Raw genomic sequence first — 115,343 nt, 5'->3', positions numbered from 1 at the left:
AGCATGACCATTCCGCAAAGGACAGTGGCGAAGGCACCGAGTGCCCAAAGGCGCGTTGGACCGGCGTAAGCGACAAGCAACTCGCAAAGAGCGGACAAGGAGGCGACGCCGAAACCCGCCCCCAGCCAAAGAGCACCGTCACGGGATTGACTGCGGTAGGCGACCACCAGGAACATGGTGCTGAAAGACAAGGCCACAACGAAATTCACAATGAGAAAAAATACGGCTCCGCTCATTCAGACTGCCTGCAAACTTGGGGTTCAATCGCCCTCCCAAAGCAATCATATCGGGAGAACGTGAAGGAAACTGATGTGAGATCCGGAAGATTTTTAAATGTTCGGGCGTTCGTGAAAGCTTAAGACTGCAAAGCCCACTTGATGCGGACACCATCCGTGCCAAGAACCAGAAGGTTAAGACTAGGCTACTGCTGGAATTCGTTGGTATCTCCGGCAGGCAAGGGCACCCACCGATGCCCTATACACCTGCAAGCCCCACTCAGCAGCGGCCAGCAGCCGTTCGCGCAAGACGGCTCAGCTCATCAAGGGACAGATCAGGAAGCCCGATCTCGCGCCATTATGCGACAAGTTTTACCCTTGCTGCCTCGAGTTCGTTGACATCGTCTTCGACACCGAGGTCACGTGCCGCACCGATCGTAAAGCCAATCATGTTGATGATCGCCAGCAACTCGTCTGCTTGGTCCTCAAGCGAGGCTCCAGCCGATATCTTCATGCAAGTCCCTCAAATCATGGAGGCTGCAGTCTGGCATGGTAAGCGATAGGTTGCGCGTTGCAAAAGCGTTGCACACGTGATGCGCGCCATCTCAACCAATTGCAACGAAACGATATTCAGGGCTCAGAACTCTCACCCCGGGTTCTTCGTTGCCACTCGACGAGCAAGCAACCGATGCTTCATTTTGACTTGAAGCCAGCCCGGACCAATCCTTCGCGGTAAAGTTCGGTCTGCCACTGTTCCTTGTGGGGCACCATCGCCAGCCAGTTATCCAGATCGAAACTCGGATTGTCCTTGAGAAAGCGAAGCCGGTGAAGCCGCGCCCGCTTCAGGTCGCCAAGCATGGCACAACAGGCGGCGGCCAGCCGAGTTGCAGGCTTCTTGTCCTGCATGCGATCGACGTAAGACAATGCCTGGGCATAATCCTCAAGAAAGTAACAGGCACCAGCAGCAGCCCAGAGATACACATCCGGCGCTATCGGATTGAGGGATATGGCCTGCTTGAGCTTCTCGATGGCAAGGCCTGGTCGGCTGGCATGTGTCAGACTGTCTCCGTGACTGTAAATCGCCTCGGCATAATGTGGGCTCAGCCGCTCCGCCTCTTGAAGGGCGGCCAGACTGTCGTCGATCCGGCCCCTGTAGAGTTGCGAGACCCCGAGCTCCTTGAAAGCCAAGGCGGACAAGCTATCGGTTTCGATCGCTTGTCGTGCGAGCCGTTCCGCTTCCGCCAGAAGTGCATCATCACCCTGCGCTGTGAGAACCCATTCAAGGGTCAATGTCCGCGACAGGCCAGCAAGTGCCGGCGCAAAATCCCTGTCATGTGCAACAGACGACCGAAACTGCTTGCGCGCCCGCCTCAAGGCAGGAAGCGAGACTTCAGACAATTCGTGAAGACCGGAAAGGTAGGCAAAATAGGCTTCCGGGCCTGCCTTGAAATTCTCGAATGGGGCATCATTGCCTTGCATGCGCTCGATAATCGAGGTTTGGATCGCTTCGGCAATGACAGATCTTTGCTGCAGCGTCTGCATGGCATCGAGCTTGAAACGGGTCGCCCAAACCACGTCATCTGCAGGAAGAAAGACAAGTTGAGCAAAGAGCCAGTCGCCCGATCGCCTGGTATCAAGCGCATAATGGACCTCGTGGCGCCGAAGCAGTGCCGCCTTGTCGTTGGATGCTCTGAACTTCTGGGCGGTGTAGGGTGCGACCACACGAACGCTGCGGCTGGCGCAAAGCCCGATGGTCAGGTCCTCGATAAGGGCATTTGCAACCTGGTGATTGGCGTAACTCCCTTCTTGTGTCTCCGGCGGCAGGAGCGCGAGCCTCGGAAGCGATGCGACGACCGGAGACGATACTTTAATATGACCAGACACCTTCGTCCGAGCCGCAGAGCCTGCCAGCAACCTATCTTCCAAGCCAGATACGATGGTTGAAGGACCCGAACGGATTAAAGAGGCGGCTGTCCCGAAAGCCAGGGGTTCAGATACTGTGCAAGATAAGCCAGGCACAGGCGACGCAACCGGCTCGGCCGTCCGGATCGAACTTTCAAGCACAGATCTCACCACCTCGTCATCCGGCTCTGCATCAAGCAAGATCAAAGCCGCCCGCCTGATGTCGGCAGGACTTTTGCCTCGCTCGGCAGAAACATGGCAGGAAAGCAGCGCCTCTTTGAGCATTTCCCAAAGGCGCAGACGCGTTTGGGAAATCCATTGACCGAGCCTGCCTGGTCGAGCGGTCTCCTTGATCAGAAAACCCCGCGACATGGCGTCGGAGAGAGCCTTCAAGCGCTCGGAGTCAGTGCCTTGATCCAGATGATGGAGATCCCAGTGAAGCATGGCAGGGGGGGCTTTGAGGTCCTGCCTGCCAATTATCAGTGGCAAGTCGTCCCGGTCACCGCATGCCATCACAAACCGGCGCAACATTGAGCGAAGATTGGTCTGCGCCACATGGTTTGCCCCCGGCCACAAGAGGGTGGCAAGCTCGTGACGAGAGACAGGCGCGCCTCTGTCGCTCAGATAGGCCAGCATGACGAGAGCCGCCGAGGATACCGGAACATGCCGGCCCTCATGATCCTCAAGCCGGCAAGTTCCAAGCGTCAGGAGGCGAAAGGGCATCTGGACGAAACGCTCACACCGACACCTGGACCTGATTTCCCAGATCGACTGCATCAGTCTGGCCAGAGCTCAGAGCGCGGACAAGGGACAGCACTTTCTGCTGTACAACCTTGTCCTCGATTGCGGCAAAGGCACGGGCAAGCGCCAGGCAATCCTTGGAGGCAAGCAAGAGGGTCGGCGAATCGCAATCGACCTCTACGCCGCTAACCACGGGGTCTGGCCCTTCCTCGAAAAAGTAGGTGATGGGCGTGTCGAGGATCGCAGCAATATGCTGCAGCCGGCTTGCACCGACACGGTTCGTGCCTTTCTCATATTTCTGGACCTGCTGGAATGTCAGCCCCAGCCCCTCGGCCAGTTTCTCCTGGCTTACACCCAGCATGTTGCGACGAAGCCGGATACGGGCGCCAACATGCCGATCTATTGCGTCTGGCGTTTTGCGCATCGACGGAGACCTTCTCCAAACCAAAAGGCAATCATCGCCCCATTTGCCACGTGACGCAATCTTGAAGAGACCCCATGTATCGATTTCGGCGCAAGGCCGGGGCGAGATACTGAAAGGAATGAGACCAGCGGCCGATGCTCTGCCCACACCCACCGCACCATGCGCTTTTCAACCAAAAAGCCGATCATCTCCTTGAGCAAATCAGCCTCTACGCCCTTGCCGACCCGAAAGCGCAGATAGGCCGGACCAGCCTCAGCCGTCTCCAAAAAAGGAGGATTGCCATAGGGGCGTCAAGCCGGCTGTTTCAGGTCTTCGTGCCTTTCGGCAGCCCCCTCAAGAGCACCACCAACCGATCGTTTTTTTTGTCAAAAGGGCCAGACGGCTGGCTTCAGGCTCAAGGGCAAGACGTCGGCGATCAGTAACTCCTGCGGAGTATCAAGCCAGGCATGCAGGGTCACACCACCCGGCTCGATGGCAAGCGCATGCACTGCTCCTTCGCGCAGATCGCGATGGACGGAATGGGCCGTGGACGGACCAATCAGGCAGCTGACCCTGCCGATCTGGCCAGTGATCGCTCGGTGAACATGGCCGGAAATCATCTTTGCAACGCCGCTATAACGTTCCAGCCGCTCCATCAGGGCTGCACCGTTGCGCAGATTGTCCTGATCCATGGGCATGATGCCACAAGGCAACCATGGATGATGGGTCGCGACGATCACCGGATGACCGTTCAGGTCATCAAGGCACTGATCGAGGAAGGCAAATCCCTCCTCGGACAGCCAGCCGTGATGCGCGCCCTCAAGCAGCGTATCAAGACCGACAACGGCAAAGGGGCCTAAATCGCGCATCCAATGAATGGGACCGGATTCTGGCATCCAGTCAGAACCGCCAAAGGCTTTGCGCATGCCCTCATGCCTGTCGTGATTACCGGGAATGGCAAGCCAGGGCAAAGCAAGATCAGCCATGATCTCGGCAAAATGCTGATATTCCTCGTCCCTACCATGCTCGGTCAGATCGCCGGTGACGATGGCGCAATCGATAGCCCCAAGAGCGGCCAAGCGTTCGTTGATCGAGGCAACCGCGGTGCGCAGCGCAGTCTCAGTATCGGAATGGCCGCAAACAAGCGCGCCTTTGGCAACAATATGGGGATCACTGATCTGGATAAAGGCTGGCATTCAGGCGGCTGCTTTCTCGGGATTGAGGGTAAGGATGGATTGCGGTGCGATCGAAAGACGGACTGTTTCGCCAGGTCTCGGCGCGCTCAGGCCCTGATGCAGGCAAAACAGGGTGTCGTCGGCAGCGCCTGACAGAGCGATGCGGTAATGCGTGCCAAGGAAGGTGACGGTTTCGACCCTTGCAACCAAGGGGCCGTCATCTGTAATCTTGACGTCTTCGGCGCGGACAAAGGCGGCCTTGCCATCGGCGGGCGCACGCAGCAACAGCGCACCGCCGGGCAGACGTAAGTTTGCCCCCAGGATATGACCGCCAAGCGGCATGGAATTGCCGACGAACCGCGCAACGAAAGCATTCTCCGGTGTGCGGTAAAGCGCCTCGGGCGTGCCGATCTGTTCGATCCGGCCCTGGCACATGACGGCGACCCGATCGGCAATCGCCATGGCTTCATCCTGGTCATGGGTGACGAAGATCGCGGTAATGCCAAACTGTCGCAGCAGGCCTGCAAGCTCATCCCGCAGCGTGGTGCGCAAGGCGGCATCAAGCGCCGACAAGGGTTCATCGAGAAGCAAGAGACGTGGGCGCGGCGCAAAGGCGCGGGCAAGTGCCACGCGCTGGCGCTGGCCGCCGGAAAGTGCAGTAATCGAACGCGCGGCATAGGGCTCCAGCCGGCAAAGTGCGATCACCTCATCAACGCGGGCTTCGATTTCCGGACGCGTCAGGCCCTGCATCTTCAGGCCGTAACCGATATTGCCGCGAACCGACATGTTGGGAAAGAGAGCATAGGATTGAAACACCATGCCGATCTTGCGCCGTTCGACCGGCTGGTCGGTCATGTCGCTGTCATTGAAACGGATCGAGGCGCCATGGTCGGCGGTTTCAAGACCGGCAATGATGCGCAGCAGTGTCGTCTTGCCGCAGCCGGACGGCCCGAGCAGCGAGACGATTTCTCCTTCCGTTATATCAAGATCAGTCGGCTGAAGCGCACGGGTGCCGCCGGGAAAGGTTTTGGCGATGTTGCGAAGGGCAAGCGTCATTGCGTGATCCTCTGGGCACGGGCGCTGGCCCATTGCATGGCAAGAAGGAGGGGCACGATCATCACGAAGAAGATCAGCGTATAGGCCGAAGCGATCTCGAGCCGCATGGAGGCGTAGCTGTCGGCAAGACCGACCGGCAGGGTTTTCAGGTAAGGCGTGTGCAGCATCCAGGTCAGGTTGAACTCGCCGATCGACAGTGTCACCACGGTGAGCGCACCGGCCAGAATGCCCGGCCGAGCATTGGGCACGACGACATCGACGAAGCGCCGCGCCGGCCCTGCGCCAAGGCTTGCAGCTGCCTCTTCCAGCGTCTTCAAATCGATCGCCGAAAGAACGGCCATGACGGAGCGGACCATGAAGGGCAGCGTGTAGAGAACATGGCCAACCAGAATGAAGGTCCAGCTCATGCGAAAACCCTTGTAGGTGCCGTAGAGTTGAAGCAGCGCCAATGCGAGCGCAAGACCTGGAATGGCAAGCGGCAGCGAGATGAACTCTTCGAGTGCCCGGGTCAGACGACCGGGATTGCGGACCATTACATAGGCGGCAGGGACCCCGATGATCAGGGTGACGATGAGGCAGGCCATGGCAATGCCCATGGACAGGAAAATCGAGCCGGAATAAAGGGCCCAGACCTCCTCGACCCATTTCAGCGTCAGACCCGATTTCAACCCTTGAAAATAATTGACCGTCACCCCCGCCAGAACCGACTGGATGGTCGGCACCAGAAGGAAGGCCGCGGCAAGAAGGGTGACAATCAACGGCAGTGCTTTTCCAGCGCGCATTGTCTTCAGCCTCCCGCAGCAACGGTTGAGCCGGAGAAGATCCGCGCCACAAACAGGATTGCCCAGGTCACCACGCCGAGGCAAACTGAAAGGGCGGCAGCCATGGCGATATTCGCCGACAAGGTAAACTCGGTATAGATCACCATCGGCAGCACATCGATATCGGTGGCAAGGGTGAAGGCTGTACCGAAGGCGCCCATGGCGGTCGCAAAGGCAATGGCGCCAGCGGCAATCAGCGCGGGTGCGAGTGCTGGCAAGAGCACATCGAGCACCACTCGATGCGGTGGGGCGCCGAGCGTGCGTGCTGCCTCTTCGAGCGCAGGATCGATCTTTTCGGCAGCGGCCATGACGGTCAGCAGCACGCGCGGGATCGAGAAGTAGAGATAGCCGAGGAAGAGCCCGAAGATGGAATAGGCAAAGACAGCCTGACCTGGAAAGATCGCATTGAACAGGCCCTGACGTCCGCCAAGAAGTATGATCATGAAGCCGACGACGACACCCGGAAAGGCGAGAGGCAGTGTCAGGATCGACAGGAGGATCGAGCGGCCGAAGAAGCGATTGCGGGTCAGGAATACGCCGACCGTGGTCGAGATAAGAAGGGCTGCCAGTGTGACCGCAAATGAAACAAGCACCGTCTGGATCAAGGTCGTCAGGTAACGCGGCGTCTGCAGGATCTGCCAATAGATTGCAAAGCCCGCCTCTCCCTCGCCCGAGGCCAGGATCAGCCGCGCAATGGGCAGGGCCAGAAAAGCCAGCGCAAAGATGGCCAGTGGCACAAGACACAGGCTGACAAACAATCGGGATGACATGGGGACAGGCTCCTTAAGGGGAAGGCCGGGCAGCGCTAAAACGCCCTGCCCGGCCAGAATGTCACTTCACCTCGGCCAGATAGCGTTCGCCAAAGCCCTTCTGGGCAGCGGCCATTGCAGAATAGTCGACGGAGACGGCGCGCTCATACTCGCTGTCCGGCAGGAAGCGTTGCGCAACCTCGGCCGGAAGGGCCACAGGACGGGCCGGCTTCAGATAGGCATTGGTCCAGATGGCCTGGCCTTCATCCGAAAGAATGAAGTCGAGTGCCTTCTTGCCGGCCTCTTCATTGGGCGCACCAGCGACAAGGCTCATGACGTATGGAACGCGGACGGTGCCTTCGCAGGGCATGACAAACTCGAACTTGCCGCTCTCATTGTACTTGGCGCGGTAAGCGTTGAAGTCGTAGTCGAACAGGATCGGGATTTCGCCGGAGACGACGCGGGCAAAGGAGGTCTGCTTCGGCACGATCGGGCTGTTGGCTGCCAGATCCTTGAAGTATTTGATGGCGGGCTCAAAATTGTTAAGATCACCGCCAAAGGCCTGGTTGATGGCAACAGCGCCGGCATAACCGACAAAGGCCGATGCCGGATCGAGATAGCCGACCATGCCCTTGTATTCAGGCTTGGTAAGGTCTGCCCAGCACTTCGGCACGGGCGCGCCATTCAGCGCATCGACATTCACGAACATGCCGAGCGTGCCATAGTGAACGGCAAACCAGTTGCCCTCAGGATCCTTCAGGCCTTCCGGAATTTCGTCGAAGCCGGCCGGCTTATAGGGCTGGACAACGCCTTCGGAGATGGCGGCAATACCAGTGGTCACGCCATAATAGGCGACATCGGCGACGGGGGATGCCTTTTCAGCAATCATCTGGCTGAGCGCCTGGCCGGAATTCTTGTTGTCATGCGGCATCTTCACGCCGACTTTTTCGTCCAGCGCCTTGAGCATGGACGCCCAATCGGCCCATTCCGGCGGGCAATTGTAGCAGATGGCATCTTCGGCTAATGCGGGTGCAGCCGTAGCCGTTGCGAAGAGAACGGCAAGAACGGTAAGTTTCATCGGTTCATCCTTGGTTGAGCGTGAGGTTCATCAGGAAGAGCAGACGGCGGTTGGGTGGCAGCCCGACCGTCGTCACCTTTTTCCGGGTTCGGTGCTGCAAGCGTGGCACCGGGCCGGAAATGAAATGGCAAGGCGGGCGGCTGAACAGCGACACTTCCTTGCAACATGTCGAGAATTGCGCGAGCCGCCTGGCGGCCCATGGCCTCTGGCGAGGTCTCTATGGTGGCAAGCGGCGCTTCGAGAAGCCGGCCCACTTCAATGCCATCAAAACCGACAACGGAGAGATCCTGCGGCACCCGCCAGCCAGCCAAGCGAGCGGCCTTCTGCACGGCGATTGCCAGGAAGTCATTTGAAGCAAAAATCGCGGTCAGATCCGGATGCTGCGCCAGGATCTCGGCCAGGCATTCAGGCTTGGTGGCTTCGGCTTCGCCGATCTCGATCAGGGCGGGTGCGGTAAGGCCGCGCGCAATGCATTCGCCGTGAAATCCGGTGTAGCGATTGCGCGAGCGATCAGAGGTCGAAAATCGCAAGGCAACAAATCCGGTGCGCTTGTGCCCGAAATCGACAAAGTGCCGCGCCACCTCTTTGGCGGCCTCGAAATTGTCGATGTAGGAGGTGATGAAACCCTCCATGGGATCGTGAAACATCAGTGCGACGGGAAGGCCACGTTTGCGCGCAAGCTGCATGGCGGGGCTTCGCTCGGGTGCGACCATGGTTGCGACAAGCGCATCCGTTTCCTTCGACAACAGCATCTCAATGGCCGCATCATCAGCGGCTTCATTGTAGTTGGAGCAAGAGATCAAAAGCTGGTAGCCCGAACCGAGAATCTCTGACTGAATGCCCTGAACGGCCTCGGCAAAGACCGGATTGGCAAGCGATGGCACCAGGCAGCCGATTGTCATCGACCGGCGGCTTTGCAGTGCCCGGCCAAGTGCAGAAAAGCTGAAACCGAGATCGCGGGCAGCTCGCTCCACCCGATCGCGCACGTCAGCACTCGCAGAGCCGGACTTGTTGAGCACGCGACTGGCTGTCGCTATGCCACATCCGGCCGCCTGTGCGACATCTCTGATTGTTACGCTCGTATTGGCAATCTTAGGCATGGAATAGTTCCGTTGGAAACGTTTCCAACGGATAACACAGGAACGACGACAGCTTTGTGACAAGCTAGTCTTGCGTCGATTCTGCCAGGACTGCCTACATCATGCCGGGCAGCCCTTGGGAAAATGGATATTGCGAGAGCTTCAATTCGAAGCTCCGTGACGAACTGCTGAACGGCGAAATCACGCCCAAGGAGGCGAAGATCATCATCGAAACTGGAGACAGCACCATAACATCGTGAGGTCTCACTCATCGCTGGGCCATAAGCCACCGGCATCCCGAAGCTGCGGTCTGGCCTCGCCAAAATGGAGCTGCGTCAACGCCGGCCGTGGCCAGCAGGCCAAGCATGCACTAGCCTTTTAAGCGGATCACCCCGTCGGGGCAGGCCAATCAACAAGGACGTGACGACTCCGACCGCTCACGGTCTTGACCAAGCTCGTAGTCGTCATCCTTGCTCCCGACGAGGGCAGTGATCAGTGCTTCAAGAGGCGAGACTGTCGCATCTCTAACTCGCCCAATTGTCGCTTTATGGATCTTGCGTTGTGAGACCTGGTGGCCCAACAACCTCAGACGATCCCGCCAGAGCCACCCTTGATCGCGGGACGTTCGGCCGCAACCCTGGCGCGGTAGCCGCTGGCACGATAGGTGGCGACAGGGTCGATCGCACCACCGGCCAGACGGCGTGCCTCGGCCAGGATCGGCTCGACATCGGTGCGATAGGCGCGCTTCAGCGTTTCCGTCGCCATCAGCGCGTCATTGTCGGACTGGTAACCTTCGAGCGCGGCACGATCGACCAGAAGCGCTTGCGCATAGGCGCGGCGGATCTCGTTGGCGCTTGCAATAAGGCTCTCGATCGGATCCGTCACATTATGGCTCTGGTCGATCATATGCGCCGGGTGGAAGCCCTTCACGCCACGATGCTCGGCATCGACAAGTTCGTTGAAGACGAGGAAGAGGCGGTAGGGTTCGACCGAACCGGCATCCAGATCGTCATCCCCATATTTTGAGTCGTTGAAGTGGAAGCCACCGAGCTTGCCGAATTGGATGAGGCGCGCGACGATCATCTCGATATTGGTGTTCGGCGCATGGTGGCCGAGGTCGACGAGGCAGTAGGCCTTCTCACCAAGCGTCTGGGCGATCAGATAGTTGGTGCCCCAGTCCTGCACCACCGTCGAATAGAAGGCCGGCTCGTACATCTTGTGCTCGGAGAACAACCGCCAGTCATCCGGCAGCGCCTTGTAGATCTCGCGCATCGCATCGAGATAACGCTCGAACTGGCGGGTAAAATTGCTCTGCCCGGGGAAGTTGGAACCGTCGCCTATCCACACCGTCAGCGCCTTGGAACCGAGTGCGGAGCCGAGTTCGATGCATTCGATATTGTGCTCGACCGCCTGACGGCGGGTCGCTGCGTCAACATGGCTGAGCGAACCAAACTTGTAGGAATGCGCCTGATCGGCGCCATCCGAGAAGGTGTTCGAGTTCATCGCATCAAAGCCGAGCCCGAGCACATCGGCCTTGGCCTTCAGCTCCTTCGGATCGGCCTTATCCCAGGGTATATGCAGCGAGACGGTCGGCGTCGCGCGAGTGAGCTGCTGGATCACACCGCAGTCGTCCAGCTTGTCGAAAATATGCCGCGGCTCTCCGAGACCGGGAAAGCGGGCAAAGCGCGTGCCGCCTGTGCCGACGCCCCAGGAGGGAACAGCAACGAAGAAGTCCGCAACCTTCGCCGTTATGGCCTCGATGTCGATAGACTGACGGGAAAGCCTGGCGCCCAGCGCATCATAGTCGCTTTGATGGGCGCTCTGACGACGCTCGTTTTCTGCCGCGATGATATCTGCGGCGATCCGGGTCTCGGTCATTTGATCCTCCTTCGCGCATGAAGAACCGTGCTTCAGCGCATCTGTCGCATTTCAGGGGGCATCATGCGAGAGGCGCAACCGCCCTCTCCTCCACACCCCATTTCATCCAATCGCCCGAGAGAGCGGCTGACAGCCTCGCGGCGAAACCGCCGCGAGGCGCTTGGGAGGTCAGCGGGTGAAACTTTGTGCGTTTCCGGCATCGACATTGATGATGTTGCCGGTCGACTTGGCCGAAAGATCGGACGCCAGGAAGTAGATGGCTTCGGCAATATCCTCCGGGAAAACATTCAGCTTCAGCATCGAGCGGTTGCGATAATGCTCCTCAAGATCGGTCACTTCGATCTTCGAGGAGGCCGCACGCTGCTCGCGCCACTCGCCGTTCCAGATCTTCGACCCACGCAGCACTGCATCCGGATTGACGGTATTCACTCTGATGCCAGCTTCCGCCCCTTCCAGCGCCAGGCAGCGGGCGAGATGGATCTCGGCAGCTTTCGCCGTGCAATAGGCTGACGCGTTCGGCGAAGAGGCAAGGCCGTTCTTCGAGGCAACGAAGACGACGTTACCGCCAAGCTTTTGACGCCGGAACAGCCGGAAGGCCTCGCGCGAGACGAGGAAGTAGCCGGTGGCCAGGATGCTGATATTCTTGTCCCACATCGCAAGCGTCGTGTCTTCGACCGGTGCAGACGAGGCAATCCCGGCATTCGACACGAGGATGTCGACGCCACCGAATTCCACGCAGGCTTCGGCAAAGGAGCGGATTACCGCATCCTCGCGCGTCACGTCGAGCTGAACGGAGCGGACCACGTCCGCGCCATGTCTCTTCGAGAAGTCGGCGACCGTCTGCTCCAATGCCGCCGCGTCAATATCGGCCAGTACCACGCAGGCACCTTCCGCCATCAGCCGGTCAGCGGTCGCCCGGCCAATGCCGCCGGCGCCACCGGTGACAAAGGCGACGCGACCAGCCAGGCTCTTCGGCTTCGGCATGCGCTGCAGCTTTGCCTCTTCGAGCAGCCAGTATTCGATGTCGAAGGCTTCCTGCTCCGGCAGCCCCTGATATTCGGAGACCGTCGAGGCGCCGCGCATCACGTTGATCGCGTTCACATAGAACTCACCGGCAATTCGGGCGGTTGCCTTGTCCTTGGCAAAGGACAGCATGCCAACGCCGGGAACCAGGAAGATCACCGGGTTCGGATCGCGGATCGCAGGCGAATTGTCGTGTTTGCAGGTCTCGTAGTAGCGGGTGTAGTCGGCGCGGTAGGCTTCGAGCGCCTTGTCGAGGCCGGAAAGAACCGCATCGACATCCGGCTTTGCCGGATCGAAATCGACGATCAGCGGTCGGATCTTGGTGCGCAGGAAATGGTCGGGGCAGGACGTACCGAGGCTGCCCAGCGGCTGCAGGTTCTTCGAATTGACGAATTCGAGCACGGCATCCTGGTCGTCGAAATGACCGAGCTTGCGCTCTGCCTTGCCGATGCGACCGCGGATTTCGGGCATCAGGCGCGCGGCAATCGCACGGCGCTCGTCTGCCGGCAGGCTCTTTGCGACGGCACCGCCGAAGATCGTCTTGCCTTCTGTCTCCGTCGCAAACCACGCGATCGCCTTGTTGATGATCTCGAGCGTCAGCAGGTAGCAATCCTTGGCATCATCCGCCCAGGTGAACAGGCCGTGGCTTTCGAGAACCACACCCTTGGCTGTCGGGTTGGCCTTTACGAAGGCTTCGAGGTCAAGGCCGAGCTGGAAGCCGGGACGACGCCAGGGCAACCAGCCGATTTCCGAGCCGAAGATCTTCTCAGTCAATTCCTTCGAATTCTTCGAGGCCGCGATTGCAATGATCGCGTCCGGATGCATGTGATCAACATGCGTGAAAGGCACGAAACCATGCAGCGGCGTATCGATGGAGGCAGCACGCGGATTGAGGTTGAAGGTGCAATGCGGCAGGAAGCCGACCATGCGGTCCTCGTCGTGAACACCCTTGTAGATGCCCTTCAGCGCGTCGAGCTTCTCCTGATAGAGCGTAGCGAAACCATCGAGCTTGATCGTACCGACATCACCGCCAGATCCCTTGACCCAGAGCACATTGACCTTTTCTCCGGTCAGCGGATCGATCTCCATCACTTTGGCGGAGGTATTGCCGCCGCCGTAATTGGTGATGCGCTTGTCGGCCCCCAGCAGGTTGGACCGATACAGAAGCTTGCCAGGCTCATCGAGCGTAGCGGCATAAGCATCATCCCAACGATTTTCGAGAAGGCGGGTTTGGCCCGTCATGACATCCTCCCTGCAATTATCTCATGAGCCGGCAATGCCGGTTCATCTCAATCTTGTTCGCAGATATCGCGCAGCCCTTGCTCGATTGTCAATCAGATTCGATCATTTCTTTTCATTGTGCGCTGCAGTATTATTCTTTTTGATCGTTTCTGATTGACAGCGTAAAAACATTGCGAATAAATCACCGTCAGGAGGACCCCATGCACGAACGCGAACGCCATCGCATTATTCTGAGCGCGATCCAGGAAAAGCCTGTGATCACGGTGCAGGATATTGCCGAGTTGACCGAGGCTTCAGAAGCCACGATCCGCCGGGATATCGCGTCTCTTCATGTGCAGGGAAAGCTGAGGCGCGTCCGCGGTGGCGCAGAAGCCGTGCACCCGCCGCAGCTTGGAAATCTCGCCGCTCGCCCGTTCCGCGTTTCCGAATCGGTCAACATCGACAAGAAACGCGCAATTGCGCGCGCAGCCGTCGATCTCTGCGAAGAAGGCGATTCGATCATCATCAATGGTGGCACCACCACCTTCCAGATGGTGCATTTCATGTCGGCCCGCCGCCTACAGGTGATGACCAATTCCTTCGCGATCGCCGAGCATCTGGTGAAGCATTCGAAGTGCACGGTGTCGGTTCCCGGCGGCGCGATCTATCGCGACCAGAGCCTGATCCTGTCGCCTTTCGACAATGACGCAATTCGCAATTTCTACGCCCGCCGCATCTTCATCGGCGCGCAGGGCATCAATGCACTCGGGGTGATGGAATCGGACGCGCTCGTCATCCAGAGCGAACAGAAGCTGGCGCGCCAGGCCGAAGAGCTGATTGTCATGGTCGACTCCAGCAAGTTCGCCAAGCGCTCGAGCCTGATCCTGTGCGCGCTCGACAAGGTGTCGACGATCATCACCGATGACGGAATTTCCGACGAGGCGGCCGCCATGGTCACCGACGCCGGCGTGAAGCTCATAACCGTGAAGCCCATGGCTTCGGCGGCAAGGGAGGATACCTCATCGGTCGCCTGAGGAGGCGCCGGGAGGGAGAGTAAAGCAGTTCATCAACCTGGGAGGAAAACATGAAACTGACGAAAATCTTGCTGGCCAGTGCCGCCATTGCACTCGCTACAATGGGCTCTGCCGCACAGGCAGCTGACATGAAGATCGCACTTGTGGTCAAGTCGCTCGGCATCGGCTTCTTCGAAGCCGCCAACAAGGGCGCACAGGAAGCAGCCAAGGAAATCGGTGGCGTTGAAGTCATCTATACCGGCCCGACCTCGACAACCGCAGAGGGGCAGATCGAAGTCATCAACTCGCTGATCGCTCAGGGCGTTGACGCCATCGCTATCTCGGCAAACGATCCGGACGCAGTGGTCCCGGCTCTGAAAAAGGCCATGGACCGCGGCATCAAGGTCATCTCCTGGGATTCGGGCGTAGCGCCTGAAGGCCGCATCATGCACCTCAACCCGTCGTCCAACGCGCTAATCGGCAAGATGTGCCTGCAGCTCGCCGCCAACCATTTGCCCGACGGCAAGGGTGATTTCGCGATCCTTTCCGCCACCACCACCTCGACCAACCAGAACATCTGGATCGAGGAAATGAAGGCGCAGCTGAAGGACTTTCCCGGCCTGAATCTCGTAACCACCGTCTATGGTGACGACCTCGCCGACAAGAGCTACCGCGAAGCCAACGGCCTTCTGACCTCTCAGACCAACGTCAAGGTCATCGTCGCTCCGACGACGGTTGGCGTTCTCGCAGCCTCGCAAGCCGTCAAGGATGCCGGCAAGATCGGCGACGTCTACGTCACCGGCCTCGGCCTTCCCTCCGAAATGGCGGGCGCCATCCAGTCGGGTGCCACGAAGGAATTCGCCATCTGGAACCCGATCGACCTCGGCTATTCCGCAACCCAGATCGCCTATCGTCTCGCCAAGGGCGAAACCGATGCAGCACCGGGTTCGGAAATCGAAGCCGGCCGCATGGGCAAGATCAAGGTTGGTGACGGTGGCGAAGCCGCCATGGCCGATCCCTTCGTCTACGACGCCTCGAACATCGAGGAATTCTCCAAGATCTTCTGATCTCGGCGGACCAAACCCGGCGGCTCCAGCCGCCGGGCATTCTCCTTCAGTCGGTAAGTAAAATGATGACCGTTCAATCTGCCAAGCTCGCGGCGGGCGCGATCCCGGCTGGCGAGCCCATTCTTGAAATGCGCGGCATTTCCCAGATCTTTCCGGGCGTCAAGGCGCTCGACAAGGTCGACATCGCCCTCTATCCGGGCAAAGTGACCGCGCTGATCGGCGAGAACGGTGCCGGCAAGTCGACGCTCGTCAAGATCCTGACCGGCATCTATCGCCCGAACGAGGGCGAGATCCTCATCGACGGCAAGCCCAGGAGCTTCGCCAATGCCCAGGAGGCGATCGATGCAGGCGTCACCGCCATTCACCAGGAGACGGTCCTCTTCGATGAGCTGACTGTTGGCGAGAACATCTTCCTCGGCCATGCACCGCGAACCCGCTTCGGCCTCATCGACTGGCGCACCATCAACGAGCGGTCCCGGCAGTTGATGAAGGCGCTGGAAAGCGACATCGATCCGACGACAAAACTCAAGGATTTCTCGATCGCCCAGCGCCATCTGGTGGCCATTGCCCGGGCGCTATCGGTCGACGCGCGCATCGTCATCATGGATGAACCGACGGCCGCCTTGTCGCGCAAGGAGATCGACGATCTCTTCCGCATCGTCGAGGGCCTGAAACGCCAGGGCAAGGCGATCCTTTTCATCAGCCACAAGTTCGATGAACTCTACGAGATCGCCGACAATTACGCGGTCTTCCGCGATGGCCGCATGGTCGGCTCCGGCGTGCTCAAAGACACGCCTCAGGACGAGATCGTGCGGCAGATGGTCGGACGCGATGTGCACGACGTCTTCCCGAAAACGGAGGCCGTGATCGGCGCACCGATCCTGAGTGTTGTGGGCTACAGCCACGATACCGAATTCCGCGACATCAGCTTCACCCTGCGCAAGGGCGAAATTCTCGGCGTCTACGGCCTGATCGGTGCTGGCCGCTCTGAACTCTGCCAGTCGATTTTCGGCATCACCCGTCCGAAGTCCGGCAGGCTGGAACTTGAAGGTCGCGAGATCACCATTCGCAACACCTCCGATGCGATCACCGCTGGCATCGTCTACGTGCCGGAGGAACGCGGCCGCCATGGTCTGGCGCTCGAATTGCCGATCTACCAGAACATGTCCCTGCCCTCGCTGATCCGGACCTCCGTCTCTGGCTTCTTGAAGGCGGCGAATGAATTGAAGCTTGCGCGCCGCTTCGCCGAGCGGCTGGATCTGCGAGCAGCCGCTCTCTCGGTTCCGGTTGGCACGCTGTCCGGCGGCAATCAGCAGAAGGTCGTGATCGGCAAGTGGCTCGCCACCTCGCCCAAGGTCATCATCCTCGATGAACCGACCAAGGGCATCGACATCGGCTCCAAGGCCGCCGTCCACGGCTTCATCTCCGAGCTTGCCTCCGAAGGCCTCTCGATCATCATGATCTCGTCGGAACTGCCCGAAATCCTCGGCATGTCGGACCGTGTGATGGTCATGCGCGAGGGCCTGCAAGCCGGCATCTTCGAGCGCGAAGGCCTTAACGCCGAAACGCTCGTGCGCGCCGCAACCGGCAATGCGTGAGGAATGACCATGCAGAAACTGCTCAAAAACCGTGAAATGCTGCTGGCCCTGATCATCATCGGCATGATCCTCAGCTTCACCACGCGCGCGCCCAATTTCGCCACGCCGGAAAACCTGGTCACGATCTTCAACGACACCTCGATCCTGATCATCCTGGCACTCGGCCAGATGGTCGTGATCCTGACGAAGTCGATCGACCTGTCGGTCGCCGCCAATCTCGCCTTTACCGGCATGGCGGTTGCCATGCTCGACAGCGCCTATCCTGGCCTGCCACTCGCCGTCCTTGTTCTCATTGCAATCGGCATTGGGGCGGCGCTGGGCGCCATCAACGGCTTCCTCGTCTGGGCCCTGCAGATCCCGCCGATCGTCGTTACACTTGGCACGCTCACCATCTATCGCGGCATGAGCTTTGTGCTCTCGGGCGGTGCATGGGTGAATGCACATCAGATGCAGCCGGACTTTCTCGGCGTGCCGCGCCTGCCGGTGCTGGGCTTGCCGCTTCTCTCCTGGGTCGCGATCGCAGTCATCCTGCTGATCGGCTTCATCCTCGCCCGCACCCCCTTCGGCCGCTCGGCCTATGCCGCAGGTGGCAATCCGGTCGCCGCCATCTATGCCGGCATCGATGTTGGCCGAGCCCGCTTCCTCGCCTTCGTGCTCTCGGGCGCGCTTGCTGGTCTCTCGGGCTATCTCTGGGTCTCGCGCTACGCCGTCGCCTATGTCGACATCGCCGCCGGTTTCGAGCTCGACAGTGTCGCGGCCTGTGTGATCGGCGGCATCTCGATTGCAGGTGGCATCGGCACTGTGATCGGCACGGTGCTCGGCGCCCTCTTCCTCGGCGTTATTAAGAACGCCCTGCCCGTGATCGGCATCTCGCCCTTCGCGCAGATGGCGATCTCTGGCATCGTCATCGTGCTCGCCGTCGTCTTCAATGCCCGCGCAGAAGCCAAGAAGGGCCGTATCATCCTGCGCGACCGGGCAGCCGGAAAGGAGGTGACCGCATGAGCACTGCAGCCGAACAGACAAAACGCGTCATCCCAGACCGCCTTGAGACACCGTTGCGCCGACTGCTTGGCAGCTGGGAGGTTCTGCTCTTCTGTGTAGCGGTCGCGATCTTCATCGCCAATTCGCTGGCCTCGCCTTATTTCCTCAATGCCTGGAACCTGTCTGACGCCACCTTCAACTTCACCGAAAAGGCGCTGATCGCCTTTGCCATGGCGCTTCTGATCATCGCCGGCGAGATCGACCTCTCGGTCGCCGCGATCATTGCGCTCGCCTCGACCGCCATGGGCTATGCGGCGCAGCTCGGCGTCGGCGCGCCGGGTCTCGTCGCGATCGGGATTACCACCGGCCTTGCCTGCGGTGCCTTCAACGGCCTGCTGGTTGCCGGCCTGAAGTTGCCCTCGATCGTCGTGACGATCGGCACGATGAGCCTTTTCCGCGGCATCTCCTATCTAGTTCTCGGCGACCAGGCATTCGGCAAATATCCGCCGGAATTTGCCTTCTTCGGCCAGGGCTATGTCTTCTGGGTCATCTCCTTCGAATTTGTCCTGTTCCTGGTGATGGCCGTCGTCTTCGCCATCGTGCTGCACCGAACCAATTTCGGCCGCCATGTCTATGTCATCGGCAACAATCCGCACGCCGCACGCTTCTCCGGCATCCCGGTCGAGCGCGTGAAGTTCGTTCTCTTCCTGCTGACGGGCCTGATGAGCGGCATTGCCGCCGTCTGCCTCACCTCGCGCCTCGGCTCGACCCGCCCCTCGATCGCTCAAGGCTGGGAGCTTGAAGTCGTCACCATGGTCGTGCTCGGCGGCGTCTCCATCCTCGGCGGTTCGGGCACCATCGTTGGCGTCGTCATCGCCGCCTTTGTCATGGGCCTCGTTACCTTCGGTCTTGGCCTTCTCAACGTGCCGGGCATCGTCATGTCGATCTTCATCGGCCTGCTCTTGATCATCACCATTGCCCTGCCGATCATCGCCCGCCGAATCAAGCATGCGAGGAACGCGCAATGAGCGAAACCGAACGCCACGTCTTCAAGATGAAGCTCAATCCCGGCATGGAGGCAGAATACAAAAAGCGCCATGACGAGATCTGGCCCGATCTCGTCGACCTCCTCCATGATGCCGGGATCAGCGACTATACGATCCATCTCGATCCCGAGACAAACCTTTTGATCGGCGTTTTGACGCGCACAAAGACGCACAAAATGGCCGATCTTCCCTCTCACCCGGTGATGAGGCGCTGGTGGGCGCATATGGCAGACATCATGGCCACCAACCCCGACAACTCCCCTTGGGCGGTGGATCTGAAACCCGTCTTTCACATGCCATGAGCCAGTCCTTCGAACGCATCGCCGTCATCGATATCGGCAAGACCAATGCCAAGGTGGTGCTGGTTGATGCCACAACGGGACAAGAGATGGCCGTCCATAAGACGGCAAATGCGGTACTGTCAGGCCCGCCCTATCCGCATTTCAACACGGAACAGCTCTGGGCTTTCATCCTGCAGTCATTGTCGAAATTTGCGCGGGAACCAGGGTTCGATGCCCTCTCCATAACCACCCATGGAGCAAGCGCAGCCCTGCTTGACGCAACGGGAGCGCTCGCACTGCCGGTGCTCGATTATGAACATCTCTACGCCGACGAGATAAACAGCGCCTATGACGCTTTGCGGCCAAACTTTAGCGAGACCTACTCGCCCCGCCTGACAGGCGGCCTCAATCTCGGTGCGCAGCTGCACTATCAGCGGACCTGCTTTCCGGAAGACTTTGCCCGGGTTTCTACCATCGTCACCTATCCGCAGTATTGGGCATTGCGAATTACGGGCGTGGCGGCCAACGAAAAGACATCGCTCGGTTGCCATACAGACCTCTGGCTCCCCTTCGAGGGCCGCTTCTCGCCGCTCGTCGACGCGCTCGGCCTCACGGGCAAGATGGCGCCAATCCACTCGGCGTTTGATGTTCTCGGCGAGATCCGCACTGACATCGGCCGCGAGATCGGACTGTCGAAACCTGTTCCGGTTTATTGCGGCATTCATGATTCGAACGCCTCACTCCTGCCGCATCTGGTCGATCGCACGGAGCCCTGCACCGTTGTTTCCACCGGCACCTGGGTGATCTGCTTCGCGCCAGGCGGACAACCCTCCAGGCTCGATCCAGCCCGTGATACACTGGTCAACGTCGATGCCTTTGGCACGCCCGTACCGTCGGCCCGCTACATGGGCGGACGCGAATGGGAGGTGACGACCGCAGAAGTCTCCTCAGTCGCTCCGGAGGCAGCATGGGCCGCACTCGACGCAGTTCTTGCCGGCAAGAGCATGCTGCTACCCGGCACGGTGAAGGGCACCGGCCCCTTCCCACTGGCACAAGGCAAATGGATCGCCGAGCCAGCCGATGCCGCTGAGCGTCGAACAGCCGCCAGCCTCTACCAGGCCCTGATGACCGCGACGTGCCTGGAGATGATCGGCTCCAAGGGAGAGATCATGGTCGAGGGACCCTTTGCGACAAATCAGATATTCCTCGCCGGTATCCGCAGCCTGACAAACCGTACCATCCTGACCTCCACTTCGCAGACCGGAACCGCCCTCGGTGCTGCGATCCTCGCGGGACTGCGGCCTGAACATTCCCTATATCGGGTCGAGCGAACAATTCCCGGCCTCAGTCACTACGCCAAAGCATGGCGAGACCAGGTTGCGCTGACCTATTCAAATGATTGACCGCATTTATAAGTATGGCTAGTTGATGCTTGGGCCTTTGGACTGGATGCAAACTCACGCGCTTCGGGTCTGCGCCCGAGTCTTGTTCCAGTCTTGGGTTGCCTCCAGCGGCCTTCGGTTGCTGTAATCGGGCATCAGCAGGTGTTGTGGTGCGACCATAAAAGCTCACAAGAGAGCGAGAGCCCGGACGGTCAATGCCTCGTGGTCGTGGATGCTGGCCCGCAATCTCCGCCTGGCCGTCTCCGGAAACGGCCATTTCCTGATGACATGATCCATGGGAGCTTTGTCAGACACCGGTTTTGCAAGCATCTCGCGGCTGCGGACCAGGCTCATCTTGTCCAGGGCGAGATCTGAGACGGCACGCCGCAACCAGGCATTCCCCGCCTCCGCCTCCTGCAGGCGCTAACCTGTTCGCCCTTCAGACAACCGTCATCCGCTCATAAGCCAAAGTTCAATCATGTTGACTTTCGAGCCAACACCATTGGCTCCATTGGCAGCAATAGCGACCAACCTGGGTCTTTTAAACTACAAGAATCGGTGTTCCTTGCCGCTCATCGGTGAGGCATGGACCACCTCCCCGGATGCGATCTCGAAATCACCGGTAACGCGGGCAACGATCTGCTTCAGCGTGGGGTGATCGAGGTAGACCACGGTATCTGCGCCCAATCGTTCGATGTGGCGGACCCGCCCCTGCCATTTGCCCTCGCTCTTCGACAGAACGAGATGCTCGGGGCGGATGCCGTAGGTGGCGCAATCTTCTGCGGCGGCAACCTCGCCATCGTAAAGGTTCATTTTCGGCGAGCCGATGAAACCGGCAACGAAGGGGCTGACGGGGTTGTTATAGAGGTCCATCGGCGAGCCGACCTGCTCGATACGTCCTGCGTTCAGGACTACGATCTTGTCGGCCATGGTCATCGCCTCGACCTGGTCGTGGGTGACGTAGATCATGGTGGCGCCGAGTTTCGAATGCAGGTCGGTCAGTTCCATCCGCATCTGCGAACGAAGCGCTGCATCGAGGTTCGAGAGTGGCTCGTCGAACAGGAAGACCTTGGGATTGCGGATAATCGCACGCCCGATCGCCACCCGCTGGCGCTGCCCGCCGGACAGGGCCTTTGGCTTGCGATCGAGGAGATGGGTCAATTGCAGGCTCTCCGCCGTCTTCTCGACCTTCTCGGCGATCTCGCTCTTCGGGCGACCAGCGAGCGACAGCCCGAAGCCGATGTTCTCGCGCACGGTCAGATGCGGATAGAGCGCATAGGATTGGAAGACCATGGCGATCCCACGCTTCGATGGCTCGGCGTGGGTCACATCCTCGCCGTCGATGACGATCTGGCCCGAACTCGACGTTTCCAAGCCCGAGATCATCCGAAGCAGCGTGGACTTTCCACAGCCGGACGGACCGACAAAGACGCAGAACTCGCCCCTTTCAACAGCCAGGTCGATGCCCTTGATGACCTCGAGGCTGCCGAAGCTTTTGCGGATCTCCTTGAGAACGACACTGGTCATGCGACTATCCTTTGACGGCACCGGCGGTCATGCCGGCCACGATCTGTCGGTTGAAGAAGATGTAGACGATAAGCGGTGGGATGGTGACCAGCAGGATGTTCATGAAGAGCAGATTGAACTGGGTCTGGAACTGGCCCTGGAAGTTATAGAGCGTGAGCTGCACCGTCACGTTTTCGCGGCCCGGCAGATAGTAGAGCGGGTTGGTGAAGTCGTTGAAGATGGTGATCGACTGCACGACGATAACGGTCACCGTGACCGGCTTCAGAAGCGGCAGGATCACACGGAAGAAGATCTGCAAAGGCGTTGCCCCGTCGATCAGCGCCGCCTCATCGAGGTCGCGGGGGATGGTCGCGATAAAGCTGCGGAACAGCAGAACCGAGAAGGCGAGACCATAGGCAACCTGGATGAAGATCATGCCGGTGATCGTCTTGAACAGACCGATGGACTGCAGCACCCAGATTGTCGGTACAACCGCCGGCGGAATCATCAGACCGGCCAGGACGAAACCATAGATCACCTTGTTCCAGCGTGAAGGGCGTCGCTGCAGGACATAGCCCACCATGGCGCCGAAGAGCACGAGCAGTGTCACCGCAAAGACCGTGATGACAGTCGAGTTGAAATAGGCAAGCAGCAGGAGATAGTTGCGGGTCTCCAGCACCTGCAGGAAATTTTCCCACAACTGCCATTCAACAGGCCAGGTGAATGTCAGGCGCGAGGCGTCCTGACGTGTTTTAGCTGCCGTCAGGAAAATGAATATGAAGGGTAGGATGAAGATGATGGACGCAAGTGCAAGCGAGACTATGCCTGTGTAGAGCTGACGACGGGTCATAGATCCACCTCCCGACGATTGAACCACGCTGTCAGTGGCAGAATGATCAGCGCAATCAACAAGAACAGGACGACATTGCCCGCCGTCGAGAGACCGTAGAAGCCAGCCTGGTATTGCTTGTAGATGACGCTCGCCAGCACATCCGAGGAGAAGCCTGGGCCGCCTCGGGTCATGGCCCAGATGAGATCGAAACTGCGAAGGCCGCCGATGAGTGACAGTGTCACCACGGTGACGGTGGCCGGACGCACCAAGGGCACCGTGACGCGAAAGAACATCTGCGTGCGGGTGGCACCGTCGATCCGTGCAGCCTCATAGTAGTCCTGGCTGATCGTTGCGAGACCGGCAATATAGATCAGCGTCGCAAGACCGACCCCTTTCCAGAGATCGACAAGGATGACCGAATAGAGCGCCAGCGAAGGATCGGTCAGCCAGCCGGGACCTGGAAGCCCGACAGCATTCAACGCCACATTGATCATGCCGTTCGTCGGGTGCATGAGCACCGCGAAGGTGATGCCAACTCCGATGGTCGACACAAGGACGGGAAAGAAGACCACCGTCCTCAAAAACCCCTGAGCCCATATACCCGATGTCAAAAGCACTGCGAGCAGCAAGCCAAGGATGGATTTGGTGGCCGACGTTGCCATCGCATAAATGAGCGTGTTGACCGTGCCCTGGATCAGGAAAGGCTCCCGCAGGAATTGCCGGTAGTTCTCCAGGCCGATGAACTCGGCCGAGAACAGGTCCCACCGCGTCAGACTGAACCAGAAGGACGCGAATGTCGGAGCCAGGAACAGCACCGAAAACACGATGGCAGCCGGCAGCACGAACCAGTAGGGATAAGGGGATTTCTGCGTGACCATGTCTCTTCTCCGATGCAGACCCCGCCCGGACCTGGGAGACCGGACGGGGTTCGACTGGCGGGAGGTTACCAGTTCGGAAGGCCGAGTTGCTTGGCCTGCTTTTCGACATCTTGATCATAAAGGGCGGCCGCTTCGGCAGCCGAACGAATACCGGTACCGACCTCAACCGTGATCTGCTCGAGAGCTGGGCCTTTGACCGGAGAGAGGAATTCGAGCGCAGGGGCCGTGCCACCCTCGGCTTCGAAGTAAGGCAGCATGTCCTTGACGGCCTGCGGCACATCTGCGGGAAGCTGGCAGTCGTTGATCAGATAGGGACCCGAGGGAACAGCCTTCGCCATCAATTCGCAGGCTTCCTTGGAGGCAACCCAATCGAGGAATTTCTTGGCTTCTTCGCCATTCTCGGCGCTGGACGGACTGTAGAGCGCAGATGGCATCCAGATAGTCAGGCCATTCTTTGCGGCGTCATCGCCCGGCTGTGCGAAGAAACCGAGATCAGCCAGATTGTCCGGATAGTTTTGTGCGACATTGCCGATCCCGAAGGTCAGCATCGGATAATGGGCCGCCTCCCCCGTCGCCACCATACGCATGCCATCATCGAACTTGGCAGCTCCAAAATCAGCGTTGAACAATCCGGCTTGGCCGGTCTGCTCGAGGCGCTCGAAACCCTTGGCCGCCGCGGGTGTCGTTGCGAATTTCGCCTTGTTGTCGGTAAAGTCCTTGGCGAAGCTTGGGGCTGCGGCGTTGACGTTGTAGTAGTCGGCCAACACGAAGAGCTGGGACGTCCAGGTGTCACCATAGGTCTGAGCGATGCCGACCTTGCCAGCCGCCTTGACCTTCTCGCTGTTGGCGATGAAGTCGGCCCAGGTTTTTGGCACTTCCAGCCCGAGTTCTGCGTAGATCTTCCTGTTGTAGAAGATACCGCCGCCCATGGCCGGACCAAAGGGAACGCCTCGCACAGAACCGTCGGCCGCACTGACGACCGAGCGAAAACTCTCGGCAATATTGCCGGCATTCGGCATGCCAGAGAGATCCGCCAGCGTCTGCTCCGGCTTCAGCGCCTGGAAGAGCGAACCTGAATTGTACTGGAAGATGTCGGCCATCTCTCCGGTGGCAAGGCGGGTCTTGACAATGTTGTCGCCTTCCGCCCCACCTGCGCGGTTCTCGATGTCGAAACTGATATCAGGACGTTTCTCGCTGTAGGCCTTGGTCAGAACATCCAGAAAACTTATTGTTTCAGGATTGGTATCAGCCAGGATGGTGAGCGTTACGTCGGCATGGGCGGCACTCGCCAGAAGACTGGCAAGCGATGCGGCCAGAATTGTTCTTGCAGTCATTCTCATGGTCGTTTCCTCCTCTATTGACCACTTGATCATTCACTGGCTGCGGGCAGCGCCCGCGGCCATATCAGATGCTGAACGTGATGATGTGCTCGCCTGCCTTGAGGCTGATGTCCATCTGGCTTTCGACGGACTGTCCATTGACCGAGACGTTGCTGCGAATGCTCGATGCCTTCAGCGACGCGTCGACCCCTTGCGGAAGCACGACGCGATAGGTCACCTGATCTCCCATCAGGCTCCACTCGGCTTCGATCCTCCCTTGCCTCACATCGTGCCAGGCCTTGACGGGCGACAGCGCGGGCAAAATTGCCGGGTCCAGCTCGATGCTTGAAAAACCTGCCCCCTCAGCCGTCGGCTTCAGGCCAGCGACATCTTCAAACAGCCACTGGCAGACGGCGCCATAGGCATAATGGTTGTAGCTGTTCATGTCCGGATCGTAGATCGAGCCGTCCTCGGCCACCGCGTCCCAACGCTCCCAAATGGAGGTTGCGCCACGCTCGACCTGATAGAGCCAGCCCGGTACCTTGCGATTGAGAAAAACCTTTTCCGCAAGATCAAGCATGCCAAGTTCAGTGAGCGCTGGCAGCAACGCGGGCGTGCCGATAAAGCCTGTACCGATGACGCCATCGGTTTCCTCGACCACGCGGCGGAAATAGGCCTTGCCCGCCTCCTTGTAGTCATCGGGAACGAGATCATAGAGGAAGGCCAGCGCCCACGAGGTCTGGTCGTTGTGCGCTATCCGGCCGGAGGGCGAGAAGAACTCTTTGCGGAAGGCGGCACGGATTGCATTTACACGCTCGTCTAGACGGCGCGCCTCGTCGTCCCGGCCGAGTATGCGAGCGATACGGGCGGCGAGCTGCGTCGAGATGAAATGGTAGAGAGTGGCCGCACAATCGTCAGCGACGGTCGGCCTTGGCTTCCTGTTGTCACCGACGGGCTGCAGCCAGTCGCCAAAGGTGAAGCCGTGGTCTCCCCATACCGCTGGCGGACGGATGATAGGACCATCCGATATACCCCAGAGATAGTCGAGCCACTTGATCATCGCCGGGAAGCATTCGGCCAAGACCTCCCGGTTGCCATAATGCATGTAGAGCTGCCAGGGGATGATGACGATCGCATCGCCCCAACCGGTGGAGCCGGCCCAGTCGCCGCGCTCGTCGATGGGATGGAGTCGCGTCGGATCCGGCGAGAAGTGCGGAACCGCACCATTCTCCCGCTGGTCATGCATCACGTCGCGCAGATACTTGATCAGGAAGCGTTCACTGTCGGCCAGCCAGCAGGCGGTGCCTGCGAAGACTTGTGCGTCTCCCGTCCAGCCGAGGCGTTCATCGCGCTGCGGGCAGTCGGTCGGGATTTCGATGAAGTTCGAACGCTGTGACCAGATGGTATTTTCCACGAGCCGGTTGACCGCGGCAACGCCCGTCGTGATTCCACCAGTGGCGACGGGCACTGAGCTGATCGGCACCATCTCGATGGAAAGGAGGCTTACCTCCCCTTCGAGCGTCACGCGCGCATACCGGAACCCCATGAAGGTAAAGAGCGGCGCATAGGTTTCCTCACCTTCGCCAGACAGGATGTAACGCAGCTCGGCGCGAGCGCTGCGATAATTGCGGTTGTCGAAGACCTTATCCGGTCCAAGGATTTCGGAGTGCTCGACACGGACCGATGCGCCTGCCTTGCCAGTGACACGCAGCCGGATATAGGCGCCGGCATTCTGACCGAAATCATAGAGGTTCCGGCCTTCGGCATCCTGCCAATGCTCGATCGGCGCGAGCGGTGCGAGCTCCTTCACGGCGTCTGCCTCGTGTGGCACGAGCAGGCCCTTGTCAAAATCGAGCAGGCTGACCCCGGCTTCGGCAACAGGCCGTATGCGGGCATCATAATCTTCGCCGAAATAGATACCGTTGCGCGTAACCGGCGAGAAACCGCTCTTCCAGCTTTCGTCAGTGACCAGCAGCGCTGCGCTGTAGGCCTCGATTTCGGCGATGGCAGCAACGCGGTCACCCCAGCAATTGAAGATGGGATTGGAGGCCCAGAGCAGCTGGCTGCGGTACCAGCCATCGCCAAGCCAGATCTCGATCCTGTTTTCACCGACCTGAAGAAGCTGTGACACCTCGTAGGCCTGAAAGGCGATCCGGTCATCATAGCAGGTCCAGCCGGGTGTCAGCAGATCCTCACCAACGCGCTTGCCATTGATAAAGGCGCGGTAGAGACCGAGCGCGGAGATCCTCAAGGTTGCCGTAGTAGGGAGGCTATCCACCTGCCAGGACGTCTGTACGAAGGTGCCGGCCGCCCCCTGCCCCTTGTCAATCTCGGGCGCAATCATCTCAGCCCGCGCAAATGGCTGACTGTCGGATGCCAAAATAGAGCCTGCCAGAGAGGGCCTGTCCATGGTGTCTCTTCTCCCGCCGACGCATACCCACCAGGCCGCACCGATCATTTTGTGTATCGTTCTATGTATATCATTCTACAAACTCGTTTGCCGCGCAAGCGCTTTTTGCATATAGTGGATGCAAGGATCATGCGCAGACGGGAATACCGATGGAAAAACAGAAGCTTGGCTCATCGACTGATCGCGTGACGATCCGCCATGTCGCCGAGCATGCGGGCGTTTCGGTGGCCGCTGTGTCCAAGGTTCTGCGCAATGCCTATGGTGTATCAGAGGCACTGCGCACCAAGGTCGAAAACGCCATCGACCTTTTGAAGTATCGTCCGTCGACGGCAGCACGCGCCATGCGTGGCAGGACTTACACTGTGGGCATCCTCGTCGTGGAACTCACCAACCCGTTCGTCCCGGTTCTGCTTGAAGGGATCGACGCCGGGCTCGAGAAGGCCAATTACAAGGCTATGGTCGGCGTCGGCCGCGCGGCCTCCAAGCTTGAGACATCGATGATCGAGTCGATGATCGACACGAGGATGGATGGCCTGGTCCTGATCGGGCCGCAGATCTCAGGAAGTGTGGTGGCGCACTATGCGACCCAGATCCCCATCGTCGCCATTGCCCATCATGAACCCCAGGCAACCTTGTACGACACGGTCAATTCGGACGATTTCGTGGGCGCGCAGATGGCCATCGAAGCGCTGGCATCCCGGGGCTACAGCGACATCGCCATGCTGAGCTATAACAGGTCGGACAGCCCCGGTTCGGTCGTCGCGGCGCAGCGTGAGGCGGGATATAAGGCGGCCATGGCTGAGATCGGGTTGGAAGACAAGACACGGATCATCCGCCACCCCCACCCAAGCGAGCCCAGGGCGAGGGAACTGGCCGCCCTCCTCTCTTCGAAAGACAGACCGCGCGCGATCTTCGCGTGGTCCGATCTCGATGCAATCCCTCTGCTCGCAGCCTGCCACGGGGCGGGCGTGGAGGTCCCCGGCTCGCTTGCCGTCATCGGCTATGACGATTGTTCGCTCGCTGGACAGCCAGCCGTCAGCCTCTCCAGCGTCAACCAGAACCCATCTGAGCTTGGAGCTCGCGCGAGTGAGTTGCTGCTCAGCCGCATCGAAGGACGTGAAGAGGCGCAGCATGTGGTGGTTCAGCCGAAGGTCGTGATCCGCCGCAGCATATGACTTTGTCGAACCGACAATGTGCCAACCCAATACCGACGGGCAACCTTGCTTCAAAAGCTCACTCGGAGCGGACGACTATGGCGACACAGATGAAGCGGTACGCAAAACGCTAGCTTCACCTCCGGCTTGGCGCTCGGCAGCGGAAACAATTGCCGCTCTCCCGCCATGTTGACGTCGGCCCAAAGCCAGGGCACAAAGATGGCATCCACGGTCGCTCGCGGTAGGAAAACACAGGTAAATCAAAGGCAACTTTGCTAAGCCTTTGAAATTATGTGAGAATATAGGCTCTCCAGCGGACGATTCTAGGTCGGTTTTCCGCGAAAATTCGGCGGCTGTTTTTCACAGAAAAGCGACGTCTTCTCAACAACTTGAAGAATGATGAGGGCCGCTCATCAGGCCATCCTTCGTCCTGAAACGGGTCTGGTAAAATCGGCTAGGGACCTTCATTCCCACGCGGTCGGAGCGATATGTGGCTGGCTGAATCACAGATCCTTGCTCTCCCGCTCGCCTCGTTTTTCGGTGTACTCACAATCGCTCAGATCAATCAGAAACCCTGACCCAATGGTTACGACTGATCATGCGGCAGTTGGCACTTCCGCCCAGCACGGCGGCGGCTTCCTTCGGCAAAACGATCTGAACAGTAGAGACATGCTCGATCTCCGTCTCACTCTTGAGCGTGAGGCGCCAGGTCATCTTGCTGCCTGCCCCCTGCCCCGCGGGCATCTGGCCGAAAAGCTCAGGAAAGACTTCGGTCGTCCAGGCATTCTCCCCCGCATTGCGCCAAGCAATCGAGCTCAGCCCTTCGGCCGACAGTCGTCGAGACATTTCAAGCTGGTCGGGATGGAACGGCGTCTCGAAATCGAGTTTTCGCGGCGCCAGCCATTCTGCTGGCAGGGCACCAGGCGACTTCGGAAACGCCTGTTGCATCAGGCTTGGGCAACCTTCAAGCCGCGTGTCACCGAGACGCGCCTGCCAAAGACCGGACTGCGGCTCGATATTGTGGAAAAGTTCGATTGGCGGCTGTCCGGGTGGAAGCTCTTCCGGCTGGCGCTCTTTTTCCGGCAACTCAATCGGCAAGCCGGGTGGCAGGCAGTGGCTTGGACCCGTGTAGATAAAGCCATCACTTTCAGCGCCGAAACCGACGAGGACCCTTGGCAGGTCCGTCCGTGCGATCCATGTGCCCTGACGTCTTCGCGCGTCGACGACGAGAATAGAATCGGACTGAGGCGACGCACCAAAGAACGTCTCCATGTCGCGCTTTACCTCCCGGTCAGGGGAAATGAATTCCGCCTGTCCGTCTGCATCAATGGAGATCACAGGACTGTTGCAACCGCCAGCGGCGAAAGAAACAGAGGCAGTCGCCAGAAGGACGAGGCTTGTCGCAAGGATTTGGCGGCGCATGGTTCAGTTCCCCCTGACTATGGAAAGGGCGCTGTCGAATTCGGCAGGCGCAAGGGTTCTTGGAGCAGATGACGCATAGGTTCCGATTTTCAGGTTTTTGCGGATGAGATCGAACTCGTCCGTCGAAATGTAGGGTGTGAACTCGCAGAGCATCTGGGCCTCCCCGGCCTCAAGGCAATTCTCTCCACCTGGCTGATTGAGACCGATGAGCTTGAAATTACCGGCGGGATCGCGATCCCAGAACCAGGTGGAGACCCGACCGTCTGGCAGCCTGCGCCCAACCTCGACCGACCAGAGCGCCGGCAGCTTTCCAGAGAGCGCAGGATTGGGGTGGGCGAAGTCACAATCTGCGTCGCCGCAACGGCGCAGAACCTGACCTGTGGTCAGCGTGAACTGGAGGGTCTGCAGCACTCGTGCAAGCTTTTCATCTCCCCTGTCGGGATCCGCACATAATTGCCCAACCCGTGTCAGGACACAGCCCTGATTGCCAAGCGGCCATTCCCTCGGATTAAGCCAGAGCGAATGGGCTGAACCCGCCTGCTCCGCAAATTCGGCACGCGGGAACGGGGCGGAAGGCTCCACCTCAGCCACCCAGTTCTCCGGCAGGTGGAAGAAGAGGTTGCTCAGCCCATCCCGTATGTCGCAGTTTGGAACCGTCCGGTCACCTGGCAGGCATCGATAGGGGTAGTCCGAAAATGCCTTGCCGCCAGCCTCCATGCCGTTCTCGCAGGCGTCAGGACCATGTCCGTCATCGTCGCCGCAGTCATTGGCGGCGCTGTTTTGTGAGGTGCGTGGCGTGGCGTCCAATGCCCCAACGAGCGCTTCCAGCATCGCCTGCGTTTCGGCATCCTGCCCGGCGAGGCCCTGTCTTACACTGGTCGCGATGTCCGGCGCAGATGCGGAGGACTGCCCCTTGCCATTTTCCGCGACAGGCGGGATGACAAAGTCATTCTCGGCGCCGGCGATGACATCGACCACTGCGCGGTATTCCGGCTCACCAGTCGTTGTGGCTGTCACCTCATAGCGCCCAGGCACAAACTCTCCCTGCCCGACGGTCAACTCCTCCTGCGGCGCCCAGGCATCCATTGGAATGCCCGGGCCCACAGGGACTGCAGACCACCAGAGAGGTCGCTGCGGCAGGTTTTGAGGGATACGGAAGCTGGCTGTCACTAGAGCAGCCGTGTCCTGCCTTGTCTGCGCATTTCCGGAAGTCGGTTGGCCTAATGGGCGGGCCTGCCACTTCAGCGTGGTGCGAACGAGCTGATAGGCGGCCAGAACCTGCGGATCTGCGCTCTCAAACATGCAGAACTGGCCGAGAGCGCCCACATTTTCGCATGGGCCGTTCATGGCGGTCCACTGGCGTGGGCCAAGGACCAGCGCGTCGTCTGTATCCTTGCGGAAGAAATTGACCCGCGGGGGAAAAACATCGCCTGCCGCTTGAGCACCGCTCGTGTATCCCTCGGTCGTGGGATGATCCGTCCACCAGCCTGCGGGCAGCATAAAGGAAAGACCGGTGCGAGCATCGGTGACGGAGCAAGGCGCGGGCCCCTCGCAAGAATAGGCAACATCCTCGCCCACATCGGTGGCTGCGCCGGGGCCGGCGTCAGCCTTTTTCTTCGGTACATCACCTGCCGATCCCGTCGCATCCGGCGTGCCGACGTCGAAGGAAAGGCGCGCCTTTTCCCTGCGCTCACCAGACGCATCGTAACCCTTGTAGACGAGATCATAGGTGCCTGGTTCGGCCGGCGCAGTCAGAGGCTGGCCCGCAGCAAGTTCGCTGAGTGTTCGGCCCCAGTCGATCTGGTTTTCGCCCTGCCAGATCTCGATTCGGTCGCTGCGCAACTGACTGCCTGTGGTTTCAATTCCGATCGGGGCGCCCGGTGCGACGACAGATGGAGCCTTGAGCGTTACGACAGGGCCCGTCTCGACAAGGATTTCCATTTCGTCGAGCTTGTCTCCGCCCCAGGTTTCCAATCTGAGAAGATAGGTACCAGGTGCGGCAAGCTCGATTGCAGCGTCCTTGGCGCCTTTGGTTCCTTCAACCGTACTATAGGTGATAGCAGTGTCCGGAGTGACGTTCCCGATCGGGTAGAGCCTCAAGGCGAGCGCTGCGCCGCCCGTCTCGCTTCCAGCTTCAATGACGCCGAGCTCAATCTGCGCAACGCCGACCGCATACGGTCCCCGGTTCACCATACCGGCCTTGCCGGGCTCAATTGCCGCCGCCTCTAGAGGACGCACAAAAAGGATTGCATCCGTCTTAAAACCGGAAACCCAGCCGTCTTCCGGCGGCAATTCCGCCCAATCCATTTCCGTCGAATAGCTGAAAAGACGGCAGCGGGGTTCTTCGACGAAATAGCTTCCGGGCGGTTCGAACATCCAGGCTGCAGTTGCCACATCGGATTCAGCCAAAGCGCGGCATTCTTCGGCTGTACCGTCGCGGGGGAAATCGGGCTGCTGCGGGGTTGCAACTTCAGGCCCGATCGACTGCCCTGTCGGCTGAAGTTGAATTCTGGGCATGAGTGGGCGGCCCGGGAAATGGGTGGTCTCTAGCGGCGGCGCCATGGTCATCGCTTCGCTCAGTGCATCGCTGAGCGCGCCGGCATTTGCCGCCTCAATGTACCGCCCGCCCGTGTTTTCGGCGAGGCAGGCGACTTGGGCGCCCTCTTCCTTTGACAGCCCGAAGCCGACCACATGGGCAGTGAAATTGACGCCTGCCGCCTCCAGTTCCGAAGCCAGCGCACAAGGGTCCGCCTCGCAGGTCTCCAGACCGTCAGTCACGAGCACGACGGTTGCACTTTCCTCACCATAGCGCAGCGCCTCGGCGGCCTGCCTGACGGCTGCCGACAGAGGGGTCTTTCCAAGAAAGCGCATTTCATTGACCGCGCCGACGACCGTTTCACCAGTGTTTTTGCCCGGCGGCACCAGAAGCTCGATATCTCCGCAATTGCCCTTGGAGCGGTGACCATAGGCGATCAGCCCGAGTTCCTGCTCCGCCGGCAGACGGGTCACCACGTCTGCTACCGCCTCGCGGGCGATTTCGAGTTTCGGCCGACCGTCGATCTGCCCCCACATGGAGCCTGATCCATCCATGACGATGATCGTGCGTGGCGCGTCTTCGGCCTGCCCGGTCGGGATTTGAACAAGCAGGAGTCCTGCAAGCAGACTGCCGGTTTGCAGCAAAGCGTTTTTCATGAATCTGTTCCTCTCAAGCCGATGCCACGAGGGGGCGGACAGGTGTCTGCCGACCCGATGCCCAGCTTGCAGCCTTGCTGCCGATGTCTCTGAATTTTCCCGAGAGGTCCTGGAGACGTGCCCGCCATTGCGGATCCGGCACCTGTCCATCCGTCGTCTTGAAATAGACCTGCAACATGCAGGTAACTGCGAGCGGTTCGAGTAAAGCCGCCTTGAAGGCCCAGGCGAAGAGCAGGGCAAAGACGAAGCCGCCCGCGCCAAACGCGCCGGGCATCAGATAGACGAGGGCAGCAGCAGGCGCGAGCGCCAGCAGGAACACGACGAAGGAGAGCCCGTAGATCATGACCGCGAGCCAGGCCGCGTTGCGCAACATGGTCTTGTAGTTCTGGCCATAAAGAACCAGAGCCTCTTCCGCCGAAGCCCAGGGATTGGTTGCACGGGTTCGCAGGGCGTGGGCAAGGATCACTTCGTCCGTAAAGCCGACAGCGATCTTGAGGAAACTTCTGAAGAAGCGGGCTGCCGTATCAAGGCCGGGGATGGGCAGGAGCGACGCGATACCCTCAATGAGCCCTGCAATGGCGGCAATCACACCTTTCACGAGCTGGTCGATACCGAAAAGCACGCTGGCCTCGGTGAAGCGTTCGCGCACCATCCGGCTGCCATGGCTCACCTGCCCTTCGCCCGCAGGCAGCGCTCGATCGTCCATCAGTTCCACGAGCACGGCGATATGCCCCGCCTTGACGAGATAGAGCAGATATTCCCGCAGAAGATAGAGGATCGCCGCCACGAGGCCAAAGCCAGTGAGCCCTCCAAGTGCCGTGCTGGACGCCAGGAAATCTGCATCTCCGAACTGGCCAACGCCATAACCGATCGCGGCCCCCGTTCCGGTCGCGATCACATAGGCGCAAGCCATGGCGAAATAGACGGCCATCCGGAAGAGAAGAAAGGGAGCCGTGCGCGCCATAAGCGACAGAGCTCTGGATAAACTGAAATTCCACATAGAACTGGATCCTTAAGAAGGTCACGAAGGAGCATGTCCTGGCAAGGGAATGCCTGCCAGAACAGACAGTAGATTTCGATGAAGCGTCGGTCTTGGGCCTGATGGCACCCGTTTGCGGGTGCAATGGCACAAGGGTTTGTTACGTTTGTCCGGGCTCGCTGGTTAAGCGTGACCCGTTCGCACGTCCCTTGGTGTCATACCGTAGGTCTGTTTGAAGCGGGTGTTGAACCAGGACAGGTCCCCAAACCCCGACTCCATGGCGATCTGAGCGATGTTGAGATGCTGCAAAGTCGGGTCGCTCAGCATGCGATAGGCACACGCCAGACGCCGGCTCGCCACATAGTCGCGGAAAGAGGTTCCCTCCCGCTCAAAGAGGGCGCGAAGATAGCGCGAGGAGAAGCCCAGCCGGCTTGCGACACTTTCGGCACTCAATTCAGCCGAGAAGAGATTTTGCTCGATCTGTCTTTTTACTTCCTTCAATCGTGCCGCCCGCACCCCGCGTCCGGCGGCAATCTCGGTCGCCTCCCGCGTCGCCCCCAGCGCCATCAAGGCAAGATCCTGCACATGCGCCACGCATTGTGCTGCCTCCTCAGGAGCAAGGGCTGGCAGTTCGGCATGCAGACTGCGGGCGTAATTCAGAAAAAGCCGCCATTGCGGTGTGAGCGGTGCAGAACGCCGAAGCACAGCCTGAAGTCCTGCCTCAGCCATTCCGAGATGTGCCTTTGGAATGGAGACATAAATGCCCTCCATGTATTGGCCACCGAACCGCACAGTCCCGGGCACGTCGCCCGGATCGACATAGACAGTTCCGGCACGCAAAACCTCTTCCTTGCCGCCGATCTGCGAGATCGTGCCACCGCCGGCCAGCGGAATATGAAACATCACGTCGTCGCTACACTCGGCGGCATGGCTGCGTGTCCGGATGGCTCTCGACGCAGAATGCCGACCATGTCCGATGATCACACCGGGCAGGACGGCGATCGATGTCTCCGAATTGAAGTGCTGCCGGTCATCGGGAATGAAGTCGACCCTAGTCATACTGGCAACGACATTGCGAAACGCATCGACGCGGCTTGCCCGATCGAAATCCTGCGATCGAATGGACAGCAATGGCATGATGACCTCTCCTCCAGCTCTTCTCCTCTACCTTTCTAGTGATACCCGTCATTTGGCGCATACCCCATTTGGCGTATCATCCCGATCAAGGCTTTTGGCAGGAGATTGGCTGTGCACAGAGATGAAGGACGTTCGAAGCATGCAGTGAAGGCAGGAATGGACCACAAGGAAGGGCCGGTTGCTTCCGGGATGATAGATCCAGACATGGACCTCGACATCATCTCGAACACCTATCGCGCCATTGTCGATCAAGAGGCTTTCGACGCCATGATCGACAGTTGGCAGGCGAAACTCGGTCGAATTCCGGACGATGAGAAAGCATCGACGCAATTGTCGAGTACGCTTCTGGCACAGCTTGCCCTGGCTCGCCAAACGCTCGACGGACTCGACATTCCTGCGGAGAACGATCCCTTGGCGCGTGCCGTGCAGGACGTACCCGGCCCGGCACTCGTTCTGTCCCCCGAAGGTCGCGTCGTTGTCACCAATACCGCAGGAGCATCCGTTCTCGGTGCACGACAGGGCAGTTTCCTTGATCTCGACAGAATAGACCCTCGGTCGCTGGACGCCTTTCGAACCATGATGCGCGCAGCAAACAAGCGTGCCAATCGCTCCCAGGCCATTCTGCGGATGTCTCCGGTGGATGACGGTGACCCCATTCTGGCCGAGGCGTGGCTTCTTGCCCCAAAGAACGATGGGGCCGCCTTTGTCGTCATCCGTTCCTTGGAAATCGAGTGGACCGATCGCGCTTCAGAGATGCTCGCGCAAGCCTTCGGGCTCTCGGCCGCCGAAGTGGAAATCGCGCGGATCTTCTTCCGTGTCCGTGATGTTGCGGCTACCGCTGCCGCCCGCAATGTATCGCTACTGACAGTGCGTACCCAGCTCAAGAGCATCATGGCTAAAACGGAAGCACCCTCACAGGTCGAACTCATGCGGCTTCTCGCAATGACCGCCGGGCGGGCCATTCAGGACCGTCAGGGCAAGACCGATACATGGAGAGATCCGCTTGGACGCGAAGAGATACTCAGCCTGCCGGACGGGCGCTCCATTGCCTGGACATGGCTCGGTGATCCGAATGGTCGACCCGTCGTGCTCTGTCGCGGCCTGCCGATGTGCTATTTGCTGCCACCCGACAGCGAAGGCCAGTTGCGAGATGCCGGGATCAAGCTTCTGGCCCTTTCTCGACCAGGCTTCGGCAATTCCAGCCAGCATCCCAATTTGTCTCCACTGGAAGACAATATCACTGCGCTGCGCGGCTTCCTCGACCATGTCGTCAAGGCACGCTGTATCGCGATCGGGCTGAGCAACGGCGTCTTGCCCCTGCTCGCGGAAGCCAGCCTGCGTCCCGACCGGTTCCATGCGCTTATCGCCATCGGCTATACGGGTGTGCTTGATCGCAGCGGCATCCGGCGATTACAGCCGACACAACAGGCTATGATGCGGCTCGTCGGGATGTTGCCCTGGCTGGTCGACCTGATGGCCAAGCAAGCCCATCGGATGATCCAGACCTATGGGGTAGATTGGTATATCGAGCGCGCCTATCGCACCCGTCCACTCGATTACGCAACCTGTACGGACCCCAATCTCGCACCCTTCATTCGAAACGCCTGTTCGCACCTGCTGGCCCAAGGGCATCAGACCTTTGTCCGTGAGCTTCTGCTTGCCCGATCTGACATCGACCCGGCCATCGACACCTTGTCAGTGCCATTGACATGGGTTGCACCGAAAGAAGACGGCGTCTTCGACGAGACGAGTTTTCGGCGAATAGAAAGGAGAAATCCTCGCATCCGTCTGCAACCTCTCGAGAAAGCCGGTGAACTCGCACTTTACCAACAGACTTTGCGCATAGTTGACCTTATTGTTAATACCGCGAACAGCACAACTTTTGGCGCCAACCAAACGTTTCCGACCTCCCTTTGACTCCATGCCCACAACTCGATCTAGAGCGACACGATCAGCCGCCGACGTGGGCGCGGGAGAACGAGATCAATTGCCGCTCTCCCACAATGCTGACGTCAGCCCAAGGCCACGGCACAAAGATGGCATCCACGGTCGCTTGCGTCGGAAAAACAAAGGCAAATTAAGGGCTTTATTCAAGTCTCTGAAGACATTGAGGTTCGACGCTCCCCAGCCGACCTCCCTTATTTACTATTCAATGACCTAGCTGACTGGAGCGTGCCACTCCCGGAACGGTTTTCCGCTTTACTTATCCGGCACAGCGCCCCGGGTCATGGGCTCAGGACGGTTCGCTTCAGCGCCTTCCCCTCACAGATTTCTCAGGGGTCCCGCTCTGGGTGATTCCGGCTCTGCCGAGGGCTCCAATGATAGTCATCCCGTTCGGTTGTTTTTTGTACAATTACTTTGCAATTCCGCTTCGATCATCCCGAAAGGGATTATTGGCAACTGTCTTTGACGGGGGAGCCCTCGTCCAGCTTATCCGCACGGAGCGAAAGCGTCAGCAACTCACCCAGGAACAACTCGCCAGCGTTGCAGGCGTGGGCGTTCGCCGCGTGCGAGAGCTAGAGAGCGGCAAGGAAGGCTGCCGGGTCGGAGACGAAGGCGCAGTCGGTAGCTACGCGCATGCTGCAGTTCGGAGAGGAAAAAGGAGCGAAGAACACCGCGATTCTGCAGCGTGCATTAGTGCCGTGGCACCTCAGTTCGGTTGAAGTGCTAAGGCACCAATTCTTTACTTCGGCGCATTGCTGACGCATTGACTGGCAACGGGCCGCCTGTAGTGGCTGCCGGTTGCCTGCCTTGAGGCTGGCGATCGAGTACCGGACGGCTTGATAGGCAGGGAAATTCCAAGGCTGAATGCCGTAGATCACGCCCAGAGGCGCGTGCGTGACATAGCCCTTGCCGCCTTCAATTTCGCGCTCGTCGTCAGCCAGTGCCGACGGACCGATCTCTGCAGTATAGTCGCATATGGCGGCACATAGATCGACCTCGCTGAGGCTTTCCTTCAAGAGCTTGCCAACCTCGTCGGTCATTAGCCTTGCGAACGCGTCCTTCGGGAATGGAGTTCGAGCAGCCTCTTCTTGGAGATCTATGGTGCTCTTGGTCTGACGCTGTCATCAACGCATAGGTTCGCAACTCACGAGGCCGGACCCTGCAGCCCAGGCGGAGGCAAGCCTTCAGAATCCGGGTCTCGCCCTTGGCTGCGATCGAGCAGGCGCATGATCGGGGTCACGGTTAAGCCGTGCAGAAGAACCGACAGCAGCACCACCAAGCCGACAATCGCCCATAGCCTCTCGCCACCTTCAACCGACATATGGTTGAGGCCGTAGGCGAGATAGTAGAATGATCCGACGCCACGGATCCCGAAAAAGGCAAGCGTAAGCTTTTCGCTCCAACTCGCCTTGAAGCCAAGCAATCCGATCAAGCCTGCAAAAGGGCGAATGATGAGCAGAATGACAAAGGCGGCAACCACATCGATGGCGCGAAGCGGGGCAAGAAGACCACTCACCAATGCCCCTCCGAAAAGGACCAACAAGATCATCATGGCGAGACGTTCGACCTGCTCGGTCACATCATGCATCTCACGATGAAAGTCATGCTGCCGGTGAGCCTGGCGAAGAGTAAGCGCTGTAATGAACACCGCCAAGAAGCCGTAGCATTCGATCATCTCCGTCAGGCCATAGGAAACGAAGGTTGCCGCAATCGCGATCAATCCGTCCCCTGTCTGAGACAAGCGGGTGTCAGCGGGGACCCGGAAGGTGAGCCAACCGAATATCCGGCCGACCAGCCAGCCGCCCACGATCCCGGCGCCAATTTCCCAAAGCACGTTGTGAAGGATCCAGGTTCCCAGCCAAGGCTCTTTTGTTGTGGCTGCAAGGCTGAGTGCTATGGCGAGGTTCACGAAGGGAAATGCCAACCCATCGTTCAGTCCAGCCTCTGATGTGAGGCCAAATCGCACCTTGTCTTCCTGGCCTGACTTCGGAGGACCTACCTGTACGTCTGCGGCGAGAACAGGATCGGTCGGCGCCAGGCTTGCACCAAGCAAAAGCGCGACAGGCAAGGAAAGGCCCAAGCCCCAAACGCCAATCAGCGCGATGGCCACGATACTCAGCGGCATGGTCAATGCCAGAAGCCGCCAGGTCACATCCCATCGCCGCCAACTGAACACACGGTCCAGCTTCAGGCCAGCCCCCATCAAAGCGATGATGACCACGAACTCGGTGAAGCGTTCCGTGAACTCGGGATAGGTGAAAGGTAGCGGCTGGTCCGACATCTGTGGGGCCAGAAACAATGCTGCTCCCAACGCAATGCAGATGATCGGCAATGAGAGCGGAAGACGTTTGAGAGCCAAAGGCAACCAAGCGACGAGCGCAATCAGAATGCCAAGCACCGTCAGCACCAGGATATATGGATCGGGGGACCACTCGTTCAGATCGAACATGTGACCTAAACCCGGTCAAGCAAGATTAGATCCATTGTCCTAAGCTACTTTTTCGATATTCGAATGGCCCTATGTTTTGGGCATCGATCTGAACCGCGCCGGCTTTGCCAGAGACCGTTTGGTTTAAGTTATGCGGCCATAGCTGGGGCGTCCAGCATGGCAGGGTATCGTTCTTCGGCCTCGGCGGGCGGAATGTTTCCGATGGGCTCCAAGAGGCGGCGGTTGTTTAACCAATCGACCCATTCGAGCGTGGCGAACTCCACGGCTTTGAAGTTGCGCCACGGTCCCCGTCGACACCTTGAACTAGGTCGAACCGACGGCTTGAAATACAATAAGCATCGACTCCGCGAGGCGTAGAAACTAGCACCAAATGGTGCTAACTAGACCATTCATCTTCAGGAGTTCTGACATGCGGTCTACCATAAATCTCGATGACAATCTCATCGAAAGGGCCAGGTCCCTCACGGGCACGAAGGAAACAGCAGCTCTTGTTCGACAGGCGCTGGAGACCCTTGTGCGTGTGGAATCTGGCAAACGGCTGATCGCCCTTGGTGGCTCAATGCCAGAGGCTGAGGCGTCAACGCGCCGACGGAGCGACGTAGTCAAGTGATCCTGGTCGACACCTCAATCTGGATCGACCATTTTCGATATGGTGACGCAGAACTAGGGAAAATCATCACTGATGACCTACTGCTCTGCCACCCTTTTGTTGTCGGCGAACTGGCGCTTGGTAGCCTACGAGAGCGGGATGCCGTCATAGCTTTCCTAGCCGCTCAGCGCGAAGCAACGATCGCGACCCATAAAGAGGTCATGACGGTAATTGATCGGCATTCGATATTCAGCATGGGGATCGGTTACACAGACGCGCACTTGTTGACGTCAACACTGCTCGACGGGCGCGCAAGCTTGTGGACAAGAGACAAACGCCTGGCGGCCGCAGCACAAAAAGTTGGTGCGACGCTTTACCAGCAGGCGCAAGCCGCTCATTAAAGCCGTCATGCAGAACGGTTCGCTGTGCGACCTGAGAGATAGGTGCTGCGATGGGATACGAGCCCGCGACCTGTCGTTCAGCAACTGTGCCGCACTGTTACATGGCGGGCGCATCGAGCGGTTTGGCAGTCCAAAAGACCTCGTCACCGATCCCCAGACTGCTTTCGTTGCGACATTCGTCGGCACGCCACCCGCAAACCTCATTCCCGTCAGCAATGGCATTTTCTGGGATAAGTGGTCAGACGGCGAGCTCGAAGGCCAATCAGGATCCGCAATGTTCAGACCGGAGGAGCTAGAACTCGCAGCAGCTCCGTCTGCTCGCACGCTGACACTCGACTTTGCAGAAGCAAGCCCCATGGCCGGGCGTTTCATGGTCACAGGTGTTCGAAATGGTCTTCGCCTCACCGCGATCGTTGACCTGCTGCCGGACTTGATCGTCGGTGACGAAGTCCATTTTCAGCTACCGCGGAATCCGAGCGGCTTCTTCACCAACGAGGGAGGCCGCGTCTGATGATGCGTATCTTTTTGGTGAGGCACGGGGAAAGTGAGTGGAACTCGGTGCGCCGGCTCCAAGGTCAGGCAGACATCGATCTGTCGGCCCGCGGTGTAGCCCAAGCCGAAGCACTGCGTCCTGTGATCGAAGCCATGGCGCCGGATCATGTCCTAACGTCCGACCTGTTACGTGCACGCAAGACCGCCGCACTTCTTGGCTTCGAAGATGCGGTTCGCTCGAGAGAATTCCGGGAGATCGATGTGGGCGACTGGACGGGGCATGCGATTGCGGACCTGATCGCGGCAGATGAAGAGGCTTACCGGGGCTGGCGCGCCGGCACCTTCGTGCCCCCACAAGGCGAAAGCTGGCACGACTTCCGCAGCCGCACCCTCAAAGCTCTGACAGATGCTTGCGATGCAACCCGAGACCGTCTTCTGGTCGTATGTCACGGGGGTGTCATTCGCGCCCTGCTTGATGGCCTGCTCTCACTGCCACCAAAGCGGATCATCCCGGTTGGTCCCGCAAGTGTCACCGTGCTTGCGTTGAGTGACGGGCACTTTCGGCTCGAAAGCTTCAACTTCAGTCCGAACGGGCCGGTGTTTGACGCTCCTGACTGACAAGGAGCCGCGGATGACCCTCCATCTTCTCGATGAGTTTCGGCGGCTGACGCGACTGCCGATCGCCTCAGCCGGCAAATAGGATGAAGGCTTGCCAATCAGGGACCGTGACATCGCAAGCTCGCAGTTCAAGATCATCCTCACGGCGCCAGGCTTCGTCGTTATCTCGGTTTCGCCGGCGGATGTGTCAGGAGTGTTGATCGCGGCAAAATCAGCGCGGAGGACTTCGTTCGCGACCTTGATGTGCAGCACAAGGACACAGCCTACAGATGAGCAGGCGGCGAAACCTGAGGGCCCGCACTGTTACTCTCTGGGCTGCTTATCTCCTTGAAGGGATTGACTGCCGCCCATCAGTCCACCAGCCGAGCCAATAAATCCGGCAAGGCCCCGCATCACTCCCTTGCGACACTATCCTGCGGCGCGGGTCGCGTCGTTTCGCGCAGGATCAGCTCCACCGGCCAGAGCTCCCTCACATCGGTCGCCTCGCGGCCCGAAAGCATTTGCAGTATCAGGTCAGCAATTCGGCTTCCTGCGGCACGGATCGATGAGCGGGTTGTTGAAAGTGACGGCGACATGTTCTCGGCGGTAAGGTAAGGAAACACGTCGTCATGGGCGACCACGGAGATGTCCTCGCCGACGATCAGGTTCATAGAGCGGGCAGCGCGATAAACGCCAAGGGCCGTCATCATTGAACCAGCGACAAATGCGGTTGGCCGTGGTCGCTGTTCCATGGTGGAACGGGCATAGCGGAAGCCGATCTCATCCGTAAAGTTGCCGTATGTTACGAGTTTCGGGTCGAACTCAACGCCGCGATCGGCAAGGGCCGCCTTGTACCCAGCGAGGCGGTGCATGGTGAAGGTCAGGCCCTCACGACCGTTCAGCAAGGCTATCCTGCGATGACCAAGATCAAGTAGATGCTCTGTGCTGCGGCGTACAGCACCCTCATTGTCGATGTCGAGCCATGCATGCGGGACCTCGGTTGCCGAGCGGCCATGTACAATGAACGGCAGCTTTAGCTGGTGGAGCAGAGCAATGCGGGGGTCGTTTGGTCGTGGTGAGTGGAGCACCACAGCGTCGACGCGCCGGCTCTCCGCCAATCGCCGGTATAGCTGCAGCTCGTCTCCCGCGTCGTCCTCTGCTTTCGGCGTGATCAAGATGTCCAGGTCTTCTCTGTTCAGACGGTCGGCCATGCCACTCATAAATTCGGAGAACTGATACTCACCGGCTCTCGTCATGACGACGCCGATTGCACCAGCCCGCCCGGTGGCGAGGCGCACGGCGTTGATATTGGGCCGGTAGCCTAGTCGCCCAGCCTCTTCCATGACGCGAAGTCGCGTAGCCTCGCTCACTTCAGGGTAACCGCTCAAGGCACGGCTCACTGTCGTGGGTGACAATCCGATCTGTTGGGCAAATTCTTTAAGCTTCATCAGGCACCTCGCCCCTGCGGAGCCATAAGGCTCCCCTCCCCCTCAGCGCTTATCCCATGTTCACATAGCTGCTGGCAATCATTGACATCAAACAGGCCAAACCGATTTTGATTTTCGCGTATAACGATCACCGGATGTAGGGCGCCGTTGAGCGCCTAGGGTTGATAGAATCAACGCGTCACCGAACTTATATACATATATTACAATAGCTTGGTCTGACACCATTCACTTCTATAAGAATCTTGTTTGACACGCATCGGAATCTTTGCAAACTTTCGCCAGCCAAACCGCTTTCAAATTGTTGAGAGAACAAACGGATTGGTTGTTCTTTGGGAGGAGATATCGATGAAGAAGCTTTTGACTGCCGTATTCCTTGCCGCCACCGCGCTTGGTGGCGCGGCGCACGCTGCCGAGATCGCCGTTGCGGCCAACTCGACCGGCAAGAATCTCGATTTCCTGCGCGCCGTGTTCGCAGAATTCGAAGAAAAAACCGGGCACAAGGTGTCGCTCGTCACGATGCCGCCTTCGAGTTCCGAGCAGTTTGCCCAGTATCGTCTTTGGCTCGCCGCCGGCAACAAGGATGTCGATGTCTATCAGACTGATGTCATCTGGGCCCCGCAATTGGCCGAGCAATTCGTCGATCTGAAGGATGCCGCGAGCGACGTCATCGACCAGTTCTTCCCATCGATCATCCAGTCGCAAACCGTGGATGGGCGCCTTGTTGCCATGCCGATGTTCACGGATGCGCCGGCGCTTTACTACCGCAAGGATCTTCTCGAAAAGCACGGCAAGGAGTTGCCGAAGACCTGGGAGGACCTGGCGCAGGTGGCCGAGGAGATCCAGGCCAAGGAACGTGAAGGCGGGCAGGGTGACATGTGGGGCTTTGTCTTCCAGGGCAATGCCTATGAGGGGCTGACCTGCAATGCGCTGGAATGGATCAAGTCCTCCGGGGGCGGACAGATCGTCGAACCTGATGGCACCATTTCCGTGAACAACGAGAAAGCGATCTTAGCACTCGAGCAGGCCAAGACCTGGATCGGCACCATTTCGCCGCCGGGCGTGCTGGCCTATCAGGAAGAGGAGGCGCGCGGTGTCTGGCAGACGGGCAATGCTGTCTTCATGCGCAACTGGCCCTATGCCTATGCGCTCGGAAATGGTGACGACAGCGCGGTCAAAGGCAAGTTCGATGTGACGACCCTTCCGGTTGCTGCGGCCGGCGACAAGCCGTCTTCGACCCTTGGAGGTTGGAACCTGGCGGTCTCCAAGTATTCCGATGAGCAGGAGGCATCGATCGAGCTCGTCAAGTTCCTGAGTTCGCCCGAGGTGCAGAAGCGCCGCGCGATCGAGCTGTCGAATCTGCCGACCCTGCAAGCGCTTTATGACGATCCCGATGTCGCCAAGGCCCAGCCCTTCATGCCGCAATGGAAGCCGATCTTCCAAGATGCAGTGCCGCGTCCCTCGGCCGTCACCAAGGTGAAGTACAACGAAGTGTCCTCGCGCTTCTGGGGTGCCGTTCACAATACCCTCTCCGGCACGGGCAGCGCGGCCGAAAACCTCGAACTCCTCGAGATCGAGCTCAACGAACTCATGGGCAATGGCTGGTGATGAAGCGGCCGGGTGGACCTTGCGCCGCCCGGCTTTCACCAACTGCATGGAGGATAGCCCATGACCGATGTCAGCCTGCAAAGGGCGGCGCGACCGCCGGCGGAAAAAGTGGCATCAGGCTCCGATCTCAGTGCCCAGCGCACCCGATCTGCCTGGATTTTTCTCGCCCCGACCCTTCTCGTGCTCGCCATGGTGGCCGGATGGCCGCTCGTTCGCACGATCTATTTCAGTTTTACAAACGCCACCCTCAACAATCTCGACGGTGCCGAATTCATAGGTTTCTCCAACTATCTCACCTGGATCACGCTGCAGAGTGGCCGCACCGTCTGGCGCGGACTGCTCGTCGATCCTGCCTGGTGGGGAGCTGTGTGGAATACGCTGCGCTTCACCCTCATCTCGGTCTCGATCGAGACGGTGCTCGGCCTCGTCGTTGCGTTGGTGCTTAACGCCAATTTTCGCGGGCGGGGCATCGTGCGCGCGGCAATTCTCATACCCTGGGCCATCCCGACGATCGTCTCGGCGAAGATGTGGGCCTGGATGCTGAATGACCAGTTCGGCATACTCAACGACATATTTCTCAATCTCGGGCTGATCAGCCAGAAGATCGCCTGGACGGCGAATCCCGATACCGCAATGGTCGCCGTCCTGATCGTCGACGTCTGGAAGACGACGCCGTTCATGGCACTTCTCATCCTCGCGGGTCTGCAGATGGTGCCTCAGGATATCTACGAGGCGGCGAAGATCGACGGCGTGCATCCGATCAAGGTGTTCTGGCGGATCACCCTGCCGCTCATTCGTCCGGCTCTGATGGTTGCGGTGATCTTCCGCATGCTCGATGCGCTACGGATCTTCGACCTGATCTACGTGCTGACACCGAACAATTCGCAGACCAAGACCATGTCGGTCATGGCGCGTGAAAACCTGTTCGAATTCGACAAGTTCGCCTACGGGGCGGCCGCGTCGACCATGCTGTTCCTGATCATCGCCTCGATCACTGTCCTCTACATCGTCTTTGGGCGAGTGAACCTTTCGGGAGGTGACCGCTGATGCCGACGATCCTCAAACAAGGCTTGTTCTACGCACTTGTTGCCGTCATTGTGGTGGTTGCGGTCTTCCCGTTCTACTACGCCATCATCACCAGCCTGAAGCCAGGAAGCTCGCTGTTCGACATCAGCTATTGGCCGAAGGTGGTGACCTTCTCGAATTACGAAGGCGTGCTGTCGCGCGGCAGCTTCCTGCGCAATCTCGGCAACTCCGTCATGATTGCCAGTATCGTGGTGGCCATCTCTCTGCTCTTGGCCGTCACTGCGTCCTATGCGCTGGCGCGGGTCCGGTTCCGCGGCAGGGGGCTCCTGCTTCTCACCATCCTCAGCGTCTCGATGTTTCCGCAAATCGCAGTTCTTGCCGGGCTGTTCGAGCTCATCCGCTTCGTCGGCATATTCAACACGCCGTTTGCGCTGATCTTTTCCTACATGATCTTCACACTGCCGTTCACCGTCTGGGTGCTGACCACCTTCATGCGGGATCTGCCGATCGAGATCGAGGAGGCGGCAATTGTTGATGGTGCGTCGTCCTGGGTGATCGTGACACAGGTGTTCATGCCGTTGATGTGGCCAGCGCTTGTCACGACGGGACTGCTCGCCTTCATCGCGGCCTGGAACGAATTCCTGTTCGCGCTCACCTTCACCTCGTCCAACAGCCAGCGGACCGTGCCGGTCGCCATTGCTTTGCTCTCCGGCGATACGCAGTTCGAAATCCCCTGGGGCAGCATCATGGCCGCCTCGGTCATCGTCACCATTCCGCTGGTCGTGCTCGTCCTGATCTTCCAGCGGCGGATCATCTCCGGCCTGACCGCCGGCGGCGTCAAGGGATAGGAGGAAAACCCATGGCCCATATAAAACTGACCGATGTGCGCAAATCCTTCGGTGCCCTCGAGGTCATCAAGGGTGTCGATATGGAAATCCGCTCTGGCGAATTCATGGTCTTTGTCGGTCCGTCCGGTTGCGGAAAGTCCACGCTGCTGAGGCTGATTTCCGGTCTAGAAGATATCACTGCCGGTACGCTCGCCTTTGACGGCGAGGTCATGAACCAGCTGGCGCCCGCCAAACGGGGCATCGCGATGGTCTTTCAGTCCTATGCGCTCTATCCGCATATGAGCGTCTTTGACAACATGGCCTTCGGCATGAAACTTGCCGGCCAGGACAAGGCGGAGCGCGATCGGCGGGTACGCGAGGCGGCTGAGATGTTGCAGCTTACACCCTATCTCGAACGGTTGCCGCGGCAATTGTCGGGCGGTCAGCGGCAACGTGTGGCGATCGGTCGCGCGATCGTCCGCGACCCTCGCGTGTTTCTCTTTGATGAACCTCTCTCCAACCTCGATGCCGCGCTCCGTGTGGCGACCCGACTCGAAATCGCCAAGCTTCATCGCAGCATGCACAACACCACAATGATCTATGTGACGCATGACCAGGTAGAAGCCATGACGCTTGCAGACCGGATCTGCGTTCTTCGCGACGGCGTGGTGGAGCAGATCGGAACCCCGCTCGAACTCTACGAGAGCCCGAACTCGCTCTTCGTCGCGGGGTTCATAGGATCGCCAAAGATGAACTTTCTGTATGGCCGCTTTTCCGAGCCGCATGGGGCCCATACGATCGGCATCCGTGCGGAGCACCTCACCATCGAGACCGAGGGGCGCTGGCAGGGCTCGGTCGTGCATTCCGAAATGCTGGGTTCGGACAGCTATGTTTATGTGGACATCGGCGGCGGCGAGCCACTCGTCGTCCGGCAGGAGGGGACGGCCACCCTTCGTCCCGGTGAGACCGTCAGCGTCAGCCCCGACAATCATCAACTACACCGTTTCGACCGCGATGGCCGCGCCATCGGCCGCGGCCTGATGAAAGGCGCCGCTTGAGCGTCATCATGACATGCGGCGCCCCATGGCGGGGCGCTAACCAAGGAGAATTCAGATGACGATCAGAACGGTTGTCTGGGGTGAAAACATTCACGAGCGCGAAAATGACATCGTCCGCGGGATTTATCCCGACGGCATGCATGCGACGATTGCCGCGGCTCTGAACACTGACAGTGAAATCGAAGCGACGACGGCAACCCTGCAGGAGCCGGAGCATGGCCTTTCAGAAGCCCGGCTGGCCGACACCGATGTGCTCGTCTGGTGGGGCCACAAGGCGCATGGCGAGGTCTCCGACGAGATCGTCGAACGGGTCGCAAGTCGTGTCTGGGAAGGCATGGGCCTTCTCGTCCTGCATTCTGGCCATTTTGCCAAGCCCTTCAAGCGCCTGATGGGCACGCCCTGTGCTCTCAAATGGCGCGAGGCGGGTGAGCGCGAGCGGATCTGGACGGTCAATCCGGGCCACCCCATCGCCGCTGGTATCCCGGAAAACTTCGTGCTGGAAAATGAAGAGATGTATGGCGAGTTTTTCTCCGTGCCGGAGCCGCTTGAAACGGTCTTCATCTCCTGGTTCGCCGGCGGCGAGATCTTCCGCTCGGGCCTCACCTGGCGACGCGGTGCAGGCAATATCTTCTATTTCCGGCCGGGTCACGAGACCTATCCGACCTATCACGACGCGACCGTTCAGCAGGTGCTTCGCAACGGGGTGAAATGGGCCTACAATCCGATGCCGCGCTATTCGGCCGTGCATGACGCGCCGAATGTTCCGGTCGAGCAGGCGCTGGAGCCGATCACGGAACGTGGCCCGCGCCTGCACCAGGCCGGTGAGGAAGGCTACAAATGAGCACTGCCCCCATACGCCTTTTGATCCTTGGCACCGGCGGCATGGCCAATACCCATGCCATGAACTTCTCCACCATCACCGATGTGCACCTCGTCGCGGCTGTTGACCTCGACATGGCGACGGTGCGCGCCTTTGCCGCGCGGCACAATATCCCCAACACGTTTACCTCGCTCGACGAGGCGATCGCCTGGGGTGAGTTCGATGCTGTCACCAATGTCACGCCGGACCGGGTGCACCATCCGACAACGCTCAAGCTGCTCGCTGCCGGCAAGCATGTGATGTGCGAGAAGCCGCTGGCCGAGAACTATGCCAAGGCCGACGAGATGGCGACGGCTGCGGAAACCTCCGGCCTCGTCAACATGGTCAACCTCACCTATCGCAACGTGGCGCAGGTGCAGAAGGCCCGGCAAATGGTTATCGGTGGCGAGATCGGCAAGGTTCGTCACATCGAGGCCTCCTATCTGCAGAGCTGGCTCGTCTCCAAGGCTTGGGGCGATTGGTCGACCGAGAGCCAATGGCTCTGGCGCTTGTCCACCAAACACGGCTCGAACGGCGTGCTCGGCGATGTCGGCATCCATATTCTCGACTTTGCCGGCTATGGTGCGGCGACCGACATCGATCACGTCTTTGCGCGGCTGAAAACCTTCGACAAGGCGCCGGGCAACAGGATCGGGGAATACGACCTCGATGCGAATGACAGCTTCACCATGACGGCCGAATTCACCAACGGCGCGATGGGCGTGGTTCACGCCAGCCGCTGGGCGACAGGTCACCTCAACGAGTTGCGGCTTCGTGTCCATGGCGACAAGGGCGCGCTCGAGGTCATCCATCGGCTCGACGGCTCAAGTCTTCGTGCCTGTCTGCAGGAAGATGTCGAAAAGGCCGTCTGGCGCGAGATCGAGGTCGATCCGGTCGAGACGAACTATGAGAAGTTCATCACGGCGATCCGCTCCGGTTATGGCCAGGAGCCGAGCTTCCGGCATGCCGCAAATCTGCAGAAGATCCTCGATCTCGCCATGCTGACGGAAGTCGAGCGGCGCGAGCTGGCGGTCTAGTCTTAGCGATCGACACGAAAAACGCCGCCCGAGGAGATTCGGGCGGCGTTTGAATTATGCCCTCAAAAGCTCAAGCCGATCGTCTGCCTGCTCACAGCTATTGAGCGGAATTGGACCACTGTCACGAACCTTTCGCCCTCAATCAGCGTTTATCGAGAGCAAATTGCGGCTCTTGAGCTCAGGGCTCAGACCCCAAGCTCCATCCATGGCACACGATTGACTGGCTATTTCTTGGTGTTGTGGCGGAGCCACGAAAAGGCGTTGATAGGCGCGCGGGCGGGGTTTCTACCTCCGACCTCGAAAACGGACCACCGACGCCCCAGCCGAAGCGTGGCCGCCCGCACCTCGCGCTTTACCAAGCTCTGATAGCCCTTTGCCTTGTGCTGATCGAGAATTCGAGCAAACCCCCGCCAATGCCTTGCAGGCGTGTTTCGACCCCAATCCCACACACTCGCGTGAGCTGCGGCAGAATTAGGGTGCGGCGGCTCTACACAATAGCGTCATCTTCAGACGCTCGAGGCATCAGACGTACGGCGCAACACGGTAAACACCCGCTCCAGATCCGGATTGAGTTCCATCCCGAGACCAGGCCCAGGAGGCACCGTGATCATGCCGTTCTTCACTTCGGGAAGCGCCGTCACCAGATCGCGGTACCAAGTCTTGTAGAAGGCCCTGACGCTTTCCTGGACGAGGGCATTGGGGGCGTTGAGCGATAGATGCGTTGATGCGCAAAGCACCACCGGGCCCGTGCAGTCATGGGGTGCCACAGGCAAATGCCAGGCTTCGGCCATGGCAGCGATTTTCCTCGCCTCGGAAATCCCACCACACCAGCTGATGTCGAGCATCACGACACCGGCGGCTCCCGTTTCGAGCAAATCCCGGAATGCAAAACGTGAACCGAGCGTCTCGGAGGCCGAGATGGGAGCCGGAGAGACCGCGGCGTAGCGCGTGAGGCTGGACAGGCTGTCCATCTTGATGGGGTCTTCGTGCCAGAAGGTCTGGTAGGGTGTCAGCGCCTTGGCAATCTGCATGGCGGGTAAAAGTTGCCACATGGAGTGGAACTCGACCATGATGTCCATTTTGTCGCCGACGGCCGAGCGGATCTTCTCGAAGGGCTCGAGCGCGCGTTTCAGGTCCGGCATGGAGATGTATTGGCCACGGCTTTTCTCTGCGGCGAGATCGAAAGGCCAGATCTTCATCGCCGTGATGCCGTCTTCCAGGAGTGAATGGGCAAGCTCGTCGGCTCGAAGAAGAAAACCGTTCAGGTCATCATAATCCCTTCCCGCCGATGTCGACAGATCGTAATTCGCCGTTGTCTGCCCCGTCGCCTTCTTGATGTATTCGGTGCCGGCACAGGTATTATAGGTGCGGATTTCACGTCGGCTGAAGCCGCCCAGCAATTGCGCGATCGGCTGACCGGTCGCCTTGCCGAAGATGTCCCACAAGGCGATGTCAAAGGCGGAATTGCCGCGCACTTCTGCACCAGACGAGCGGAAACCGAGATAGCCGACCAGGTCGGCGGCCAGAAGATCAATCTGAAGCGGATCGCGGCCGATTACCCGAGGGGCGATGTATTCGTGGATATAGGCCTCCACGGTCTCTGCCCCGAAGAAGGTTTCTCCAAGCCCGGTGATGCCTTCATCCGTATGAACCAGGATCCAGAGGAGATTTTGCCGCTCCGCGATGCGCACGGTTTCCAGTTTCGTGATTTTCATGAAAGTTCTTCCTCAAGCAATACCGGCGGCAAGGAGCGCCTTGGCGCTTTCATCGAAATGTTTTGCCATCAGCTGGCTCGCCTCCTGTGGGTCGCCGGCATTGATGGCTTTTGCGATCGCGAGGTGAAGCGCGTTCATGGAATGCCGGTCTTCATCCGACGAGCGACTGCGCCATCCGATCGGCCAGGTCTGTCGCGAGACAGCCTGAAACGCGCCAAGGATCAGCAAAAAAATCGGGTTCTTCGATGCTCTGGCAATGCCAAGGTGGAAGGCGAGATCGTGTTCCATCACCGTCTCAGGCGAATGAAACTGCGTCTCCATCGCCTTTGCATGGTCAATGAGAATGCGCGCTTCTTCTTCTGAGCGTCTGAGGGCAGCAAGACTGGCCGTCCGCATCTCGATCGTGCGCCTGACATCATAGATCTGATGGACGCTGATCTGCTCGGTCCCCAGGCCATGCTCGATCATCAGTGACATGGCGCCGTGGTCAAGCTCCGCCACCCGCGCGCGCTTGCCCACATGCAGGTCGAGCAGTCTCATGGCCGCCAGTGACCGAAATGCTTCCCGAATGACCGTACGAGAGACGCTCAGTTCCTTCGACAGCGCCAGTTCGCTCGGCAGGCTGTCTCCCGGGCCGAGCTCGTGGTCCCGAATATAGGACGTGAGCGCACCGATGACGCCATCTACCCGACCATCGCTTCCCACTTCAACACCTACCAAAAGACAAACTCTCCCAAAAATACAAAACCTGTCAGACAGGTTTTGCTATTTCGATCTAGATTTTGTCGTCTCGCTTGTCAATCGCCGATACGACGGCCCCGACGTTTGGTCCGAAAGAGTTTGAGACGCTAGGCAAGGTTCTCGAAGACTGGAGATTGCTCCACGGACTGCAAGCAGACTGCGACGAGGTCGAGATTGCGGCATCTGCAATCCTCAATATGTTTCGTGAGGACAAGCGCAGCGAGTCACAGCTGACGATGGCAATGGCGGCCCATAGAGGACTGCAGGAACTGGTCGTAGGGGTGCGATCCCATGCTCTGGCTGAGCAGAGCCGGCCGCCAAAAGAGACGTCCAGAAACGTCCAGTAACGCTGATGCTGGCGCAAACCCAAAGGCTTGAGCTCTTTGAAGGCGCGCTGGTGCGGCAACTGGCCCTTTGTTCGCCTCCGATCTGGCCCAACGACACTCGCCGCTGCACTGGCTTGAATACCTGGCGCAAGGCGTCACAGTGTGACTTTGACAGGAGGTGACGAGATTAAATCCGACCGCCGAAGAGCTGTGGAAACCACGTCCGCCAGCATGCCCGGCGCTTAAATCGCCCGCCCGATATCCTGTAATTTGAGGAAGGCATCAAAGCGGCGTTGGTGAAGGGCAATGAGCTCTCCTTGACACGGCTCAAAGACCGAAGCCGAAGCGGATAGTGCCTGCATTGCCCCTTTCACATCAGGAAAAGCGCCACCTGCCACGCTGCCTAAGATGGCCGAGCCGAGCAGGACCGGCTCATCGGCAAGAGGGGCGACGACAGCCAAGCCGCAGGCATCCGCCAGCAACTGGCGCACCAGTGGGCTTGATCCGGCTCCACCACTGATCACCACGCGTTTGACGCCGGCGCCATGCCTGGCCTGCGTCTCGATGATCTGGCGAAGCCCGTAGCCAATGCCGCACAGACCGGCTATGTAGAGCGCGACCAGACTGGCAAGATCACGCTCCATGCCAAGTCCTGCAATCACGGCCCGCGCATGGGGATCGGCAAAAGGTGCTCGATTGCCGAGAAACTCAGGCACGACATGCAAGCCACCCGCTACCAAAACTGTCTCGGACAGCGTCTCGACCTGCGCTGTCGCGATCTCGGCCAGAAAAGCTGGAAGCGATTTACCTGACGCTTGCGCCCTCTCACTCGCCTCTGCTGCTGCCGGATGAAAGACCAAGAGCTGGTCGATTGCAGCGCCTGCGGCACTCTGGCCACCTTCATTCAGCCACAGACCCGGCACCATGGCCGAATAATAGGGTCCCCAGACACCCGGTACAAAGACCGGCTCGTTCGTCGAGGTCATGGTGCAGGAAGACGTCCCGAAGACATAGGCCAGATTGTCCATGGGGTTGTCGCCGATGCCGACCGTCCCGATGCCACCGGCATGGGCATCAATCATGCCAGCTGCAACAGCAGTCCCGGTTACCAGGCCCATGGCAGATGCCGCCTCTGCGTTAAGCCCTGCCCCAAGCCGGGTCCCAGGCTCGACCATCTGTGTCCCGATCCGGACGAAACCCTCATCCGCCAATTCGCCAAGTCCAATGGAGTGGAAATAGCTCTCGTCCCAGCGGGCCTCATGAGCAAGATAGGTCCATTTGCAGGTGACGGTACAGGTCGAGCGCGAAAGGTCGCCCGTCGCCTTCCAGGTGAGGAAATCAGCAAGATCGAAAAACTGCCAGGCTTTTCCAAAAATCTGAGGGCAGTTTTCCTTCAGCCAGAGCAGCTTCGGGGTCTGCATCTCAGGGGAAATCCGTCCACCGACATAACGCAGCACATCATGGCCGATCGCATTGATCCGCTCGGCCTGCGTGACCGCGCGATGATCCATCCAGACAATGATGTCGCGAAAAGGGTCCCCGCCACCAAGGCCAAGCGGTCGCCCTCCTTCACCCATGACGACCAGAGAGCAGGTCGCGTCGAAGCCGAGGCCAATGACCTGCTCGGGCGACACGCCCGCTCCCTGCACGACCTCACGGATGATCGCACAGATGGCGTCCCATATCTCGCTGCTCGACTGTTCGACGATCGAACCGCCCTCGCGATAGAGCGTTATATCGCGCTTGGCAGCCGACAACATGCGGCCCTTGAGGTCAAAGAGACCCGCACGCGCGCTTGCCGTGCCCACATCAACCCCGATGACATAGATTTCGGTCATTCCGTTCAATCCTGAGGCCGGTCACGCAATGTCAGTGGTTCGCCGCAAACTGGCTCATGCGCCTGATCAGGAAGAATCCGACGGTCGCGCCAGCGTCTTGCAGTCCCACGGTCTTTTCCTGGAATGCCGCCGCCTTTCCGTGTTGAGCGACCATCGACTTCGTCGCTTCCAGTGCTTCTTCGGCCACGGTCTCAGCAGAAGACAATGCCATAGTCAGGTTGTCGCGCCGTGCAGCTGAAGCTTCAAGCGCCTTCGTCATGGGATCGAGCACATCGAGCAGGGTCTTGTCACCGACCTTTGCCTTGCCGCGTTCAGCAATGCCATCGGTATAGGCACGCCAGAACCGAGCAAGCGCTTGCGTATCGATTGCGTCCAGTCCTTCGACCGCCTTGCTCGCCCTTAGGAAACCGGTCGCCGTCAGCGTCCCCATGGTTGAGGGAGCCGTCCGCGCCATCGTCGCACCGGCTGTGCGAAGCAGCTTGGACAAGCCGGCTTCTTCGCCTTCAGCAGCGACGGCGTCGGCCGCCGCTGCAAAAGATTTGGCCATGGTGATACCAAGGTCGCTGTCACCAACCTTGCCGTCGAGTGCGATCAGAAACTCGCGCTGTTCAGCAAAAAGCTGCTGCCAGCTCTGAAACAGCCCGATCAGATGACCCGCATCCAGTTTTTCGAGGCTCATGATCTTATCCCGTGACGTGCTTGAAGAAGGGCGTGTTGGCGGGTGCAGCCATCATACGGTCGAGCTCTTCATCAAGATGAAGGATCGAAATCGAGGCGCCTGCCATCTCCATCGAGGTTGCAAACTCTCCAATCCAGACGTGCTTGAGGTTCACGCCGCGCGCATCGAGAAGCTGACGGACCCGGCGGAAAAGGATGTAAAGTTCTTCGAGCGGCGTACCACCCAGACCGTTAATCAAAACAGCAACATCATCGCCTGACTTGTAATCAGTCTCGTTGAAGATGCGCTCCATCATCTCGTCGACAACGGCGTCTGCTGCAGCAAGCTTCTTGCGGCTAATGCCGGGCTCGCCATGGATCCCCATGCCGATTTCCATTTCGTCTTCGCCGATCGAAAACGTGGCATGACCGATTTCGGGCACGACGCAGCTGGATAGAGCAACACCCATGGTCCGGGACTTCATCCGTGCCTTGTCGGCAATTCGTGCGACCTCGTCGAGCGACAGACCTTCGGCGGCAGCAGCACCGGCCGCCTTGTAGATGAAGAAGATGCCCGCCACACCGCGGCGCTTGTGCTCTTCTCCAACAATCGAGGAGGCCACGTCATCGTTGCCGACAACCTGCTTGACGGCAATGCCATCGAGATCAGCGAGTTCGGCGGCCATGTCGAAATTGATGATATCGCCTGAGTAATTGCCATAGATGTAAAGGACACCGGCGCCCTGATCGACGGCCTTGGTCACCTGATACATCTGCTCGGCACTGGGAGACTGGAAGACACCGCCAACGGCTGCACCGTCGAGCATGCCGTCGCCGACAAAGCCTAAGAATGTCGGCAGGTGACCGGAGCCCCCGCCCGTGGTGAGGCCGACCTTGCCCGCCTTTGGCTTTGCCGTCACCAGGCAACGCAGATCGTCATTCACATAGGTGACCATCGGATGCGCCGCATAGATGCCCTCGAGCATCTCGTCGACGAAATTGACCGGATCGTTGAGAAACTTCTTCACTTTATCCTCCACTGTTACTTTTTGCGCTGACGCGTGACGAAGAAGGCAGCTGCAAGCAGGATGAAGCTGCCGACCACCAGTCGCTGCCAGGTGCTTGGGATGCCGACGAGAACCAGGACGCTGTTGATGACGACGACCAGGAGAACGCCGAGAATGGTGCCGAGAACCGTGCCGGTTCCGCCCGTGATGCGGGCGCCGCCCAGGACGACGGCTGCAATCACGTTGATTTCCGTGCCGACCAGATCAAACGGGTTTGCCTGCCGGTTGGCGCAGACATGAATGATCCCTGCAAGGCCGGCCAAAGCGCCGGCATAGCCGAATAGAAACAGATGCACCGTGCGCAGGCTGTAGCCCAGACGCTCGGCAATATTGGCATTGCCGCCTACGGCAAAGATTGCCCGCCCCATAAGCGTCCGGTTCAGGATCCACCAGGTCAGGATGGCGGCGAGCGGAAGCACGAGGAAATAGAAGGGCAAGGTGACGAGGGCGCCATTGGCGGTCTCGAACTGCAGAAGCGGCATTCGCCCGAAGGCCCCCATTTGCGGCGGCAGCGACATGATCCAGACCGTGCCAATGAAAGACAGAAGAAACCCGCGAAACAGATACTGCGTGCCGATCGTCACGATCAGCGATGGCACCCGCAGGTGATGAACGAGAAGGCCGTTGATCACGCCCAGCAGGACACCGCCTGCCATCGCAATCAGAATGATGACAATGATCGGCAGTCCTGGCAGATAGGTCTGCACCAGAAGGGTCACCGAATACATGGTGAAGGCGGCAATCGCGGTAAACGAGACATCGATGCCGCCAGCTGCCAGGATGACGAAGACGCCGAGCGCAAACAGTCCCATGACGACGCTTGCACGGCCGATATCGATCAGGGTCGACGGCTGAAGAAAGGCCGGATTGGCAATCGAAACGGCAACACAGATGGTCACGAGAAGGGCAAAGGTGATCGTCTCGGGCCGTCGCCGTATCAGATCTCCCAGACTGAAAGAGCGCGCATGTGTTGAAGAAGGGGCCGTGTCTACCTTGGTCGTGTTCATTGTGCAGCCCCCTTTTCACTGCCAAGCATTGCCCGGTAGAGATCGTCTTCAGACGCCTTGTCTGCTTCGAATTCTGAAACGATCTGGCCGCCATTCATGACCATGATCCGGTCGGCGTTTTGCAAGAGTTCCGGCAGATCGTCACTGACGATGATCAGCCCCATGCCGGATTGCGACAGGGATTGGATCACCTTGTAGATCGTGTCCTTTGAGCCGACATCGACACCGACGGTCGGACCATGCAGGATGAGGAGCTTTGGCAGAATGCTCAGCCAGCGACCGATCAGGACGCGCTGCTGGTTTCCGCCAGACAGCGAGCCAACCGGCAAGTCGATATTCTTCGTATTGAGGCGCATCTGTGCCGAGAGATCATCGGCAAGTCCCCTCGCCCGATCGCGATCAATCACGCCGATCCCATTGGTCAGATCCCGAAGGATCAAGGCGATCTCGTTGTCGAGAATGGATTTGTCAAGAAACAGACCTTCTGCCAAACGATCTTCCGGGACATAGCCGATCCCGTGTCTGATGGCGTCTGCGGGAGAAGTCAGTCTGACCTTCGCCTCGTCGATCAGCATTTTCCCACGCCCGATCGGCATGACACCGGCCAGTGCCATGGCAAGTTCGTTTCGACCGGAATCGGCAAGACCGGTGATGCCGAGGATCTCTCCGCGGCGAAGCGCAAGCGACACGCCTTCGACATTGTCGGTGTGCAGACCGTCGACCTTAAAGAAGATTTCGCCGTCGGGGCGTCCCTCACGATAGCGGGTGGCGGTGATCTGCCGCCCGGTCATCAGTTCAGACAGGTCATCCTTGGTAAAGCTTGCGATTGGACCTTGCGCCACGCATTTCCCGTCGCGAAAAACGATGGCGTTGCCGCCGATGCGGTAGCATTCCTCGAGCTTGTGGGTGACGAAGAGCACGGTCACGCCCTCAAGCCGCAAGCGCTCGACGACGTCAATCAGGTTATCGACCTCTCGCCTGGTCAAAGAGGTGGTTGGCTCATCCATAATGACGAGCTTTGCCCGTGTGGCAATCGCGCGAGCGATCGCCACCAGCTGCCGTGAGGCAAGCGGCAGATCCGAGACGATTTCCTGCAGGAAGGTGCGGTCCGTAGGCAGGCCAACAGCTGCAAGCGCGCAGGCTGCTGTCTCTCGCATCTGACTGCGGTTAAAAAGACGCGCCAGTCGTCCGCCAGCCGACACGAGCTGCTCGGTCAGGGCGACATTTTCGGCGACCGTCAGATTGGGCAAAAGCGACAGATCCTGATAGACGGTCTCAATCCCGGCTGCCAGCGACTGGATCGCTGTGAGAGCAGAATACCTCTTGCCCTCGAGCACGATCTCCCCAGAAGACGGCGGGTGCGCACCGGACATGATCTTGATGACCGTGCTCTTGCCGCAGCCGTTTTCACCCAAAAGGTGATAGACCTGGCCTCGGGCAAGCGTCAGGTTAATGCCCCTGAGCGCATGGACGCCACCAAACCACTTCTCGACATTGTTCAATCTGAGCAGCTCTTCTGGCTGCTCAACGCTTTTATGCATTGCGACCACGGCAACAGGATCCTCAATTTATCCGCAGGCGGGTTTTCGCTGCGGCGGTGTGACCGGGAGAAACATCTCCCGGTCACGGCTCACTCAAAGGATCAGAACAGGAAGTCCTTGTAGGTCGCCTTGTCGGCGAGAACCATGCCGTTCCCGACAACCAGCAAGCCCTGGCCAGCGCCCTGCTTGACGGTCACCTTTTCATAGCCGGGGACACCGAGATCCATGCCATCGGTGAGCTCCTTCTTTTCAAGCAGGAGCTTGGCGATCGTGTTCATCGCCATGCCGGCCTTTTGCGGATCCCAGAAACCGATCGCGGTGATTGCGCCTGACTCAAGCAGGTCTGCCGAGGGGTTCGGCAGGCCGGTGCCGACGAGGCAGACCTTGCCGCTCAGACCGGCTTCGTCGATTGCACGACCAACACCGAGGACGTCATTGCCGGCAGAAGTCTGGAAGCCCTTGATGTCGGGATGCTTGCGCAGGATTTCCTTGGCCTTTTCATAGGTCGCATTGGCATCGTCGAAGGACTCGTTATTGGCGTCAACGAGTTGCATGCCGGCATACTTCTTGGCGTTCTCTTCGCCCGCACCGACCCACTGCATGTGGGTGCGGCTGCCAAGCGAACCGACGAATGTCGTCCACTTGCCTTCCTTGCCCATGCATTCGGCAAGGCGCTCATTGAGGGCTGCACCATAATCGGCGTTGTCGAAGGCTTCGACATTGGCATTGGTGTTGATCTGGTTGTCGGCCTCATGGGTAACGACAACGATGCCACGTTCCATGGCGCGCTGCAGCGTGCCTTCAAGCACAGCCGGATCCATCGGAACGACGGCAAGCGCATTGACACCCTTGGCAACGAGGTCGTTGACGATCTGCAGCTGCTGGGCGGAGTCGGCGGTCGCCGGACCGCTCTGGCTTGCAACAACATCAGCATTGGCTTCCTGGAAGGCAACCACGCCGGTGTTCATGCGATCGAACCACGGGATACCGCTGATCTTGACCACCGTTGCAATCACCGGCTTTTCCTGGGCCACGAGCACGCCGACCGAGCCTCCCAGCGAGACGGCTGCAAGTGCTGTGCCGAGCATCATTTTTTTAACAAACGAGTTCATGCTTTCCTCCACAAATTTTCCCTCGCTTTGTTACTTCGGCGATTGAGGGACAGACGCCGAAGGATCTTCAGATCGACGCATGGGGGCGAAGAAACCCATCACGTCGTAGCGACCGACAGCCAGGAAGGTGAGCAGCAGAGCTCCCCAGGCGAAGTCTCGGACGAAGTTGGAAAGGCCGCCGAAGTTCAAAAGGCTCGACATCAGCTGCAGGGCGACCGCGCTCAACACCACGCAAACCACGCGGCCATAGCCACCTTCGGGGCGAACACCCGCCATCACCGCAATCAGGATGGCGATCAAGAGATAGGAGCTGCCATAGTCGAACTTCACGTTGACGTTGCGGGCCGCGATGATGATGCCGGCGATACCCGACAGCGTTCCCGACAGGGCATAGGTCGAAAGGATCACGCCGTTTTTCGGGAAGCCGGCAAAGGTCGCAGCCTTGGGGTTCGTCCCCATCAGCATCAACCAGAGACCAAAGGGCGTGAACTTCAACACGGCGCCAATCAGGGTTGCGACGACGATGAAGATGATGAAGCTGATCGGCACGCCAAACAGCATGTCGTTGCCAAGGCTCGACAAGAGAGCCGGACTGCCAACCGTCACGGCACGCCCTTGAGAGACGACGATGGCAAGGCCCATGAATGCCATCTGGGTTCCAAGCGTGCACAGGATCGGCGTGATCTGGAAGCGGGCAATCAGGAACCCGTTGAAGAGGCCGCCCGCAAAGCCGACCAGGAGGCAGCCGAACATGAAGCCCAGGCTGAATGTGGTGGGGTCGGACGCCGGCCCGAGAATCGACACCATCAAAACCGCAGAGACGACGCCTGAGAGATTGGCAAGCGCGATGCCCGAGAGATCAATGCCGCCATTGCCGGCGCACATGGCCAACATGACACCGATGGCCAAAAGCCCGATTTCGGGCACCTGACCTGCCATGGATTGCAGATTGAACAGCGACAGAAAGGAGCCGCCAGAGATCACCACTCCAGCAACAAGCAGCAGGGCGTTCATGATGACAAGCATCACGAATTGGCCGTCGGTTCGCCGCATGGTCTCCTCCCATGTTTAGTGAACGTTTTACGACTTCACTAAACGCTAGCAAAGCCGAAACGCGGTGACAAGCCCTATTTCACCTGCAAACCTCATTGCGAATTTGTCCCATTTGCCGTAAACATCCGGCTCAACGAGCACGTTGTTTACTAAATTATTTCGCAGACGCAGCATTCGGGAAAGCGATGAAGAACGGCAAGAACCTGACGATCCGAGACATCGCGGAGGCCGCCGGGGTCTCTGCAGCAACGGTGTCTCTCGTCTTGAACGGCAAGGGTGACATCTCAGGCGTCACGCGCGCCAAGGTTCTCGAAGCCGTGGCAAGTCTGAACTATGTGCCAAGGGCCAGCAAATCGACGAGTGAGCCGGGCGAGACGCTTCGCTTTCTCAAGATCGCCAAGCACGGCCATACCGTCAATCGCGACCACAGCGTCTTCATTTCAGACTATATCGACGGCATGTCGGCGGAAGCGACAAGGCGCAACTACACGCTCGAAGTGGTGAGCTTCGAAGGCCAGCCAATCAGCTCTGTTGCGGAATCGCTTGCCGGATCACCGATTTCGGGTGTCGTGGCCCTTGGCACCGAATTAACAGAGGCCGACATCCGTCTCATCCAGGGCCTTGGATATCCGACTGTTTTCATCGATACGTTCTTTGATGTCATCGACGCCAATTTCGTCGACATGAACAATGAGGACGCCGTCTTCAAGGTGCTGTCGCGCTTTCACCAGCAGGGCTTCAGGCGCATCGGCTTTGTCGCCTCGCATGTCGAAACGACGAACTTCAGGCTTCGCCGCGATGCCTTTTTCAAGAATATGGCGCGGCTCGGACTTTCGGTGGACGCGGCCGATATTCTCTCCGTGGAATCGACCTATGACGGCGCTTACAGCGACACCCGCCAGCTATTGGCCGACGGCCTGGACCTGGCCGAATGTTATTTCTGCACCAATGACATCATCGCCTATGGCTTCATCCGCGCCTTGCGCGAGCATGGACTGACCATCCCGGATGATGTCTCGATCATCGGCTTCGACAACCTGCCCCAAAGTGCGACAATGGATCCGGGCCTGACAACGATCGAGGTCTCGAAACGAAAGATCGGCTATCTGGCGGTTACCATTCTTGATGATCTGATCAATTCGACCGAACCCCAGCCGGCCGTCAAAATCCTGGTCGGCGCTGACCTCGTCTTGCGCGGAAGCCACGAGAAGCTCGTGCAGCGCAACAAGACGCGTGCTGCAAAACTGCAGATCCCAGCGCAATGACTGGCGACATGAGTGGCCAAGCCAAGGACCAGATAGTGGCCAAGCCGCAGATGCCGCAGCCGCGCAAACTGACCTTCATCCATACGGTCGGGTCACTGGAGCCCGTCTTTGCCCTGCTTGCAGCCGAAAGGCTGCCGAACTGGCACATTGCCTCGATCCTCGACGAAAGCCTGCTCTCAAGTGTGATTGCCAATGGCCATGTGGCTGAGGACGTTTCTGACCGCCTCGCAAGCCATGTGCATTCAGCGAGAGCAAACGGCAGCAGCGCCATCATCGTTACGTGCTCGACACTTGGAGAGGCCGTCGACGCTCTGGCTGCCAAGAGCGCAACACCGCTTTTTCGGATCGACAGAGGCATGGCGGAACGGGCCGTCAGTCAGGCATCGACGATCGGCATTCTTGCGACCTTGCCAACCACGCTCGAGCCGACCACCCGGCTTCTTGAAAGCACCGCCAAGCGAATGGGTCGTCCATGCAAATTCGTCTCAAAGCTTGTCAACGAGGCCTTTGCACAGCTGAAGAGCGGAAACCCGGAAACCCATGACCTTCTGGTGCAGGAGGCCTATGCAGCACTTTCAGCCGAAGTTGAGCTCGTTGTTCTGGCTCAGGCGTCCATGGCGCGTGCCCTGCAGGCGGGACAGCACGATCGGCCTTACCTGACGAGCCCTGAACTGGGTATGGACCAGATTGCCAGCTTGCTGCGCCTGTCGCGCATGTCGGCTGACTGAGGAGGAGGATTAAATGCAGTATAGAATGCTCGGCCGTTCGGGTCTCAAGGTGTCGGCCATTTCCATGGGCACGTTTTCCTTCGGCGGCGTCGGTGGATTCGCCAAGGTGGCAAACCAGGGCGTTGAGGAAGCGCGCCGGCTGATCGACAGCTGTATCGATCTCGGGGTCAACCTGTTTGACACGGCCAACATGTATTCGCTTGGGCGATCTGAGGAAATCCTTGGTGAGGCGCTGGGCGCAAAACGCAACGACGTGTTGATTTCGTCAAAGGCCCGCATGAGGATCGGCGACGGCCCCAATGACGAAGGCGCCTCCCGATATCACATCATCAGAGAATGCGAACGCTCGCTCAAGCGACTGAAGCGAGACCATATCGACATTTATTTCATGCATGAATGGGATGGGCTTACGCCACTCGACGAGACGCTCGAAGCCCTGCATACGCTGCGCGAACAGGGCAAGATCCGCTATATCGGCTGCTCGAACTATTCGGGCTGGCACATCATGAAGGCTCTGCAGATCTCGGACAACAAGGGTCTGGCGCGTTTCGTCACGCAGCAGATCCATTATACGCTGGAGGCGCGAGAGGCAGAATATGAACTCCTGCCGCTCTCGGTCGACCAGGGGCTTGGGGTGATGGTGTGGAGCCCGCTTGCTGCCGGACTTCTGTCGGGTGCCTTTGCGCGCAACAAGGCACCGGAGCAGTCGCGTCAGGCTCAAGGCTGGAGCGAGCCACCGATCCGCGACAAGGAGCGGCTCTGGACCATCATCGATGTGCTCGAAGAGATTGCAACAGAGAGAGGCGTGTCCGTCGCTCAGGTCAGCCTTGCCTGGACGCTGTCGCGCCCGGCCATTTCGACGCTCGTTGTCGGCGGCCTCAACGAGAACCAGTTCCGCGACAATATTGCTGCAACCGACCTCACCCTTTCGGACCAGGAACTGTCCCGCCTCAACCTGGTTAGCCGCCCGCCTTACATCTATCCCTACTGGCATCAGCACAACTTCGCGGGCGATCGACTGTCGCCGGCGGATCAAGCGCTGCACCAATCCTTTGATGATCTGGGGATGGTTTAACGATCAGCAGACACCGCCGTACCGCCCGGTGCCACCGCGTTAGGCTTGCCGAAGCGCCTCGGCCTGTGCCGAGGTCAGCGGCCGTATGTTTTCTTTGCGCAGCATCCTGCGCCGAAGGCAGTTTGCAGATTGTAACCGAGGGCAAGCACTGCAAGTTCAAGAACGATCTGCAACAGCTCACCTATTCAGGCAAGCTCGCATCAAGCGAACAGCGCAAGGCACTGTTCGTCACCGAACGCGCTGTTTTCGCCATCCAGAACGGACGCCTGCGCCTTCAGGAAATTGCCCCGGATCCGCTCGGGTGAGGAATGGCCAGTCATCCAGCTCGCGACTGACAGATCGTAAAAATTGGATGGGAATGGATGGCAAAATGGAAACTCTAAATACGGCGACCGTCCGCATCACGCCTGAATCCTATCACTGATCGCAGAAAGCGACGAATTCAAAGGCGCTTGGCGTGCGATTGGTCGGATTGCGCCTCAACGTCTAGGAGTCGAACTTGCGGCATGGAACTTCAATCCCCGTCGATCCATCTCCGTCATGCCTTGCAGCTGCAACAGTACACCTAGAAGACCCGTCAACCATATTGCGACTTTGGGCCCTTGGTGGCAAAAATTGCTACCACGTGCCTTTGGAGGTCGCCTATGCCAAATGTTGAAAAGGTCAGCGTTTCAATGACACCCCAGCACGCCGAGTTATTGCGTGACGCTGTCAACAGTGGCGCTTATGCCAGCGGAAGCGAAGTTGTTCGCGAAGCCATGCGCGACTGGGCGGCCAAATGGATGCAAAAGCGCGAAGATATCGCCAAGCTGCGTGCGATGTGGGAAGAAGGCAAGGGTAGTGGCCCTGCGGTTGAGGCGGTTTTTGATGCGGTGTTGGATGAAGCACGCCAGGAAATAGCTGCTGCAACTCCCCATGCCCGTTAAGCTCTTTTGGACCCCAAAGGCGCGCGCCGACGTTAAGTGCATCTACATTGAAATGCGGAAAGGGCAGCCGCGCAGCGCGGAGCGGTACTTCGCCACTATTCGCCGTAAGGCGGAATTGCTGATCGAGCACCCGCGTTTAGGCGAGCGTCACCCGGTGGGCTCGGCACTTGCTAGGTTGTTTAGAGGATCTGAACTGGCGACACTTTTTTGATCGCTCGGTGACAAGGGCTTATCTAGTACGCGCGCAGCAATTCCTCACGTCGTGAAAACTTCACTCGTTGAGACGATCAGCCAAACGCCTCATGAGATCCATTCGTTCGTGAAGAATCGCTACGATGAGAGCGGGAGCATGTTCGCGAGGCAGACAGAAGATGTAGTGGTGCTGGCATCGCGCCATCCGCAGCGCCGGATAGAGTGCGCTCAGATCCTTGAAGGGAACTTTGCCCGCGGCAATGTCCTCCATTCCTCGCTCCAAAGCCGAGACGTAGTGACGTATTTGGGCGGCACTCCATTGTGTCCGTGTGTAACGGATTACCGAGCGAAGATCGGATTCTGCCTCTGCGGTCAGGATGTAAGCCGTCAAGCGCGACCTTCGGCAATCTCCTCGTCAAGGATCTCACCTACGGTTTTGGTCGACAGTTTTCCGGCGAGCCCCTCACTGATGCGCGTATTCATCAAAGTCTTCAACTCTTCCCAAGCCCGTTCTCCCTCGAAGTCGCCAGGAAACAGGCGCTCAAGTGCGTATTGCTTGATTGTCTTCCCCTGCAGAGCGGCCAGCGCTTTGAGGCTTTGATGTTGTTTGTCCGTTATGTCGATCGTCAAGCGGCTCATCTCACATACTCCTGAAGTCACGGACCCACATTAGCACATATGTAGTTTCGTTGCCACCTTTGCAACGTTATGTTGAGACCCTGCTTGCGGGGTTCCGCCATGTCGAGCAAACGTCAATCGGCATCTAGTTACCACTGCCAGCACGGAACCCTGGGCCAATCAATTTACGGGTAGGTGCGGACAGTCCGTCGGGATAAATTTCCGCAAGATTGGTGGATCGTCCAAGCCACTTGGAGGAGCTAACCCAACTGCATCATGCCTGCCCAAAGGGTAAGAGACCACGAGCTTCAGGGTGAACGTAGCGCTTCGGCCTGATGCGTTGACAGCGGCCTAAGACGCTCACCTCGCAGCATCAGGAATAGCTTGGCGGTCTCTTCCAGTTCCTCCATCGCATACTGGGCCTCTTTAAGCGTCTTGCCGGCAACGACCGGGCCGTGATTGGCCAGAAGGACCGCATGGCTATGCTCAGCCCTTTCGCGCACGGCTTCGGCGAGCGCTGCGTCCCCGGGCGGAAAGTAAGGGGCCATCGGCAAGCGCCCAACCCGCATGACGTAATAGGCCGTCAGGGGGGGCAGCACGTCATCGGGATCAAGGCCGTCGAGAATGCTGACGGCGACCGCATGGGTGGAATGCAGGTGCACGACGGCGCCCGAGCTTTCTCGCGCGCAATACATGCATTGGTGCAGGAAGGCTTCCTTGGTCGGCTTGTCGCCGCTGACATGCACGCCCTCGGCTGTGAACTTCGAAAGCCGGCCTGGATCGAGCGACCCCATGGAAGCGTTTGTGGGCGTCATCAGCATCTCGCCGGTCGAGAGCCGCGCGCTGATATTGCCGGTGGAGCCGAAGGTAAAGCAGCGATCGAAAAGTGATTTGCCGACCTCGACGATCTCGTCGCGCAGGCGGGTTTCTTCGGAGTGAATGGATGTCATGGCAGGAGGTCCCAGGCTTTGAGGAAGAAATCGGGCGCACCAAAATTGCCGGACTTGAGCGCCAATGCCATCGGCTGCCTTTGCCCGACCGTCAGCGTCCAGGGCACACCTGGATCGATTTCCGGACCGATGAACAGTGCGTCGGGTGAGAGCGCGCCGACCACGGCACCCGAGGTCTCACCACCGGCGACGATCAGGCGGCTTACACCGGCGGCTTCAAGGCCAAGCGCGGTCTCGGCGAGGAATTGCTCGATGAGCGATCCGGCCCTCTCGCGACCAAGGGCAGCTTGGGCCGCTTTCACCTCTTCGGGTTCGGCACTCGAATAGATCAGCGGCGCCTTTGCCGATTGGGCCAGCGCCCAGGAGACCGCCTCATCGACCATGAAACGTCCCTCGGCGATCTCGATCGGATCCAGCTTCAAGGCGGGTACGCCCGCCTCGATCGCATGACGGATCTGGCCGCGCGTCGCTTCCGAGCACGATCCAGCAAGGATCATCGACCGGCCCGCCGGCGCTGAAAAGGCGCGCGCGTCGTCCGCCGCTTTCAGCAGCCCTGCGCGGCGGAAATTTTCGGGCAAGCCGAGCGCTATACCCGAGCCGCCGGTGATCAGGCTCAATCCGGCAGAGGCCTCGCCGATTGCCCGAAGATCGGCGTCGGTCAGCGCATCGACGACCAGCGCCTGTTCGCCCCTGGCCCGCGCCGCTTCAAAGGCTTGCAAGACGGCTGCAGCCCCCTCGCCTACCGTTGCGTGGTTCACCAACCCCACCTTCAGTTTGGACTGCCCGGCCATCAGCCGCACCAGCGAGCTGTCGGTCATCGGCGTCAGTGGATGGTTGCGCATCGGGCTATCGGACAGCAGCTGGTCGCCGACGAAGAGATGGCCCTTGTAGATGGTGCGACCATTGGCCGGAAACGCCGGGCAGACGATAGTCAGGTCCGTACCGAGCGCCTGCATCAGGGCTTCGGTCACGGGGCCGATATTGCCGGCGGGACTGGAATCGAAGGTCGAGCAATATTTGAACAGGAACTGCGTCGCACCCGCCATCTGCAGGAAGGAGAGAGCCTCGAGCGACATGGCGACAGCTTCAGCTGCGGGATTGGTGCGCGACTTCAGCGCAACCACGACCGCATCTACTCCAGAGAGATCAAGGCCTCCCTTGGGAACACCGATCGTCTGGATCGTCCGCATGCCCTCCCGCGACAGCATCAGCGCAAGATCGCTGGCTCCGGTGAGGTCGTCGGCAATGGCGCCCAAAAGCATGGCAGTCTCCGATGAATTGGCGTGCGGTCAGGCCGTTGCGCCGTCGATGATGGCAAATCCGGTGTCGATGATCTGTGGCTCGCCCGGCCGTTCTGGCTGCGCAAGAAGCGCCTCGACGGCGGTTTTGCCGATGTTGAAGCGGTTCGAGCGCACCGTCGACAAAGGCTTCGGCAGCGCCTGGCCGATCTCCAGCCCGTTGAAGCCGAAAAGCGCAAGCCGCTCGGGCACCGGGATCCCGGCGCCCAGACAATGCATGAAGCCACCGACCGCCATGTCGTCGTTGGAGAACACCACGGCATCGACAGCAGCACCCTCGGCCAAGAGACCTGCCAGCGTGTCGCGACCAGCAATCGTCGAGCTTGGACCGTCATAGCGCTTCTCGACGACGAGCGACAGGCCGGCTTCAGACAGGGCTTCGCAGAGGCCGTCATAGCGGGCGCGAGCGCGCCGGTCGGCCGTCCAATCGTGGCCGACATAACCGATGCGGCTATAGCCGCGACGCACCAGATGCTCAGCCGTCGCGCGCCCTGCCCGGCGATGGGAGAGGCCCACTGCGAGATCGATCGGCTGATCGTCGATGTCCATGAGTTCGGCGATGCGAATGCGACTGTTTTTTAGCATGCGGCGCGCCGCGTCCGTGTGTTCAAAGCCTGTGGTGATCAGGGCAGTCGGCTGCCAGGCGAGAAGCGAGGAAACGAGCTGCTGCTCCTTGCCGAGATCATAATCGGTGACGCCGATCATCGGCTGATAGGGCGTGTCGGCAAGTCCCGCATGGATGCCGCGCAGCACCTCGGGGAAAACGATGTTGGAAAGCGAGGGCAGGATCACGCCAATGATCAGCGAGGCCGAGGAGGCAAGCGAGCCGGCCGCCCGATTGGGCACGTAGCCCAGTGCCTCGATGGCCTCGAGCACGCGCTTGCGGGTTTGCTCGGCAATGGATCCCTTGTTGCGGATGACACGCGACACGGTGTTCTCGCTGACATTCGCCAGCTGAGCCACATGAGCGAGCGTCGGCGTCTCCGGCTGCATTCGTTTCAACTCCTTCCCTGCCGCATTGCCCTGATGGCCAATACGGCGACACGCGATCTCGCCTTCAGGACCGTGCCATAAACTTTATCTCAGCGCTAACATAATTCGCTTGATCGTGGCTAGAGGATGTGCTTAAAAAATTATGTTAGCGCTGAGATTAGCGCTTTCTGGGAGATACACTTCGGGAGGAGTTCACCGTGAGAACCTTTAACAAGGCCGCGCTTGCCGCGTCGGCCGCGATGCTCTGCGCCTTCAGTTTTACATCGGCCGTTAGCGCCCAAGACACCCATCGTCCGGAATGCTTCTCTGCAGCGCCCGACAATGCCAAGGTCATCAAGTATGAGAAGCGCGAAGGTCCCTACAAGGTTGCCTTCGTCAACGGCTTTGCCGGCAATGACTGGCGCGTGACCGCCATCCAGGGCGCCAAGGCCTGGGCTGCACGCGAAGAAAACAAGGCAAAGCTCGCTGAATTCACCGTCGTTTCAGTTGGCAATGACAGTGCCGCCCAGATCGCTGCGATCGATAACTTCATCGCCGCCGGTTACGACGCGATCACCTTCATCGCCGTAAACCCGACTGCGTTTTCCTCCGTCATCAAGCGCGCCGAACAGGCCGGCACCGTGCTTGTGCCCTTCGACAACGTGCTCGACACCGATGCCATCGTGCAAGTGAATGAAAACCAGTTCGAGCTCGGCGCGATGAAGGCGGAAGCCGTGGTGCGCGAAATCGAGAGGGCCAAGGGCAAGGTCGAGGGCACCGTGCTCGAAGTCTCCGGCCTGCCGGGCAATGCGACCGACCGCGACAACCATCTCGGCATGCGCTCTGTCCTCGACAAGCATCCGGGTCTCAAAGTCGTCCAGGTGGTTGGCAACTGGGATGCCGGCACCGTGCAGAAGGTCACCGCAGACGCGATCGCCACAAATGGCAATTTCGATGGCGTGATGGTCCAGGAAGGCACGATCGGCGCATTGAATGCCATGAAGAATGCCGGCCACCCGGTCGTTCCGATTGGTGGCGATGCTGGCAACGGTGCACGCAAGCTGATCGCAGAAGGCAAGTATCCGGGCCTCACCGCTGCCCAGGCGCCGGTCATGTCGGCTGTTGCGCTCGAAGCCGCGGTCTCGCTGCTTGAAGGCAATGCCTTGCCGCAGAAGGTCTTCCTGCCAATCCCGAACAAGGACAATGCAGAGCTGAAGGAAGGCGTCGACTACTTCCCCAACCTTCCGGACACCTTCTACACGACGACAGGTTATCCGAACTGCTTCCCGGTCTTCACCCCCGAAGAGCTGCTCGGCCAGACCCCCGACAATACCTGATCCTCCCGGCTGGACGGCGGTGCCTGACACCTCATAGGGCGCCGCCGTCCCACCCATACCAGGATATGCCAGAATGACGACCGCTCCGCTGATCGAGCTTTCGGGGATTTCGAAATCCTATGGGCCGATCCAGGCCCTGAAGACGATCGATTTTTCCGCCCGGCCGGGCTCCGTACACGCCATCCTCGGCGAAAACGGTGCCGGCAAGTCGACCCTGATGAAACTGCTTTCCGGGGCAATCCAGCCGACCACCGGCGAGATCCGCCTCAATGGTCGATCGATCCGGTTTTCTGGTACGCGGCAGGCCTCAGCCGCCGGTATCGTCTGCATGTTCCAGGAGCTCTCGCTCCTGCCGACGTTATCCGTCGGCGACAATATCACGCTTGCCCGCCCGCAGACGAGGTTCGGATTCATGCGTGCCAAGGCTTATGAAGAAGCCCGTGCCGCCCTCGACCTGATCGGGGCCGAGAGCATTTCCCTCGACACGCCCGTAGACGAGCTCTCTCTCGCCGATCGACAGCGGGTGGAAATCGCAAAGGCGCTTTATCAGAAACCACGTCTCCTGATCCTTGATGAGGCGACTTCGGCACTGGGTGCCTCCGCCGTCGAGAAAGTGTTCACGGTCATCCGCAAGCTGCGCGACGAAGGTTGCTGCATCCTCTTCATTTCCCATCGTTTCCATGAGGTCGAGGCACTTGCCGACACGATCTCGGTGTTTCGCGCCGGACAACATGTTCGCACCTTCCCGGCCGGCACCGTCGACAACCAGAGCATCGTGTCACTGATGATCGGCGAGACCATGGACCGGCTGTTCCCGCCACCGCGCCCGGCTGTGCCTGCAGATGTTGCGTCGCTTCTCTCCGTCCGAAACTTGTCTTTCGCTGGTGAACTCTTCGATGTCGGATTTACGGTACGCCCGGGCGAGATCTATGGCCTTGGAGGCCTTGAAGGCCAGGGCCAGCAGCGCGTTCTCGAAGCAATCTTCGGCACACTTTCAGGCGTTACCGGCTCGATCGAGCTTGACGGCCGGCCATATCAGAACCGCTCGCCACATCGCTCGAAATCACCTGGGATCGGCATTGCCTTGGTGCCTGAGGATCGCAAGACCGAGGGCATGATCCAGCCGCTATCGATATCAGACAATATGCGGCTTGCCGGTATCGGACTTCACGACGACCGCGAGGCGCTGGACGCCCGCTGCCTTGCCCTTCTCGAACGCCTCGAACTGACCTATGGCCAGCTCACCGATCCCGTGATGTCGCTGTCGGGTGGCAACCAGCAGAAGGTCTTGCTTGCCAAATGGCTGGCGCTTGGGCCTCGCTGCCTGCTTCTCCTCGACCCGACGCGCGGCATTGACGTCAAGACCAAGGCACAGATCTATCGCCTGCTTACCGACCTTGCCGATGAGGGCATCGCCATCATCATGCAGTCGACGGATTACGAAGAGCTCGTGCATCTCTGCGACCGGGTCGCTGTCTTTTATCGTGGCCGTATCGCGCGCGAACTGAGCGAAGACACATTGACGCCTGAGAACCTGATTTCAGCCGCCATGGGCCTGAGCTTTGCCCCAGCAGCGCCGGAGACCGTGCAATGACCGCACTCTACATCCGACGCAATCTGCGCGTCGTCATCCCGACCATCGCCTTCGTTGCCCTCTTCGTGCTTTACATCGCCACCCATCCGCGGGGGCTCTCCACCTATGTCCTGACGATCTGGTCCAACCAGTCGGCGCTTCTGGTGTTTGCAGCCTTTGCCCAATTCTTTGTCGTTCTGGTGCGCGGGATCGATCTCTCGGTCGGCGCGGTCGTGGCACTCACCAATGTCACCGCCTCGTTTCTCCTGGCCGGCGATGGCGGATCGCTTGTCTTCGGCATGGCTACCGTGCTTCTGGTCGGCATGGCCTGCGGTATGTTCACAGGCCTCTTCGTCTGCTTCGGCAATGTCCCGCCGATCGTTGCAACCCTCGCGACGGGAGCGATCTATTCCGGCATCGCGCTTTATCTGAGGCCCACCCCCGGCGGCACGGTGAACTCCGAACTCTCCGATGCCTTAACCTATGCGATCGGACCAGTGCCGACATCCCTTCTGCTGATCATCACGACCGTGATCGTGATCACCGTGATGCTGCGCAAGACCAGTTTCGGCATGGCGCTGAAGGCACTCGGCTCAAACGAGCATTCGGCGCAACTGACCGGCATCAACACAACCACGATGCGGATTTCGGCGCATATACTCGGGGGATTGATGGCCGGCATGGCCGGGCTCTACGTCTCCATGGTCACGATGACCGGCGATGCGGGTATCGGCCCCACCTACACGCTGAACTCGATTGCCGCGATCGTGCTCGGCGGTGTTTCGCTTGCCGGCGGCATCGGCACGGCGGTTGGTGTCGCCGTTGGTGCCATGCTCCTGAAAACCGTCGCCTCGCTGATGTTCTTTTCCGGCCTTCCTCCCCTCGCCCAGCCCTTCTTCGAGGGGCTGATCCTGGCGCTCGCGATTGCCTTCGGCTCCGTCGGCGTGCTGCGTGTCCGCAACAAACTGAAGCTGTTCGCCCAATGACAGACCGCGCGATATCAGGGCCGTCAAGGCCAAGCCTCCCCGTCGATCCTGCCGTTCTCGTCGTCGCCATTGGCTGCGGCTTGCTGCTGGCCGCTGGCGGGACCATTCTACCGACGTTTCTGACGGCGGGTTATCTCCTGCAGCAATTGCAGATCGCCTCTTTCCTCGGGATCATTGCGGCCGGTGCAACGCTCGTCATCCTGCTTGGCCATATCGATCTGTCGGTGCCGGCCGCCATTACCGCGATTGCCATTGTCACCACGACGATTGCCGGCTCGCAGGACCCGACACTTGCCACACTCGCAATTCCGATCGGGCTTACCACCGGTGCCCTGATCGGCCTGATCAATGGCATTGGCGTCGCCTTCCTGCGCCTGCCGTCGATGGTCTGGACACTGGCGATGAACTCCATGCTGATCGGCTCGGTGGTCTTCTTCACCGGTGGCTTCAAGCCGCGCGGCATGGCCCCGCCACTGTCGATCACGCTGTCGCTCGAGCGCAGCTTCGGGATCCCCAACGCCTTCCTGTTCTGGCTCATTGTGATGGCGGCGATGTTTTACCTGCTGCACCGGACTGTTTATGGCAAATATCTGATCGCCATGGGCAATTCGGAAAAGGCCGTCTACCTTTCCGGCATTCGCGTGCGGCTCGTCACCACCCTCACATTTGTCGTCGCTGGCGTCTTTACGGCGATCGGCGCCATCCTGCTGGCCGGCTATGCCAACCAGGCCTATCAGGGCATGGGCGACCCCTATATGCTGCCTGTCATCACTGCCGTGGTCATCGGGGGCACGTCGATCATGGGAGGCCAGGGTGGTTATGGCGGCACGATCGTCGGCGCCGTCTTCATCACCCTCCTGTCCTCCATCCTCTCAGTCCTGCAGATGCCGGAAGCCTTCAGACAGATCGTCTTCGGTGTCATCATTCTGGCCATGCTTTTGATCCGTGGCTACAAAAGGAGCTTTCGCTGATGTCTCACCTTCCGTCCGTCGCCGTCGTCGGCCTCGGCTCCATGGGCCTCGGCATGGCGCGCTCGCTGCAGAGGGCTGGCCATGCTGTTCGTGGTTTTGATATCAGCGCCCATGCCCTGAAAGCGCTGGAGAATTCCGGCGGCACCCCGGGGGCTAATCCGGCTGATGCTGTAGCGGACGCCGATGTTGCCGTCATTGTGGTGGTGAACGCTGCCCAGACAGAGACCGTGCTCTTTGGCGAGAATGGGGTGGTCGCTGCCATGAAGCCCGGCGGCGTCATCATTGCCTGCGCCACCATCTCGCCGGCCGAGGCCAAGCGGTTTGCAGCCCGTGTCGAAGAAGCCGGTCTTCTTTATGTCGACGGTCCGATCAGCGGCGGCTCGAAGAAGGCGGAAGCTGGCCAGTTGACCTTCATGGCCTCGGGCTCGTCTGCCGCTTTTGCCGCGGCCAAACCAGCGCTCGATGCGATGGCGGGGACCGTCTACGAACTCGGCGATCAGCCTGGCATCGGATCGTCATTCAAGATCGTCAACCAGCTGCTGGCAGGTGTGCATATCGCGGCCGCCTGCGAGGCGATCACCTTTGCCAAGAGCATGAACCTCGACATTTCCCGCGTCTTCGATGTGATCACCAAGTCAGCCGGCAACAGCTGGATGTTCGAAAACCGCATCCCGCATGTGCTGGAAGGCGACTACACACCGCATAGTGCCGTCGCGATCTTTACCAAGGATCTCGGTATTGTCTCCGATATCGGCCGCCAGTCGAAATTCCCCCTGCCGATTGCAAGTGCCGCACTTCAGCTCTTCATCATGACCGAAGCTGCCGGCATGGGACGCGACGACGACAGTTCGGTGGCGCGTCTCCTGGCAAAGATTGCCGGTCTCAAGCTGCCCGGCATGGAGGACGAGGACTGACATGCCAAAATTTGCCGCCAACCTGTCGATGATGTTCAACGAGGTTCCCTTCCTCGACCGTTTTCAGGCAGCAGCCGATTGTGGGTTTACGGCCGTCGAATATCTCTTCCCCTATGATCACGAAGCCGAGCTCGTGGCCGAGCGGCTGCAGGCGGCGGGCCTTGACCAGGCACTCTTCAACATGCCGCCCGGCGACTGGGCAGCGGGCGAACGCGGCATGGCCGCTCTGCCGGGCCGCGAGGTCGATTTTGCAGCCGCACTCGACACGGCAATCGCCTATGCAAAGGTAATCGGCACACCACTCCTGCACATGATGGCGGGGCTTGCGCCAGCCATGGATCCGCAAGCCATCGTGACCTACCGCGAGAACCTGAAACGTGCCACCGACCGCACGGGCGAGGCCGGCATCGGTCTCGTCATCGAGCCGATCAACAGTCGCGACATGCCTGGCTACTTCCTCAACGACTTCCAACATGCGCTTGACTTCATCGCTGACACGAATGCGGCCCACGTGAAGCTCCAATTCGACGTCTATCACCGCCAGATCCTGCATGGCGACGTGATCATGGCGCTCCGACAGATGGCGCCGGTCATCGGCCATATCCAGATCGCCTCTGTGCCCGATCGCCACGAACCCATGACGGGCGAGCTCGACGATCGCAGGATCTTCGCCGAGATCGATGCGATCGGCTACCAGGGCTATGTCGGCTGCGAATATCGTCCGGCGGCCGGCACTCATGAGGGGCTGGGCTGGATGAGTAAGCTCTAACATTGAGGGAAGCGGGGCACTATGCGTTACACGGAATGGTTCGAGATCATTGACCCGGCGTTCAAATCGCTGATCCTGCCAAATGTGCATGTCGACCTGCTCTACACAGGCGGACGCTGGCTCGAGGGACCGGTCTACGTGCCAGCCGCCCGCCACCTTCTCTTCTCCGACATCCCGAACAATCGCGTGATGCGATATGACGAGGTCAACGACACCGTCGCAACCTTCCAAGCCCCGTCGAATTTTGCCAATGGCCATACGCTCGACCGTGAAGGACGGGTGATCTCATGCGAACACTTCACAAGGCGTGTCACCCGCCGCGAACACGACGGCAGCCTGACAGTCCTTGCCGATCGTTTTGAAGGAAAGCTGCTGAATTCTCCCAACGACGTGATTGCCGACAGCAAAGGCAATATCTGGTTCACCGATCCAAGCTATGGCATCTCCACGCCGTATGAGGGATCGCTCGCGGAAAGCGAGATCGGAAGCCACAATGTCTACAGGCTGCGTCCTGACGGACAACTCGACGCCATGGTGACCGACCTGGTTCAGCCCAATGGGCTCGCCCTGTCGCCGGACGAAGCGACCTTGTTCGTGGTCGACAGCGGCGTAGAGCCTGCTCGCCTCATGAAATATGAGCTTTCCTCTGAAGGCAATTTAAACCCCGGCATTCTCTTCAGCGAATGCAGCAATGGGATGTATGACGGTCTGCGCCTGGATAGCGCTGGATACATCTGGACGAGTGCAGGCGATGGCGTGCATTGCCTGGATCACAATGGCCGCGTGATCGGAAAGATCCTGATCCCGGAAACGGTGAGCAATGTCTGTTTTGGCGGGCCTGATCGCAACCGGCTCTACATCACGGCAACGCGGAACCTGTATGCTGTCTACCTAAACGCGTCAGGTTTACGGACCTAGCGCCGCGGAACGCTTTAAAGCTGACCAGCGGCGTCAAAAGCTGGCCAGCTCAAGCCATGGCGGGATGTCAGCATAAGTTGCTCGTGCACAGGGTTAAACGGAATAGCGAGCAGCCTCCTTCGTCTGCACGATCGCAACCGCCCGCGCTTCGGCTGCCAGCAAATCCACTAACAGGTGCAGGTCGCAACCGGTCTCCATCGCGCGCGCTTCTTCTGCCTGAAGCCTCTGGCGTGGGCGAAGTAGGGTCCTCGCTGATCGTGCAGGCCGAGCATCTCCAGCGATCCCTCGAAACCACCCCGGCAATCATCTCGCCACTCTTGAAATATAAAGTCGCAGACGCCCTGCAAGCTGATCTCGACCCGGATCAAACCCACACCCGCATGTCCATCGAAATGGGTGCAGGCCCAGGCGACCGGTTCAACGCAACCGGTCCATCTCACTTTGAGTGACTGAGCGCATTCCGCTGATGCCGACCTGCTACAGAAAGGCTGCCGGGGACCAAGCTAGCTTTAAGCCAGCAGTGGTCCTTTAGAGACCCGTGGCATCTGGCTTCCTCGGTGAAGCGTCGGTCGGCACGGCTGGTTGCTCACGAAACACATAAATGATCGGATATAAGGAGCCGCGTATGCCCAAGACAATCTAGAAGGCGACGGCTCAGCGCTTCAGGTTGACTAGGACTTCCATCAGTTCGGAGCCGGTCTGAAACACCTTAGAGTTCGCGGTGTAGTTTCGTTGCGCCTCGATCATCGCCGTCAGTTCCTCGGCGATATCGACGTTCGAGTCCTCCAGCGCACCGGATAGAACACTGCCGTAGCCGCTGCTGCCGGCATAGCCCATCACGATGACCCCAGACGAATTGCTTTGCGAGTAGACATTGCCAGAGACAGGATTGAGATTATCCGGGCTTTGTACGTCCGCGATTGCAAGCCTGTATCTCGGCTGAAGATCGCCGTTTGAATATTTCAGGAAAACAATTCCCTTGTCATTGATCTCATAGCCGACCACGTCGCTGGCAGCATTGCCATCCACACGGCCGCTGGTCACCGCAAAATCGGAGGCCAACTGTGTCGACCCACTGATATCCAGGGTGAGGCCGTTCAAGACCGCCCCGTCGATGGTCACGGCTTCGGTTGCAATTTCCGAGGGGCTCACCAGCTGGCCATTGGCATCGAAGGTCAATTCGATGAGCGACCCTGCGACCGCCGGTGTCCCATCGATCGCAGCGGTCAGCGAAAACGGCGCAGCAACAGAGGTCAGACCGGAGAAGAACATATTGATAGTGCCAGTTGACCAGGTGCCCACGGTGATTGGCGGGATGACTTCCGGCAAGGGATCGATGTAGTTGCCAGCGCCGTCGAACTCGGTGTCATCGATATAGTCTGTCGCGAACACTGTTCCGGCATGGTCGAATTCCAGATCCCAGCCAGTGGCCGTGCGGGTGTAGAGCACACTGAATGGACGCGTTACACCATCAGTATCGACCAGCGAATAGTTGCCCGTCACCGTTGACCCAACGACAGCCGACATATCGAGATTGCCAGCGATATCGATCACGGATGTCGGGTCAAAAGCAGGCGTCAAGACCGACAGGCCATTGAACTGAACATCCAGCTCCCAGGTGTTGTCGGCAGTTTTCGTGTAGATGTAGTCGAGAAGGCGTGGACTGCCCTGACTATCATAGGCAACAAGCGAGGTTGTCTTGCTGTATCCGACCGCTGCCTTGGCCGGGAGATTCACATCAAGGTCACCGGTGAGCGACGGGGCCGCAGTCAGCGTAGCAGATGACAGGTTGATCTGGGTCAGTCCATCAAAGCCATTGACGACGATGGTGGGATCGGCCGTCGACGAATACTCGTAACCCATGAGCGTAAAGCCCGCAGCATTCTGAAGCGTGCCGTCATCCTGCGGAACAAAGCTGCCGGCTCTAGTGAGGTATTCGGTCCCATCCGCTCCTTCAACGACAAAGAAGCCCCGGCCGTTGATCGCAAGATCTGTCGGGGAGGTCGTGTAGCTGAAGGTTCCTTGGCTGGAGATCGCGTAGCGCACATCGGTTTGCACACCGCCGGAATTGTAAGCACCGTTGGTGGTGGGCAGGATCATCGAGGAAAACTGCACCGACGCCTTCTTGTAACCCGTCGTCGAGGCATTGGCGATATTTTCGCCAACAGTGCTCAGCCGGTTCGCTTGGGCAGACATTCCTGAGACGCCCGTCCGCATGGTCCCATAAAGGCTCATAACAACTCCTGATGTGCAATGCTGAATGTTTTGCTGCGTTAGCTTACGCGAGGCTTGCGATGAAACAGCAGCAACTAAAATCACCGAGATGACTGGCGACACTCCTCTTTCCCGTCTCTTCGCCGGCGTCCTGAAACCAAGGTTTCGAGGCTCAAGAAACTGAGATCGCTGTAGATTCATGCAAGTGCAAACCAGGATACAGGCGAACGAGGACTGCCATGATCATGCGACCGTTCGCCGATCCGCGAGCCAGTGGAAGCCCGGCACCCACGCAAATGCCTCGCTGGACGGATCCCAACCGCGCCACAACCACTCTCAACCTATGGGACATGTTGTCGATTGCAAAATAGGTTTGACATGCATTGCCCAGGCGACGAGCCAAGCGTCCTCAACAACCAAGCATGCTACAGCCTGTTGCTGCATAAGCGCCCAGATGCTACCGAGCCCGTGGGAACGGGGAATGCGGCCTTCAAAAATGCCGGACGGGGACTTTGGAATATGAGTATGATCACTCAGGACAGGCAGGTCAGCTTCGAGGGAGAAGGTTCCCCGCATGAGCTTCGACCATCGGCGAACCATCGATAGGCTGAACCTGTGCTGCCAAAACATATCTCGATCATTGCGCCGACCTATAACGAGGTCAAAAACGTCGTCCCCTTCGCCGAGCGGGTGAAGACGGTACTCGCAGACCACGACTGGGAATTGCTCTTTGTCGACGACAATTCCGCCGATGGTACAGCTCAAAAGGCATTTGACTACGGCAAGATGGAACCGCGTGTTCGACCCATCATTCGGTTTACCGATCGTGGTCTTGCCAAATCCAGCATCCAGGGCTTGCTGAGCGCCAGGGGCGATCTGCTTTGCGTCATGGACGCCGATGGGCAGCATGACCCTTCCGTAGTACTCGAAATGGTAGAGCGCTTGGAGCGCGAGGGTCTCGACATCGTCAGTGCCGCCCGCCGGCTCGAAGACGACCAAGCCCTGGAAGGACTGTCCCCGCTTCGCCGCAAACTCTCGCAGATCGGCAATGCCTTGAGCAGTTTCGTGATCGGCAGAAAACTGTCAGACCCCCTGACGGGCTTCTTCCTGATCCGCCGCGACCGCTTCCTGAAGCTCGCACCCGAGCTCGGCGATCCAGGTTTCAAACTGCTCCTCGACATCCTCTACACGGACAAGACGCTCCGCCACGGCGAAGTCTTCTTCGACTTCGGAACCCGGCTGCATGGCACATCGAAGCTCGACAGCCACGTCCTTTGGAAATTCGCGACCTTCCTGATGAGCAAGATGACGAGGGGGATCTTGCCGGCCAACCTCATCTCATTCCTGTTCGTCGGTGGCTCGGGTGTGTTCGTCCACTTTGCAGTGCTTTACGCAGCACTTGGACTGTCTGCCTCATTTGCCACAGCCCAGACGGTTGCAACGCTGGTTGCCGCGACCAGCAACTTTCTCCTGAACAATCTCTTGACCTTTCATGACCGGCGGCTTCGGGGACCGCGCCTTGTATCAGGCTATCTCAAGTTCCTCGCGGTTTCCGCCGTCGGCATCGTCGCCAATGTTTCGGCAGCGACCCTTGCCTATGAGAACCTGATCCATGTGGTATTCGTCGCAACGCTTGCAGGCATTGCCATCGACACGGTCTGGAAGTTCGTCATCGCCAACAGGTTTATCTGGAAATGAGCAACAACTCCGCTCAAGGCCCCCTGCCCTCACAGACAGTCATCAACGCCGTCTGGATCCTGCTATGCGCTGCGGTCTGCCTGCAGATTCTCGTCCAACTAGTGCATGTCTCGATGTTCTTCGACGGCGGCATCTATGCGACCGTTGCCAGGAACCTCGCAGAGGGCCGCGGGACGATGTGGGCACCGCATTTCTCAGATACGCTTTTTCCGACCTTTGCCGAACATCCGCCGCTGATGTTCTGGCTGCAGGCAATCGGCTTTTCCATCTTCGGTGATACGATCGCGGTCGAGAAGGGCTTTTCGCTGCTCACCTTCGTCATCTCGGCCACCCTGCTCTTCCAGATCTGGATGCGGCTTAACAAGGATGACGTCGCCATCCAAAAGGCCTTTCCCCTTGCCCTTCTGATGGCGCTGATTGCTGGGCGGGTGAACTGGGGCTTTGCCAACAATCTCCTCGACAACCTGCTTGCCGTCTTCTCATTGACGGCGGTCCTGCTCGTGGTCATCGCATACGATCGACCAAGCCCCACATTTTCCGCAAAGCGCATGGCACTTCTCGCCCTAGCTGGGTTTGCCATCTGCCTGTCACTGATGACCAAGGGTCCGGTCGGGCTTTTCCCACTCGCCGCCCCCGCCCTCTACTGGCTGGTATTTCGTCGGCCGGCATTCCTCGTCATGGTGCACGACAGCTTGATCATTCTCGCTGTAATCGTCCTGTTTATCGCAACGCTTTACGCATTTGAAGCGTCACGCGAGGCCGTAGATCGCTATGTTACGGCTCAGCTCGCCTCGAGCTTGAGCGGGGCCCGCGGCCAGTATGGCGGCGGGGTCTACGTCTTCCGCAAAATTCTAGGCGTCAACGGCTACTCTCTCGCCATTCTCGCGCTTACGGCCCTTGCAAGCTGGCGCCTCGGACTGGGGCGCAGCATAAGCCTGTACCGGGATTCGCGCTTTAAACGGGTCGCATTCCTGATCTTGATTGGGATGTCTGCTTCTTTTCCGATCGCGCTCAGCCCCCGCGTTGCCAACTTCTATTTCAACACATCGCTGTTTTTCTATTCAGCCGGTTTTGCAATCCTTGTTGCGCCAACGATCATGGAAGCTCTGTCGCGACTGAGAGACGAGCGGGCAAAGATATTCAGCATGACGGCATTGGCAGTGTTGGTGGCTTCCGTTGTGATTGTCATCGCCAATATGGGTCGCTCAGGGACAGATACACGGACAATCGAACAGGCTACGGCTATCGAAAGGACTGTTTGTGCTGGTCAGAGTAACTGCAAACCGTCGATCAGCGCCTGCGAAAACGCCTGGCAAGACTGGGCACTGCACACATACATGCAACGCTTCTACAAAATCAGCATTGCCAAACAAGCGGAGGTGGTTGCCGACTTTATCATCGCCGATGCGAGCTGCGCTGATCTACCCGGATATCGACCGTTAAGGACTGACATCACACCCTATGTCCTCTTGAAGCGTCAGGTTTGAGGACAAGCAGGAACACATTCATGAGCATTCGACTATTCGCGATCAATCTCGATCGATCGACCGATCGCTGGCTAAGACTATCGAGCCGGGCAAACGAACTTGGCCTCAACGTGACCAGGGTCTCCGCTGTCGATGGAAAATGGACAGCGGAAGATGAGCGCGAAGCAACCGATGACCTCGCTTTTCGCCGCAACACTGGGCGCCTGATGCTCGCTGGTGAATATGGGTGTTACCGAAGCCATATCAGAGCGCTGCACACTTTCCTCGACAGCGGTGTCGATGTCGGATTGATCATCGAGGATGATGTCGAGTTGACACCCGATCTGCAAGACCGGGCAATGGCGGCCTTTACGGCCATGCCCGAGGCCGATGTGATCAAGTTCTTCAATCATCGCGTGGTCGGCTTCAAACGAAGCACAACCTCGGCCCTTGGAGATCAGTTCGGTCGTGCCATCCATGGTCCTCTGGGGTCGTCCGCTTGTTACGGCGTGACGAGACGAGGCGCCATGCAGCTGATCCAGCACTTGACCATCATGCGCTATCCTTGGGATGCTGCCCTTGAGAGAGGCTGGGACCATGGAGCAAAGGTCTATACATCGCGCTACAATATCGCGACGATTGCACAAGGGGGGACTACAATTGCAACCCGAGAGATCTACCGGTCTGTGAAGTTTCCAAAATGGAAACGGCTCGGCACTTATATTCGAAGGCTGCGCGATGATGTCGTGAGGCTCCAATATGCTTTGCGAGCGTGAATGATGACTATCGACCCTGCTTGAAGTTTCCGACAGAAACGGCAGAAAACAGGCACTAGACGATCCGAAACGGCATCATGAACACCCACCTCGACCGACTCTGGCGCTTGACCGACATGTTGTTCCTCACCGGGCTTGCCGTTGCATTATTTCTCGGCAGCAAGGTCACGCCGCTTCTCGTGATCGCTGGTGTCTTGCCTATTCCCTTCCTCCTAAAGACTCTGAAGAACAGGCACTATCACGTGTCGATCTGGAGCCTATTGATCCCTTTCGGCCTCTATTTCGGCTACTGTCTTCTCGCGCTCTTCTTTTTCACAGGCCTTGAGGCTTCAGATCCGAGGCCCGTTAATCCAAGCCTTGAATCCTATGCGATTGCGATTGCCATGTTGGTTGTCGGACTGGTTCGCGGTTTGCAGATCAGAAACCTCGCATTGCTTTTTCAAAGGGTCATGCCCTGGCTGCTGATCGCCTGCTTCCTTGTCTTGTCCTATATGATGTTTGCCGGCATCCGTGACGCCTGTCGGGTCAGGGGACTTGCGCCATGGCCGTTCATCCCTGCCCTGTTGTTCTCGACGCTGACCTTCATTTGTCTGGTCGGTTGGGAGAAGCTGACCGGGTCTGAGCGTTGGCTTCGCGTCACCCTTATGGCATTCAGCATCGTCATCTCGACCACCTATACTGGATCCCGGGGCGTGGCCCTTGCACAAGTTGGGGTCTTCGGCGTCTTCCTGATCCTTGGTTTTTTGCCTTCGTTAAAGAGCAGGATCCCAAGCTGGTATCATCTGGGCCTAGCCGCCGGCGCCGGTCTGCTGGTCTCGTTCTTCATCGGCGTGATCACCGACTGCGGCCCTGCGAGCCGCTTTTCATCGACTTTCGAAACCGTTCAGACCATGGCGTCGCAGCTGACGGCAACTGAGGAGCAAACTGCCGTAAATGCAATCCCGGCGCCGGAGACCGGGGAAGCTTTGGCGACCACGCCGTCGGCGCCTGAAGCTGAAGTCGAAACCAGTCAGGCAGCCACAGTCACGAAGGATGAGGCCATCAGTCATCGCCTTGCCATGTGGCAGACGTCGATCACCGCAATCAAGGAGAGCCCGATATTCGGGCATGGCTCACTTTATTTGCAAAAGCTGATCCATGCGACCTATGGCTATGAGCACAATCACAATCAGTATCTGACCTGGCTGGTCACAGGCGGTGTGATACAGCTCACGCTCGGGCTAATTTTCCTTGCAATCCCCTGGTTTATCTCAAACGGGTTGTCGACTGCCGACAGGCTAATTCTGACCATTGGTGTGTCGCTGTTTTGGGGCTTAGCGATGATGTTCGATGCGTTTCTGAACCTCAAATTCTACACGCATTACTTCTGTCTGCTCTCAGGCATACTCTATGCCTTATCAAACAGCATGCAGGACAAGGGAAGTAGATGAGCGCCACCCTCTATTTCGATCTCACCGAGGCGCTGATCTCCACCTCCGGCAAGCGCACGCAGTATTACGGGATAGCCCGGACGGTGCACGAAATCGGCCGGGAGTCAGCGCTTCTGAAGAACGATATTCGCTTCGTCGTCTTTTCCTTTGGCACAAAGCAGTTCTACGAAGTGACCTGGCACAAGCGAGCAGACGGAAGTGTCGAATTCGATCTGCCAAAGGATGTCGGCCAGAAATGGGTGAGAACCTATTTCGGCAAGAACCCAATCCTCCCGTTTATCTTCCGTTTCTTGAACCTGATGACACAGAAGAAAAACAGGGATCATTGGCTGAAACATGCCGGACATCTGAAGCCAGTGGCAATCGAAGCCGGCACCTTCTTCTCCGCAGCCCGCCCGAAACTGATCGTAGACATGGTCAGGGTGCTGAATGACAGAGGATCAAAAGCGGCCATCGTACCATTGCTGCATGATTTCATGCCGCTGCATGACGGCGCAACGAAACGCTTTCGCAAGCTCGATCGCAACTTCCTGGCCGACAACCGCTTCCTGATCGAGCAGGCCAACCAGATCCTGACGAATTCGAACTTCACGGCAAAAGAGCTCCAAAGCTTTGTGGACAAGGGCATGCTTCCCAGACCACGTGGCCCCGTGAACGTGGTACAACTCGTCCACCACTGTCCTGACGGCATCGAACCCTCAGAGATCTCCATACCGACAGAACCCTATATTCTGACCGTTGCCCTAAATCTCGGCCGCAAAAACATTGAGGTGGTCCTAGAGGCTCTGCGACGACTGAAAGCCGATGGAAAACCTGTCCCGAAACTCGTTATCGCCGGCTCGCACCGAAAACGCCTGCGTCGCTACGCATCGAGGCCTGCATTCAGCGCCATTCAGGACAGGCTGCTCTTCATCGACAATCCCAACCAGACCGACCTCGTCAAACTCTATAAAGGGGCGCTTGCCCTTGTGATGCCAAGCAAGCTCGAAGGCTGGGGCCTGCCCGCTGGCGAAGCGCTCTGGTGCGGCACGCCTGCTGTCTGCTCGACGGCAGACGCCTTGCGAGAAGTCTGCGGTGAGCATGGCATTTATTTCGATCCTGATGATGACAGTCACCTGGCAAAAATCCTTGTACAGCTCATGACAAATGAAGAACTCAGGATCGATTTGCGGCGAAGGATCGGCGACGCCAAACCACGCCTCAGGACATGGCAGACGGTGGCTAAGGATACATTGCAAAGGATAGCGTGAACAGTCTGGATTGAAGGCAGATGGCAATCACTCCTGCCGGAAAGGCTAGGGCCCGCCCAATCATGTACCGATCCGTTTGCATTGCAGAACACGACTGGCAACAGATCGGCTATTGGATTATTGAGCCAAGTCCCCTCGAAAAATTTACGGATCCTAAATGAGCATGAAGCGACTTTTCGACGTCTTAGTCGCAGCGACAGCTCTGATTGCATTTTCGGTGCCGATGGCTTTGGTGGCGCTTGCCGTCAGGATCACCTCTTCAGGCCCAGCTCTCTACTGGTCGAAACGAGTGGGACGAGGAAACCAGCTGTTTTTGATGCCGAAATTCCGCACGATGCGAACGAACACGCCGGTTGTTGCCACTCATCTTCTAGGTGATGCCTCTAGACACCTCACCCCGATTGGCAGTTTCTTGCGCAAATCGAGCCTGGACGAGCTCCCACAGCTCTGGTCTGTCCTTGTCGGACATATGAGCTTGGTCGGCCCACGACCAGCCCTGTTCAACCAGGAAGATCTGATCGCGGCGCGAACCAGGCAAGGTGTGCACAAACTTAGGCCTGGCATTACGGGCTGGGCCCAGGTGAACGGTCGCGACGAACTCGAGATACCCATCAAAGTCGCCTATGATGCAGAGTATCAAAGGCGCCGAAACTTCCTGTTCGACTTGCGGATTTTGATGCTAACGGTCATCAAGGTCGTCAGAGCCAAAGGAGTGTCCCACTGATGCGCCATCAAGCCGCAGAGCACGGGGTGTCATGAGCAAGAGCAAGCTGGTCGATCAAGTGGTCGTCAGAACACTTCGCGAAGCGATCATCCGCACCCCCCGCCGTTGGAAGCGGGTGTTGATGATCGCCATGGACTGCGTTTGTCTGTTGGTCGCTCTTTGGGCGGCCTATGCGCTTCGTTTGTCTGATTGGTTGCCCACCATCACACCCGAACGCCTGACGCTTGCCGCAGTCGCGCCCATCGTCGCCATTCCAGTCTTTGTTCGTCTCGGTCTGTACCGGTCTGTCATTCGCTATCTCCCCGAGGCCGCCATCTGGACCATCATCCAGGCAATGGTCATCGCGACGGTGAGCTGGATCATCATCATCTTTCTGATGGAAATGGCAGGCCAGGGCATTGTCCCGCGGTCCGTGCCCTTCCTGTATTTCCTGATTGGCACTCTGCTTGTCGGCTCCTCACGTTTTGTCGCGAAATGGATCCTCAACATGGGAACCGGCATGCGACGCAATGAGGAGCCGATCTTCATCTATGGGGCGGGGCCTACAGCGGCACAGCTGGCCCGCGCGTTGCGGGGCCATGGAAATCGCTATGTCATGGGTCTCATCGATGACGATCCCGCGAACCACGGTCGCGATGTTGCAGGTTACAGGGTCTTCCCACCTCAGCAGCTTCCAAGCCTGGTTGAACGCTATGGTATCCGGGAAATCGTCCTCAGCATGTCGTCGATCCCGGCCGAAAGCCGGCAGGCTGTCATCGGTAGGGTTGCAGGACTCGGGGTTAAGGTGCGGAGTGTCCCGGATATCTCCGACATTGTCGACGGCCGATACATCGTCAATCAGATCCGAGAGATCGAGATTGACGAACTGCTCGGTCGATCATTCGTCCCGCCGGACAAGGCCCTTCTGGCCCAGGCACTAACTGGTAAGACGGTGATGGTGACGGGCGCCGGCGGCTCGATCGGTTCGCAACTGTGTCGCCTCATCGCGTCCTGGAAGCCATCAAAGCTGATCCTGCTAGAGTCGAGTGAATTTGCACTCTATCGCATCGAGCAAGAGCTTATGGCTGCAACCAAGACGCCGATAATACCCGTATTGGGCTCGGTGACCGATGCACAACTTGTGCATAGAACGCTGCGTGAGCACTGGGTCGAAGTTGTTTACCATGCAGCGGCCCACAAACACGTGCCGCTGGTCGAGGCGAACGTTCTTGAAGGTATCCGCAACAACGTATTCGGCACCTTGACCATCGCGAAAGCAGCAGCTGAACACAACGTATCGAGCTTCGTTCTGATCTCATCAGACAAGGCTGTGCGCCCGACCAATGTTATGGGCGCCACAAAACGTTGGGCCGAGCTTATCGTCCGTCAGATCGCGATCGACGCAAAAGAAAGGGGACAAGAACAAACCTTCTGCGCCGTGCGCTTCGGCAACGTGATCGGGTCCAACGGATCAGTTGTGCCGCTGTTCAAAGAACAAATCGCAAAAGGCGGCCCGGTCACCGTCACCGATCCGGAAATGACGCGCTACTTCATGTCCATTCCTGAAGCGGCAGAACTGATCGTCCAGGCCGGCGCTTTGTCGGAAGGTGGTGACGTCTTCCTGCTCGACATGGGCGAACCCGTACGGATCCGCGAACTGGCGGAAAACATGATTCGACTCGCCGGTTTCTCAGTCAAAGACGACAAAGCGGCCGACGGGGGTATAGCCATCGAGTATGTTGGCATAAGGCCTGGAGAGAAACTGTTCGAAGAACTGTTCTACGACAGCCAAAACGCACAACCCACGCGCCACCCCAAGATTCAAAGGGCAAACTCATCGGCTGTTGTCGGGTATGAGATCTTGTCAGCGTTAGACACACTACAGCTCGCACTTGAGTCTGATGAGGACGAATTAGCCAGAAAGACCCTCTTTGACTTAGTGTTCAATAGAGCTGGCACTTCCGACGCTCATGTGGGCTCGAACCTCGCAGATGTTGAGAATTCAACATGGGACTAACACTAATTACAGGGGCATCGGGTTTTGTTGGTTCGCATTTGGTAGCGGACATGAGAAGCCGTAACATGCCGATCAGACCCGTCAGTCGGAGCGAACACCAGGGTTCTATCAAGATCGGATCTTATGCGCCTGCCACCGACTGGCGGCCATACCTGGATGACGTGGAGACCGTCGTTCACCTTGCAGCAAGGGTACATGTCATGCGAGAGACTGATGCCGATCCGTTAGCGGCCTTTCGGTTGGCAAACGTTGCTACGACCATAAACTTGGCTAGACAGTCCGCGAAAGCAGGCGTGAAGCGCTTCATCTTCATGAGCACCATCAAGGTTAATGGGGAAAAAACCGAACCAGGCAGACCTTTCAAGAATTCTGACCGACCGAACCCGCAAGATCCCTATGCTATCTCCAAAGCAGAAGCCGAGGCAGAGCTTTGGAAGGTGGCAAGTGAGACTGGAATAGAGATTACTGTCGTCCGCCCGCCGCTCGTCTACGGCCCCGGTGTAGGGGGCAACTTCAGAACCCTCACCAAATGGGTAAATTACGGAATTCCGTCCGTTTTTGCGAATATAAACAATAAGCGATCACTCATTTATGTTGGAAATCTAACGGACTTCCTGATGCACGTCCTCGGACACCCGAAAGCAAAAAATAAACACTTCCTGGTGAGCGACGGACAGCCTGTCTCCACGCACCGCTTAATGGATGAGATTGCTAGAGCCGAGGGCAAGAAGCTGAGGAGCTGGCCCTTAGCGGAAATTATTCTATACAGAGCAGGGTGGATGTTTGGACTAGAAGCCAGCGTTAAGCGCCTTATGACATCACTTGAGATCGATGACAGTAGCACGCGGAGTTCGCTCGGCTGGCACCAACCGCACGAAGTTCGAGAGGCCTTAAGGATGACAAGTGCCTTTGGGCGCTTATCCTAGTTGCTTTCTAGGCTACTGTATGCGGCTCGGAGCGTTAGCATGTGTCTTCCCGCACGCTATCGGATCGCCTCTTCGCTTTGCCCTGTCCAATCAACTTATCAACCTGGCAGAACTTGGCGAGGATCTCTTCTGCTGTATCTTCTCCCATCCCAATTCAAGAACCCTCCCAGGCTCATAAGCAAAATCTCAAAAGGGATCAATTTTCGTGAGGCACACCGCCCAGGGGCAGATCTTAAGGGGCTTGACCATTTTCGGGAGCATCAGGCATGTCACGTAAGGACGGGTGTATGATACAGCAAGACGATCTTTAGGATAAGCAAATGAGCATTTGAATACTACTGAATGTCGCCTTACGAAGAAGATTAAGCAATGAAGGAGCATATTCCATGTCCGACCTCCCCCTAAAGGGCGTTGTGCTGTCCGGAGGCAAGGGTACAAGGCTTTATCCATCTACCCTGGTCGCCTGCAAGCAGTTGCTACCTGTGTTTGACAAACCTATGATCCATTATCCTCTGTCACTGCTCCTGCTGCAGAAAATCACCGAAATTCTGTTCATCACCAATCCGGAAGACCTTGGCGCCATGCAACGCCTTCTCGGCACAGGCGAGCAGTTCGGTGCCAAATTTTCCTACATGACGCAGGCGGACCCTCGGGGAATTGCGGAAGGCCTGATCCTATCGGAGGAATTCCTAGCCGGCAGCCCGGTGTGCTTCCTTCTTGGTGACAATATTCTCTTCGGGCAGGATGTGCGTCAAGCCATGGCAGAGGCGAAGAGAACCGTAATTGAAGAAAATGCTGCAGCCATTTTCGGGTATCGCGTATCTGATCCGCAAAACTTTGGCGTAATCACGTTCGGCCCCCAAGGCAGCGTGATCGAAGTGGTGGAAAAGCCGGCAGCACCGAAGTCAACCTGGGCGTCCATCGGCGTCTATTTTTTCCCCGGCGATGTTCCGAGCTACGCGCGACAGGTCATGCCATCACCGCGCAACGAACTGGAGATCACGGATGTTCATCGCCAGTATATAGAGGGTAAGAGGCTAAAAGCGATCAAGCTCGGTCGTGGAACGGCCTGGCTTGATACGGGAACACCAGAAGCGATCATGGAGGCCGGGAACTTTCTGCATGCCATCGAAAAGCGTCAAGGCCTGAAAGTTTATTGCCCGGAGGAGGTCGCCTATCGGTCGGGCCTGATTTCGTCGGAGCATCTGCTGGCCCACCTGTCCAACATTTCCAGTTCTAGCTACCGGGGCTATCTGCGCCGAGTGCTGGAAGAGGAAAAGACTGATCTTTTCGGCGCTACCGGGATATGAGGCGCGGACAGGCATTCCTTTTGAAAAGGGCCGCCTGGCGCGCATGCCGCCAATGCATTAGCTTTAACGGGATACCGGGGCGGTGCTGAGCCACCCTGCTGCTTGAAGACCATGTGCGGCGAAAATCCGGTTCGCTGTTTTAGAGTTTCCGCCCGCTGAACGGTGGGCAAGAGGTATGTGATGAAGAGTGAATTGCATTTGTCCAGTGCCGGCGAGCCGCACATTGTCGAGGTCAAAATTATCAAGGATGCACGAGGAACCCTCGGCATCATCGAGGGCCTCAAAGAGGTCGGGTTCGATTTCAGGCGGATCTATTTTATGACCGACCTTGCGTGCGCGAGCAACCGAGGCGGCCACGCTCACAAGCGCTTGAAGCAGTGCTTCGTGGTAATGCGCGGTGCCGTCACGATCAAGCTAGAAGGTCTTGGGAGGGTTCATGAATTCCGCCTGGAAAACTGTGACAAGGCCCTTGTGGTGCCGGCGGGCTACTGGCGCGATCTGTACGATTTCAGCGAGGACTGCCTAATCGCCGTGCTCGCCTCAGACTACTACGAAGAGGACGACTATATACGCGACTATGCGGAATTCCTCGCCTACAGCATGCCTTCCGCGGTCAACCGTGTTCCTTACATCGACCTGGGGCGGCATGTGTCGGATATGCGCGCCGATCTCCAGGCTGCGGTTGACCGGACCTTCGATTCCGGCACTTTCATTGGCGGCTCGTTGGTTGAGGAATTCGAGACATCTTTTGCTCGCTATTCCGAAGCGGAAAAGGCGGTGGGCGTGGCCAACGGCTACGATGCGCTGGAGCTCACGCTCAGGGCCTGGAATATTTGTGCGGGGGACGAGGTGATTGTGCCCGCTCATACATTCGTGGCCACCGCCTTGGCTGTAGCCCGAACCGGGGCCAGCCCGGTCCTGGTAGATGTGGAGCAGGATACCGCTGTCATAGATGTATCAAAGGTAGAGGCTGCGATCACGCCGAAAACCAAAGCGATCATCCCGGTTCATCTGTATGGGCACCCGGTCGACATGGATCCGCTTATGGCAATTGCGGAACGGCACGGCCTGTGGGTTCTCGAAGATGCGGCGCAAGCCCACGGCGCCCGCTATAAGGGTCGTCGTTGCGGCTCCCTAGGCCATGCGGCCGCCTTCAGCTTCTATCCGACGAAGAACTTGGGTGCCTTCGGCGATGGCGGCGGCGTGACGTCAAACGACGCTGCACTGGTCGCCAAGGTCAAACAGCTTGGCAATTACGGCGCCTCGCGCAAATACCATCACAACGACCTAGGCATCAATTCGCGTCTCGATCCCATGCAGGCGGCGCTGTTGTCGGTCACCCTAAAACGGCTTGACGCGTGGAATGGGCGCAGGGACGAGCTGGCCCGTCGCTATCTGGACGGGCTGCATGGTATAGAAGGACTGCGCCTACCTGCTGTGCGTAACTGGGCGGAACCGGTCTGGCACGTCTTTGCCATACAGGTGTTGGACGGCCGGCGGGTTGATTTGGAAGCCTGGCTTCAAGCCGCCAGCATTGGTACCAATATTCACTATCCCCTGCCGATCCATCACCAGAAGTGCTTCGCATATCTCGGCTACGATCCGAAGGGCTTTCCCATCGCAGAAAATCTTGCCCAAACCGTTCTGAGCCTGCCGCTGGATGCCCTGCATTCTGATGCAGAAATCGATTATGTTATCGAGAAGACATGCGATTTTTTCAGAAGGTGACGGCGAAGCCAAGGGCACATAACTATGAAAAAAGAAGATCTTGCGACTTCGAAGAATATCAACCTGGCTGCAGTGGAACTGGATTATGAGGGCTTCCGCAAACTTGCCTCTAATCCGCATCTAACGGTCCATGAAAGGATCGGTTTCCCCGCCGCCTATCGGGAGAAGTTCGAACAGGCGATCTTCGAAGATATCTGCCGGAAGCTCCCCTGCCTGCGTGAAACCAACAAGGTGATAGTGGACATCGGGCCCGGCTGCGCAAATTTGCCCCGCATGCTAATCGATCTGTGTGCCCGCAACGGGCATGTGCTCATTCTGGTCGATTCCCAGGAGATGCTGGACCAGCTGCCGGATGCACCGCATGTGCGCAAGGTGAACGGGTTTTTCCCCGGCAATGTCGAGGCCGTTCGCACTGCGGCCGGCGGGCCCGTCCACGCGGTGCTGAGCTACAGTGTGCTGCAGTATCTCTTTGTGGAAGCCAATCCGTTTCGCGTGATGGATATAGTTATCGACATGCTGGTCGAGGGCGGCGAAGTTATGTTTGGGGACATTCCCAATGCATCTAAGCGCAAGCGCTTCTTTCTCAGTGAAGGAGGCATTCAGTTTCACCGGAACTTCACCGGTAGTGACGACCTGCCGACCCTTCCCTCCATCGGCAGCGGACAGAATATGATCGATGACAGTGTTCTTCTAGGGCTAATGACAAGAGCCCATTCACACGGCTGCGATGCCTATCTGGTGCCCCAGCCTTCAACTCTTCCAATGGCCAACCGGCGTGATGATCTACTTGTGAGGAAGCCATGATTGACGTTGCTGAGGGAAAAAAACCATTGATGATCGTCGGCAATGGCGAAATCGCTTCGATGGCCCATGAGTATTTCACTCATGATTCCGGTTACCAGCCGGTGGGTTTTGCAATCGGGCGGGACTACATCATTGGTGACCGGTTCGAGGGCCTGCCTCTGGTCGACATCGAAACGGTGGAGCAGCATTTTCCGAAGGATCAGGTGGCCGCTTTCGTCGCCATCGGCGATGCCCAGCTCAACCGGGTGCGCGCGCGCCATTACCGGGACATGAAGGCGCGTGGTTATCAGATGGCGAGCTACGTCAGTTCGCGGGCCTTTGTCTGGCACAATGTGAAAATCGGCGATAACTGCTTCATTCTGGAAGACAATACGCTGCAGGCCTTCGTCACCGTCGGCAATAATGTCATTCTCTGGAGCGGCAATCACATCGGCCATCGGTCCACCATCGAGGATCATGTCTTCGTGACCTCGCATGTGGTGATATCCGGTTTCTGCCGGGTCGGTATCCACTCCTATATCGGTGTAAATGCCGCCGTCGGCAACAATGTGGATATTGCCGAGGACAATTACATCGCCATGTCGACTTCCATCGCATCCTCCACCGTCGCCAACACGATCTATCAGGGCAACCCTGCAGAGCCGCGGAAGATTGCTGCCACGCGATTCTGCCGGGTGCGCGACGAATGATCGAGATCCTGGACTATCGGCCTGATCAGAAGGAGGTCTGGAACCGGGTCAATGCGGACGCGAAAAACGGGCATCTGCTCTTCGATCGCGGCTTCATGGATTACCATGCCGACCGATTTTCCGATTGTTCCTTCATGTTCCTGGAGGACGGAAAGCCCCTTGCCCTTCTGCCGGGCAATGTTTCGGGCAACACGTTCTTTTCCCATCAGGGGCTCACCTTCGGCGGCTTTATATGTGACCAGCGAGTAACCTCGATGCGGATGCTCGCCATGTGGGATCTTTTGATGGAGGAATTGCGTCAACAATCCGTGGAACGCATTGTCTACAAGAGCCTTCCTTTCATCTATCATCGTTCGCCCTGCCAAGAGGATCTTTATGCGCTCTTCCGGCACGGTGCCCGTCTCATACGGCGCGATGTGACTACCACCATTGATTACAGGTGTGCAGGCACCCGTTCGAAGCGGCGGGACCGGGGTGTGAAGAAAGCCGTGAAGGCGGGGGTCGCTTTTGCCCAAAGCACCGCCTGGGCCGATTTTTGGTCCGTTCTTGTCGGGACGCTACAGGCGCGTCACGGTGTGAAGCCGACCCATAGCCTCGAAGAAATTAGACTGCTCGCGAAATGCTTTCCGGAGCAGATCAGGCTTTATATTGCCACGAGAGATGGGAAGGTCTTAGCCGGTGTGGTGACATTCGAAACCGGAGCGGTCGCACATGCCCAGTATATTGCCGCAAGCCCCGAAGGCCGTGACGTGGCCGCACTCGATGGCCTCTTCGACTTCCTGATCGAACGCTACAGCCATACCCATGGCTATTTCGATTTCGGCATTTCCAATGAAAATGGCGGCTGGGTCCTGAACGAGGGACTAGTGACCCAGAAGGAAGAATACGGTGGCAGCACAGTTGTGCACGATGTGTATGAGGTAGTGGTCACAGACGTATCGTCAAACGGTAATCCCCCGCCAATTAGCGGGCTTCAAAAGTAGAATTTTCTGAGGCTGTATGATCGAGGAGATTTTTATTAAGACGAGCAGATTTATCGAACCGCAGATCATGGCCATCCTGCGCCAGGCAGAAGGTGGTGTTCCAGTTCCGAGCTATGCCGGGAACAAGGGATGAGTAGGGCCTCATTTTACAAATGGCAGGACAAATATGGGGGCATGGACGCCTCGATGATCAGTCAGATGAGGCTCTGGAAGACGAGAACCGTCGTCTAAAAATATGTATGCCGAGATGAGCCTGCAGACCGAACTGCTCAAAGAGGCTCTGGGAAAAAAGTGACGCGGCCATCACCACGCCGGGAGATGGCCGTGAAAGCGCTGGCGTTGCGCGGGGTGAGCATTGCGCTCGCCTGCCGCATTTTCGAGTTCAGCGAGACCTGCTATCGTTACAGCGTCAAGCTGAATGAGGAGAACGAACAGATCGCCGATCTCCTCATTGGGCTGACGCGAGCAAAGAAGAACGGGGGTTAGGCTTCTGCTTCCTTTACCTGCGCAATACCCAGGGGCATCTGTGGATTCACAAACATGTCTACCGGATATACCGCGATCTGGAATTGAAGCTGCGGATTAAGCCAAGAAAGCGCTTGAAGCGAGACAACCCAATACGCTGGCCGTCCCGGATCAAACTAACATGGTCTGGTCGATGGACTTCATGGCAGACCGCCTGGAGGACAGCAGGCAGTTTCGGCTGCTGAATGTGCTGGATGACTTAACCGCGAGGGGCTCGGCATCGAGGTGGACTTTTCCCTACCGGCTGAACACGTGATCCGTAGCTTGAGCCAGATCATCGAATGGCGAGGAAAGCCATACGCCATTCGGGTGGGCAATGGCCCGGAATATGGCAGCGGCGAGCTCATGGAATGGGCAGAGAAACAAGGGATTGCCTTGAACCACATCCAGCCCGGAAAGCCGCAACAGAATGCCTATGTCGAGCGCTTTAACCGCACCGTCCGGCATGAATGGCTCGACCAGAACATCATCGAAAGCAACGAGGAGGCACAGGAATTCGCCACGCAGTGGCTTTGGACCTATAACAACGAACGGCCCAATATGGGCATGGGCGGCATAACGCCCGCACAGAAACGGAAAATGGCCGCGTGATTTCTAGTGCGGAGCCCCGTAAAAAACGGGAGGATTACCCAACCATCGCCGATACCACGAGAGCCTCGACAACTGCACTCCGGCCGACGTCTCTTCTGACGCGGCCAAGCCTTTTCAGTCGATCTGCGCGTACGGGTATTTGATAAAGTTTGTGCGGGCGCCACTAAGCGGGAAGCTGCGGACCAGTCCGGTGGGAGTGCAGCAAGTTGAAGCGACGAGAAGACCCATAGCGCAGTCTTTACTTATTTTTATCCGGACCTTATCACTCGCGAAGAACAGAGTGCGTGATAAGGACAGATGGGGGATGTCACCCTGCGTTATCGAAAACAAAAACCTGGCCAGCATAAAACGGCAAGGCGACTACCGTAGCTTGACTACGCCAGCCACTGTTGCCTGCAAGCCGTTAAAGATATTTGGCGCCCATTCGCTTGAGATGAACCTTGAGCGCAAGCTTCCCGCCAGGTCGATCGCCACGGTCAGGAACTGCCTAGTTAGCGGGCAAAGCGCAGCGCTATTCACTCGCGGTTGGTTACATAGAGCGACGCACTGGGCTGTACTGCCGGAAGTATCGCTTGGAAACGCTGCGGGGAACTATGCTGAGTTTTTTGGGAGGCATCGTTCAGGGTGGACGTTCAATGTGAACCCCACTCTAAATCCACAGCGGCAGGTTAAACGAGGGGTTTTAATCGGATCTAGGTATTCGTTTAACCATTTTCATTTCGTGTGCGACACCCTTATCCGGGCATTGATCGCAGACGAAGCGGCCCCGGATACCCGCACATGGCCACTGGTCATCACCGAAGGCTCATATCAGCAATCTCAATTTATTCGGACGCTGTTTCCGGAGCGAGAGATTATCGTTCTGACGTCAAACGAGCTTATCCTGTTCAACGAATTGCTCGTGCCGGTCGCGTCTTCATTCTCGCCGGACGATCCGAATTCGGCTAGGCTAGCCGTGTATGATGTACCCTACATTAAAGATCTTCAAATTCGTCTCATGGGCAGCAACCCGGGGCAGGTGCCTGACCCGACGAATATACTGTTTGTGAAGCGCAAGTTCTACCAAGCGCCAAACGGCGAAATCGCCCGAACTATATTAAACCAGGATGAGGTGATCTCCTTCCTTGATGGTTTCGGCGCCATTGCAATAAGCCCGGAAGAGATGTCCTTCTCAGATCAGAGAGAATTATTCCACAGCGCAAATACTGTGGTCGCAATGGCTGGCGCCGCCCTCGCCAATGCCGTATTTTGCAGGCCCGGCACAAATATCATCATAATCTGCCAAGATCGAAACGTTTTTCCAGAGTATTTCTGCCTAATGCTAGAGGAGCTAGGGCTACGGGTTAGCGTGGTTGCAAGTAAAGGCGTACAGGGCAGCAGTCATCATCCATCTCACCTCAGTGTAATCGTGGACATTGCGGACCTCCGCGACGCACTAAACTGGTGCAACATAGGTTAATTTACACGTATTATGTTTGGCCTTTAGCGTGTACACCGAGTATTGCCCGCCATCTTCGACGTCACATCGGGACAATGGGCGTACCCTATAGATAGCGGCCCCCGAAGCGGGTACGGCAGCTGCTGGTTTTAGCGGAAGATAGTCGACTGCTCCACCGACAATTCAGCCAGGTTCAACTATGATTTTGTGAGAAGAGTTCTGATCAAGTATCTATTATTTTTTTCTCGAAGGAACTGCCGCAGCTAAGCTGACCTCGAGGCGGAATCTGTCGTAACCTGTTTCCAAACTGCGCATGGCGACGGTGGTTTTAGGCGATCGAGCGGAGCCGTCTTCATCTTGACGTTGCCGAAAACAGTTGCACATACGGTGAAGCTGAGGTTGGTGGTGATGACGCTCGCGCATTCGTGCAGATTGCGCACGAAGGGGTTCAGCTAGCGTTTAAAACTGAACAAGCATCAGTTTTGACAGACACCGTAACGCGGGGAGCCTCCTAAGCGAATTGAAGCGAGGCTGTCACGATGGTAACCGTTTCCTAAGGTGGCAGATCCGCCCGTTTATTGCTTGATACAGGAGACAACCATGAGATGGGCGCGGCTAGGCCAGGTTTTCAATGCGGAACAGCGGTCAAGCTGGATGGACTCTTACGCTTACGTGCCTACGGCCTATCAAATAGATGAAGAGCGCATCCGGGTGTTTCTGGCCTTCCGCGACAAAGAGCAGGTCGGACGAATTGGTTGGGTTGACGTTTTAGCAAACGATCCAACCCAGGTCATCGAATTTTCCCGCGAGCCTTCCCTGGATATCGGCCGGGTGGGAGCATTTGACGACAATGGCGTAACACCGCTTGCCGTCGTCGCCGAAGGCACAGGACTGCGCCTATACTATGCGGGCTGGCAACTGACACCGCGCGCACGCTACCTACTGTTCACAGGTCTCGCGATCAGCACCGACCAAGGCCAACGCTTCACCCGCTTGCAGGAGACGCCTATTCTGGACCGAAGTCCGGACGAACTGATTCTTCGGAGCGGCGCGCATGTGCTTAAGGATGAAGAAATGGGCATCTGGAAAATGTGGTATGCGGTTGCATCCGGCTTCGTCGATGTCGGCGGCAAGCAGGTGCCAACCTATCACATGGCGTATCTAGAATCTGTAGACGGAATAAGCTGGCCGCAAAAGGGAAAGACCGTACTGACGCCGCTCGCTCCTGACGAATACGGTTTTGGCCGTTCCTTCATCCGGAAAAAAAATGGGCGATATGAGTTGTGGCTTTCCGCCCGCTCTCACTCGAAAAACTACGTCATCGACTATGCCACATCCGCTGATGGTGTTCACTGGCAGAGACATGCTGGTTACGGTGGGCTTGATCATGCGGCAGAAGGGTGGGATTCCCAAATGACCTGCTTTCCCTCGATCATCGAAAACAAGCACGGTACATTTATGTTCTACAATGGTAACGGTTTTGGCGAGACAGGCTTCGGGGTGGCGAAGCTCGTCGAATAAGACTGTGCGAACTGCCATCCAGTAGAACGGAAACGACGAATGACCCAGCCCGTTACCAGAACTGCCGGCCACCCTCTCGTGTCCGTCTGCATTCCTTCATACAATCACGAGAAGTACATAGGCGCCTGTATCGAGAGTATTCTTCGGCAGACCGTCTCCGATTTCGAGATAGTTATCACCGATGATTGCTCGAATGATGGATCGGTCGCGCTGATCCGCTCTATTGACGACCCCCGGATTCGATTGTTCGAATCCGCGGTCAATCAAGGGCCGGCCGTCGCGGCTAACAACAATATCCTCAACGCCCGTGGCGAATATCTGTGTCTTCTTGCGTCTGACGATCTCTTTCATCCGAAGAAGATCGAAAAGCAGCTTGCCTACCTCACCGCCAATCCCGAGGTTGCCGCAGCATTCAGCTATATGCGCTATGTGGACGAAGCGGGCCAAGAGTTGCCGGATCATCCTGGATACAGCTGGATCGAGGTGGACAATCAGCCGAGAGAGGTATGGCTTAGGCGCTTTTTCGAGAAGGGTAACCTGCTTTCGGCACCGACGGTTATGATCCGCAGGAGCGTGCTGGACAAGGTTGGCTTCTTCGATCCCCGTTTCCTGCAAACCCAGGATTTCGACCTATGGATCCGGGTCTGCCTGCAGTCTGAAATTCATGTGCTTCCTGAAAGGCTCGTCGACTACCGAGTGCGCGATTACGAACTGAACACCAGCGCGGCCACGCCAATGCAGCAGTCACAGGTTTACTGGGAACTGGCGAAGAACTTCGAAGCTTATGCGAGCATCGAAGACCCGGCTTTCTTCCATCGGATTTTTCCGGAGGCCGAGGCGCCCTGTTATACCCGCTGGCCGTTGAAGGCAGTGCTGGCCGATATCGCCAGCCAGCAGACCGCGCCCTACCTCAAGGCTTTCGGGCTGGAGCTGATGTACCAGGTCTTGAGCGACGAAGCACAGGCGCAAAAGCTGGCAGAGGAGGGCTTTGCATATCCCCAGTTCTTCAAGATGATGGGCGCGGCTGATGTTTTCGGCCTCATCGCGCGGGTGGAAGCGGAACGGCGTCTTGCAGCGGCCGAACAGCGCATTGGTGAGCTGGAGAAGAAGCGCCTCGATGCGGAACGGCATCTTGCAGCAGCTGATCAGCGCGTCGGCGAGCTGGCTGGTGAAGTGGCCTTTTGGATGGAGCGTTGCAACAGAACGCTGGATATCCGTGCTCGCTCTTGGATCCGCAGGATACTCGGCAGGGCCTAGACATCGATAATCATTCAGCCCGGATGCGGAGCGCCGACGGTAGAGGCTGCTATTGGTCACGCTTGTCAAACGAAAGTCTGCACTCTAGAAGCGCAGCGATACGTAATTCAACAAGCACTGCGACGGTGACACACTAATGAAACTATGGAAAGCCTATGCTGCCGGCACAGAGGAGCTCGTTGCCGGACTCCGAAACTGGCGTATTTGGCACCTGCTTGGCACGGCGGATCTGCGGCGTCGCCATTCTCGCTCCAAGTTTGGGCAATTGTGGATTGCACTATCGACCGGGGTGACCGTTCTTTCCCTGAGCCTTGTCTGGTCTCTGCTCTGGGGCATTCCGGTAGCCACCATCATGCCCTACATCACGGTAGCCATGATCCTCTGGGGGTTCATCTCCGGCGTCCTGGCGGAATCCACCAGCGCCTTTACCGCAACAGGCAATTTGTTCCTCAATCAGAAGACCAGTATGTCGGTGGCGATCTATACAATCTTCTACAAAACCGGCATTACCACACTTTACAATATGAGCGTTGTAATTCTGATCTTCGCTTGGTTCTGGACTTGGCCGTCTTGGCAGGTTCTGTTGTTCATTCCCGGGCTACTTGTAAATATGCTCTTTCTGGTGCCCATATGCTACATGCTGGCAGTTATCGCGACGCGATTCCGAGATGCCGTTCCCCTTACACAAAGTGTCATCCAGATCGGCTATCTGGTAACGCCGGTTCTCTGGCGTCCCGATTTCATGCCAATCGAATATCGGTGGATCAATCTCGTAAATCCCTTTTCTGTGTACCTGTCCCTGCTGAGGGATCCCTTGCTTGGCATGCCGACTACAACGGAAACCTGGTGGGTCGCTTTGAGCTATGCAGCGCTTAGCTGGATTGTCGGTCTGGCCTTCATCGGCCATTTCCACAAACGCGTCATTTACTGGATCTGACCATGGCCCATATCCGCCTCAAGAATGCTTCCATATCCTATCCGGTTTTCAACTCGCATTCGCGTTCTCTTCGCACAGCGGTTTTCTCCAAGCTGGGCGGAAATCTGGTGGCGCACAGCAAATCCATAGTAGTAGATGCGATTAAGGACCTGACCCTTCACTTAGAAAATGGGGACCGGTTGGCGCTACTCGGTCATAATGGAGCGGGAAAAACAACGTTGTTGAGGGCACTCGCTGGCGTTTATCCGCCTCAAACGGGCACGGTCGACATCGCGGGACGGATCAGTTCCTTCACCGACATCACCCTCGGCATGGATGCGGAAGCCACCGGCTGGGATAACATCATCTTCCGCTGCGCCTTCATGGGCATGAGCTTTAAGGAAGCGCACGCGCTAGCCCCTTCGATCGCGGAATTCTCCGAACTGGGAGAGTTTCTCGACATGCCGGTGCGGACCTACTCATCGGGCATGTTCATCCGACTTGCTTTTGCAATTTCCACCTCCATAGAGCCCGATATCGTGATCATGGATGAAATGATCAGTGCGGGCGATGCTCAATTTATTGCGAAGGCGAGTACCCGCATTGAGCAGATCCTCGGCAATGCCAGCATCTTCGTCATCGCGTCCCATGACATGTCCATCATCCGGAAGTTCTGCAAGACAGCTCTGTGGTTGGAAAAGGGTGTCGCAAGGGCGATTGGGCCCACCGATGATATCATCGAGGCCTATCTGGCCTCCCGGAGCGAGACCGCCGCCACTTGACCATGGCGCTCACGCTGCAGCGGAAGCCCTATCTGCTGCGCGCCGGTCATCAAGTTGAAAGGGGGATATCAGTGTTCCGTGCCCGAATTAAAAGATTTAGAAACCTGTTCGTCTTGGCCCTCAGGCTTTTGGCCTCTGGCCAGTACCACATGGTGCTGGCTGCCATGAGGCGGCGCTTTCTGCCGGCATGGTTGGCCTCCCGCATCGAATACGTTTCTGCCGAGCCGCCTCGTGAGATCGAATGTCTCGGCCCAGCCGTCGGAAGCGAGGTCGAATATCTCGACCACGCCGCAGAAGGCAGAAATGGGGCCGCTGAGCCGACCGGCAAGAACAATACCAGCTTGTTGCGCGGCGCTCCCCTCGTCTCTGTTGTCATACCTTGCTTCAATTACGGGCGCTTCATCCAGGCGGCCGTCGATTCGGTGAAAGGACAGACGCTGAAAAGTGTGGAGATCATTATCGTGGAGGGCGGATCGACCGACGGCGAGACCCCTGCCATCGTGTCAGCTATCAAGGGACCGAATATTCGAGTGATCATGCAGGAGCAGCAAACCCTCGTGGGCGCCAATCGCAACACCGGTATAGCGCTAGCCCGAGGCCGATATGTCTGCTGTCTTGATGCGGATGATACGATAGAGCCAACCTATCTCGAAAAGGCGCTCTATTTTTTGGAGGCCCATTGCTACGACATAGTTTCCACGGGCATCCGTTTTTCCGGCCAGAAGTCAGGAACCATCGACGTTCTGGAAAATCCGAACTTGCGCGACATGACGGATGGAAACCACGTTACCACGTGCGCCGTGTTCCGCACGACCCTGTGGGAGAAGGTCGGCGGTTTCTTCGATACAGGCAAGGGAGAGGATCATGTAGCCGAGGACTGGGACTTCTGGCTGCGCTGCGTTGCGGCCGGTGCCCGGGTTCGCAACATCACCGGCGAGCATCTGTTCAATTACATGATTCATCCGCATGGCTCTCTGTCATCTACCGATGTGCGAAGCATTGCGGAGCAGCGGCGATCCATTCTTGAGCGGAACCGGGATCTACTTACCCAGGAACGTTTGCAGGATTCCAGCAAACAGGCCCGCCGCCGCATCGTGAAGACGCCCTATGGCGCTCTGCCTATACCCGCCTCTCCCAACGGTAACCTATCTTCGCCTACAACGCGACGCCTTCTGGTGGCGGTACCATTCTTGATCGTCGGGGGAGCCGAACGGCTACTTTCCACCGTGCTAGGATACCTCGCACGCCTAGGCTGGCAGATCACCATAGTGAGCACCCTGCCTCAGAAGGGCCTCGATGACGCCAGCAGCTGGTTCACGGCCTTTACCGATGAGGTCTACATGCTTCCGCGATTCCTTCATGAATGGGAATTCCAGAGCTTTTTGCACTATCTGGTGGCCAATCGCGGCTTCGATGCGGCTCTCGTTGCGGGCAGCCGGGTATTCTATGAACTTATTCCCGACCTGCGGCTCCGCTATCCGCAGCTGGCTATTATAGACCTTCTTTTCAACACGAGCGGGCATACAGCTTCCCATCTCGATTTCAAGCAGGGTTTTGATTTCGTGATCGGTGAGAATCCGGAAGTGATTGCGTGGTTCAAGGGCCAGGGCTGGCCGTCTTCTTGCATCAGGCTGATCGAAAGCGGCGTCGATGTAAACCGTTTCGAGACTACCCGTTCGCCCGAAGTTGAGAAGCGGTTGTCTCTGAGCAAGGACGATATCGTTGTGGGCTTTTCCGGCCGCCTTTCCGATGAGAAGGCGCCTGAAGTCTTCGTACAGCTTGCTGGAGCCCTCCGCGACCAGGAGCATCTGCGCTTCGTCATGACGGGAGCAGGCCCGGAAAAAGACCGTGTGGAAACAATAATCGGCAAATTGCCAGTTGAAACCCGGTTGGATTTCCTCGGCATGGTGGACAATCCCATGCCCTATTTTGCTACCTATGACATATTCGTCCTGCCATCACGGCTGGATGGCCGCCCTATTGCCCTGCTTGAAGCGCTCGCTTCCGGCTGCGCTGTCGTAGCGTCGAATGTCGGGGGCATCCCGGCCGTTTTGGAGCACACGCAGGCGGGCGTTCTTTGCCGTCCTGACAATCTTGACGACTTTGTAAACGCGGTGCGGGCACTTGGGGATGACCGGCAAAGGTTGAAGAGGATGAAGGCTTCTGCGCGAGAGTCTGCCGCGCGCATGCTTTCGGAAGTGGAGATGTGCGAAAATTACCGTGCTGCGATCGAAGCCGCTATTCGGATCCGAACCGCGCCCCCAGAGATCGAAACGTCCTGATTGCCATCCTGCGGGCAAATTTTATCCAGGTCCAAGGCGCTAGCATCACTAATTGGAAGCTGCCGATTAGGCCCTGTTTCCAAAGAAAGTAATGGGCGCGCATCTCGCCTATCTGCATGCGCAGCATACGGGCACTCAGACCGCTGGCGCCAAATGCGGGTTTGTCCGCACGTGCCAGCGCCAGCTTGATGCGCGCGGCCGGCGCGCAGGTGAGGAGATGGGAGGCGACGAAACCGTAATCCTCGCCCGCATACCATTCCGGAAATGACCAGCAGATCACATCGCGCCGAATCATTACTGTCGAGATCGAAGCGGGATTCTTGAGAAGAATATCCCATCGGCTGAAACCGACTGTCGGGACGTCCTCACCGAGCTCTTCCCAGTCCTGGCCGGAAAACAGTTTCAAGTGGGAGCTCATGGCGAGGCCGCCGGTTTCCATTGCTACTGTCTGGCGGCTAAGCTTCTCCGGATGCCACTCGTCATCCGCATCGAGAAAGGCGATATGAGTTCCGGATGCAGCCTGCATGCCCACATTCCGTGCACGGCCGGGTCCGCCATTGCGCTTAAGGACGATGATCGTCAACGGCAGCATGGCAAAATGCGCTGCCAGATCCGTGCAGCTCTCGTCACCAGCCGCATCGTCCACAACGATAACTTCCTTGGGCAGGCTCGTCTGCGCTGCAATGGACCGAAGAGCCCGTCGAAGCGCTTCGCCGTCCCGGAACGTTGGGACTATGACGGAAACCGGCACGGTATTCATGGGCGCGGCTTTTCCTGCTTGGCCCTCTCGTGATGCAGCATATCTCGGATGACTGAACCGTAATCCGTGGGGGAAACGCGGATTCCGGCCAGCAAGAGCTTCTCATTGCTTCCAACCACCCGGTCGAGTCCGCTGGTGCCCCGTCGAAGTGCATCTATCTGATGGGTGACGGGAATTCCCGCTTCCGCGATCAGAAGATCGACAAGATCCTGCAGCTTGCTGCCTATTCCGGTGCAGATATTAAAGACGTGGCCCCGCGCCGCCTGATGTCCCGCAAGCTCCACGATGACGCGCGCAGCCTCCTCAACGGCGATGAAATCCCGCACGCTGTCGAGCGCGCCGGTCCTCAGAATCCCGCCTTCGGGCGGCATCGCAGCGATCTGGTGCACGAAGCTTCCCAAAGCATTGCCCGTCCCGCTTCCTGCGCCTATTGGATTGAAAAGCCGTGCAATGGTGACGTCAACGCCTGTACCTACCGCCGAAAGACCGTGCAACGTTTGCGCGAGTTTCGAAATGCCGTAGGGCGAAACCGGCCGACATGGATCGGTTTCGCGGACAATGCCTTCGGCATCGCCGGGCGGCCCATATTCAGCGGCACTGCCGATAAGAACCACCCTCGTGGCTGCGTGGGCGCTCCGGACAGCCTCCAGAATATGATAAGCCAGAAACACATTCGCCTGGTAAAGAGCGCTAAGATCGGACGACTGGCTGGTACCAGCAATGTGGAAAATGATCTGTGGCTCGGTGTCGTCAATGATACGGCGGATTTGTTGCGTTGTCGGTCTGTCCAACAGGGTCAGAACATTCGGCCGGTCGGACATGTTTTTCCTACTCAGCGAAAGTACCTGCGTCCCGCGAGCGCTCAATTCCCTGCATACATAGCGGCCAAGAAAACCGTTCGCGCCTGAGACGAGTGCGACCGGCATCCCTCAGTCCTTGAGAAAGAGTTCGCGCTGGTCGGTAAACAGCTGCTGGGCCGCCGCATAGTCGTCCGGCCGGCCGATGTCGAGCCACACGCAATCCTGCTGCTGGCACTGCACGATTTTTCCATCGCGATGCAGGGACTGCATCAAGTCGGGCATATCAAGCCGAACGTCCTTGGCCAGATAAGGCGTGACGGCGTGCCGGTTGAGGATGTAAAGACCCATGCTAACAAGATGAGAATAGGACGGCTTTTCGCGGTAACCGGTGAGCCGCATCTCCTCGTCGACCTCGATCAGTCCGAAGTCGATCTTCACGGTGCGCTCGTAAACCGCAATAGAGGCGCTGGCAGAGGCCGAGAGATGCTTGGCTTGCATCGCTTCGATCGAGAAATTGGTCAGAAGATCGCCATTTGTCACAATGAAGTTGTCGCCCACCCGGTCAAGCACGCCCGAAATGGGGCCGGCGGTGCCAAGCGGCATGTCTTCCAGAACATATTCAATCGAGAGCCCGAAGGCTGAGCCATCACCGCAAAAGGCGCGGATTAGGTGATGAAGATGATTCACCGCCAGAATGACCTCGTTAACGCCGGCGGCCTTCAGCTGCCGCAGCAAAAGCTCCAGCACGGGCATGTCTCCAAGGGGAACCAGCGGCTTGGGGAAGGACGCGGTAAAAGGCTGGAGCCGCGTGCCTCTCCCCCCTGCCATGACGACAGCTTTCATGTCGTATTCTCTCTCTTATTATACCGTGTACTCGGCGGGGCGATAAAGATTGATATGCTTCTCGACAAAGGCAATGGTTTGATTCAGACCATCCTCCACCGTGGTCTCGGGGCTCCATGCCATAAGAGCCTTCGCCTTCTGATTGTCAGAGACGAGCTTGAATACTTCGCTGTCGGCCGGGCGAATTCGCTTCGGGTCCTGTACGATGGGCTTGTCGCAGTTCATCAGGTTGAGAATCTTGTTAGCGAAGTCGCCGATCGTGGCGGTGCTGCCAGTGCCGAGATTAATCGTCTGGCCCTCAATGCCCGAAGCGGCGCCGGCTGCCAAGAAGCCGCTCACCGTATCACCGACGAAGGTCATGTCACGCATCGGATCGAGCGCCCCCAGCTCGATTACATCCCGCGTCAGGGCTTGGGAAATGATGGTTGGGATGAAGGCCCGGGCCGATTGGCGCGGACCAAAGGTGTTGAAAGGTCGAAGCGTGACGACGGGCGTGGAGAAGGAACGGTAGTAGCTTTCCGCAATCTTGTCGGCGCCGATCTTCGATGCCGAATAAGGCGATTGCCCTTGCAGCGGATGGTCCTCGTCAATTGGCTCGCGCAGGGCGGTTCCGTAGACTTCCGATGTGGATGTATGCACCACTCGTACAGTTCCGAGGCGACGGGCAGCCTCGACAACGTTTAAAGTACCCTCGACATTGGTCCGCACATAGCTGCGTGGCGCGACATAGGAATAGGGAATAGCGATCAGGGCCGCAAGGTGGAAGACCACATCCTTACCCTGAACTGCGCCCATCACAAAATCGGTGTCTTCCACATTGCCGGCCACCACACAGAGCGATTGCTTTACCGCTGTTTCCGCATGCTCAAGATTGCCCCAATGGGACGATGATCCATACTTCAGCATGGCCGTGACATTGGCACCCGCTCTGACTAGAGTCTCCGCCAGATGGCTGCCGATGAAGCCACCGGCCCCCGTCACGAGCACATTCTTACCATGATAAAAGCTGGCCAGATCCATCATCCCTGCATTCTCTTTCAGCGTCTCCCAAGAAGAGGTCGCCATTAGCCCATTTCCGGTTGCGGAACAAGATTAAAATAAATTGTCAAGATCCGCGGAATGACGCTATCGGCAGCGAACCTGGCCTCAAATTCTTCGCGAGCCGCGGCGCCCAGACGATGTCGGAGGTCGGGCTCTGCAGCCAGTCGCGCCAGAGCGTCGGCAACAGCAGCCTCGTCCCCGTAGGGCAGAAGAAATCCATTCACGTTATCGCGCACGATCGATCGGCAACCTGCGACGTCATACGCGACGAGTGGCAACCCTGCCGAGGCAGCTTCGATCAGCGAACGCGGCATTCCCTCCCGATCCGAGAGGAGAATGGCAATATCCGCGCGCCGCCAAGCATCGCGGGCATGGGGGGCCCTTCCCCGCCAAGCGATACCAGGCCGCTCGGACAGGCGTTCGAGGTCCGTCTGACTGAGGCTGGTCAGATTGCCAGGATCAGGCGCACCCCAGAGCTCCAAAGCGATATCGTTGCGACCTCGGGCCTCCTCGACCGCGCGCACGGTTGCCTCTATCCCTTTCGCCTTCAGCATCCGGCCGAGATAGACGACCAACACGGGGGACGCGTTCCGCCGAGCTTGCGGTAGAATCTCGTCCGCCTGCATGCCCCATCCACCGATGACCGTACGCGAACGCAAGTTCGGAAATTCGGCGCTGTCGTCGTCATTCTCGAAGGTAAACGCACTGGCTCCCTTCCGATCGAGAGATCCGAGAAATCGTCGGACGATCCATCGCAGCAACCCTGCAGCATATCCGTCCGTGCTCCACAAATATCCGAGGCCTGTCAGCGAATAGACCATGGGGGGGGCGCCCGATAGTCGCGCGGCGAGGCCGCCCAACACCACGGACTTTAAGGCGATGGCATGAACAAGCGCCGGCTTTTCGCGTATGAAGATTGTCCTCAGACGCCCAATCGTGCGAATAAGGGCGAGCGGCCCAAAGACAGAGCGGTCAGCCTGAAGGTCGATGAGGCGAAAGCCTTCCGCTTCTAGCTGTTTGCGATATGTGCTGACGCGGGTGACGATCACGACTTCAAAGCCCTTCGACCGCGCCGCGCGGGCAAGGGGAAGGAAGTGGGTTGCATAAAACCAGTCTTCGGTTGCAACGTACAGAAGGCGCTTCGCACCGCTTCGCGTAATCAGGGGATCCTGTGGAGAACGGTCCATCTGGTAATTGTCAGCGCCTTGTGTCAGTTCGATCATCCTGTCTCGGTAGCCTGCCTCTGAATAATTGCATTTTACAAACGGAGCTTACGATGAAGATTTTGGTTACCGGTGCTGCGGGCTTTATTGGTTCGGCCGTCTGCAGATATCTCATTGCCAATACAGACCATCGCGTCATTGCCCTCGATTGCCTGACTTATGCCGCTGGTTATCTTGATATTGCAAGCCCCAGCTACAATCCGCGCGTGGCTTTCGAAAAGGTGGATATTCGCGATCCGAAGGAATTGAACCGGGTGTTTGACTCCTACACACCGGATGCGGTGATGCACCTGGCGGCCGAATCGCATGTGGACCGGTCGATCGACGGACCGATGGATTTCATCAGCACCAATATGGCGGGAACCGCCAATCTGCTCGAGGCCACCCGAAAACACTGGCTCACCCTTGGCCCAGCGGCAAGGGAGCGGTTCCGCTTCCACCATGTGTCCACCGATGAGGTTTATGGTAGCCTTGGCGCTACCGGATTCTTCACGGAGGAATCGGCTTACGCGCCAAATTCACCCTATTCCGCCAGCAAGGCGGGAGCCGATCATCTGGTTATGGCCTGGCACCACACCTATAAATTGCCCGTGGTTGTGACGAATTGCTCTAACAATTACGGTTGCTATCATTTCCCGGAAAAGCTCATTCCGCTGATGATTATTTCGGCGCTCGAAGGCAAACCCCTGCCTGTTTACGGCAACGGTTCCAATATTCGCGACTGGCTTTTCGTGGAGGACCATGCTCGGGCCCTTTGCCTTGTGCTGGAGAAAGGCCGCAACGGAGAGAAATATAATATTGGAGGCAATGCCGAACGAACCAATCTGCATGTGGTCAAGGCCATTTGCAGCATCCTTGATTCGCTCGTTCCTGATGCGGGAGGTTCATATGAGCGCATGATTCGGTTTGTGACCGATCGGCCTGGTCACGATTTTCGCTATGCAATAGACGCATCCAAGATCCAGCGCGAACTCGGATGGAGCCCAAGCGTAACCTTCGAAGAGGGGCTTGAAAAAACCGTTCGCTGGTATCTAGAAAACCGGGACTGGTGGCTGCCAATTCGCAATAAGAATTATGGCGGCCAAAGACTAGGCCTCACCTCAAATTAGCACATCGGACGGCCTTGATTTCTAGTTGACTCCGTAATCGCCAATGGTGCCGTGTATATTTAAAGACAATGCTGATTTTTTTACGTATAATTAAGCAATAATTGCCGTATAAATTTCCATTTCACACACCTAATCCGGAAACGGACTGCTGATGCAATAAAGGAAGCCAAAACGCGCAGAATAACCGATGCTCCTTTATAGTTCTCGCCATCACGGCACGTCTGATGAAACCTGCAAGCGGATAGTCTCGGTCGAGTCGGACGAGCGCGCAGATCGCGTCGCGGGGAAGGGTGTAGCTTCGGCGATCGCCGTGCCTTCTGCACAGAGCCGGGAATTGATCAGCTTGCGGCTGTTAGGCTGAGGAGCGATGGCTCCTAGTGTCATGTAGCGGGATCGCTGAACGGCCCACCCATCGTTTTGCTCAAACAGCAGTGCGCCGACGAACCTGGCGGTGGCGTCATTGTTAGGAAAATCCATTGACCTCGGCTCGATGCTTGCTCTCGCCGTTTAGACGTTCGGTTGGGTTTGTTCATAAGGCTTGGCCCAATGCTGTTTGGGAAAAGTCATCTAGGCGAGCACATCCTGTTCGGAGCCACCCATCAGCGTGGCGAGTTTCGGCACCTTTGGCCTGATCTGGTCGGCGACATTGCGCCATTGGGTGCTTGCCGCCTCCGGGGTGTTCTGGGCGAAAGCCATGGCGATGAAGACGGAGACGGAGACGGAGACGACATGCCGTCCGCTCTTCCCGGCATGGGCGAGCGCGTTGCGCATGGAGTCAACCTACACCTCTTCCAGGTGGCCGAAAGCACTTTCGACACGCGGCCTTGATGCCCTCATGGGCGTCGGAGACGACGGGCTTGACGCCGCGGACCTCGCCTGGTCAGCTTTCGAAGAAACTCGGTCCAGATCGCCTCGGCCTCGGATGTGCCGAACTCCATACCGAGCACCCCGCGTTTACCATCGGTGTTAACGCCGACGGCGATGATGACCGCGACGGAGACGATGCGCCCGCGGCGACGAAGTTTGAGGTAGGTTGCATTGATCCAAGGAAGGGCCATTCCCCTCCAATGGGCCTGCCGAGGAAGGCCTTCACCTTCTCGGCGGACTCCTCGCAGAGCCGTGATATCTAACTCGTGGAGATGCCCGCCATGACCATCGCCTTAACGAGGCCATCGACGGATCGGGTTGAGGCGCCTTGGATATAGGCCTCTTAGTCACCGCCGTGCTGGTCTTCTCTGCCATGCGGCGCGGCTCCAAGAAACTCGGGATGTAGCCGCCTGTGCGAAGCCTGGGAATGCGCAGCTAGAAGGTGACCGCCCGCATATCCCAGTCTCGTCGCTGTAGCCGTTGCGCTGGGCAAGTCAGGAGCAGTTCTTCTTACCATAGCCCGCGCCGGTCTAGGCGCTTATTTCTAACACCAATAGCTTTTCAGCAGCAAAACCGATCAACTCGGGCAGCAAATCGGCATCAGCGCTCTTCTCAACGAGCAAGCGCAGGTTAATCATTTCGTCAATAATCGGCGGCGTCCCTGAGTTTGGCTCTAAGCAACCCGGCCCCACCGCAAAACACTGGCGAAGAAAGCCTTCAGTATGGACACATAGATACAATGGCGGAGAGGGTGGGATTCGAACCCACGATACCCTTGCGAGTATGCCGCATTTCGAGTGCGGTGCTTTCGACCACTCAGCCACCTCTCCGGTCACATTGGTCGGCGCTCAGTGGCGCGGGCTGTCTCATAGCGGCAACTCACCCCCCGCGCAAGAGCGAATGTGACGGTTTTTCCAATCGTTTTCCAATTCGCCTAACAGTTAGGTCGCATGCATCGAAAGATCGTCAGTCAGACTTCGCCGACGCCTTTGAACGGTATACCGATCTCACCCGAGACCGTCCTCAGAGCGAGGCAGGCTCATCCTGACATTAGCGCGGCGACCATAGCGGATAGCTCATCGCCCTGATCGAGGCTTTTATCCCCTGCGACAGCGCCGCTTTCGCACTGGATCACCGAACTCCACGATTTGCTCCCGCAACACCACACTGCAAATCCCGGATCAGAGCCGCGCCTGCGCGAGATCCGGGTCAGACGATGAAGAACATCGGAGCGTTCAGCAAAGCGGCGACCGAAGGGCGCGAACGCGGGAATTCTCGTCACGTCAGGGCCGGACCAAGGGAAGCCGCAGGAGCCTGAGCATAGCGACCCGACAGGGTCAGGTGGGACCGCCTTCCCCCGGCCATGGCGTTCCGCTGGAAGGGGCGGTGAACTTCGTCGGGAGAGTGGTACATACTACCGCCCTCACCTACCCGGCCGTCCCAGCGTCCTCGCAATATCGATGATATCATCACGGGCCGCCGTCGGATCATCCTTGCTCCAGGCGACACCAAGCCCGATCTTCAGATCGATCCCCGTCACCTTCTTCAGCACCACGTCCCTGCCCGGCAGATCCCCCGTCCATTCCGGCGCAAAGCCGACACCAAGGCCTGACGACACGAGCGAGATCAGCGAGAAGGTGTCGTCACAGGTATAGGCGACATTGTCATTCAGCCCATGCTCCTCGAAGGTCTCTGCAAAATAGCGCTCGGTGTAGGAGAGGTTCTGCCGCTTGAAGGCGATGATCTTCTCACCCTTCAGATCCTCGATCGTCACCTCGTGCGTTGAAGCCAGCGGACTGCCCAACGGCACCGCGAGCAAATACCGCTCATGGGCAATCGAGAAGAAGCGTAGCGATCCGATGTTCTCGACAGGCCGGATGAAGCCAAGGTTCAGCTTACCGCATTCCAGCTGCCGGATGATCTCCGATGTCGAGCCATTCGAGACATGCAAACGGATATCGGGAAACTTCCGGCCGATGCGCGCCAGGAACGCTGGCAGCACGCCAGTTGTTGCCGGATAGATCGTACCGATCCTGATCTCCCGCATGGTCCTGCCCCCAGCTGCACGTGCCATCTCTGCTGAGAGATCCAATTCTCCCAGCACTCTGACACAGCGATCGTAGAACACCTCCCCTGCCCGGGTCAGCTCAACCTTGCGGGTCGAGCGCGTCAGAAGCTGCACTCCAAGCCCCTTCTCCAGCGCCTGGACCTGCGTGCTCAGCGCCGGCTGAGCAATGTTTACCCGCATGGCGGCACGACCGAAGTGCAGTTCTTCGGCGACGGCGACAAAGTATGAGAGTTGGCGAATTTCCATGAAGCTCCGATCCTCTGACCGTGGGCCGGACAGGCAAATGCGTGGCGCCGCGACGGCGCATTTGTTGAACCAATAATGATTACAGTGTATCTATAAGAAAGCCAGATATTTGTCAATACACTGTATCGAAATAGATATGAGGAACCTGTGAACCCAGGTCAAGCAAGAGCTGCTCGGGCGATTCTGAAACTAGGTGTCAGAGAGGTCGCAGAGCTCGCAAAGGTAACCGCCAACACTGTGAGCAGGTTGGAGCAGGACGAAGCAGGACCGCGAGGCCCTCAGCCTGTCACAGTTGATGCGATCAAACGCGTCTACGAAGAAAGGGGAATTATCTTCTTGGATGCGGGCGCTTCACCGAATGGCGGCCCAGGCGTGAGATTGAAAGCGTAACCAACGCAGTCTCGAGCCAACAAGCTGCGCGCTTCGACAGCTTCACTGCGGCCTTGTCTGTATATATATCAGTGCTTTTCCTCGTACCTTAACGGTTCGACCACTTAACGTTGGACGGAAGCCGAAAACCTAAACGGTTTTCGGCGAGGCGACGATTTGGGAGGCGGCAAAGAAGCCAGAGCACCCCTGAAGTAGACTCCTCACAACGAGAATTTGGCAATCTGTACGGCTGACAACGGACCTGTCCTGGAGTCTAGGTCATAGAGATCGACCAATAGCCGTCCCGCGGCGATGCCGCCGTTCAAGCGACCTGATCTACGTAGACATTGGCGGCGACCGGTCCACCAGTCCGCCTCCCGTTTAGTCGGACAGCAGGCACGCCGCCCGAGCCGCCACAGAACATCCGGCTCCCGCTTGCGCTGGCCGTACCTCCAACGCCAGCGACGTGTCGCTCACAAGCATGTTCCAAGCACGCAGACCACTCCTCACATGCACATACGCTCCTTGAAGCCAGGCCCAAACCTGATATGTTCTACCTTTGTTCATACGCGCCCTAGGTAACGCCCGCGGCCACACGACAGGCTTTGCTCCGCGCTTCAGACATCAAGCGAGACCGCATGACCGCCCATCTGGAAAGCCTCAACGAACGACAGAGGGACGCGGTTACCCATGGCGTCGGACTGCCTGATAGTTCCGCAGCAGGTCCGCTCCTCATCATCGCAGGCGCGGGTTCCGGCAAGACAAACACACTTGCCCATCGTGTCGCCATCTCATCCTCAATGGCGCCGATCCTCGCCGGATCCTGCTGATGACCTTCTCGCGTCGCGCGGCCTCCGAAATGGCACGCCGGGTCGACCGGATCTGCCGACAGGTGCTCGGCGACAAGGCACTTGCTGACGGTCTCTTATGGTCGGGCACATTCCATGGGATCGGAGCAAGACTGCTGAGACTTTACGCCGAACAGATCGGGCTTTCCGTCGATTTCACGATCCATGACCGTGAAGACAGTGCGGACCTGATGAACCTTACGCGCCACGAACTGGGCTTGTCGAAAACCGAGACCCGCTTCCCGACCAAGGGGACCTGCCTTGCGATCTATTCGCGCATCGTCAATGCCGAAAGCTCGATCGGAGAGGTGCTCAGATCCGCCTATCCCTGGGCAATCAACTGGGAAGAGGAGCTGAAGGCGCTGTTTGCCGCCTATGTTGCGGCCAAACAGGCGCAGGGCGTCCTCGATTACGATGACCTTCTCCTTTACTGGGCACAGATGGTCTCGCATGCAGAGCTGGCCGACGATATCGGCAATCGCTTCGACCATGTGCTGGTCGATGAATATCAGGACACCAACCGGCTTCAGGCCCAGATCCTGATGTCGCTCAAACCTGGCGGCCGGGGCTTGACGGTCGTTGGCGACGATGCCCAGTCGATCTATTCGTTTCGGGCGGCGACCATCCGAAACATCCTCGACTTCCCCAATGAGTTTTCACCAAAGCCGGCCGACGTCATCACGCTTGACCGCAATTACCGCTCGACGCAGCCGATCCTGGCGGCTGCCAATGGTGTGATCGGCTTAGCCCGCGAGCGCTACACCAAGAACCTCTGGACCGACCGGCAATCCGAACAAAAGCCGCGTCTGGTGACCGTCAAGGACGAGAATGATCAGGCCGGATTCATCGTTGAGGAAGTCCTTGCCAACCGCGAGGTCGGTATTGCGCTGAAGCAACAGGCGGTTCTTTTCCGGACATCGAGCCATAGCGGTACGCTCGAGGTCGAGCTGACGAGACGCAACATCCCCTTCGTCAAGTTCGGTGGCCTGAAGTTCCTCGACAGCGCGCATGTCAAAGATCTCCTCGCCGTCGTCCGCTTTGCCCAGAACCCGCGTGACCGGGTTGCCGGTTTTCGGGTGCTGCAGGTGCTGCCGGGCATCGGCCCGCAGAGAGCGGCGACAATTCTCGATACGATTGCTGCTGACCCACAACCCTTGCTGTCGCTTGCCGAGATTCCGCCACCGTCCAAGACCGGCGATGAGTGGGCACCTTTCGTCACATTGCTCACCGCCCTGCACAAGGACGAGCATGGTTGGCCAGGCGAGATGGAGAAAGCGAGGCTCTGGTATGAGCCGCATCTCGACCGGATCCACGAGGATCCCGAGACCCGCAAGGCCGACCTCCTGCAGCTCGAGCAGATCGCGTCCGGTTATCCAAGCCGCGAACGCTTCCTGACCGAACTGACACTTGACCCGCCGGATGCAACCAGCGACCAGGCAGGCGT

97 protein-coding genes, 1 tRNA gene and 6 pseudogenes (1 of these 104 running past the window's edge) are annotated in these 115,343 nt (G+C 58.3%); 56 read left to right on the top strand and 48 right to left on the bottom strand.

What is annotated here, in order from left to right:
* From H6M51_RS18095 to H6M51_RS18050, 10 genes are all read right to left on the bottom strand, one after another.
* A protein-coding gene (locus H6M51_RS18095; RefSeq protein WP_185811220.1) for a diguanylate cyclase crosses the window boundary here: on the bottom strand, nt 1-236 show its start. Its footprint begins 925 nt before the window's first position; the window shows 236 of its 1,161 coding nt (coding positions 1-236); the start codon lies at nt 234-236; its stop codon lies off the left edge, out of view.
* Between the two features lie 337 nt (nt 237-573).
* Nucleotides 574-729 carry a hypothetical protein gene (locus H6M51_RS18090; RefSeq protein WP_185811219.1) on the bottom strand — a complete coding sequence of 52 codons (156 nt, stop codon included), beginning with the start codon at nt 727-729 and terminating at the stop codon, nt 574-576.
* 179 nt (nt 730-908) lie between these two features.
* Nucleotides 909-2,099 carry a tetratricopeptide repeat protein gene (locus H6M51_RS18085; RefSeq protein WP_185811218.1) on the bottom strand — a complete coding sequence of 397 codons (1,191 nt, stop codon included), beginning with the start codon at nt 2,097-2,099 and terminating at the stop codon, nt 909-911.
* 754 nt (nt 2,100-2,853) lie between these two features.
* On the bottom strand, nt 2,854-3,282 hold the full coding sequence (locus tag H6M51_RS18080; protein ID WP_185811217.1) for a helix-turn-helix domain-containing protein: 429 nt from the start codon (nt 3,280-3,282) through the stop codon (nt 2,854-2,856).
* Between the two features lie 365 nt (nt 3,283-3,647).
* Nucleotides 3,648-4,457, bottom strand: coding sequence for a phosphodiesterase (locus H6M51_RS18075; RefSeq protein ID WP_185811216.1), 810 nt, complete (start codon nt 4,455-4,457; stop codon nt 3,648-3,650).
* Nucleotides 4,458-5,492 (bottom strand): ABC transporter ATP-binding protein, encoded by a 1,035-nt coding sequence (locus tag H6M51_RS18070; protein WP_185811215.1) that lies wholly within the window; start codon nt 5,490-5,492, stop codon nt 4,458-4,460. It lies immediately after the preceding gene.
* Nucleotides 5,489-6,274, bottom strand: coding sequence for an ABC transporter permease (locus H6M51_RS18065; RefSeq protein ID WP_185811214.1), 786 nt, complete (start codon nt 6,272-6,274; stop codon nt 5,489-5,491). The genes H6M51_RS18070 and H6M51_RS18065 overlap by 4 nt, the downstream gene beginning before the upstream one ends.
* A gap of 5 nt (nt 6,275-6,279) precedes the next feature.
* Nucleotides 6,280-7,083: an ABC transporter permease gene (locus tag H6M51_RS18060; RefSeq protein WP_185811213.1), complete on the bottom strand. Its 804-nt coding sequence runs from the start codon at nt 7,081-7,083 to the stop codon at nt 6,280-6,282.
* Nucleotides 7,084-7,144: 61 nt separating this feature from the next.
* A complete protein-coding gene (locus H6M51_RS18055; RefSeq protein WP_185811212.1) occupies nt 7,145-8,140 on the bottom strand; it encodes an ABC transporter substrate-binding protein in 996 nt (331 codons plus the stop codon).
* Nucleotides 8,137-9,240, bottom strand: coding sequence for a LacI family DNA-binding transcriptional regulator (locus H6M51_RS18050; protein ID WP_185811211.1), 1,104 nt, complete (start codon nt 9,238-9,240; stop codon nt 8,137-8,139). The genes H6M51_RS18055 and H6M51_RS18050 overlap by 4 nt, the downstream gene beginning before the upstream one ends.
* Nucleotides 9,241-9,323: 83 nt before the next feature.
* On the opposite strand from H6M51_RS18050, the pseudogene H6M51_RS18045 reads away from it, so the two are divergent.
* A pseudogene (locus H6M51_RS18045) lies at nt 9,324-9,593 on the top strand (transposase); the annotation flags it as partial.
* A gap of 211 nt (nt 9,594-9,804) precedes the next feature.
* On the opposite strand, the gene rhaI reads toward H6M51_RS18045, so the two are convergent.
* Both rhaI and H6M51_RS18035 read right to left on the bottom strand, forming a co-directional pair.
* Nucleotides 9,805-11,097, bottom strand: a complete 1,293-nt coding sequence (rhaI, locus tag H6M51_RS18040) for an L-rhamnose catabolism isomerase (protein ID WP_185811210.1) — start codon at nt 11,095-11,097, stop codon at nt 9,805-9,807.
* Nucleotides 11,098-11,265: 168 nt separating this feature from the next.
* Nucleotides 11,266-13,362 carry a bifunctional rhamnulose-1-phosphate aldolase/short-chain dehydrogenase gene (locus H6M51_RS18035; RefSeq protein WP_185811209.1) on the bottom strand — a complete coding sequence of 699 codons (2,097 nt, stop codon included), beginning with the start codon at nt 13,360-13,362 and terminating at the stop codon, nt 11,266-11,268.
* A gap of 200 nt (nt 13,363-13,562) precedes the next feature.
* On the opposite strand from H6M51_RS18035, the gene H6M51_RS18030 reads away from it, so the two are divergent.
* The 7 genes from H6M51_RS18030 to H6M51_RS18000 all read left to right on the top strand — a co-directional run bounded on the left by H6M51_RS18030 (nt 13,563) and on the right by H6M51_RS18000 (nt 20,730).
* On the top strand, nt 13,563-14,375 hold the full coding sequence (locus tag H6M51_RS18030; RefSeq protein WP_185811208.1) for a DeoR/GlpR family DNA-binding transcription regulator: 813 nt from the start codon (nt 13,563-13,565) through the stop codon (nt 14,373-14,375).
* Nucleotides 14,376-14,425: 50 nt separating this feature from the next.
* Nucleotides 14,426-15,421 carry a rhamnose ABC transporter substrate-binding protein gene (gene rhaS, locus H6M51_RS18025; RefSeq protein WP_185811207.1) on the top strand — a complete coding sequence of 332 codons (996 nt, stop codon included), beginning with the start codon at nt 14,426-14,428 and terminating at the stop codon, nt 15,419-15,421.
* Nucleotides 15,422-15,483: 62 nt separating this feature from the next.
* Complete coding sequence (locus H6M51_RS18020) at nt 15,484-17,019, top strand: sugar ABC transporter ATP-binding protein (RefSeq protein WP_185811206.1); 1,536 nt, start codon at nt 15,484-15,486, stop codon at nt 17,017-17,019.
* A gap of 9 nt (nt 17,020-17,028) precedes the next feature.
* Nucleotides 17,029-18,021, top strand: coding sequence for an ABC transporter permease (locus tag H6M51_RS18015; protein WP_185811205.1), 993 nt, complete (start codon nt 17,029-17,031; stop codon nt 18,019-18,021).
* Entirely contained in the window at nt 18,018-19,028 is a 1,011-nt protein-coding gene (locus tag H6M51_RS18010) for an ABC transporter permease (RefSeq protein WP_185811204.1), read from the top strand. The genes H6M51_RS18015 and H6M51_RS18010 overlap by 4 nt, the downstream gene beginning before the upstream one ends.
* A complete protein-coding gene (gene rhaM, locus H6M51_RS18005) occupies nt 19,025-19,348 on the top strand; it encodes an L-rhamnose mutarotase (protein ID WP_185811203.1) in 324 nt (107 codons plus the stop codon). Before H6M51_RS18010 ends, rhaM begins: the two co-directional genes overlap by 4 nt.
* Entirely contained in the window at nt 19,345-20,730 is a 1,386-nt protein-coding gene (locus H6M51_RS18000; protein WP_185811202.1) for an FGGY-family carbohydrate kinase, read from the top strand. Before rhaM ends, H6M51_RS18000 begins: the two co-directional genes overlap by 4 nt.
* Nucleotides 20,731-21,255: 525 nt before the next feature.
* On the opposite strand, the gene H6M51_RS17995 is transcribed toward H6M51_RS18000, so the two are convergent.
* From H6M51_RS17995 to H6M51_RS17975, 5 genes are all read right to left on the bottom strand, one after another.
* Nucleotides 21,256-22,236, bottom strand: coding sequence for an ABC transporter ATP-binding protein (locus tag H6M51_RS17995; protein WP_185811201.1), 981 nt, complete (start codon nt 22,234-22,236; stop codon nt 21,256-21,258).
* Nucleotides 22,237-22,240: 4 nt separating this feature from the next.
* A complete protein-coding gene (locus H6M51_RS17990; protein WP_185811200.1) occupies nt 22,241-23,065 on the bottom strand; it encodes a carbohydrate ABC transporter permease in 825 nt (274 codons plus the stop codon).
* Nucleotides 23,062-23,925 carry a carbohydrate ABC transporter permease gene (locus H6M51_RS17985; RefSeq protein ID WP_185811199.1) on the bottom strand — a complete coding sequence of 288 codons (864 nt, stop codon included), beginning with the start codon at nt 23,923-23,925 and terminating at the stop codon, nt 23,062-23,064. Before H6M51_RS17985 ends, H6M51_RS17990 begins: the two co-directional genes overlap by 4 nt.
* Nucleotides 23,926-23,990: 65 nt before the next feature.
* The gene (locus H6M51_RS17980; protein ID WP_185811198.1) at nt 23,991-25,265 is read right to left on the bottom strand and encodes an ABC transporter substrate-binding protein; all 1,275 of its coding nucleotides are present in this window, start codon (nt 25,263-25,265) and stop codon (nt 23,991-23,993) included.
* Between the two features lie 64 nt (nt 25,266-25,329).
* Nucleotides 25,330-27,654: a family 78 glycoside hydrolase catalytic domain gene (locus H6M51_RS17975; protein ID WP_407073595.1), complete on the bottom strand. Its 2,325-nt coding sequence runs from the start codon at nt 27,652-27,654 to the stop codon at nt 25,330-25,332.
* Between the two features lie 149 nt (nt 27,655-27,803).
* On the opposite strand from H6M51_RS17975, the gene H6M51_RS17970 reads away from it, so the two are divergent.
* Entirely contained in the window at nt 27,804-28,829 is a 1,026-nt protein-coding gene (locus H6M51_RS17970) for a LacI family DNA-binding transcriptional regulator (RefSeq protein ID WP_185811197.1), read from the top strand.
* A gap of 540 nt (nt 28,830-29,369) precedes the next feature.
* On the opposite strand, the gene H6M51_RS17965 is transcribed toward H6M51_RS17970, so the two are convergent.
* From H6M51_RS17965 to H6M51_RS17950, 4 genes are all read right to left on the bottom strand, one after another.
* Nucleotides 29,370-30,230, bottom strand: coding sequence for a hypothetical protein (locus tag H6M51_RS17965; protein WP_185811196.1), 861 nt, complete (start codon nt 30,228-30,230; stop codon nt 29,370-29,372).
* Between the two features lie 3 nt (nt 30,231-30,233).
* A complete protein-coding gene (locus tag H6M51_RS17960) occupies nt 30,234-33,422 on the bottom strand; it encodes a VWA domain-containing protein (RefSeq protein WP_185811195.1) in 3,189 nt (1,062 codons plus the stop codon).
* Between the two features lie 13 nt (nt 33,423-33,435).
* Nucleotides 33,436-34,422, bottom strand: a complete 987-nt coding sequence (locus tag H6M51_RS17955; RefSeq protein WP_185811194.1) for a hypothetical protein — start codon at nt 34,420-34,422, stop codon at nt 33,436-33,438.
* A 162-nt stretch (nt 34,423-34,584) separates the two neighbouring features.
* Entirely contained in the window at nt 34,585-35,538 is a 954-nt protein-coding gene (locus H6M51_RS17950; RefSeq protein ID WP_185811193.1) for an AraC family transcriptional regulator, read from the bottom strand.
* Between the two features lie 411 nt (nt 35,539-35,949).
* Here H6M51_RS17950 and H6M51_RS17945 point away from each other — a divergent pair, with 411 nt between their 5' ends.
* Nucleotides 35,950-37,455, top strand: a complete 1,506-nt coding sequence (locus tag H6M51_RS17945) for an alpha/beta hydrolase (RefSeq protein WP_185811192.1) — start codon at nt 35,950-35,952, stop codon at nt 37,453-37,455.
* A gap of 476 nt (nt 37,456-37,931) precedes the next feature.
* A complete protein-coding gene (locus H6M51_RS25060) occupies nt 37,932-38,201 on the top strand; it encodes a helix-turn-helix domain-containing protein (RefSeq protein ID WP_407073596.1) in 270 nt (89 codons plus the stop codon).
* A gap of 84 nt (nt 38,202-38,285) precedes the next feature.
* Here the strand turns inward: H6M51_RS25060 and H6M51_RS25055 are convergent.
* The 3 genes and pseudogenes from H6M51_RS25055 to H6M51_RS17925 form a co-directional block, all read right to left on the bottom strand.
* Nucleotides 38,286-38,582: pseudogene (locus H6M51_RS25055) on the bottom strand (aldehyde dehydrogenase family protein); the annotation flags it as partial.
* Nucleotides 38,583-38,626: 44 nt separating this feature from the next.
* A complete protein-coding gene (locus H6M51_RS17930; RefSeq protein WP_185811190.1) occupies nt 38,627-39,931 on the bottom strand; it encodes a sodium:proton antiporter in 1,305 nt (434 codons plus the stop codon).
* Nucleotides 39,932-40,059: 128 nt separating this feature from the next.
* Nucleotides 40,060-40,224, bottom strand: a pseudogene (locus H6M51_RS17925) (IS3 family transposase); the annotation flags it as partial.
* A 116-nt stretch (nt 40,225-40,340) separates the two neighbouring features.
* On the opposite strand from H6M51_RS17925, the gene H6M51_RS17920 reads away from it, so the two are divergent.
* From H6M51_RS17920 to H6M51_RS17905, 4 genes are read left to right on the top strand one after another with little or no spacing between them, the layout of a single operon-like run.
* Complete coding sequence (locus H6M51_RS17920; protein WP_185811189.1) at nt 40,341-40,541, top strand: type II toxin-antitoxin system VapB family antitoxin; 201 nt, start codon at nt 40,341-40,343, stop codon at nt 40,539-40,541.
* Nucleotides 40,538-40,921 carry a type II toxin-antitoxin system VapC family toxin gene (locus tag H6M51_RS17915; RefSeq protein ID WP_185811188.1) on the top strand — a complete coding sequence of 128 codons (384 nt, stop codon included), beginning with the start codon at nt 40,538-40,540 and terminating at the stop codon, nt 40,919-40,921. Before H6M51_RS17920 ends, H6M51_RS17915 begins: the two co-directional genes overlap by 4 nt.
* On the top strand, nt 40,884-41,432 hold the full coding sequence (locus H6M51_RS17910; RefSeq protein WP_185811187.1) for a hypothetical protein: 549 nt from the start codon (nt 40,884-40,886) through the stop codon (nt 41,430-41,432). Before H6M51_RS17915 ends, H6M51_RS17910 begins: the two co-directional genes overlap by 38 nt.
* Entirely contained in the window at nt 41,432-42,031 is a 600-nt protein-coding gene (locus H6M51_RS17905; protein ID WP_185811186.1) for a histidine phosphatase family protein, read from the top strand. The genes H6M51_RS17910 and H6M51_RS17905 overlap by 1 nt, the downstream gene beginning before the upstream one ends.
* A 392-nt stretch (nt 42,032-42,423) precedes the next feature.
* Here H6M51_RS17905 and H6M51_RS17900 read toward each other — a convergent pair whose 3' ends face one another.
* Nucleotides 42,424-43,458 (bottom strand): substrate-binding domain-containing protein, encoded by a 1,035-nt coding sequence (locus tag H6M51_RS17900; RefSeq protein ID WP_185811185.1) that lies wholly within the window; start codon nt 43,456-43,458, stop codon nt 42,424-42,426.
* Between the two features lie 345 nt (nt 43,459-43,803).
* On the opposite strand from H6M51_RS17900, the gene H6M51_RS17895 reads away from it, so the two are divergent.
* From H6M51_RS17895 to H6M51_RS17870, 6 genes are read left to right on the top strand one after another with little or no spacing between them, the layout of a single operon-like run.
* Nucleotides 43,804-45,063 carry an ABC transporter substrate-binding protein gene (locus H6M51_RS17895; protein ID WP_185811184.1) on the top strand — a complete coding sequence of 420 codons (1,260 nt, stop codon included), beginning with the start codon at nt 43,804-43,806 and terminating at the stop codon, nt 45,061-45,063.
* A gap of 60 nt (nt 45,064-45,123) precedes the next feature.
* Nucleotides 45,124-46,110: a carbohydrate ABC transporter permease gene (locus H6M51_RS17890; protein ID WP_185811183.1), complete on the top strand. Its 987-nt coding sequence runs from the start codon at nt 45,124-45,126 to the stop codon at nt 46,108-46,110.
* Nucleotides 46,110-46,937 (top strand): carbohydrate ABC transporter permease, encoded by an 828-nt coding sequence (locus tag H6M51_RS17885; RefSeq protein ID WP_185811182.1) that lies wholly within the window; start codon nt 46,110-46,112, stop codon nt 46,935-46,937. Before H6M51_RS17890 ends, H6M51_RS17885 begins: the two co-directional genes overlap by 1 nt.
* Nucleotides 46,938-46,948: 11 nt before the next feature.
* Complete coding sequence (locus tag H6M51_RS17880; protein ID WP_185811181.1) at nt 46,949-47,974, top strand: ABC transporter ATP-binding protein; 1,026 nt, start codon at nt 46,949-46,951, stop codon at nt 47,972-47,974.
* Between the two features lie 55 nt (nt 47,975-48,029).
* On the top strand, nt 48,030-48,815 hold the full coding sequence (locus H6M51_RS17875; RefSeq protein WP_185811180.1) for a ThuA domain-containing protein: 786 nt from the start codon (nt 48,030-48,032) through the stop codon (nt 48,813-48,815).
* Nucleotides 48,812-49,870, top strand: coding sequence for a Gfo/Idh/MocA family protein (locus H6M51_RS17870; RefSeq protein WP_185811179.1), 1,059 nt, complete (start codon nt 48,812-48,814; stop codon nt 49,868-49,870). The genes H6M51_RS17875 and H6M51_RS17870 overlap by 4 nt, the downstream gene beginning before the upstream one ends.
* Nucleotides 49,871-50,376: 506 nt before the next feature.
* Here H6M51_RS17870 and H6M51_RS17865 read toward each other — a convergent pair.
* The 9 genes from H6M51_RS17865 to H6M51_RS17825 all read right to left on the bottom strand — a co-directional run bounded on the left by H6M51_RS17865 (nt 50,377) and on the right by H6M51_RS17825 (nt 60,927).
* Nucleotides 50,377-51,585, bottom strand: a complete 1,209-nt coding sequence (locus tag H6M51_RS17865; protein ID WP_185811178.1) for a mandelate racemase/muconate lactonizing enzyme family protein — start codon at nt 51,583-51,585, stop codon at nt 50,377-50,379.
* Nucleotides 51,586-51,597: 12 nt separating this feature from the next.
* Nucleotides 51,598-52,305 carry a FadR/GntR family transcriptional regulator gene (locus tag H6M51_RS17860; RefSeq protein ID WP_185811177.1) on the bottom strand — a complete coding sequence of 236 codons (708 nt, stop codon included), beginning with the start codon at nt 52,303-52,305 and terminating at the stop codon, nt 51,598-51,600.
* Between the two features lie 589 nt (nt 52,306-52,894).
* On the bottom strand, nt 52,895-54,490 hold the full coding sequence (locus tag H6M51_RS17855; RefSeq protein WP_185811176.1) for an FGGY-family carbohydrate kinase: 1,596 nt from the start codon (nt 54,488-54,490) through the stop codon (nt 52,895-52,897).
* A gap of 31 nt (nt 54,491-54,521) precedes the next feature.
* Nucleotides 54,522-55,169, bottom strand: a complete 648-nt coding sequence (locus tag H6M51_RS17850) for a dihydroxyacetone kinase family protein (RefSeq protein WP_185811175.1) — start codon at nt 55,167-55,169, stop codon at nt 54,522-54,524.
* A 4-nt stretch (nt 55,170-55,173) separates the two neighbouring features.
* Nucleotides 55,174-56,175, bottom strand: a complete 1,002-nt coding sequence (locus tag H6M51_RS17845; protein ID WP_185811174.1) for a dihydroxyacetone kinase subunit DhaK — start codon at nt 56,173-56,175, stop codon at nt 55,174-55,176.
* A 14-nt stretch (nt 56,176-56,189) separates the two neighbouring features.
* Nucleotides 56,190-57,221: an ABC transporter permease gene (locus tag H6M51_RS17840; RefSeq protein ID WP_185811173.1), complete on the bottom strand. Its 1,032-nt coding sequence runs from the start codon at nt 57,219-57,221 to the stop codon at nt 56,190-56,192.
* Nucleotides 57,218-58,762, bottom strand: a complete 1,545-nt coding sequence (locus tag H6M51_RS17835; RefSeq protein WP_185811172.1) for a sugar ABC transporter ATP-binding protein — start codon at nt 58,760-58,762, stop codon at nt 57,218-57,220. Before H6M51_RS17835 ends, H6M51_RS17840 begins: the two co-directional genes overlap by 4 nt.
* Nucleotides 58,763-58,863: 101 nt before the next feature.
* Nucleotides 58,864-59,874, bottom strand: a complete 1,011-nt coding sequence (locus tag H6M51_RS17830; RefSeq protein WP_113376111.1) for a substrate-binding domain-containing protein — start codon at nt 59,872-59,874, stop codon at nt 58,864-58,866.
* Nucleotides 59,875-59,904: 30 nt separating this feature from the next.
* The gene (locus H6M51_RS17825) at nt 59,905-60,927 is read right to left on the bottom strand and encodes an ABC transporter permease (protein WP_185811171.1); all 1,023 of its coding nucleotides are present in this window, start codon (nt 60,925-60,927) and stop codon (nt 59,905-59,907) included.
* 185 nt (nt 60,928-61,112) lie between these two features.
* On the opposite strand from H6M51_RS17825, the gene H6M51_RS17820 reads away from it, so the two are divergent.
* From H6M51_RS17820 to H6M51_RS17795, 6 genes are all read left to right on the top strand, one after another.
* On the top strand, nt 61,113-62,192 hold the full coding sequence (locus H6M51_RS17820) for a LacI family DNA-binding transcriptional regulator (protein ID WP_185811170.1): 1,080 nt from the start codon (nt 61,113-61,115) through the stop codon (nt 62,190-62,192).
* An 8-nt stretch (nt 62,193-62,200) separates the two neighbouring features.
* The gene (locus tag H6M51_RS17815) at nt 62,201-62,920 is read left to right on the top strand and encodes an aspartate/glutamate racemase family protein (RefSeq protein ID WP_246780560.1); all 720 of its coding nucleotides are present in this window, start codon (nt 62,201-62,203) and stop codon (nt 62,918-62,920) included.
* Between the two features lie 13 nt (nt 62,921-62,933).
* The gene (locus tag H6M51_RS17810) at nt 62,934-63,995 is read left to right on the top strand and encodes an aldo/keto reductase (RefSeq protein ID WP_185811169.1); all 1,062 of its coding nucleotides are present in this window, start codon (nt 62,934-62,936) and stop codon (nt 63,993-63,995) included.
* 122 nt (nt 63,996-64,117) lie between these two features.
* Complete coding sequence (locus tag H6M51_RS17805; RefSeq protein ID WP_185811168.1) at nt 64,118-64,300, top strand: hypothetical protein; 183 nt, start codon at nt 64,118-64,120, stop codon at nt 64,298-64,300.
* A 339-nt stretch (nt 64,301-64,639) separates the two neighbouring features.
* Nucleotides 64,640-64,921, top strand: coding sequence for a type II toxin-antitoxin system ParD family antitoxin (locus H6M51_RS17800; protein ID WP_185811167.1), 282 nt, complete (start codon nt 64,640-64,642; stop codon nt 64,919-64,921).
* Complete coding sequence (locus H6M51_RS17795) at nt 64,911-65,132, top strand: type II toxin-antitoxin system RelE/ParE family toxin (protein WP_185811166.1); 222 nt, start codon at nt 64,911-64,913, stop codon at nt 65,130-65,132. The genes H6M51_RS17800 and H6M51_RS17795 overlap by 11 nt, the downstream gene beginning before the upstream one ends.
* Nucleotides 65,133-65,192: 60 nt before the next feature.
* Here the strand turns inward: H6M51_RS17795 and H6M51_RS17790 are convergent, their stop codons facing one another.
* The 5 genes from H6M51_RS17790 to H6M51_RS17770 all read right to left on the bottom strand — a co-directional run bounded on the left by H6M51_RS17790 (nt 65,193) and on the right by H6M51_RS17770 (nt 68,981).
* The gene (locus H6M51_RS17790) at nt 65,193-65,504 is read right to left on the bottom strand and encodes a type II toxin-antitoxin system RelE/ParE family toxin (protein WP_185811165.1); all 312 of its coding nucleotides are present in this window, start codon (nt 65,502-65,504) and stop codon (nt 65,193-65,195) included.
* Nucleotides 65,501-65,752: an antitoxin gene (locus tag H6M51_RS17785; protein ID WP_185811164.1), complete on the bottom strand. Its 252-nt coding sequence runs from the start codon at nt 65,750-65,752 to the stop codon at nt 65,501-65,503. The genes H6M51_RS17790 and H6M51_RS17785 overlap by 4 nt, the downstream gene beginning before the upstream one ends.
* 287 nt (nt 65,753-66,039) lie before the next feature.
* Nucleotides 66,040-66,681 (bottom strand): 3-oxo-tetronate 4-phosphate decarboxylase, encoded by a 642-nt coding sequence (otnC, locus tag H6M51_RS17780; protein WP_185811163.1) that lies wholly within the window; start codon nt 66,679-66,681, stop codon nt 66,040-66,042.
* Nucleotides 66,678-67,943, bottom strand: a complete 1,266-nt coding sequence (gene otnK / locus H6M51_RS17775; RefSeq protein ID WP_185811162.1) for a 3-oxo-tetronate kinase — start codon at nt 67,941-67,943, stop codon at nt 66,678-66,680. Before otnK ends, otnC begins: the two co-directional genes overlap by 4 nt.
* A gap of 27 nt (nt 67,944-67,970) precedes the next feature.
* The gene (locus tag H6M51_RS17770; RefSeq protein ID WP_407073594.1) at nt 67,971-68,981 is read right to left on the bottom strand and encodes a LacI family DNA-binding transcriptional regulator; all 1,011 of its coding nucleotides are present in this window, start codon (nt 68,979-68,981) and stop codon (nt 67,971-67,973) included.
* Between the two features lie 188 nt (nt 68,982-69,169).
* Between H6M51_RS17770 and H6M51_RS17765 the strand changes: the two genes are divergently transcribed.
* The 7 genes from H6M51_RS17765 to H6M51_RS17735 all read left to right on the top strand — a co-directional run bounded on the left by H6M51_RS17765 (nt 69,170) and on the right by H6M51_RS17735 (nt 76,419).
* Nucleotides 69,170-70,288, top strand: a complete 1,119-nt coding sequence (locus H6M51_RS17765; RefSeq protein WP_185811160.1) for a sugar ABC transporter substrate-binding protein — start codon at nt 69,170-69,172, stop codon at nt 70,286-70,288.
* A gap of 73 nt (nt 70,289-70,361) precedes the next feature.
* The gene (locus tag H6M51_RS17760; RefSeq protein WP_185811159.1) at nt 70,362-71,882 is read left to right on the top strand and encodes a sugar ABC transporter ATP-binding protein; all 1,521 of its coding nucleotides are present in this window, start codon (nt 70,362-70,364) and stop codon (nt 71,880-71,882) included.
* A complete protein-coding gene (locus H6M51_RS17755) occupies nt 71,879-72,847 on the top strand; it encodes an ABC transporter permease (RefSeq protein WP_185811158.1) in 969 nt (322 codons plus the stop codon). The genes H6M51_RS17760 and H6M51_RS17755 overlap by 4 nt, the downstream gene beginning before the upstream one ends.
* Nucleotides 72,844-73,818, top strand: a complete 975-nt coding sequence (locus H6M51_RS17750) for an ABC transporter permease (RefSeq protein WP_185811157.1) — start codon at nt 72,844-72,846, stop codon at nt 73,816-73,818. The genes H6M51_RS17755 and H6M51_RS17750 overlap by 4 nt, the downstream gene beginning before the upstream one ends.
* A complete protein-coding gene (ltnD, locus tag H6M51_RS17745) occupies nt 73,818-74,732 on the top strand; it encodes an L-threonate dehydrogenase (protein ID WP_185811156.1) in 915 nt (304 codons plus the stop codon). Before H6M51_RS17750 ends, ltnD begins: the two co-directional genes overlap by 1 nt.
* Nucleotide 74,733: 1 nt before the next feature.
* Entirely contained in the window at nt 74,734-75,501 is a 768-nt protein-coding gene (otnI, locus tag H6M51_RS17740) for a 2-oxo-tetronate isomerase (protein ID WP_185811155.1), read from the top strand.
* A 21-nt stretch (nt 75,502-75,522) separates the two neighbouring features.
* Complete coding sequence (locus tag H6M51_RS17735; protein ID WP_185811154.1) at nt 75,523-76,419, top strand: SMP-30/gluconolactonase/LRE family protein; 897 nt, start codon at nt 75,523-75,525, stop codon at nt 76,417-76,419.
* A 654-nt stretch (nt 76,420-77,073) separates the two neighbouring features.
* Here the strand turns inward: H6M51_RS17735 and H6M51_RS17730 are convergent.
* A complete protein-coding gene (locus H6M51_RS17730) occupies nt 77,074-78,756 on the bottom strand; it encodes a flagellar hook protein FlgE (protein ID WP_185811153.1) in 1,683 nt (560 codons plus the stop codon).
* 492 nt (nt 78,757-79,248) lie between these two features.
* Between H6M51_RS17730 and H6M51_RS17725 the strand changes: the two genes are divergently transcribed.
* From H6M51_RS17725 to H6M51_RS17630, 20 genes and pseudogenes are all read left to right on the top strand, one after another.
* Complete coding sequence (locus H6M51_RS17725; protein WP_185811152.1) at nt 79,249-80,331, top strand: glycosyltransferase; 1,083 nt, start codon at nt 79,249-79,251, stop codon at nt 80,329-80,331.
* Between the two features lie 236 nt (nt 80,332-80,567).
* Nucleotides 80,568-81,818, top strand: coding sequence for a glycosyltransferase family 39 protein (locus H6M51_RS17720; protein WP_185811151.1), 1,251 nt, complete (start codon nt 80,568-80,570; stop codon nt 81,816-81,818).
* 20 nt (nt 81,819-81,838) lie between these two features.
* Complete coding sequence (locus tag H6M51_RS17715; RefSeq protein ID WP_185811150.1) at nt 81,839-82,573, top strand: glycosyltransferase family 25 protein; 735 nt, start codon at nt 81,839-81,841, stop codon at nt 82,571-82,573.
* Between the two features lie 77 nt (nt 82,574-82,650).
* On the top strand, nt 82,651-84,003 hold the full coding sequence (locus H6M51_RS17710) for an O-antigen ligase (RefSeq protein ID WP_185811149.1): 1,353 nt from the start codon (nt 82,651-82,653) through the stop codon (nt 84,001-84,003).
* Nucleotides 84,000-85,253, top strand: coding sequence for a glycosyltransferase family 1 protein (locus H6M51_RS17705; protein ID WP_185811148.1), 1,254 nt, complete (start codon nt 84,000-84,002; stop codon nt 85,251-85,253). Before H6M51_RS17710 ends, H6M51_RS17705 begins: the two co-directional genes overlap by 4 nt.
* 157 nt (nt 85,254-85,410) lie before the next feature.
* Nucleotides 85,411-85,977, top strand: coding sequence for a sugar transferase (locus H6M51_RS17700; RefSeq protein WP_210314860.1), 567 nt, complete (start codon nt 85,411-85,413; stop codon nt 85,975-85,977).
* A 121-nt stretch (nt 85,978-86,098) separates the two neighbouring features.
* Nucleotides 86,099-87,973, top strand: coding sequence for a nucleoside-diphosphate sugar epimerase/dehydratase (locus tag H6M51_RS17695; protein WP_246780565.1), 1,875 nt, complete (start codon nt 86,099-86,101; stop codon nt 87,971-87,973).
* On the top strand, nt 87,964-88,899 hold the full coding sequence (locus H6M51_RS17690; protein ID WP_185811146.1) for an NAD-dependent epimerase/dehydratase family protein: 936 nt from the start codon (nt 87,964-87,966) through the stop codon (nt 88,897-88,899). Before H6M51_RS17695 ends, H6M51_RS17690 begins: the two co-directional genes overlap by 10 nt.
* Before the next feature lie 386 nt (nt 88,900-89,285).
* Nucleotides 89,286-90,209: a sugar nucleotidyltransferase gene (locus H6M51_RS17685; RefSeq protein ID WP_185811145.1), complete on the top strand. Its 924-nt coding sequence runs from the start codon at nt 89,286-89,288 to the stop codon at nt 90,207-90,209.
* A gap of 180 nt (nt 90,210-90,389) precedes the next feature.
* Nucleotides 90,390-91,937 (top strand): aminotransferase class I/II-fold pyridoxal phosphate-dependent enzyme, encoded by a 1,548-nt coding sequence (locus H6M51_RS17680; RefSeq protein WP_185811144.1) that lies wholly within the window; start codon nt 90,390-90,392, stop codon nt 91,935-91,937.
* A 24-nt stretch (nt 91,938-91,961) separates the two neighbouring features.
* Nucleotides 91,962-92,741, top strand: a complete 780-nt coding sequence (locus H6M51_RS17675; protein WP_185811143.1) for an SAM-dependent methyltransferase — start codon at nt 91,962-91,964, stop codon at nt 92,739-92,741.
* Nucleotides 92,738-93,430 (top strand): acetyltransferase, encoded by a 693-nt coding sequence (locus tag H6M51_RS17670; protein WP_185811142.1) that lies wholly within the window; start codon nt 92,738-92,740, stop codon nt 93,428-93,430. Before H6M51_RS17675 ends, H6M51_RS17670 begins: the two co-directional genes overlap by 4 nt.
* The gene (locus tag H6M51_RS17665; RefSeq protein ID WP_185811141.1) at nt 93,427-94,413 is read left to right on the top strand and encodes a GNAT family N-acetyltransferase; all 987 of its coding nucleotides are present in this window, start codon (nt 93,427-93,429) and stop codon (nt 94,411-94,413) included. The genes H6M51_RS17670 and H6M51_RS17665 overlap by 4 nt, the downstream gene beginning before the upstream one ends.
* A 34-nt stretch (nt 94,414-94,447) precedes the next feature.
* Nucleotides 94,448-95,529, top strand: a pseudogene (locus H6M51_RS17660) (IS3 family transposase).
* A 280-nt stretch (nt 95,530-95,809) separates the two neighbouring features.
* The gene (locus H6M51_RS17655; RefSeq protein WP_185811140.1) at nt 95,810-96,988 is read left to right on the top strand and encodes a glycosyltransferase family 61 protein; all 1,179 of its coding nucleotides are present in this window, start codon (nt 95,810-95,812) and stop codon (nt 96,986-96,988) included.
* 579 nt (nt 96,989-97,567) lie between these two features.
* Nucleotides 97,568-98,488 carry a glucosyl hydrolase gene (locus H6M51_RS17650; protein ID WP_185811139.1) on the top strand — a complete coding sequence of 307 codons (921 nt, stop codon included), beginning with the start codon at nt 97,568-97,570 and terminating at the stop codon, nt 98,486-98,488.
* 39 nt (nt 98,489-98,527) lie between these two features.
* A complete protein-coding gene (locus H6M51_RS17645; RefSeq protein ID WP_185811138.1) occupies nt 98,528-99,745 on the top strand; it encodes a glycosyltransferase in 1,218 nt (405 codons plus the stop codon).
* A gap of 136 nt (nt 99,746-99,881) precedes the next feature.
* Nucleotides 99,882-100,682, top strand: a complete 801-nt coding sequence (locus H6M51_RS17640) for an ABC transporter permease (protein WP_185811137.1) — start codon at nt 99,882-99,884, stop codon at nt 100,680-100,682.
* A 2-nt stretch (nt 100,683-100,684) separates the two neighbouring features.
* Nucleotides 100,685-101,443, top strand: coding sequence for an ABC transporter ATP-binding protein (locus H6M51_RS17635; protein ID WP_185811136.1), 759 nt, complete (start codon nt 100,685-100,687; stop codon nt 101,441-101,443).
* A 2-nt stretch (nt 101,444-101,445) separates the two neighbouring features.
* Nucleotides 101,446-103,725, top strand: a complete 2,280-nt coding sequence (locus H6M51_RS17630; protein ID WP_246780563.1) for a glycosyltransferase — start codon at nt 101,446-101,448, stop codon at nt 103,723-103,725.
* Here the strand turns inward: H6M51_RS17630 and H6M51_RS17625 are convergent.
* Genes H6M51_RS17625 through H6M51_RS17605 form a run of 5 tightly spaced genes read right to left on the bottom strand, consistent with a single transcriptional unit; the run spans nt 103,682 to nt 108,392 of the window.
* Nucleotides 103,682-104,485: a glycosyltransferase family A protein gene (locus tag H6M51_RS17625; RefSeq protein WP_185811134.1), complete on the bottom strand. Its 804-nt coding sequence runs from the start codon at nt 104,483-104,485 to the stop codon at nt 103,682-103,684. The genes H6M51_RS17630 and H6M51_RS17625 overlap by 44 nt on opposite strands.
* Nucleotides 104,482-105,411, bottom strand: coding sequence for an NAD-dependent epimerase/dehydratase family protein (locus H6M51_RS17620; protein WP_185811133.1), 930 nt, complete (start codon nt 105,409-105,411; stop codon nt 104,482-104,484). The genes H6M51_RS17625 and H6M51_RS17620 overlap by 4 nt, the downstream gene beginning before the upstream one ends.
* A gap of 3 nt (nt 105,412-105,414) precedes the next feature.
* Entirely contained in the window at nt 105,415-106,128 is a 714-nt protein-coding gene (locus H6M51_RS17615; protein ID WP_185811132.1) for a sugar phosphate nucleotidyltransferase, read from the bottom strand.
* Between the two features lie 18 nt (nt 106,129-106,146).
* A complete protein-coding gene (locus H6M51_RS17610; protein WP_407073593.1) occupies nt 106,147-107,193 on the bottom strand; it encodes a GDP-mannose 4,6-dehydratase in 1,047 nt (348 codons plus the stop codon).
* Nucleotides 107,193-108,392, bottom strand: coding sequence for a glycosyltransferase family 4 protein (locus tag H6M51_RS17605; protein ID WP_185811131.1), 1,200 nt, complete (start codon nt 108,390-108,392; stop codon nt 107,193-107,195). Before H6M51_RS17605 ends, H6M51_RS17610 begins: the two co-directional genes overlap by 1 nt.
* 53 nt (nt 108,393-108,445) lie before the next feature.
* Between H6M51_RS17605 and rfbB the strand changes: the two genes are divergently transcribed.
* Nucleotides 108,446-109,501, top strand: a complete 1,056-nt coding sequence (gene rfbB, locus H6M51_RS17600) for a dTDP-glucose 4,6-dehydratase (protein WP_185811130.1) — start codon at nt 108,446-108,448, stop codon at nt 109,499-109,501.
* A gap of 360 nt (nt 109,502-109,861) precedes the next feature.
* On the opposite strand, the pseudogene H6M51_RS17595 reads toward rfbB, so the two are convergent.
* The 3 genes and pseudogenes from H6M51_RS17595 to H6M51_RS17585 form a co-directional block, all read right to left on the bottom strand.
* Nucleotides 109,862-111,018: pseudogene (locus tag H6M51_RS17595) on the bottom strand (IS256 family transposase); the annotation flags it as partial.
* A 90-nt stretch (nt 111,019-111,108) separates the two neighbouring features.
* A tRNA-Ser gene (locus H6M51_RS17590) sits at nt 111,109-111,198 on the bottom strand.
* 593 nt (nt 111,199-111,791) lie between these two features.
* Complete coding sequence (locus H6M51_RS17585; RefSeq protein WP_185811129.1) at nt 111,792-112,682, bottom strand: LysR family transcriptional regulator; 891 nt, start codon at nt 112,680-112,682, stop codon at nt 111,792-111,794.
* A 1,007-nt stretch (nt 112,683-113,689) separates the two neighbouring features.
* On the opposite strand from H6M51_RS17585, the pseudogene H6M51_RS17580 reads away from it, so the two are divergent.
* Nucleotides 113,690-115,343, top strand: a pseudogene (locus H6M51_RS17580) (ATP-dependent helicase); the annotation flags it as partial.

It is taken from the genome of Rhizobium sp. AQ_MP, from assembly GCF_014237835.1.
In the GTDB taxonomy this organism is placed as follows: domain Bacteria; phylum Pseudomonadota; class Alphaproteobacteria; order Rhizobiales; family Rhizobiaceae; genus Allorhizobium.
This window is presented reverse-complemented; position numbering and strand designations above follow the sequence as displayed.

Coding starts and splice junctions, on each gene's coding strand:
- H6M51_RS17990 (WP_185811200.1), bottom strand. CDS start 23,065: ATGACCCGTCGTCAGCTCTACACAGGCATAGTCTCGCTTGCACTTGCG.
- H6M51_RS17905 (WP_185811186.1), top strand. CDS start 41,432: ATGATGCGTATCTTTTTGGTGAGGCACGGGGAAAGTGAGTGGAACTCG.
- H6M51_RS17585 (WP_185811129.1), bottom strand. CDS start 112,682: ATGGAAATTCGCCAACTCTCATACTTTGTCGCCGTCGCCGAAGAACTG.
- H6M51_RS18020 (WP_185811206.1), top strand. CDS start 15,484: ATGATGACCGTTCAATCTGCCAAGCTCGCGGCGGGCGCGATCCCGGCT.
- H6M51_RS18055 (WP_185811212.1), bottom strand. CDS start 8,140: ATGAAACTTACCGTTCTTGCCGTTCTCTTCGCAACGGCTACGGCTGCA.
- H6M51_RS17855 (WP_185811176.1), bottom strand. CDS start 54,490: ATGACCGAAATCTATGTCATCGGGGTTGATGTGGGCACGGCAAGCGCG.
- H6M51_RS17625 (WP_185811134.1), bottom strand. CDS start 104,485: ATGAATACCGTGCCGGTTTCCGTCATAGTCCCAACGTTCCGGGACGGC.
- ltnD (WP_185811156.1), top strand. CDS start 73,818: ATGTCTCACCTTCCGTCCGTCGCCGTCGTCGGCCTCGGCTCCATGGGC.
- H6M51_RS17995 (WP_185811201.1), bottom strand. CDS start 22,236: ATGACCAGTGTCGTTCTCAAGGAGATCCGCAAAAGCTTCGGCAGCCTC.
- H6M51_RS17960 (WP_185811195.1), bottom strand. CDS start 33,422: ATGAAAAACGCTTTGCTGCAAACCGGCAGTCTGCTTGCAGGACTCCTG.
- H6M51_RS17645 (WP_185811138.1), top strand. CDS start 98,528: ATGACCCAGCCCGTTACCAGAACTGCCGGCCACCCTCTCGTGTCCGTC.
- H6M51_RS17850 (WP_185811175.1), bottom strand. CDS start 55,169: ATGAGCCTCGAAAAACTGGATGCGGGTCATCTGATCGGGCTGTTTCAG.
- H6M51_RS17970 (WP_185811197.1), top strand. CDS start 27,804: ATGGAAAAACAGAAGCTTGGCTCATCGACTGATCGCGTGACGATCCGC.
- H6M51_RS17640 (WP_185811137.1), top strand. CDS start 99,882: ATGAAACTATGGAAAGCCTATGCTGCCGGCACAGAGGAGCTCGTTGCC.
- otnK (WP_185811162.1), bottom strand. CDS start 67,943: ATGCTTTTGGGCGCCATTGCCGACGACCTCACCGGAGCCAGCGATCTT.
- H6M51_RS17610 (WP_407073593.1), bottom strand. CDS start 107,193: ATGGCGACCTCTTCTTGGGAGACGCTGAAAGAGAATGCAGGGATGATG.
- H6M51_RS18060 (WP_185811213.1), bottom strand. CDS start 7,083: ATGTCATCCCGATTGTTTGTCAGCCTGTGTCTTGTGCCACTGGCCATC.
- H6M51_RS17715 (WP_185811150.1), top strand. CDS start 81,839: ATGAGCATTCGACTATTCGCGATCAATCTCGATCGATCGACCGATCGC.
- H6M51_RS18015 (WP_185811205.1), top strand. CDS start 17,029: ATGCAGAAACTGCTCAAAAACCGTGAAATGCTGCTGGCCCTGATCATC.
- H6M51_RS17825 (WP_185811171.1), bottom strand. CDS start 60,927: ATGCGGCGAACCGACGGCCAATTCGTGATGCTTGTCATCATGAACGCC.
- H6M51_RS17965 (WP_185811196.1), bottom strand. CDS start 30,230: ATGCGCCGCCAAATCCTTGCGACAAGCCTCGTCCTTCTGGCGACTGCC.
- H6M51_RS17710 (WP_185811149.1), top strand. CDS start 82,651: ATGAACACCCACCTCGACCGACTCTGGCGCTTGACCGACATGTTGTTC.
- H6M51_RS17840 (WP_185811173.1), bottom strand. CDS start 57,221: ATGAACACGACCAAGGTAGACACGGCCCCTTCTTCAACACATGCGCGC.
- H6M51_RS17720 (WP_185811151.1), top strand. CDS start 80,568: ATGTTCTGGCTGCAGGCAATCGGCTTTTCCATCTTCGGTGATACGATC.
- H6M51_RS17885 (WP_185811182.1), top strand. CDS start 46,110: ATGCCGACGATCCTCAAACAAGGCTTGTTCTACGCACTTGTTGCCGTC.
- H6M51_RS17670 (WP_185811142.1), top strand. CDS start 92,738: ATGATTGACGTTGCTGAGGGAAAAAAACCATTGATGATCGTCGGCAAT.
- H6M51_RS17650 (WP_185811139.1), top strand. CDS start 97,568: ATGAGATGGGCGCGGCTAGGCCAGGTTTTCAATGCGGAACAGCGGTCA.
- otnI (WP_185811155.1), top strand. CDS start 74,734: ATGCCAAAATTTGCCGCCAACCTGTCGATGATGTTCAACGAGGTTCCC.
- H6M51_RS17665 (WP_185811141.1), top strand. CDS start 93,427: ATGATCGAGATCCTGGACTATCGGCCTGATCAGAAGGAGGTCTGGAAC.
- H6M51_RS17735 (WP_185811154.1), top strand. CDS start 75,523: ATGCGTTACACGGAATGGTTCGAGATCATTGACCCGGCGTTCAAATCG.
- H6M51_RS17760 (WP_185811159.1), top strand. CDS start 70,362: ATGACGACCGCTCCGCTGATCGAGCTTTCGGGGATTTCGAAATCCTAT.
- H6M51_RS17880 (WP_185811181.1), top strand. CDS start 46,949: ATGGCCCATATAAAACTGACCGATGTGCGCAAATCCTTCGGTGCCCTC.
- H6M51_RS18030 (WP_185811208.1), top strand. CDS start 13,563: ATGCACGAACGCGAACGCCATCGCATTATTCTGAGCGCGATCCAGGAA.
- H6M51_RS17800 (WP_185811167.1), top strand. CDS start 64,640: ATGCCAAATGTTGAAAAGGTCAGCGTTTCAATGACACCCCAGCACGCC.
- H6M51_RS17785 (WP_185811164.1), bottom strand. CDS start 65,752: ATGAGCCGCTTGACGATCGACATAACGGACAAACAACATCAAAGCCTC.
- rfbB (WP_185811130.1), top strand. CDS start 108,446: ATGAAGATTTTGGTTACCGGTGCTGCGGGCTTTATTGGTTCGGCCGTC.
- H6M51_RS17920 (WP_185811189.1), top strand. CDS start 40,341: ATGCGGTCTACCATAAATCTCGATGACAATCTCATCGAAAGGGCCAGG.
- H6M51_RS17680 (WP_185811144.1), top strand. CDS start 90,390: ATGAAGAGTGAATTGCATTTGTCCAGTGCCGGCGAGCCGCACATTGTC.
- H6M51_RS18050 (WP_185811211.1), bottom strand. CDS start 9,240: ATGCCTAAGATTGCCAATACGAGCGTAACAATCAGAGATGTCGCACAG.
- H6M51_RS17875 (WP_185811180.1), top strand. CDS start 48,030: ATGACGATCAGAACGGTTGTCTGGGGTGAAAACATTCACGAGCGCGAA.
- H6M51_RS17685 (WP_185811145.1), top strand. CDS start 89,286: ATGTCCGACCTCCCCCTAAAGGGCGTTGTGCTGTCCGGAGGCAAGGGT.
- H6M51_RS18065 (WP_185811214.1), bottom strand. CDS start 6,274: ATGCGCGCTGGAAAAGCACTGCCGTTGATTGTCACCCTTCTTGCCGCG.
- H6M51_RS17835 (WP_185811172.1), bottom strand. CDS start 58,762: ATGCATAAAAGCGTTGAGCAGCCAGAAGAGCTGCTCAGATTGAACAAT.
- H6M51_RS17980 (WP_185811198.1), bottom strand. CDS start 25,265: ATGAGAATGACTGCAAGAACAATTCTGGCCGCATCGCTTGCCAGTCTT.
- rhaM (WP_185811203.1), top strand. CDS start 19,025: ATGAGCGAAACCGAACGCCACGTCTTCAAGATGAAGCTCAATCCCGGC.
- H6M51_RS17820 (WP_185811170.1), top strand. CDS start 61,113: ATGAAGAACGGCAAGAACCTGACGATCCGAGACATCGCGGAGGCCGCC.
- H6M51_RS17895 (WP_185811184.1), top strand. CDS start 43,804: ATGAAGAAGCTTTTGACTGCCGTATTCCTTGCCGCCACCGCGCTTGGT.
- H6M51_RS17620 (WP_185811133.1), bottom strand. CDS start 105,411: ATGCCGGTCGCACTCGTCTCAGGCGCGAACGGTTTTCTTGGCCGCTAT.
- H6M51_RS17755 (WP_185811158.1), top strand. CDS start 71,879: ATGACCGCACTCTACATCCGACGCAATCTGCGCGTCGTCATCCCGACC.
- H6M51_RS18070 (WP_185811215.1), bottom strand. CDS start 5,492: ATGACGCTTGCCCTTCGCAACATCGCCAAAACCTTTCCCGGCGGCACC.
- H6M51_RS17695 (WP_246780565.1), top strand. CDS start 86,099: ATGATCGCCATGGACTGCGTTTGTCTGTTGGTCGCTCTTTGGGCGGCC.
- H6M51_RS18080 (WP_185811217.1), bottom strand. CDS start 3,282: ATGCGCAAAACGCCAGACGCAATAGATCGGCATGTTGGCGCCCGTATC.
- H6M51_RS17985 (WP_185811199.1), bottom strand. CDS start 23,925: ATGGTCACGCAGAAATCCCCTTATCCCTACTGGTTCGTGCTGCCGGCT.
- rhaS (WP_185811207.1), top strand. CDS start 14,426: ATGAAACTGACGAAAATCTTGCTGGCCAGTGCCGCCATTGCACTCGCT.
- H6M51_RS18035 (WP_185811209.1), bottom strand. CDS start 13,362: ATGACGGGCCAAACCCGCCTTCTCGAAAATCGTTGGGATGATGCTTAT.
- H6M51_RS17890 (WP_185811183.1), top strand. CDS start 45,124: ATGACCGATGTCAGCCTGCAAAGGGCGGCGCGACCGCCGGCGGAAAAA.
- H6M51_RS17750 (WP_185811157.1), top strand. CDS start 72,844: ATGACAGACCGCGCGATATCAGGGCCGTCAAGGCCAAGCCTCCCCGTC.
- H6M51_RS18010 (WP_185811204.1), top strand. CDS start 18,018: ATGAGCACTGCAGCCGAACAGACAAAACGCGTCATCCCAGACCGCCTT.
- rhaI (WP_185811210.1), bottom strand. CDS start 11,097: ATGACCGAGACCCGGATCGCCGCAGATATCATCGCGGCAGAAAACGAG.
- H6M51_RS17950 (WP_185811193.1), bottom strand. CDS start 35,538: ATGCCATTGCTGTCCATTCGATCGCAGGATTTCGATCGGGCAAGCCGC.
- H6M51_RS18000 (WP_185811202.1), top strand. CDS start 19,345: ATGAGCCAGTCCTTCGAACGCATCGCCGTCATCGATATCGGCAAGACC.
- H6M51_RS17635 (WP_185811136.1), top strand. CDS start 100,685: ATGGCCCATATCCGCCTCAAGAATGCTTCCATATCCTATCCGGTTTTC.
- H6M51_RS17605 (WP_185811131.1), bottom strand. CDS start 108,392: ATGATCGAACTGACACAAGGCGCTGACAATTACCAGATGGACCGTTCT.
- H6M51_RS17810 (WP_185811169.1), top strand. CDS start 62,934: ATGCAGTATAGAATGCTCGGCCGTTCGGGTCTCAAGGTGTCGGCCATT.
- H6M51_RS17700 (WP_210314860.1), top strand. CDS start 85,411: ATGAGCATGAAGCGACTTTTCGACGTCTTAGTCGCAGCGACAGCTCTG.
- H6M51_RS18090 (WP_185811219.1), bottom strand. CDS start 729: ATGAAGATATCGGCTGGAGCCTCGCTTGAGGACCAAGCAGACGAGTTG.
- H6M51_RS17865 (WP_185811178.1), bottom strand. CDS start 51,585: ATGAAAATCACGAAACTGGAAACCGTGCGCATCGCGGAGCGGCAAAAT.
- H6M51_RS17815 (WP_246780560.1), top strand. CDS start 62,201: ATGAGTGGCCAAGCCAAGGACCAGATAGTGGCCAAGCCGCAGATGCCG.
- H6M51_RS17690 (WP_185811146.1), top strand. CDS start 87,964: ATGGGACTAACACTAATTACAGGGGCATCGGGTTTTGTTGGTTCGCAT.
- H6M51_RS18075 (WP_185811216.1), bottom strand. CDS start 4,457: ATGCCAGCCTTTATCCAGATCAGTGATCCCCATATTGTTGCCAAAGGC.
- H6M51_RS17870 (WP_185811179.1), top strand. CDS start 48,812: ATGAGCACTGCCCCCATACGCCTTTTGATCCTTGGCACCGGCGGCATG.
- H6M51_RS17900 (WP_185811185.1), bottom strand. CDS start 43,458: ATGAAGCTTAAAGAATTTGCCCAACAGATCGGATTGTCACCCACGACA.
- H6M51_RS17830 (WP_113376111.1), bottom strand. CDS start 59,874: ATGAACTCGTTTGTTAAAAAAATGATGCTCGGCACAGCACTTGCAGCC.
- H6M51_RS17975 (WP_407073595.1), bottom strand. CDS start 27,654: ATGGACAGGCCCTCTCTGGCAGGCTCTATTTTGGCATCCGACAGTCAG.
- H6M51_RS17630 (WP_246780563.1), top strand. CDS start 101,446: ATGGCGCTCACGCTGCAGCGGAAGCCCTATCTGCTGCGCGCCGGTCAT.
- H6M51_RS17705 (WP_185811148.1), top strand. CDS start 84,000: ATGAGCGCCACCCTCTATTTCGATCTCACCGAGGCGCTGATCTCCACC.
- H6M51_RS17955 (WP_185811194.1), bottom strand. CDS start 34,422: ATGTGGAATTTCAGTTTATCCAGAGCTCTGTCGCTTATGGCGCGCACG.
- otnC (WP_185811163.1), bottom strand. CDS start 66,681: ATGACATCCATTCACTCCGAAGAAACCCGCCTGCGCGACGAGATCGTC.
- H6M51_RS17795 (WP_185811166.1), top strand. CDS start 64,911: ATGCCCGTTAAGCTCTTTTGGACCCCAAAGGCGCGCGCCGACGTTAAG.
- H6M51_RS17615 (WP_185811132.1), bottom strand. CDS start 106,128: ATGAAAGCTGTCGTCATGGCAGGGGGGAGAGGCACGCGGCTCCAGCCT.
- H6M51_RS17675 (WP_185811143.1), top strand. CDS start 91,962: ATGAAAAAAGAAGATCTTGCGACTTCGAAGAATATCAACCTGGCTGCA.
- H6M51_RS17930 (WP_185811190.1), bottom strand. CDS start 39,931: ATGTTCGATCTGAACGAGTGGTCCCCCGATCCATATATCCTGGTGCTG.